Below are 115,343 nucleotides of genomic sequence, written 5' to 3' on the forward strand. Positions count from 1 at the left end.
ATGCGCAGTGGTACGCGCAGGTTGGCAAGGAACGCGGTGCGCGACAGGCGGGCGTCAATTTCCTGAGAAATACGCGACAGGCCACGGGCACGGATGCCTTCCAGCAGGGCGAAGAACAGATAAAGGATACCGGCGAAGCTGGCGATAATCACCAGTGTTGGCACGCTGTGGCTGGCGAGCACGCGATCATAGATCTGCAGCATGAACATCGGACCCGTCAGCATCAACAGGTTGATGACCAGACTCAAGACCCCAACGCCCGCATACCCGGACCGAGACGCCGCAAACGCCTCAGCCACCATAGGGCGCTTTGGGGAAATAGATTGTTGCGAAGACATGTTTCACTCACGATCAGTAAGCAAGAAACCCATAAAGATAGGTCAGATAGGTGGCAGCTGTCCTAGGTTTGATCAACAGTGACAATCCCACCAGATATATGAGGGACACGGGCCTTCAGTGACCCGTGTCCTTGTGACGTCTTAGGCTATGAAATCGCCATAGATATCGATTTCAGCGATGTGTAGATAATGTCCATCAGCATGGTCGATGCGGACTTCGTCGCCAATGATGCCGCCAACTTCGATCAACTGGTTGTGCGCAGCGGTCAGGTCTGAGGATGACCAGATCACTTCCCCATCATCCAATATGTCAATGTGAGCTCCGCTCAGACGGGAACTTGTCCAGTTATCCTGACGGTTTTCCAGATCGATGAACTCAATCAGTGCATCTTCACCCAGATCAATATTTAACCAAAGATTGCCTGTGCCGGTGTGATTGATCGTATTGATGTCACCATCGAGAACGTTGTGTGCGAGGTAGGCATTGTTGTTGTAGTTGCTTGACTGTGTTGCAGCACTGGCGTCCAAAGTGTCTGTCAGGTTTGTAAGTCCTGCATGATACGCTCGTTCAGCTGCTTGAGCCGCTGCGACAGTCACATCATAGGTTGCCGTATCGCCTTCATTGGTGGAGATACTCGTTTGGAATGACGATTTGTCGAGGCTTGTTTCCCAGGTTACTGAATTGTCACTATCAATCGAAAGGCTATTGCCTGTACCGGATAGGGAGCTGATCAGTGCATCACGTTCATCCACAGTCAATCCTTCGAAAACGAGCACATCGGCTTTGTCGAGATCGGTTATCGTGTCCTTCCCAGAGTTGGCGGCAAAGACAAAAGTGTCGGCGCCCCCCCCTCCAGTTAACTCATCATCTCCACCAGCACCTGAAAGGATGTTTCGTTCGTCATCTCCTTTAATGACATCGTTTCCGTCTGATCCGATCACGTTTTCAATGTTATACAAGACGTCGGTATCTACCTTAGAGTCTTTTCCGCCATTATTGTCGGTCTGGATAGAGTAAGTTGCTTTGGAAGTTGAGTAATAGATGCCAAGATTTTCATTCAAAATCTTTGTGCCCAAGTCAATGTTGACGGAATCTGCGTCATAGAAAGCTATAGTATCACTGTCGGCAGTGCCGTCGAGGTTCTCGCCGCCATTGATGACGTCACTGCCTGCACCACCAAACAAAAGATCATCGCCGCCCATGCCATACAAATAAACAGTAGAAGAATAATATCCCTCCCTAGGGGCATTGGGGTTGACTTCGGCTGGCACAAACGCGCCGAGGATGTCGTTCAGATTGGTCCCCATCCACATGTCGTTGTCGGCTTCATTGTCGTAAATCGTCCAACCTGCATAGGCGCCCAAATCCATGTAACCCACATTGGAACCAGCCATTTCACCGGACCAGTCATCATCCAGTTTCTGTTTTTCGTCTCCAAAATAGAGGTCGGTTCCATCGTAGCTGACGTAGCTTTCCTTCAAACTTTCTCTAAGCGCATCCATATAGTCACTAACGATCGCATCACCATCACCATAATCGGTCATATAGTCTGGGAAGAAATCAACAAGATCGTCAGCCCATTTAACGGCAAGGATTTCGTAGTCTGCGTTTAAGCGGTTGTCCCGCACTGTGAATGCGTAATCATGTGACGGCTCCCATTCAACGACGTAGTTCGTGCTAATACCTTCTGCGGTTTCCCCCATCGGGATCAAAATATGATCCTCCAACGGGTTGAAGTCATTGACTACAACTTCAGAAAGTGTGTTCCAGTCTGCATCAATGGTAAAAGTTGTCTTTGATGAGTTGGTTGCTGAGTAGTATGCGTCAAAGCCAGAAGCTATAGTTTTTGCAACTGAACCTGTTACTTTTGCGAGTGTACCTGCTGTATTCACGCCCGGTATAAGCCCCGCTACGCTGCCCGCTGTGTCCAGAATAGATGTCCAATCATTGCCCTTGTTAGGAAAAGCTGCTGATATATCGAGAACAAAGTCACTGGTGTAATCGGTGCTGCCATCGCCAATAATAAACATGTCCGCACCAGATCCGCCCCAAAGCTGGTCACTTACCGCCTGGTCTTTGAGCGATCCTGAAGAGATGATATCGTTCCCTTCTCCCCCGTAGATCTTGTCAGCGCCAGTGCCTCCATCAAGAATATCATTGCCATCATACCCTTTGATTATGTCGTCACCTGCACCACCATAAGCAATGTCGATATTGTCTGTGATGATATCGACATTGGGTGTTGTCTGCACATAGATCGCACCATGAATGGTGTCATTACCTTCACCACCATGCATTTCGTTGGCGCTGTCTGCTGTAATTCCTGATGTGCCACCCCAGATTATATCGTTGCCCTTGCCACCAAAAATCAGATCAGCCCCTGCGCCACCTTCGATCGTATCTGCGTCATCTCCTCCATCAAAGTAATCATCTCCATTGGAACCGATGAGCTGGTCATCACCTGCCTCTCCATAAGCCGTAACGCCATAAGACAGACCGCTAAAGTCTGCAGTATCATTTTGTCCAGTGAAGTTGAAGATCTCAACATTGTGTGCGTAGACGTCCAGGCTGTGGAGGTTGCGGCTGCTGTACTGATCATTGTCGCCATATCCTCCCGCGATATGGACAGTATCTCCATCAATAACTACGAGATTGACCGAAGTAGTTAGACTTCCGTGATAGATTAAAGAATCGGTGCCACCATACCCATAGTAATGGAGATTCGGATTTTGCTTTATAGAATTATAGCCCTTACTTAGGTTGTACAGTGTAACCTGTTCATCTCCGTCAGTACCGTGAATGTAGAAGTCTTTCCGGTTTTTTTTCGTAATTTCATCGAATGTTACACTGCCGCTCACATTCTCTGTTTTCTCGTTAATTGACCGAGTTACCATTTGATTATCCAATCGTCAGGCGCACGCCTCACTCCCGAATAAGCCTCAGGTGAGCGCAACGCCGAGTTTCTAAGGACGGAATTGTCCAACTCCTACATGGATACCGTGGGCTTGAATTGGGGTCTCGTGACAAACTGTGACAAACACCTGTCACAGTTTGTCAGGCTGATTAATCCTCCCGATGGAGCGGAAGGCGAAGCTCAGCTCGCAGCCCACCTTCAGCGCGGTTCAATAGACGGATAGAACCACCTTGGTCAGTTACAATCGTCTTTACGATTGCCAATCCCAGGCCGCTGCCAGGTATGTCTGTTGCCAAGCGCTGGAAAGGCTGGAACACACGATCTAGTTCTTCTTCTGGAATGCCTGGGCCATTATCATCAATGATGATAACCGCTTCATCTCCGTCCCTGAACACAGTGGCATGCGCTTCGCCACCATACTTGCAGGCATTTTCAACGAGATTGGATAAGCAGCGCTGAATTGCATTTACGCGACATGACACGATAACAGGTGCTGTGTCTGTCATTTCAGCTGCATCTCCCAGCTCACTGCGCTCTTCAATTACAACCTCCAGCAGAAGTGTGAGGTCTACACGCTGGAAGCCTCCATCTCGCATCACCGCACGAGAAAAAGCCATAATAGATTCAACAATGCTCTGTATGCGATCTAGACGGGCCTCAATCTGATATCTGGTGGTTTGCGGACCAACGGCATCAACAAGCTGCTTGATCCCTGCCAAAGGACCTTTCAAATCATGAGCAAGACTGCGTAATAGGCCAATCTGATAATCCACCGCCTGCGTAACGCGCTCATTCATTCGATTGAAAGACCTGATAATCTCACGGGTATCACGCGGTCCCTGCACAATCAAAGAGGAAGTGGTCTCGCCGCGCCCAAGTCGCTCTGCCTGATGAGAAAGGTGCCAAAAAGGTGCCATAACACGCCGACTAATCAGTAAAACTACCGTTGCAATTAAAAGAGAAACCAGGCTCGATGTTATAAGCTTCGTGTAGGCTGCATTGATAGGTGGTAAGCGCCTGAGCTGATAAACCGTGAGCCAGTTGTCTGTAGCATCATGGCGCAATGCAACCCTGTACACTTCAGCGCGTGGCCAGGTTCTGAATAAGTTCAGAAGATTGTTTGACGGTGCCGGTTTCTCCTCAAAAACCCATTTTGGGGTCGTCTTCCAATCAAGCTCATTTACCAAAAGAGTACGCGGCGGTTCACCAAGGCCTAACATAGGTGTCTCTTCTGCAACCATTCCGCGGGGTGGAGGAGGAGTTGGAAAGCCTCGTTCTGTCACAACTACTTCTGAGACGGGTAACCCTGCACGGCCATACCAGGTAAGTGCTTCGGCCTCGATATCTGGGCGCCGTTCGTCACCATCAAGTAGAGCTCGCGGGACTCCCCATTCTATATGAACAGCGAGATTAGATAAGGTTTGCGTATATCGGACACGCTGGTTTTCTGGCAGGGCTAAGACTCCACTGAAAGACCGACCAGCCAATGTGAAATGAAGGCTTTTTTGAGCAGCTGTCAGAAGCTGCACATCAGCAATACGCGATACAATTACGTTTACGACTTGAACTGCCAATACCAGTCCAATGACCAAAAACATTAGTTGTTGACCAAGCGTAAGGCGCGATGAAAACCTCATTGATTTCATTTATCTATCTCGACATTGGGACAAGTTGACACGCAGATGTTACAATATATGCGTGTTGCAAAGTCAATTGGATATCGAAGGTTTAGACCGGATGAGCGAGAGTATTTTGATCGTGGACGACGATCACACCCTCGGAGAAGAGCTGGGGAAGGCTTTGGTTAGCGCTGGCTACACCCCCCATCGGTGTACAAGTGTCCCCGAAGCACGACAGGTTTGGAACAAGACAAAGTTTGATCTCTGCTTTGTTGACATTGTCATGCCCGGCCCCTCTGGCAAAGTGTTTTGCCGTGAAGTCAGAGAGCGATCTGACGCTGCCATCATTATGATGAGCTCACTCAGTGACCAGGACACAATCATTGCGTTGCTTGACATTGGCGCCGATGACTACATCGTCAAACCATTCACTTTTCCGGAGATGTTAGCCCGCGCACGAGCCGTGCTACGTCGTCGTAAAGATCACGCTCAACAATATACGGCTTCTGCAATACAGATTGGAGATTGGACATTTGATCTTCAGCTGCGGCGCATTTCCAACATTAAAGGCCTTACCGTACCGCTCACACAAAGTGAAGCAGCAGTCCTTCGTTTTTTTGCGCAAAGTCCTGGTGTTGTTTTCTCCCGCGAAGACATACTTGCCGTTGCCAGAACTCGACAGCACGCTGGCAAGGATGATCGTTCTGTAGACACGCTAATCAAGCGCTTGCGGCGAAAGATCGAAATTGAACCTTCAAATCCAATACACATCATGACTGAGTGGGGGAAGGGTTATACATTCCAGAACTGATAAGTTGCTAAAGTAGGCCTTACGTAATCTCCAATCAGGTGCTCATTGCAACCTCTCTTCTAAAAGTCTTGATTAGCTTGCTCGGGAATAAGTGTTTGCCTTTGATAAGATATGTGAGGAAGTTTCCAGAAATTGTGGACCTCTAGACCAGAAAATATGTTCTATCGCAGATCGCAGGCGCCTCAAAAGAGAGAAGAGGCGTGTTGAGACTTGCTTAAGCTTGCTGAGACCCACAATCGATGATTGGGCCCTACTAAGCAGAGGCCACGGCATCATCAATCCAAGTTGGTCTCAACCCTTGATAGAACCACCCGAATGTCGGCTTCTGGCCCGTCGTCTCTCAAAACATTACTCGCATAGTTAGGCTTTCGCACCTGCAGCAAAGTTTAGAATTGCCGAATGATTGCAGTATTACCGATCTTAATCCGTCCATTAACTGTTTAAGAACAGCGTAATTAGCCTAACAAATCAGGGTGTTTGTGGTTACTCGGCAAAGTTCTCTTATTGTTCTTAACGATGGCAAAATATACTGCCGTGCGTCCACTGGGCCTATCTCTGATGGAATTTTCGATACCGAGCAGATTTAAGTAAAAATATGAAAATATGGCTATATTATGTGTAAATAATTTTTATAATGTAGCATAAGATTTATTCAATGCAACTCCTCGAAATCGACATAAATGGTAATTTTTAGATTATATATCAATAATATCAATTAGATAATGTTGATTAGATTAGTAATTAGCAGTCAAATGCATTTGAAATAAACACTTAATTATACTTGCCTCTATTTGATTTAAGTTTATGTTATGTTTTGTGGACAAAATTATCATGGGAAAAAATACTAATTAGAGTTGTTTGTTACTGATCGATGCTCAATTTTACTTCTGTTGTTGAAGTAAAAATTGAGGGTAAGATGCATTACAGTTATTCGGGCTCTTCTAGCCGTTATAAGTACAATCCTTATGGCTATTATTCCTACAAATGGACTTCACCTGGCGATGAATGGCGTGATGCCCCATTTAGTCGCTCCACACCATATACAATTGATGCGGGCGAGAGCTTTGTTGGAAGATTGAACTACCGCGGTGATCGTGATGCTGTGGCAATCGAGCTTGAAGAAGGTAAAGAGTACACAGTCTCCCTAAAAGGAACCGGGTATTACGGTGTTCGCAACACTGTCCTTACGCTCTATGATAGTGATGGTAACCGTATTGCCTTTGATGACGATAGTGGAGAAGGACGTAATTCTGAGATCACGTTTACGGCCACTTCCAGCGGCAAGTTTTATATTGGGGCTTCTTCCTTTGGTGACCGTTATACTGGCAGCTATAAGATTGACGTAATCGAAAATGCCAGTCCAGTAGATCCAGACCCTGTGGACCCAGATCCAGTAGATCCAGACCCTGTGGACCCAGATCCAGTAGATCCAGACCCTGTGGACCCAGATCCAGTAGATCCAGACCCTGTGGACCCAGATCCTGTAGATCCAGACCCTGTGGACCCAGATCCTGTAGATCCRGACCCTGTGGACCCAGATCCTGTAGATCCGGACCCTGTAGACCCAGATCCTGTAGATCCGGACCCTGTGGACTCAGACCCTGTAGATCCGGATCCTGTAGATCCAGATCCGGTAGTTCCCCAGCCAACCTCCGACCCTGAGATCGTTGTGCCTGAAGGGCACTTTACCAATGATCAAATCGCTAACCAGCTCACTGATGTAGCTTGGCGCAGTGGCCGTCGTGCATTTGATGTGGAACCAGGTGGCACGATCACGGTAAACCTAACAAGCTTGAACAGTGATGGTCAGGCTCTCGCGATCAAAGCTCTTGATGCTTGGTCGATGACTACTGGCATCAACTTTGAGCAGGTGAATTCTGGCGCACAAATCACCTTCAGTGATGATAGAAGCGGTGCCTACTCAAGCTCCCGCGCATATGGCGGCACCATTCAGTCATCAATTGTAAACGTAAGCACTTCATGGTTGAAGAACAGTGGAACCAGCCTGGATTCCTATTCATTCCAGACTTACATCCATGAAATCGGCCATGCTCTCGGCCTGGGGCATGCTGGCAACTACAACGGCAGCGCACGCTATGGTGTAGACAATCACTATGCGAACGATTCTTGGCAGGGCACAGTTATGTCCTACTTCTCTCAAAACGAGAACTCTGCTGTGGACGCTAGCTATGCCTATGTCGTTACGCCAATGATTGCTGACATTCTTGCAATGCAGGATCTCTATGGTACCGCTGATAACATTCGCAGTGGTGATACCGTTTATGGCGAAAACTCAACCGCTGGCGGTTACTATGATGATCTGGCGGATCTAAACCGGGTAACCTACACGATCTCTGACAGTGGAGGGCAGGACACTCTCAACTTTAGTTCTGTGCGTGCTGATCAGAAAATCTCGCTGTTGGCAGAAACCTATTCTGATGTGAATGGTTACAAAGGCAATCTAGCCATCATGCGCGATACAGTGATTGAAACTGCCTATGCAGGGTCAGGCAACGACACGCTGATCGGTAACTTTGCCGACAATGCTCTTTATGGCAATGCTGGTCATGATCGTCTTGAAGGCGGTTTTGGCAACGACATGCTTTCCGGAGGTTCCGGAAATGACAGGTTTGTATTCGATACCAATTGGGGTGCTGATGAAATCATCGACTTCGAAGATGGCTTTGATCTAATTGAATTCAAAAACAATATCGATAGCTTCAACGACCTGAACATCTCCGGGAAGGATGGTGACACCATCATTTCTTATGATGGTAGCTCCATCACCCTTTCAGACGTTGCCGTAAGCAACATCACTGAAGATGACTTCATGTTCGCGTGATAACCAACATGGAATAACCCGCGTCTGCGGGTTATTCCAAACCGACAGCATTTAAACGTTTGGAGCAATCGCATATACAGATCCCTTTTTGGTGGAATGCCTCAAACTTTTATATGCTCTCCACCACGCAGAGTTTAATCAGAAAGAAGACGCACTTGCAGAAAGATGGGGCTAAACGTAGCGGAGATCATTCATCAACAACATGCAAGGAGTGATTAATCATAAAGTTTAGAACTCAAAGTTGATCTGACTGAAGGTGATATTGCAGCGTCGCTCTCTGGTTTGATTTTGAAGTTCTGCATGCCAATTCTGATCAATACCTCCACGCTTAACTCTTGTGCTCTTTCTTAATCAGCTGCACGTCGGTAAACGTACTTCAAAAGCTAACTTCCAACTGCTGCTGAGTTTGGGAGAGAACTTGCATCCATTTAAAACACCTATCAACCCTCGGTAGAACCGCTCAAAAGTCCGCTTGTGGCCCCTGTTTGACTTGGTTATCAGCTACAAAACATCTGATTTGCTTTCCTCATTGCTTGGTCTGGTTCGCACGCACGTCAAAGTCCTGAGCTAGTTATCAGAGTCTCACATTTGATGTCGACTGCGCATTAACGTCAGGGTGATCACTGTCCAAACACCTATCCGTACGGCCAAGGCCCCTACAGTTCGCATCTCATATGCCACTCCTTGAAAAACCAGAAATCCGAACCCCAAAGCAATCAGGCCCGTTGCCACTGCGATAAACGCAGACAGGCCAAGTGCCCAGTTACGCTGTAGCCAGATCCCAATTGCAGCACCGATGTAGAGAAAGCCTGCTAGAAAATTGAACCAGAGCACGACTGGCATGTAGTCGCCCGCAGCCACTTGAACCTCCACTGGCCCAAATAAGACGCTCCCACCGGAAATCAGAGTCAGCACCCCAAAAATCCCAGCGAAGAGTGCCAAGGACCTCCGCCAAAACGTTGAGCCGTATGATCGGGGTTCTGTTGAAGTCATTTTTTGGGAACCTCTGTGAGAGCGGCTTGTGCGTCAAATAAAGGATATAGGATTGGTTATAGAAATATAACTCCACAATGTGCCTCTTTCCTATTGCACAGAGCCTCTGATAGCTCTTCTTACTGCAATTAAATTGTGCGACTCAAAATGTCGTCGCCCGACTTAATGTGCGTCGACGTTAAATAGAGAACCAAATTAGAAACACCGGAATCGCGACGAGCAGAAATACCCCTGCAATTCCGGTCCATGTGGGTACTATCAGGTAGGATTTGTGGGGCAGAGCAGGGTTGTAGAATACAGTAACACAGTCGCCTTCATGCTTTTGAATACCACCCTTCTGCCACTCAGCCATTCTGGTTCCAGTGGCCCTAATAATGAACGGACTTAACCGCTTGCCGGTATAGGATATGTCGTTGACAGAATATTCATACCTCACGCGTGCCGTGTGCATTCTCTCATCAGAGCTTCCAATGCTTGAAACCCCATCTTCCGTGAGTTTTCCAATCGTATGAGGCCAGCGGCGTATGCGAAAACATGCGGTGATGCTAACGATCCCCATGAGCAAAGCATAGGCAATACACGCAGACAGAACCGCGTAATGTTCCCCATTAAGTAAATCAGTCCATAATTCTTGCATGCATTAAATTACCGCAAATGAGATTGGGAGAAATAGCGCAGAACACGCTCACGGTTTTGGGAGTTATACTTTGTCGCTTGTGGTTGCACTTGAAACCAGCCCTTGTTCCTAGCTGGATGTATCGATCTTGAGTAGCGAGCTTTGCTATTCCTAACTTAGAACATGCCGAGAAACTATGATCAGCCGCCCTCCAAGCTATGACGCGATTAGTTTCAGCGTCAAGCGCGCAACAGCCGTCATTCATACTCGTTGCAGCATCTATTGCTTTGGGCTCTTTGCAACCTACTCGGGCGGATGCATCAATCTGTGCTCGAGCGATCCAATAAGGTTCTCAGAATATCTTTTATGCAAACAGCACCAACCCTTGGAGGATCTGCTCGAATTCCCATAGTTGGTCCTCTGCTAGTGGCTACTGCGTCCGGCTTCTTAATTGCCCCATTTTGACTAGCTTTCGCGTAAACAGATCTACTTCCACTTTATTGAACAACCCATGCTAGGGATCTGGTGCTCTGGTCCGCAGCTGGTTTTGGCAACCTGACGCATGGCATTGAGAAGTTCTGGTGTGCGGTTGGTTGGGTCGTCGAAGCCAGCATCATCCAAGCGGCCACGGTATTGCAGCTCACCCTTGTTGTTAAAGCCGAAGAAATCTGGCGTACAAACTGCGTTATATGCTCTGCCAACTTCTTGTGTTTCATCCAGCAAATACGGAAACTTAAAGCCAAATTCCTTGGCAAACTTTTTCATGAAGCTCGGTCCATCAGCAGGCACTGAGCGATAATCATTGGACATGACAGCAAGAACGCCGAAGCCTTCGGCTTTGAGCTGCTTCATGTCTTCTGCCAGGCGATCTGCAATGGCCTGCACATAAGGGCAATGATTGCAAATAAAGGCGATGAGCAAACCGCTTTCACCAATCTGGTCAGACATGGTGAAGCTGGTGCCATCAGCATCTTTGAGCGTAAATTCTGGCGCTTTCCAACCAAAATCGCAGATTGGTGTGTTCAAAAGCATGGGAGCCTCTCAATTTCTTGTATTTGATCTTAAATGTGCAAATGACGAGCTGTTTGAACCCGTCAGTCACATCCGTTTCTTTGAAACTTATTTGCCCGGAACCGGAAAACGCATCACGTAGAATGGAGCCTTTGCACCATTGACACCTTGATTGAAAGCCGGGTGCTTATGCAACTGGTTTTGCGTAACATAGACATATCCGTCTTGAGCAACATCAAAGCCATCCGGCCAGGAAAGCCGCTCGTCCTGAATGAGCACTTCGTACTTTCCAGCGGTGGTCAGGCCAATGGCTGAGTTCTCGATATCAGAAACGAAGAGACCACCATTGGAATTGAAAGTCATACCATCGCTAGGCTTTTTGGGACCGTATTCTTCAATGAAAGTATTCAGATCGGCAGAATTTACGGAGGGATCTGCAAGTTTTTCAGCCGGGATGCGGAAGATCTGCTCGCCATTCACAGTGCCGAAGTAGACCCATTTGCTGTCATCAGAGATGGCAATTGGGTTGAGGCCGAAGCGTAGATTGTTGAGGGAGCCATCTTCTCCTTTGGCTGCCATCAGGCCACCGTCAATCACCACATCGCGGTCTGGGGAGATAAACTGCTCTGCCGCTTCCAGCAGGCGGCGGGCTTCGCCGGTCTTCAGGTCCACGATAACGATGGCTGGCTTGGATGGCCCCGCCAGATTGCCGAGGGTCATATCCGCGATATAGATCTGACCACGTTTTTCATCGATCGCAAAGTCCTGAAGGAAGGAGTTTGCTGTCAGAGCAGATTTGTCAATCTGCAAGTCTGCGTGAAGCGTGTTGGTCTCAGAGTTCCAGCCCAGCAGACGAGGTGCAGAAGTATCGCTTCCCATGTCCAGCATCCAGACCACGCCATTGGAGTCTGTGTCGATACCAATCACAGCAGACAAGCCGAGTTCGCCTACTTCCGGACCATCTGCCCAATCTTGAGTTGGGAACGGGGCCTTGCTACCATTTTTCAGAACTTCAACCACCTTCAACGCCGGCCCATCCAACGGCTGCATGCTGACAATCATGCGTCCGTTTGGCGTTACGGTGATGTTACCCGGGCGGGTTTCAGAGAATTTTGCCACTTCTTCCAACTGAAGCGGCTCGCCAGCTACAGCAGATAATGAGAGGAAAGACAGAGCAGAGGCTGCCAGCACAGATTTTAGCATGAATAARATTTCCTTATTGATTATTGGCGTTCTATGAGACATATGGCTAAACACGATCGATTAGTAAAACTAGAAAAATAAAYAGGTCCTATGAGCAACGCCAATAGATCTCCCTTCCGACTTGATACGGACCTGACTGTGCTTCGCTCTTTGATCGCTGTCATTGAGGAGGGTAGTTTTTCCGCTGCAGCAGAAAAAGTGGGGCGGACGCAATCGGCGATCAGYCTGCAAATTGCCAAGCTGGAAGAGCGGTTGGATGTGAAACTATTTGAGCGTACGAGCCGTTCTCTTTCCCAAACCAGCGAAGGTGAGATTTTTATCGGCTATGCTCGAAAGATTTTGGAGTTGGCTGATGAGGCTGTGTTGAGCGTTTCTGCGCCCAAGGAGCAAAGCATGCTGCGCGTCGGGTTTGCAGAGTATCTGGTACCGCAGCACCTACATATTCATCTGGCCCGCTTCAAACGAGCACACCCCACTTGTGATCTCAACTTGATCCTCGGCGGCGGGGCTGACTTGTTGTGTCTTTTAGATGCCGGGGAGCTGGATGTGGTATTCGCCGGACCAGAGGCCTCTGGCGGCAAACAGTTATGGCAGGAGCCGCTGGTCTGGTGCGGGCAGCTGCCTGCGGCTGATAAACCACTGGAACTGATCTTGATGCAGGAACCATGCAGCTATCGCGCTATAGCAATCTCTGCCATGGAAGCCATGGCCTCAGAWTGGAAGATCTCAATCACTGCGAACTCCATTCAGGCTGTACAGTCCGCCATAAAAGCGGGGCTTGGAGTTTCCATTCTACCGGCCTCTGCATTGCTGGAGGACATTCCTGTGATTGAGAGCGCCCTACCAGGGCTACCAGTAACTAGCGTCTTAAGTTATTTGTCCGCACAGGAAGAAAATCCACTGGCGCAGCGCTTCATTGATTACTTGCTGTGTTATTTACAAAAGACGAGTGCTCTGCAAACTGCTTAGTTTGATGAATGTATTGACGAGATTTCATATAAGTGCTCCCTACTATTGGTCACACGTGCAGTCTTTGGTTCGCTTCGCACGACGCACTCCACACTAGTGTACTCAAGGGTTATGAAGGGTTATTTATCAAGCCGAATGAGAGGACTTGCTGCCAGCAATCTCAACCCTTGGTGGAACCAGCCAAATGGCTGCTTGTGGCCCGTCGCAGCCAAGATAGATCAAATTTTGGGAGAGCTTTTCGCACATGTAGCAAAGTGTATGTGATGCGACATTACAAACTTTATTATTCCAAACGTTGTTAAGATCACAAACTCTACCGCATCATTACAAACTTTATTATGCCGTCACACTAAACAAACTGCCCGGCCGCATGGCCGGAAGACCAGGCCCATTGGAAGTTGAAGCCGCCGAGGTGGCCGGTGACGTCGACGACTTCGCCGATGAAGAAGAGGCCGGGGACGGAGCTCGTTTCCATTGTTTTGGAGGAGAGGGCCTTTGTGCTTACGCCGCCTAAGGTGACCTCAGCGGTGCGGTAGCCCTCGGTGCCAACGGGCTTGAGGGCCCACTCATTGATTGCCAGAGCGGCTTTGCGCAGCACCTTGTCGGAGGTGTCGGCCAACCGTCCGCCCAGCTTATGCTCCTCAGCAATGTGTGTGGCCAGCTTTTTGGGCAACAAACTTGCCACCGCAGTCTTAATGTCCTGCTTCGGCTGGCTTTGCTTGGCGGACTTCAGGGCCTCAAAAACATCTGTGTCTGGAAGCAAGTTGACGCGAATGTCTTTGCCTTCTTCCCAGTAGGAGGAAATCTGCAAAATGGATGGCCCGGAAAGGCCACGATGGGTGAAGAGCAATCCTTCACGAAAACTGGTCTTTTTGAAAGACACAACAGCATCCACTGAAACGCCTGCCAGATGTTTGGTCCGTTCCCGCATCGCATCATCAAAGACGAACGGTACGAGAGCAGCACGAGGGGTGACGAGCGGCAGATCGAACTGCTTGGCAATCTCGTAGCCAAAGCCGGTGGCACCCATCTTGGGAATGGATGGACCTCCGCATGCCACAACCACAGACTGCGCTCGCACGGTGTCTCTGGAGGTGCCAACGGTAAAGCGATCATCAGGCTTGGTAAGAGAGGTGACGCTGGTGCCCAGCTGAATGCGAACGCCAGATTGCTGGCAGAGCTGGAGCAGCATGTCGATGATCTGCTGCGCACTGTCATCGCAAAACAGTTGGCCCAGTGTCTTTTCGTGCCAACTGATGCGGTGCTTGTCCACCAGCGCGATAAAGTCGTGCTGGGTGAAGCGCTTCAAAGCAGAAACAGCAAAACGCGGGTTCTCAGAAAGATAGTTCGCGGGGGAAGCGTGCAGGTTTGTGAAGTTGCACCGCCCACCACCGGAGATGCGGATTTTGTCCGCTGGGCGCTTGGCATGGTCAATCACCAGCACAGAGCGTCCGCGCTTTCCAGCCTCAATGGCACACATCAGGCCGGCGGCACCTGCACCTATTATAAGAACGTCAATGTTTTGCATGGCGCTCTTATATGGGCTTTCCAGCCAAGGTCAACTCGGGATCAAATAAAAGAGGAGGGCCGGGGCCCTCCTCATGCATTTCAGCAATGTTTAACGCTTAAGCCGCAACAACATCTCTCAGGAAGTTGGAAATGGTCTGGCGCAGCTCCGTTGCCTGTTTGGAAACAGAAGAAGAAGCCTCAAGCACGTCATTGGCAGAGTGGTTGGTTTCCTGAACCGAGCTCGTGACAACGCTCATGCTGTCCGCCACATCCTGAGTGCCCTGCGCAGCCTGCTGAATGTTCTGGCTGATGGAGGATGTCGCCGCATTCTGCTGAGCAATCGCAGTGGCAATAGAGCTGGTGTACTCATTCACCTGATGCATTGTGCCAGCAATCTGCTCAATAGCGGTCACGGCTTCCTTCGTGGAGCCCTGAATACCGGAGATCTGAGAGGAAATCTCTTCTGTCGCCTTAGAGGTCTGGGTCGCAAGCTCCTTCACCTCAGATGCAACAACCGCAAAGCCCTTACCCATCTCGCCAGCACGCGCTGCTTCAATGGTTGCGTTCAGAGCCAGCAGGTTGGTCTGCTCGGCGATGTCACGAATGAGATTGACCACTTCGCCAATCTTCTGAGCCGCAACATCCAGATCCGCCACATGATCGTTGGTGGCAGTTGCAACACTGGTTGCATCATCAACAGTCTGCTTGGTCTGGGAGATCTGGCGCCCGATCTCTTCGATGGATGCAGAGAGCTCTTCAGCAGCAGATGCCACAGTCTGTACGTTGTGCGAAGCCTGCTCAGAGGAACCAGCAGCGCTGTTGGCACGGTCAGATGTGGTTGTCGCGATGTGAGTCAGAGAGTCCGCGGTTTGCTGCATCTTGCCGGTATTGTCATCAACCCGGTCAAGAACACTAGAGACCTGATCATTAAACACACTGATCAGCTGATCCACGTGCATCTGGCGATCACGCTCCTGTTCATGCTCTTTCTCAGAAAGGCTCTGCAAACGCTTCTGCTCAGCAACCGTATCGCGGAAAGACATAACAGCGTTCGCCACCTGGCCAACTTCATCAACGCCAGTCGCACCTGCAAACGTCACAGTGGTATCGCCTTCAGCCAGCTTGCGAGCATCGCCCAGCAGGGCTGCAACCGGAACAGATACACTGCGAATGATCGTGTAAGCCGCGCCAATACCCAGCACAGTCACAATGCCGGAGATGATCAGGGCCAACATGAACTGCCATTGTGCATTCGCAGTCAGCTTTTGCGCATGCATCACCAGTTCGTCAGCAAGGTAGTCCTCGAAATCTTTCAGTGCATCAATACGCTTGGTCGCCAGATCAAACCATTCAGTACCGGAAACAGAGGAGATGTCGCCGCCAAACGCAGCGGCATAGCCCAGCTTACGGGCAGCATCAACTTGGCTCATGATAGGCCGGTTGAAGATCTTCTCCAGAAACTTTACCTGAGGACCGGTCATCAAAGAACGCGCGGTTTTAAAATGCGTGTCCTGGCTGGCGCTCAGGCGTACAAAACGGTGATAGATAGTCGGGTTAAATTCCTGAGCACTAAAGCCGTTTGCGCCAATTGCCCGCTCAATGCCTGCGTTCTCTTTTCCAAGCAGCACTTCTTCATACATGCTCAGCTTGCGAACAAGGCTTGCATCGCGGCTTACGGCAATTGTGCTTGGCAAAAACTTGAAGGCCTCGTTGATCGTGCCGCTGTAGTAAGCAACAGTTTCGCCAACAGTTGTGTTCAGGTTTTTGACGTTATTGCGGATCCGGGCAATGTTTGCCAGACGGCTGTTCACCATGTCCACCTGAGCCGCAAGGCCCTTGTCAATGGAAGCAAGGTGGATGTTGTCCAGCGCAGTCTTATAGATGCGGATTTTGCTGTCAGTCAGCTTGTGCTGGTCAGCAAGGCCCTCTGCAAAGGCTTTGCCCTTTGCGCCAAGGTATCCGGCGGAGCGGCCACGCTCTTTTTGCAGTTCGTGAACAACAGCACTCAATACAGGAACAAACTCTGCAACCTGACCAATAGAGGATGCTTCCACCTTTTTGTTATAGGCGGTGGTGGTTTGTGAGCCAGCAAAATAGAGCATGGGCACAAACGCAAGCATGAATATCGCGATGATACGATACTTTAAAAGAATACGACGCATGAGAGCACCTGAAAGGGGAACTCGAGTTCCAAATTTGAGCGGGGCACTGCTGCCCGTTACACTGTTTCGTTATTACACGCACAAATTGAGTCAGTAATTCTTTATAGAGCGTTTATTCTATAGCTTGGATTTGTACTAACTACCTACTTATTCTCACCTAAGTAATATAAGTAGGTGAAATACTTAGTTCCTAAGTATATGTGTAGATTGCAATTGATTATTATTTCGGAAATATACTTGAGTTTTCAGCGAGTACAAGAGCATCGACGATTATTAGTGAGCTTTTGATGATTCGTTTAAGCAGTCTATGGAAAGGGAAGCAAAGCTCCCCATTCCAAGATCTCGGTCAAGTGATGCTTACGTAGACCACACCTGCGCACGGTCCTGATAAAGCTGTCCCTCCATGCGGGCACCGTACAAAGAACAAGCTTTCACGTAGTCCATGTAGGAACCGTGGATTTTCTCGCTCATCGCGTCCCCGGCAGGATAGGCCGCAATCACTTCGCGGGCAGCCGCGCCAATCGCTTCAATCACATCCGGTGGGAAGGAGGAGAGAATAGCACCGCGCTCCACCAGTGTGGAGAGAGCGATGGTGTTGTTGTAGCGGAACTCCGCTGTGCTCTCTTCAGCCTGTGCTGTCGCCGCTTGCGCCAGAACTTCCTTCAGCCAAGGGCTCAGGTTCTCATAGGTGTTCTGGTTTACGATCATTTCCAGACCCGGACCCGGCTCATGGAACGCTGGCAAGTGGTAGTACGGCGCAATCTTGTAAAGGCCGAGAGCGAGATCGTTCCACGGGCCAACAAACTCAGCCGCATCAACCACGCCGGACTGCAGGGCAGGGTAGATTTCTGGCGGAGGTGTGACAACAGTCGTCGCACCCACTTTGCGCAGAATGTCGCCGCCAAGGCCGGCAATACGCATCTTCAGCCCGACAAGGTCGTCCAGAGACTTGATTGGCTTCTTGAACCAGCCGCCTGCCTGAGCGCCCGAGCTACCCGCATAAAATGGTTTCACACCATGCGGTGCATAAGCTTCGTCCCAAAGAGCCTGTCCGCCGCCATGACGCAACCAGCCGGAAAGCTCAGTCGCATCCAGGCCAAACGGGAGGGTGGTGAAGTACATGGTCGAGCGGATCTTGCCCACCTGATAATAAGGCGCATTGTGACCGATATCAGCAGTGCCAGAGGAAACGGCAGAGAATGTTTCGAACGGAGGAACCAGCTCGCCGCCGCCAAAATACTTGATGGAAATCTTTCCGTCAGAAAGCGCCTCGATGCGTTTGCCCAGCTGCTCAGCTGAGGTGCCCACGCCCGGGAAACCCTTTGGGAAAGAGCCGACGAGTTTCAGGTTCAATGTGGCGTTTGCAAGTGCTGGCGCAGCAAGGACAGAAGCGCTGCCTGCAGCACCAGTTGCCATTGCTGTTTTCAAAAAGTCACGGCGTTTCATCTGCCCGTCTCCGCTAATTCATAAAATACGTAGGTATTAATGCTAGCAGAGGGCAGGTGGGTCTGGCGATATATTTCAGCAGTCAGGGCTGAGAAGAAATCAAGTCAGAGAGAGCTTTACTTGAGTATCTCGAACATGCGCTCGAGCTGCTCTTCCACATTCAGCTGGTCCTCATCAAGAACCTGAAACATCCCGTTGCTGTGAATACCTTCAACAGCCAGATAGACAAGGGTTGCCAGCTCTGGGTCTTCCGACTCGTCCTGAATGCGCGCGTACATGTCTTTATGGAAGACGCGGACAGGGTCAAGCAGGCTCGGGTCGTCTGCAATGGCGGCCAGCATACCGGAGGCTGCCTTGTTGTCTTCTTTGAACTTGCTGCAAAGCCCCTTCAGGAATGCCCGCATAAGTTTATGACGATAAGGATCATCAGCAAGCTTCTGCTCTTCTGTGGCAATGTTATCGCGCGTGCCATCTACATGGTATTGAACCATGGAGCGGATGAGAGCTTGTTTGCTTGGGAAGTTATAGAGCAGCCCACCTTTGGAAACGCCTGCATGCTTGGCGATTGCATCCAACGAAAACTGCCCACCGCCTTGTGCTTGCACATAGTCGATGGCCGCTTCAAGAATGCGATGCTGCGTTCTGCTGGCTTTGGTCGTGCCCTTCACAATGAGTCCCTTGCCCAATTCTGCGAGAGGTCGCAGAGAAAAAAGTTGTTCTTATAAGCGCAGATCTGCGACTTTTGTCAGTATAGGCCATCAGTGGCAACTTTGCGAGGCCAAGTCGTCATGTGAACCACGAAATTTATGAAGTGAAAACAACGATGTTCGTTGAGCCAGATAAAATAGCCGTGATTGCGGCTCTTTTAAGAAGTTCTCAGCCAAAAGGTGGGGGAGAGAGAGCATTAGGCAAGCTCTGATCAGAACAAGGAGACGGCGGGTCTGATGTGAAAAATAAAAGGCCTGACGGCGCCTGGCAATTGCCGGCGCGCATCAGGCCAATTATGTGGCGGTCACAAAGTTCATTCAGCTTGCGCTGAAACAAACTCTGGAGCCTCGCAAATCGTACAGATTAAGCAAGCTCAATCTGGGAAGCCTGCAAACCGCGGCCACGACGATCTTCTTCAGCAACAAAAGTGATCGCTGCACCTTCAGCAGGAACTGCGATGCCAGAGCGTTCGAAAGCTGTGATATGAACAAAGATGTCTTTGGAACCGTCAGCTGGAGTAACGAAGCCGTAGCCTTTGTCGTGGTTGAAGAATTTGAGGGTACCGTCTTGTCGCATGGAAACGTCCTTTAAGCCAAAAAAGTCAACTCGCCTGGTTAAGGCGGGTCAGTCGTGACGAGCAATGTAATCAAAGGCAGAAAAGGACATTGTTCCGATACATGCACCGCAACATTGCCAGCCGTGTCTCTAATAACAGCCCGCAGTCATAAGGTCTGAGCTCTCATTCTTTCTAAAAGAAATCAGTCCTAATGGTTCATATAGGGAGGCGGGTCATATGTCGCCCCTCTAATACTACGGGATAAGCAAATCTCTTAGCTTGCTCGTCCCTACCGATGTAGTTGCTCCTTAAGAAATCCACAAGGTGCAATTTAAAAAAAGAGCCCAATTGAGGCATTATGTTCCTCTTAAACGGCCCACGATGCCCTTAGGGAACCAGTAAATACTGCAGATAAATAACATTCCCAACCAAAGCAGCCAGCGTTCCGGTGAAACCACCTCTGATACTATAGGCAGACTACCCAGCGATTCCTGAAGGAGGCCCAAGAGGTTCTGCAAATAGGACTGGGTGAGAAGGAACAGGACAGCCCCGATAACGGCGCCGTACATGCTCCCCATTCCGCCAATCACAACCATCAACAGAATGTCCACCATTATATCCATGGAGAGCGTTGTCGCTGGTCCAGTGTAGCGCAGCCAGAGGGCCATCAGCGAACCCGCAAGTGCCGCCATCACCGCAGACAGAATTGTCGCCACACTGCGATATCGCACCACCTTGTAGCCAATCGCTTCAGCGCGGAATGCATTCTCTCGGATAGCTTGCAGAACACGGCCAAACGGAGAGTTCACCATCCGCAGCAAAACAAGGAACAGACACAGGCTGCTGAAGAAGACCACATAGTACGTGATCAGTTTGCCATTGAGGCGAACTCCGAGCACCTTCTCCTTCACCAACTTGAACGCAGGCGTCATCTCCCGCGGGATACGATAGCTCAGCCCGTCCTCACCGCCAGTGAAGCCGGAAAGTTGCGAGACCAGCACCAGAAACGCACTCGCCACAGCCAGCGTCATCATGGCAAAGAAGATTGCCTTGACCCGTAGTGAGAACAGCGTAATCACAAACGCAAAGGCCCCGGCCACCAGCGCACCACACACAGTGCCAAGCGCAATCGCGCTGTAAGAGGCGCCCATGTTCACCAGTGCAATGGCCGTCCCATAAGCCCCGATACCAAAGAACATAGTGTGCGCGAACGACACCACGCCGGTGTACCCCAGCAGTAAATCATAACTGGCCACCAGCACAATGAAGATGCAAATGCGAGCAGCCGTATCTAACGAACGCGTGCCGGGAAACAGAAAGGGTGCAAACAGCAAACCAAACAGAATAAGCAGCAAGACTGCACTAAGCATTTTGCTGCGTGGACGGTCACCGGAAAGGAGTTTCACAATCATCTGACAAACTCCTCAATGCGCTTTGACGACGGGGTAAAGCCCCTGAGGTCGCCACATCAGCACAGCCCCCATCAGCAAAATGGTCGAGACCAACGCCAGTTTGGGGATCAGGAAGCCGGTGTAGTTGGTCAACAAGCCCACCAGCATCGCGCCGATGAAACAGCCCTCAATGGACCCCAGCCCACCGATGATCACCACGATAAACACGGAGATCATCACCTCAGCCCCCATGTGGGCCGTAATGGTTTCCTGATACATACCCCACATCACACCGCCGAGTCCCGCTAAAGCACAGCCCACCATGAACACTGCCAGAAACAGCTTCTCTATCGGATACCCCAGAGCTTCCACCATTTCGCCATTCTGAACCCCAGCTCGCACCAGCAGCCCAATGCGTGTCCGGTTTAAAACCAGTCGCATGGCAACAAACAACGCCAGCCCGATTACAATGGCCAACACACGGTATTTCTCAATGGCAGCTCCCAGCACCACAAAAGAACCCTGAAACGCAGCAGGCCGCGCCAGCACGATCTCATCCGGGCCCCAGATCACATAGATCAGCTGCTGCGTCACAACGAGCCCGCCCATGGTCACGAGGATCTGCTTCAGGTGTTGCCCGTACACCGGCTTAACAATCAGCCGCTCAAAGCCATAGCCCGCAAGACCCGTCACCAGCATGGCAAACGCCACAGCAAGCAAAACAGCCCCCAGATTAAGCGCAATACTGGGGCTCTCAATCCAGCCACCCAGCAGACCCAAAATGGTAAACCCTGCAAAGGCCCCAAGCGAAATAAATGCCCCATGCCCGAAGTTGATCACGTCCATCAGGCCGAAGATCACAGTAAGGCCAGACGCCATGATGAAAATCATCATCCCCATCGCCAGTCCCGCCGCCGTCAGCGTCAACCAGGTGGAGCCGGAACCAATCGCGAACAAGCCGATCACCATCAGCACAGGCACAAGCAGCAGCGGTGCCTTTGCCTCGATCATCTGAGAGAAGGAAGGGCGCTCGATGCGCGGTTTAATCAGGCTGTCACTCATTGGTGTGCCTCCAGTGAAAGTCCCATCAGCCTCTCCTGCAATCCGGCATCAGCTGCCAGCTCTGCCATGGCGCCGGAATAAACAATCTGCCCGTCATCCATCACGGCAACGGTGTCTCCCACTGCGCGCGCCATGGAAAAGTTCTGCTCCACCAGCAAAATCGTGGTCTGCATCTCTTTCAGTTCTTTCAGGGCTGCAATCATGGCGTTGATGATTGCAGGAGCCAGCCCCTTGGTCGGCTCATCAATCAGGATCAGCTTTCTCGGCTCAATGATTGCGCGAGCCACCGCCAGCATCTGCTTTTGCCCGCCGGAAAGATTACCCGCAGCACTTTGCCAGAATGTTTTGAGGGGAGGGAACAGGCCAAAGATCCATCCCAGCCGTTCCTCATCAATCGCACTGTTTCGTGCAGCCAGAAGCATGTTTTCATGCACGGTCAGATCGGTGAAGATGCCCATATCCTCCGGCACAAAAGCAATCTCACGCTGGGCAATGGCCGGTGTCGTCTCTTTCTGGATCTCTGTTCCATCAAACTGGATTGTACCTTTCGAGGCCTGCCACAGCCCCATGATGGTCCGCAGCGTTGTGGTCTTGCCAGCGCCATTCCGCCCCAGCAGAACCGTGACACCACCGCGTGGAACTTCCAGATCAACCCCCTGCAAAATGTGGTAGGGGCCAATATGCGTGTGAACGCCGTTTAGGCTGAGAAGAGCGTCAGACATGCGCACCCTCTGTTTTCTCTTCAGGTGCAACACCCAGATAAGCCTGCTGAACCACCGGAGAGGCGATCACCTCGGTAGGGTCCCCATCTGCCACCAGCTCTCCGTTGTGCAGCACAATAATCCGGTCAGCCAGTGAGCGGATCACATCCATCTTGTGTTCAACCAGCAAAATCGTGCGGTCCTTGTCCTGCTTCAACTCACGGATCAGGTCCAGCACAACCGGCACTTCATCAACGCTCATGCCTGCTGTCGGCTCATCAAACATCAGCACTTGCGGACCAATGGCAATCATCAGAGCTACCTCCAGCTTGCGCTGATCTCCATGTGACAGCTCGGATGTGATCTGCTCGGCCTTATCCAGCAAATGCACCTCTGCCAGAATGTGCTCTGCCCGTTGGATCAGCTCCACATGGCTGTCCGCCATAGAAAACAAATCCATGCCCATCCGCTGATGAGCCTGCACCGCCAGCCGTGCATTCTCCCGAACGCTCAGGCCGGGAAACAGATTGGTCATCTGAAACGCCCGTCCGATGCCCCGAAGGGTCCTGTCGGCAACTGAAAGGCGCGTGATGTCTTCACCATTAAACCAGACCTGACCAGCGCTGGCGGCTAACTGGCCGGAAATCAGGTTGAAGTAAGTGGTCTTGCCAGCACCATTCGGCCCCACAATGGCAGTCAGTGTCCCGCGATGAAAATCACAGGACACTGCGTCCACAGCCACATGCCCACCAAAACGAATGGTCAGATCATGCGTACTCAGAACCGGCTTTTCGTCTTTCTGTAATTCCAAAGACCTGCCCTTTATGAGAGTTCATTTTGGGCGCGAAGGCTCGGGTTTGCCCGCGCTTTCCGCCGTGCCCAGAGGATGAAGAGGAAGGCACAGCCATACATGGTGATGCCGTAAATACCGGAGGCCAGACTGTATGGCGGCAATGCTTCGCCGTTCATTGCGATCAAAGCCCCAACGGTGATCCCAAGCGTGGCATTTTGGACGCCCACCTCCATAGCAATCGCAACACTGTCAGGATGCGAGAGTTTCATAAGCTTGGCGCCGCCATACCCAATCAGCAGCATCACAACATTCAGCAAAATAAGGACTGGCCCCAGTTCCAGAATGTTGGCCGTCAGCACAGACCAGTTGGTGGCAATGGCTCCAAGCACGATCACCACAAACAGTAGGGAAGCCAACAGCGACACCACTTTGGAAATTGCGGCGGTAAACGATGGCGCCATATGATTGACGAGAACCCCAATCGCAACGGGAACAGTCGTAATCAGTGCCATGGAAATGCCAATAGACGTCACATCAATCTTGGGCATGGCCGCACCAAGAAAGTAGTTTGCGGATGCCGCTGCAAAAACCGGCACCGTCAACACACACAGCACACTGGTCACGGCGGTGAGCGACACCGCCAGCGCGACAGATCCGCCGCTGAACCGTGTCAGCATGTTGGAGGTGACACCACCCGGGGCGAAGGCAAGCAGCATCACGCCAAACGCCATGGCCGGCTCCAGCTCCACCACTTGTAAAATGAGAAAGGCAACAACGGGCAACAAAAGCAATTGCCCCAGCATACCAATGCTGAACGCACGCGGCATCTGCACCACGCGCTTAAAGTCCTGCAGTGTGAGGGAGATCCCGAGAGAAAACATGATGAACGCCAGCGAAAGCGGCAAAAACAGCTTTAAGAGAATGTCCATGGTCTTGTACTTCGCTCTTTGAGGCTCTGATATTCCGTAAGCGGGACAATCTGCAACTGAGGATGAGGTCAGCAATCCTGCAGAAACCTCTCATGGTTCCAGAGCGTTATCTTTTGCGATTAAGGAGAGCGAGCGAGTCGCCCGCTCCCTCTCTGAGCTATGTAAAACGGGGACCTACTGGTTCTGAACGGGGATATCCATGTCCTCAATCTTGAGTTCGCGCACCAGCTCAGGAATGCCCCATTCAACCTCTGGATCCACACGGATCTTGAAGTGATACATGGACTGCAATGCCTGATGATCCTCAGCGCGGAATTTCATCAGCCCCTTCGGACCTTCAAACTCCATGCCTTCCATTGCGGTGATCAGCTCTTCCGTATCCGTGGAGCCAGCTTTGCGGATCGCCTCGACAGCAGCGATGCCTGCCGCCATACCGCCCGCAGTAAAGAAATCTGGCGGTGAGCTGTAACGAGCCTCATGTTCCTTCACCAACCAGTCATTCACTGGGTTCTGAGGGATCTCGTAGTAATAGTAGGTGGCGCCTTCCATGCCCGGCATGGCCTTATAGGCTTTCAGAGCCGCCAAAATGTTGCCACCCGTTGCGATCTCAATCCCATGGCGTTCAGGGTTCATCGCGTTGATCTTCGCTAGCGGGTTTCCACCACCAGCCCAGATCACAAACAGGAACTTGCGTCCTTCCTGCCCCTTCAGAGCCTCAAAGATGCGCTGGGCACTCGCGGTGAAATCCTTGGTGTCCGTCGGTGCGTACTCCTCAAACACCAGCTTGGCATTGGTCTTTTCAATTGCATTGCGGAAAGCAGCCACACCATCACGCCCGAACGCATAATCCTGCGCCAGCGTGGCAATAGACGCTCCGTCCTGCCCAAGGGCAACAGCATTCGCAATCGCATCTTGAGAGGAATTCCGTGACGTGCGGAAGATGTAGCGGTTGAAGTTGGCGCCCGTGATGCTGTCAGCAACGGCAGGCTCCACGATCAGCAGCTTCTCGTATTCCTCGGCTATCGAGAGCATCGCCAACGCAACACCAGAGGAGACCGGCCCAATTGCCAGATCAACCTCATCATCGCCATAAGCCTCGGCCAGCATGGCACGTCCAATATCCGGCTTGAGCTGGCTGTCTTTTTCGATGACCTCAATTTTGCGGCCATCAATCTCCATGGTCCCGCCGGTGGCGTATTCCAATCCCATCATCAAACCCACATGAGATTGCTTGGCATAGGCCTCAAAAGGACCGGTTTTACCATAGACGTGGGCAATCTTGATCGGCTCTGCCGCAGAGGAAATATTTGATGAAACAGTAAGCGCAAACGCGCTGGCCGCTAGGCTAACCGCCGCGGCCCTAAGTAATTTATGCATAATGAAACCCCTCCCACGTTGCCCAGGGGCCTCCGTAAACGCAAACACCGTCTCAAAAGACTTCGCAAGCCTGCCCTCAAACAACGTAAATAGAGTTGACGCATGTATTCAGGAAGGAGTCAATGATTCCAGATTGAGCCAAATTGTTAAAATTTGAATGGATCACTTGTATTTGCTTATCCGGAAAATAAATTTCAGCTGTCCAGAATTTTATATCAAAAAATCGATTTTCATGATCGAGGCATCAGTCAAATATTTGCAATTACTCTTTGCAGTTTCAGTTTAAAGAGATGCTTCTTGCGACTTACTGTAAGTCGTTGTGACTACTCCTGCTTTCACTGCGACAAGCTGACGGCCATGCGCCATGGAAAAGCCGTATTTCGCCCTGTTTACACCTCAATTAGCCGTTAGGCCGCGTCTCTCTGCAGGTGTGTCAGATAAGTGTTTGTTCACCATCTCTGAAAACCTGATGATAACAAGATCCTGATACCTTCAATAGCAATAAGAACACTGGTTTAACAGGGCGTCATTAAGTACTGAGTGCGTAGCAGTCAGTATTACTAAAATAACAATAAGTCCTGAAAAGGGATTATCTGCATATCACTATGCGGACAACTGAAGGGTGACCCGTTTCCATTGCTTGGTGGGTCCTCCTTGTTTCAAGGCAGGTTGTCTTGCCCCGACGATTTTAAAGGCCGTACCTCCCCCTCCCAATCGGCCTTTTTATGCCTGCTTTGTTTGGCACCGAGGTATCCTCCCACCTCGGTGCCTTTTTTATGCCCGCAAGCCTGAAACCACTTGGTTTAAACAGGCTGTAAAGCTTTCGAGGAAACCAACTCAAAGCCTTCGTCGATCCAGCCGGTCATACCGCCCAGCATAATCTTCACGGGACGTCCCAGCCGGGAGAGGTTATAGGCGGCCTTGTCTGCCCCGTTGCAATGCGGCCCAGCGCAATAGACCACAAACACGGTGTCCATCGGCCACTTGGCAAGGTTCTCTTCCGTCAGATCACGATGGTGAAGACAGATCGCACCATCCACGTGCCCTTTCGCAAAGCGGGTAGCACCGCGAACATCAATCAATACGAATTCTGGAGTACCATCGGCCAAATCTGCCTGCACATCAGAGCAGTCTGTTTCGAACTGCAGGATTGAACGGAAATGCGAGAGTGCCAGCTTTGGGGCGGCTGGGGAATATTCGAGTGCGCGTGAGGACATGTATTTCTCCAAATCTGCGAGGATGCTCCTGATTAGGGAGAGGAGCACCAAAAACACTTATTTTAAAGCAGCTTGCAGGAGAGGTGCCTCCGCAAACAGCCTTGGGTGATGACAGGAATTTCGCCTGCTCCCATAATTTGAAGAATTTCCCAGTTGCGAAAAACTGGCTCAAATGACTATATTCGTAAAAAATACGCCAATCTCTTTCGAATTGATTTTTCCGATGGTCCAACTCACACCCCGCAGCCCAAAAGGCCCGCTTGTTGCAACGCTCATCTATGACGGTTTGTGCACCTTCGAGTTCGGTCAGGCCTACGAGCTGTTCGGCCTGCCAAGACCGGAATTCGGCGCGAACTGGTACAGGTATGAGACCGTCGCCATCGAGGACGGCCCTATCCGTGCTGCGGGTGGTCTGGAGATCAAAGCGGAAAAGCAGCTGGATGCGCTGGATCAGGCCGACATCATCCTCATCCCCGGCTGGCGTGGCATTGATACCCCGGTGCCGGAGGACCTGATTGAGGCACTGTGTAAGGCCTACAATCGTGGAGCCCGTGTTGCTTCCATCTGCTCCGGTGCTTTTGTACTGGCGCGCTCTGGCCTGCTCAATGGCCGCACAGCCACGACGCACTGGCGCTATGCCGAGGCGCTGCAAACCGGGTTCCCGTCCATCAACGTGGAAGAAGACCGGCTCTATTCAGAGACCGACAGGGTATTCACCTCCGCAGGCAGCGCAGCAGGCATTGACCTTGCGCTCCACATCATCCGGCAGGATTACGGCTCACAGATCGCTAACAGCGTTGCCAAACGACTGGTTGCACCTCCGTTCAGAGAAGGAACGCAAACCCAGTTTGCAGAACAGCCTGTACCCGAGGAACGGGAAAGCAAACGCTTTGCAGCGCTTTTTGAGGAGCTGGAGAAAAAACGTGCCTACACCATGTCCGTGCCAGAAATGGCGGATCTGATGGGCATGAGCCAGCGCACCTTCATCCGCAAATTCTCAAAGGTAACCGGACTTGCACCCGCAGAGTGGCGGCGCACCAAGCAACTGGAAACAGCCAAGCACCTATTGGAAGCGGAAGAGATGATGGACATGGAGAACCTGTCCCACCTCTGTGGGTTCGGCTCAGCAGCAACCTTGCGGCATCACTTCAGAAGCAAATATGGCACCACGCCAACAGCTTACAGGCGCCAGTTTCAAACCCGTCAGGCCTGAAGGTACGCGTTCATGCCATGCGCAGCAGAGCGACCTGTCGCAAACACCGCCTGCAGCAGATAGCCACCCGTTGGCGCTTCCCAGTCCAGCATCTCGCCCGCCACAAACACACCCGGCAGCTTGTTCAGCATGTAGTGCTCGTCAACCTCGTCGAACGAAATCCCGCCCGCGCTGGAAATCGCACGGTCAATGGGGCGCGGAGCAGTCAACTGCAATGGCAGAGCTTTGATACGCGCTGCTAGCTCATCAGCCTCAACCGGCAGCGGTCCTGCTTCCCGCATCAAAGCGATCGCAGCAGCGGGCAGACCTGTTGCTTTGCGCAGGAAGTTGCTCATGGATTGCTTACCACGTGGCCGCGCCAGCTTGGCCGCGAGCTTGTCAGCAGAGACATCCGGCTTCAGATCAATCTCAATCTGTGCCGTCCCTGTTGCAAGGATTGTATCCCGCAGATCAGCTGAGAGCGCATAGATCACGCCGCCTTCAATCCCACAAACGTCCAGCATGGCATCACCAATAACACGGCGATCTCCGTGGGAGACAGCTATCTTCTTCATGGGAGTACCTTTGTGGCGGTCCTTGAAGTGATCCGAGAACGCAATCTCAAACCCGCAATTGGCAGGGAGCAGCGCGTTCACGTCAATCTGCTTGTCACGCAAAGTCGAAACCCACGCGCCATCAGAGCCAAGCTTCGCCCAGGAACCGCCACCAAGTGCCAGCAAAACAGCGTCAAACGCCTGCGCTTCAATGGGTTCATTGCCTTTTTGAAGCAGTAAACTTCCGGCTTCATCAAATCCGTGCCATCGGGTGTTCGCATGCAATGTTACGCCTTGCTGATCAAGCAATTTCAACCAGTTACGCAACAGCGGAGAGGCTTTGAAGCTTTTAGGAAACACCTTGCCGCTGGAGCCTTCAAAAGACGGCTGCCCCAACTCTGCGCTCCATTCCCGCAAAGCAGAAGGAGGAAAATCCCGCACTGACTGCAACAGTTGCGCATGTGCAGGACGGTAGCGGCTCAGAAAAACCTCCAGATCCTCACTGTGGGTTAGATTGAGACCACCAAGCCCAGCCATCAAAAACTTGCGGGCAGGGGACGGGCGTTGATCAAAGAGGCTCACACGCACTCCGGCTTCTGCCAGATGTTGAGCAGCAAACAGCCCGGCAGGGCCTGCTCCGATGATTGCAACATGCTTTGTCAAAGATCCATCCAGTCCGCTTATGGTCATTGAGGCTCCAGCCAATGACATTTACAGCTCTAATGCCTTTGTTTTCCGCCAATTACAAGCCGGGAGAGCGCCTCACCCCACAGATGGAGCGCAGAGAACATCAGGGATTTTCACCTCCTTAAAGAAGCACCCCTGATATTAGAAGGAAGACTTCTAAGGAATGTACAGTCCTCGCACTTCAAGCTTTGCTGAATGCAAACAGTAAAGTGGGGGCCGCATTGAGAACTGCAATCGTAATGCCGCGTAATATGCATTTTTGCCAGTCTCGAGCCACATCAATAGATCTGTGCGCTCATGATCTTGCGCTTCATAGCCAGAACAAAGGCAACCTGCGTATTTTTGCAGGAGGCGAGGAGGATCTGTTTGAAGATGTTGATGTTTTTGCAGTGACAGAACCGGGTAAAAAGCCAACGCCCGCAAAGTTCTATGATCCGCTGTCAGAGTTTGGACCGCAACTGATCGTCGTGCATCAGCATTTGGAAACGGCGTTTCAGATCATCACGGACTTTCCCGGTACCCCTGTAATCTTGCACAGGCATGGCAGGTTCGAGCGCAACAGCGCGTTCAAACGCTGGAAGTACACCCGCAAAATGAACCGCCTTGCCGGCATCATCTGGGTTGGCGAAGATGCCCGCAATAACTTCTGCGAAAATTTCACGGGTGTAAAAGCCCGCAGTGTGGTGGTGCCCAACGGCATAGATTGCGAGCTCTGGTCCCCAGCCCCCAAAGAAAACTCTGTGATCTATGTGGGGCGGGCAAGGGAAGACAAAGGCGTGTTCGACCTGGCGCAGGCTTGGCTTGCCTGTGCAGACCGTTTGGATCGGACGGGGTGGAAACTGAATCTGGTACTGGCCGTTACCGACGAGGGGGAGCAATCAACGGCAAACTCTCTCCGGCAGATGCTTTCAAGCCACGCAGACAGTGTCTCGATCGAGACTAACCTCAATGCCTCAGATGTCCAAAAACGCCTCGCAAGATCATCCATCGCAGTGGTCCCCTCCATCGTGGCAGAAGGATTTGGCCGCACCGCGATTGAAGCCATGAGCTGCGGCGCTGCGGTGATCACCACACACTCTGGCGGCTTGTGGGAGGCGGTGGGCGAAACTGGCAAGGTGATCAACCCAAGATCCCCCAAAGAGATTGCATCTGCGCTGCTCGATCTGGCCGACAACCGCCCTTTGCGTGAGGAGATGGCAGAAGCAGGACGGGAGAGAGTGCTTCGTCTCTTTAACATCCACCAGATCGCAGAAAACTACGACGACATGCTCATGAGCCTGTGGGATGACTTTGTCAGCGGCTCCGATAAAACACAGGGCCTCATCGACCACATGCTCGTGTCAGAGTGAGGTGAATGAAGACCGGGACTGGTAAAGCAGGGCGAAGATCAGATCGCCTGCAACCCAGGAGATCAACAAAATGCACCCTGATCATGTGACAGTGGCTGTCCGCAATCTGGATGAGGCGCGTGCTTTCTTTAACTTGCTTGACTTTGAAGAAGCAAAATCCCTCGTCATCTCCGGTCCCGTGTTTTCAAAGTACATGGGCATTCCAGATCTGGAAGCAGAGCACGTCACTTTGGTTCTGAAAGGTCATAGCCCCAGGTTCGAAATCCAACTGCTACACTACCGCAATCCAGAGCCACGCAGCGAGCCTTACCCTGAAGACCTCTGCCGAACAGGCTACAATCACTTGTGTTTCGCGGTTGATGATTTGGAAGACAGACTATCAAAGCTGCAAGCCGCCGGGTTCAAAGCCCGTTCCGAAGTCATGGAGTTCAACGACAGAAAACTGGTGTTCCTGTTTGGGCCAGAAAAGATCACGATAGAATTAGCGCAGTGGGCCAAGCCAGAGTGAAGCGAGTTCGCAAATACGATCGCTTCAATTAGCTAAAGAGTTGGTTGCAGGGAAGAGAGCTCGCAGGAAGTGTAGTAGCGTGAACAGCAACAGATGTGCTTACAACGCCTGAGCAATCCCACATTACTTCTCAAAGAAAACTGCTGTCTCCAGCACATCACCAACAGCAGGTACTGTGCAATTCCTGCAAGTTAGAGAGGTAAACCTCACACCAACAACGCCTTGGCCGCTTCCTTGTAATTCCGTGCCTTTGCGTTCTCAACAAACAGCAGTCCTTTCAGGTACTCCAACCGCGCCTTGGCCTTCTTGATACGCTGTGCCATGTGCCGTGCCACCTTTGGCGAGATATGCAGGAAGCCGCGCTCCCGTAGTTCATCACGCAGTGCTTGGCCCACATCATTCGCCAGCGTGTCCTTGCTGAAACTCGGCTCCTCTTCATCGTATAACCGCGCAACAGCACAGAGCAAAGCCATATCAGCCACCATCCGATAAGGGCGTCCGCTGCGTGCAGTCACCTGTCCGGGATGCAGCCGATACCGGACGAGCCGCTCGTTGAGAGCACCAATCTTCCCATACTCCAGCAAGCGCAGATAAAGGTCGTAATCCTCCGCTCCATCAAAATGCGGGCGATAACCGCCAAGGGCCAACACAGCATCACGGCGAAACATAATGGTCGGGTGGTACAAACAGCACTTCTCAAAGAGGCGCTTGCGGATCTCAACCGAGCTTTTCGGGCACTCCATCTGGTCAATGATCTGCCCGGCCTCATCAATCACGGAAACTTCTGTTCCGCACAACTGCCAGTCAGGGTTCCGGTTCATAATCCGAACCTGCCGTTCCAGACGAAGCGACTCTGATAGATCATCCGCATCAAGGCGGGCAACCAATGGGCTCTCAATCACCGCAAGCCCGGTATTAAGCGCGTTTGAGATACCCTGACCTGGCCCTTCAAGAATCTGAAACCGGCCCTTCGGAAAATGGCCTGCAAAATGCTCCGCAATTTCCCGGGTTTCATCGGTGGAGGCATCATCCACCAACACAACAGCAAAGTCTGTGAAGCTTTGTGCCAACAGGCTGCTCAGCGTCTCTCCAAGCGTGTTTGCGGCATTGCGCGCAGGGATCAACACGCTGACAAGAGGGGCGGGATCCTGCTGTTGCTTTTCAGCCATTGAATAAGCCACCTATCTGCTTAAGCTTTTCTGCCTTCCAGCTGAGGCTGCGAAGGTAGCTAAGTGTTTGTTGTGTTGCGTCGTTTCTTTGAAAAATCAGGAACATCGGGTGGAAGGCTGGGTCAGGTCTTATCCTGCCGTGCAGCAGTCGCCCCCCTCTGAGATGAATGGGTCTGTTCTAGAAGATCTGCTTCAATGGATTTCGCGACCCGCAGATATCGCCCAACCGCATAGTTGGTGGAGGCAATCAAACCCCACCAGCCATATCGGCAGTACCCGCGCACCAAATAGCCTTTCAGAAAAGCTGCGGGAAACTCGTAGAGCAGCCGTGACTTCGGCATCCTACGGCCCCGTCCACGCATCTCATGCACTTGCATGGTGGAATAGCGGTTCATCTTCTCAAAGTGGAAGGCGACGCTGGGAATACTGCGGTGGTCCATATGCCCCTTCAGCATGCCTATCTTGGCATCGCTGGGCGGACGAACCGTGTCATGCACCGAGCTGGCAGAAAAACGGCCTACACTCCTGCGGTAAAGCCGGATTTGCTTATGAGAGTAGGCGTGTTTTGCAGCGGTCGTTTCGTGAGGCCACACATCGCAGATGTCCACCTCCCAAAAATCGTTCTGCGCAAGAACAGAGGTCTGGAACAGGCTCACTATCTCATCGCGCAGTGCAGGTGTGACCACCTCGTCGGCATCAATGTTCAGGATCCAGTCATTCCGGCACTGGTCCTCGCCAAACCGCTTTTGCAAGCCGTACCCGTTCCAGTCATTGTGCAGCACACGGGCGCCCATGCGCTGGGCAACGGTGACGGTCTGGTCCGTAGACCCGCTGTCAATCACAATGACCTCATCAGCCCAGTGAATGCAGCTGGCAATTGTCTGCCCGATCCGGTCTTCCTCATTCTTCGCGATGATGAAAACAGACATCGGAATGCGGGTCTCATCAGATCGCTCATTAGCGGTTGGCTTTCCTTGCTGGGCCCGCTTTGCTGCAATGTCGATGATTTTGCTCTGAGTGGAGATATCGGGCCTCAAACTCTTGGATTATCCGCAATAATCTAGAGTTTACTCCCCCCTACACATTCCGAAATTCGTCCAATATGAAGGACTGTTTTCACCCAATAGAAACCCATCAATATCAAATAAGGGAGATGACTGAGAAAGTCGTCGCGCACCGCCAGTCAAACCCTGCTCATACGGCGAGAGCAAACCAGAAACCATCACTCGGCTTGGGTGGAAAGGACTGTCAGATCGACAAAACCTAGCATAAAGTCCCTCGGATAGCCCCGTTCACTACAACTTCCGTATGATTGCATCTGGCGCGCAGGGGTGAAACGATTTGCGCGCATTTGAGAGCCGGGTTTGAGGCGAGACTTTCGGCACCCACTTTAATTTCTTTGGGAGAAGAAAATGGCCGCAATTATTGGTTGGGCACACACACCGTTTGGCAAACTGGCAGATGAAACCGTAGAGTCTCTTGTCACAAAGGTTGCCAAGCAAGCGATTGCCGATGCCGGTCTCGCCGCTGAAGACATTGATGAGATCGTTCTGGGTCACTTCAATGCAGGTTTTTCCAAGCAAGATTTCACTGCAAGCCTCGTGCTTCAGGCAGATGACAAGCTGCGCTTCAAGCCAACCACCCGCGTTGAAAATGCATGTGCGACTGGCTCAGCTGCCGTGCATCAGGGCGTCAAATCCATCAAAGCAGGCGACGCCAAGTTCGTGCTCGTCGTTGGTGTTGAGCAGATGACCACCACGCCGGGCCGTGAAATCGGAGCAAACTTGCTCAAAGCTTCTTACCTGCCAGAAGATGGCGATACCCCGGCTGGTTTCGCTGGTGTCTTCGGCAAAATCGCAGGCATGTATTTCCAAAAGCACGGCGACCAGAGCGAAGCGCTGGCCCACATCGCTGCGAAGAACCACAAGAACGGCGTCGAAAACCCATATGCGCAGATGCGCAAGGACCTCGGCGTAGAGTTCTGCCTCAATGAGAGCGAGAAGAACCCGTTTGTAGCTGGCCCGCTGAAGCGCACAGACTGTTCACTTGTATCTGATGGCGCAGCAGCCATCGTCCTCACCGACACCACCACAGCCCTCTCTGCCAAAAAGGCTGTCGCCTTCCGCGGCATGGGTCATGCGCAGGACTTCCTGCCAATGTCCAAGCGCGACATCCTCAAGTTCGAAGGCTGTACAGAAGCTTGGAAGCGCGCGCTCTCCATGGCCAACATCACCGTTGAAGACCTGTCCTTCGTTGAGACCCACGACTGCTTCACCATCGCTGAGCTGATCGAATATGAAGCCATGGGGCTTGTGCCAGAAGGTCAGGGCGCGAAAGCCATTCTGGAAGGCTGGACCCAGAAGGACGGCAAACTGCCGGTCAACCCATCTGGCGGGCTGAAAGCCAAAGGCCACCCAATCGGTGCGACTGGCGTGTCCATGCACGTGCTCACATCCATGCAGCTGGTAGGCGAAGCTGGCGGCATTCAGGTGGACGGCGCAGAGCTCGGCGGCATCTTCAACATGGGCGGCGCAGCCGTTGCCAACTATGTGTCTGTGATGCAGCGCCTCAAGTAAGCTCAGCAAAACCAGACAGATGAGTATCAGAGCCCCGGTCCGCCGGGGCTTTTCTTTTGCATTGTGGCCTTGCAGCTCACCAATCGCTAACTAAGCCCTCAAGCCAGCATCATCACACCAATGTGATCGTGGTAAACCTTTTGTCTGACGCAGGTTAGGAGAGGTGTGTCGATGCCAGGACAAGAGTCAGCCCCCAAGTACGATGATTGGCTGAAAAAAGTCTATTCAGAGATGAACTGGAAGTTCCATGATCTCGTTGGCGGTGGCCGAAAGAAACGCTCTGCAAGCGTCACCAGCAAAACCTCTGAGGCAAGCGCGGCGATTGGCTCGCAAGTGGACGAAGACACACCAGAGTGGACCACAGAACCTGATATCGCAGATTACATCGTTGAAGGCACACCGGCTGCGGAACGTAAGAAACGCCCTCTCTCAGCAGCTTTGAAAGACGCAGGCATCAAATCCACCGAAGGCTTCACCCAGCGCCTCAACTCCTACCAGTCCCAAAAATCCCATTATGATGAAGACCCGTTGGGTGCAGCCTATGCGGACCCGGAGGCCGTCAAATGGGATCGGCTGGTTAAAGGCACTCTGGGGGAGAGCGATAATAAAGCCCGGCAAATGGTGCTGATGCAGCACGAAATTGAGCTGAAAAAACAATCCCGTCAATTGACCCGCGAAGTGTTTCAGGATCAGTCAACTGCACCTGAGTTCAGAGCCTATCTCCGTCAGGCCAGCGATACCCCTTCCAACCAAATGGACACAGCACAGCGCGAAACCATCATGTTCTTCAGCCAGAACATGAAGGTGTTGGGCAATGAGCTGGTGGCCTCAACCAAAGAGCTGATGCACGAAAAAGCCTTTGGCGACACCATGATGAAGACCCTGCATGAAGCCAAAGCCAATGCGGTGTCAGAGCGTGAAAAGAAACGACTGGCCGAGCTGGAAGAAGAAGCCATCGCCTATGGCACCGCCACCTCCAAGCAAATGGCCTTCGCGCTCAATTGCACCAACTGCGTGGAAGCTGCAATCAATCGGGGAGCTGAAGTCGAAGCAGCCGTCCTGCAATTGTCAGATGAGCGGCCCAAAGCCGTTTTCGCCACCTCTGGTTTACAGCGCACGGCAGAAGAAATGGTGCTGGCTCATCTGGACAAAAGCAACAACATGAAGAAGAGCCTGGCCTGGGCAGAAACGCAGCCATGGGCCCAGATGGTGAAGGTCAACATAAAAAAAGAAGGCCGCAACTTTTCCATCACATCAGAAACACGACAAGCACCGGAAACACCGGCAAGCACCGGCGACCCGATGGTCGATAACCACGTGGACATGCCCCACAAAGCTGTAACCAAAACCGAGCTCGCAACCACGCCGGAGCTGGTCTTCAACGGCCTTCGCTCAGGCCAGATGATGGCTTCCATGTCTCACCGCGAGACTGGTGAAACAGGACCGGACGGCAAACCGTTCGTGGGCATTCCCAGTGAGGCCTCCATGGCATGGGCCAAAACTTTGCTGACAGCTCAAAAAGAAGGACAGGACATATCGGATCAACTGCCGGACTATATGGAGGTGAAGGAAGTCTGGTACCGCGAAAATCGCTCTGGCCTCAAAGGAAAACTCAAACGCGGCAAGCCTGAAAAGAAAGTCCATGTGGTGACGTATAAGGAGACCTCGGAGTCTGTTCAGGCGGCCCAAAAGCTTCGCGCAGCACCCAAAAACATGGCTGGGGATCTGGCAGAGCTCGCAGATAACATTGCTGATCTGAAGGCAGATCAGGCCCGCAAAGCTGAAAAACTGAAAGCACATAAAGAGGAACTGGAGAAATTCCTCAGCTCCAAAGGTGAGGGCATGCTGGAAAGCTTCGGCGAAGCCCATGAAGCCTTCAACGCCCTGCAGGAAAACATTCTCCAGCAGGTGATCGCAAAAATGAGCAAGGGCACCAGTCTCAAGAACATCAAGAAATGGGCCAGCAAACAGCCTTGGGTAATGATGTTCGAGATTGAGTTCAAGCCTGACGAAAGTGGCAAGAAGAACCATTACAACGTCGTCGTTAAAGAAAAAGAGGAGGAAGTAGAAGAGACTGATGGAGCACCGGAAGGGGGCCGGACAGAAGCAGACGGTAGAACAAAAGACCAGGAAGCCTCACTGACAGGTGCGTTAGCCGCCCTCTCAAAGCCTGCAGTTCAAAAAGAACTGATCCTCAAATACACTGGCGAAAAGCACAACGGCGTACCTATCGTCGAAAAACCAAGCGACCTGGCAAAAAAATGGGCAGATATGATTATGAAGGTCTATGGCTCCAACGCCAAACTACCAGCCTATCTGGTGCTCAAGGATGTCGTCTACAAATCAGCTTCCCGAAATCTGATCCGGCGCGGTAAATACATCCCTTGCAAGGCCGTGGAGTTTATTCCTTCCGCCTTCGAGTAAAAGAAGCAAGCCAGTCTCACGACAACATCATTTGGATTTTCACCGCCCTCTGCTAGGTTCTGCGGGCGGTTTTATAGTTTGCATGTCTTCGGTTCGTTCGAAGCTCCCGAAGGCACATGCAAGAAAGGTATTTCATGGTCAAGCGTTTAGTGCTCCCACACGAGTTTCAATCCGTTTCAGAACAGCTCAACATGTCACCAGCCATCTTCTCGGGAAACCACATCTTCCTGAGTGGCATGACCGGTGCGGATATGAGCGGCCAGATGCCGGAAGACCCCGAAGCCCAGTTCCGCAACACCTTCAAAAAGATCGAATGCATCCTGCGTGAAGCCAACGTCGATATGGATGCTGTTGTTGAGATGACCAGCTACCACATCGGCCTGCGCGATCACTATGAACTCTTCGACTCCATCCGCCTCGAGTTTTTCTCCAAACCCTATCCAGCCTGGACCGCCATTGAAGCCGCCGGCCTCCGCCGCGAAGGCGCCCTGGTAGAAGTCCGCGTCATCGTCAGCGCACATTATGGCGGGTGAGGTGGACCTGCATTCTTAGTTTGAATTTGTTAGTTTGGGATGATTTAGAAGATAACAGAGGGTGATAAGAACCATATGACGACCTTATGTCGCTTCATCTGATGAATGGCTCTGACTCTAAGTTGACCCCAATATCCTTTTGTAAGTGTGCCGGCAGACCACGTGCATCTAAACGCTCACTCCCGCTTTTCATTAAAAAGAAAATATCTCTAAATCCTTTAGATAACCTATTGAAAATATTCGATGATACTTTGATTTTCTGAGCTTCAACGGTGAAATCTGCCATGCTTTTTCTCCTGCTGTTGTTGGGGAATTAATGCCGGAGGTTGCATTTACAGTCCAATCGAATATAGGGAAGAAAGCATAAGGAGATTTTATCAAAGATGCCGAACAGTCTGCCTCCACTCAACGCTCTTCGCGCCTTCGAAGCGGCAGCGAGACATTCCAACTTCACCCGTGCTGGGGAGGAGCTGGGAATGACGCAAGCAGCGGTGAGTTATCAGATAAAAGTGCTGGAAGATCGTGCCGGGAAACCCTTGTTCAATCGGGTAGGAAGACAAGTTGTTTTAACGGATGCAGGTGCGCAACTTGCGGCAGTTGCAAATGAGGCTTTTCAGTCTATTCGTGCTGGCTTTTCGGCGGTGCAAGGAACGCAGGATGGGACACTGAAACTAAGTGTGGTTCCCACTTTTGCCATGAACTGGCTCTCGTTGCGTATCGGAGAGTTTCAGATGGCGAACCCCAAAATTGCTGTTCAATTGGAAGCCTCTGGCGGCGTTGTTGATTTTGCATCCTCTGATATTGATATGGGGATCAGAAACAGCCCTAAAAAGTGGCCTGGGTTATGTTGTCACAAACTAGCCGAAGTTACGTATACTCCCATGTTAAGTCCAAGACTTGCTGACAGCATTGGCGGTGTGAACAAGCCTGAAGACCTGCTGAAACTTCCCATTATTGATACAGGAGATCCTTGGTGGAGAAACTGGTTTGAAGCAGCTGGCGTGAAAGATCCCGATTTTTCAAACCAACCCGTTTCCCAAATGGGCACGCAAACTGTTGATGGAAATATCGCGATTGCGGGGCATGGTGTTGCGATTCTGACACCGTTGTTTCATTCAAGTGCGTTGCGGGATGGCCTGCTTATCCAGCCCTTCCCATTAAAGTGCACGGCTGAAAATCCAGTTTGGCTTGTTTACCGTGAAACGCAGAAAAACAACCCAAAAATAAAGCTGTTCCGAGACTGGATATTGAGCGAAATGGAAAAAGACAAGGCTGGCTATGCTGTCTGATCCTGTTTGGAAGATTTAACAGGATAAGCTGGAACTGATTTCATCCATGTCGCACTCCGTATTAAATGCGTGGTAGCAACCTGTAAAACGCGAAGAACCAGATTCTTTAAAATACGAGTTCGTCGAAATTGATAGGTTTTCTTTTCTGGTGTTCGTTGCTCTAACGGATGTTAGGGGTATGTAGATTTATTTTCTCAATCAGCAAATGTAATGGTAATTTTGAGAGCTTATGTGGTCATATCTGCTGTAAATGTAGAATGATGTTTCACGGGTGCCGTTTTTAAAGTCAGGGCATCTTTCCGCCGTTCAAGCGCTTGAAAAAAATCTTTTCTACGCACTCATCCAGCTTTGGAATGCCATACCGAGCTTAGAGGAACTCTACTCTGTAAACTCGCTCCCAATGAAGTGCATTCCCGAAAAGTGGGAACCGGTTTTCGGATAAGAATTCACTCCAGCATAAATGATCCCAAAACGCTTGGAGAGCGCAATGGCTTTGGTAGAGAGCTTCAACACACAGCAGGACGAGAGCAATAAACTCGCTGTCTTTCCAACCTTTCACAAGGTTGAAGGCAAAATGGTTGTTGTTGTTGGCTGTGGTGATGAAGCTGCTGCGAAGGTGAGGCTTCTGGCGCAAACCAAAGCGCACATCCGCGTTGTTAGCCATGAGCGCCCTAGTGCAGCTTTGGCTGAAGCGGTGGCAGACGCGGACGGCGTCTTCATGCTTAGCGTGTTCAACCCGGCTTATCTGGATGGCGCAGCCCTGGTGTTTGCTGCCACTGATGAAGAAGAGCTGGATCGTGAGATCGTAGAAGCTGCTCGTGAGAAAGGCATCCCGGTCAACGCGGTGGACCGCCCTGAGCTTTGTGATTTTTACACCGGTGCGATGGTCAATCGCGCACCTGTTGCCGTGGCGATCACTTCAACAGGCGTTGGCCCTGTTTATGCCCGCCACATCCGCGCGCAGGTTGAAGCCCTGTTACCACGTGAAGCCGGTCAACTCGCAAGGTTGGCAGACAGCTTCCGTGCTACAGTTGGTAAGCTGATGCCTTCGGGAAGTGCGCGTCGTCGCTTTTGGGCTGAATTTTTTTCAGGGACTATAGCTGCGAACACTTTTGCTGGTGAGACACAAAAGGCTCTGACCGAAGCGCATCGCTTGCTGAACAGTGAGCAGGATCAGCGGGGATATGTCTGGCTTGTGGGTGCTGGCCCGGGAGCAGAAGACCTGCTGACCCTGCGCGCACAGCGTGTCCTGCAAGAAGCAGATGTTATTTTCTATGATGCATTGGTCCCGGATGCCGTGGTTTCCATGGGGCGCCGCGACGCAACACGCATCAGCGTAGGAAAACGCAAAGGAACGCACAGTTCAACGCAAACGCAAATCAACCAGTTATTAGTCTCTGCTGCCAAGTCCGGCAAACGGGTTGTCCGCCTGAAGGCAGGGGACCCAATGGTGTTTGGCCGCGCTGGAGAAGAGATCGCCGCGTTGCGTGAGCATGATGTGGACTTTGAAATTGTACCCGGTGTCACCGCAGCGTTTGCTGCCGCCGCCAGTGCGCAGATTCCTTTGACATTACGGGGTGTTGCCTCCTCACTGGTGTTTGCCACAGGGCATAACCAGCATGGAGATGTCCTCCCGGACTGGGCGGACCTTGCTCTGAATGGAGCGACAACCGCTGTCTATATGGGGCGCACCGTTGCAGGAAAAGTTGCCAACTTGCTGGCAAAATCCGGGTTGGACTTATCCACGCCCGTCATGGCGATTGAGAACGCAGCCCAGACAAAAGAACGCAATTTTGCAGGCACACTGCAAGACCTTTGTAATTTTGAGCAGCACGACAGTGTCACCGGACCCACACTTATCATCATTGGTAAGGCAGTGGCCCACGCAGATCAGTCGCGCTCGCTCCCTCTAAGTCCAATTAAATTCGAGAAGTTACCGGCTGTTGTCGCAGCCTAGGGAGAGACCCGATGAAAACTATTACCGCCAACAGACTGGTCGATGGTGATGTCGTCTGGCTCGGCCACAACGGAGAGTGGGTCGAGTTTGTTGAAGCAGCCTGGGTTCTGGGCTCCGACGAAGACATGGCCTCAGCTCTGGATTTCGCGAAAGCCGGTGAAGACAAACAATACGTTCTCGGCACCTACGCGATTGATCTGGAACTGAAAGACGGTCATTTGCAGCCAAAGAGCCTGAAAGAGCGCATTCGCGCACAAGGGCCAACCACTCGTCTCGACCTCGGCAAGCAAGCCGAACGCCATCTGCGTTCGGCCTAAGTCCTTTTAGATTCAGGAGTTTCCATGTACCGTTACGATGAATTTGATCGCGACTTTGTTAATCAGCGCGTGAGCCAGTTCGAGGATCAGGTCCGCCGCCGTATGTCTGGCGAGCTGACCGAAGACGAGTTTAAGCCGCTCCGCCTGATGAATGGTCTATACCTGCAGCTGCATGCTTACATGCTGCGTGTCGCAATTCCATACGGCACGCTCAATGCAAACCAGATGCGTAAACTTGCCCATATCGCAAGGACTTACGACAGAGGTTACGGCCACTTCACAACGCGCCAGAACGTCCAGTTCAACTGGCCAAAGCTCTCTGATACGCCGCAGATCCTGCATGAACTTGCCGACGTTGAGATGCACGCCATCCAGACCTCTGGCAACTGTATCCGCAATGTAACCTCCGACCAGTTCGCAGGCGCAGCCGCAGACGAGTTCGCAGACCCACGCGTTTACGCCGAAATCCTGCGCCAATGGTCTTCACTACACCCGGAATTCCTGTTCCTGCCACGCAAGTTCAAGATTGCAATCACAGGCGCTGAACAGGACCGCGCTGCCGTACAGGTGCACGACATTGGCCTGCAGCTGACCCGCAATGAAGACGGGGAAATCGGCTTTGTGGTGTTCGTCGGTGGCGGCTTGGGCCGTACGCCGATGGTAGGCCGTAAGGTACGGGATTTCCTACCGGAAAATGACTTGCTGGCTTACAGCGAGGCGATTCTGCGCGTCTACAACCGCTATGGCCGCCGCGATAACAAGTACAAGGCTCGCATCAAGATTCTGGTTCATGAAACCGGTCTGGAAGAACTGAAGCAGGATATTGAGGCCGAGTTTGAGGCGACCAAAAACGGCATTCTCGATCTGCCAAATGAAGAAGTGGTCCGCATCAACGAGTACTTCGCACCACCATCTTTTGAAGCCCTGCCAAAGATCAGCACAGAGCTGGAAGCAGCCAAGCGCGAAGACCGCGATCTGGCCTTGTTCTCCAGCCGCAACCTGCATGCGCACAAAGCTGAGGGTTACACATCTGTCACCATCTCGCTCAAGCCAATTGGCGGAGCGCCGGGGGATGCAACAGCCGATCAGATGGACGTAATTGCTGATGTGGCACAACGGTTTGGACATGATGAGCTGCGCGTCACACATGAACAGAACCTCGTTCTGCCACACGTGAAGCTACAAGATGTCCCCACTGTCTACAAGATCCTGAAGGCAAACGAGCTCGCAGATTCAAACGCTGGCCTGATCACCGACATGATCGCTTGCCCGGGTCTGGACTATTGTGCTCTGGCAAATGCTCGCTCTATCCCAATTGCACAGGAAATTTCCAAGCGGTTTGAAGAGGTTAAGCGTCAGAACGAGATCGGCGATCTGAAACTGAAAATCTCCGGCTGCATCAACGCCTGTGGTCACCACCACGTCGGCCACATCGGCATTTTGGGCGTAGACCGCAAAGGCGAAGAGCTCTATCAGATTACACTGGGTGGTTCTGCAGATCAGAACACATCTATCGGCAAAATCATCGGTCGCGGCTTCCCGGAAGCAGAGATCACCGATGCCGTTGAGACTGTTGTCGATACCTATTTGGCGAACCGCCTGGATGAGGAAGAAAGCTTCATCGACGCCTATCGCCGCCTTGGAGATCAACCCTTCAAAGAGGCACTTTATGGTTCGTGATCAAACATATAAGTCTTTACTTGAAGCGCAGGCAAAACTGCTGAATCGGATGTATGCCGAGCATTATGCCCGGGGGGTTCTGGAGCACTCGCTCAAAGGCCAATTTGCCGGTAAGATTGCTATAGTGTCGTCTTTCGGTGCGGACAGCTCCGTGCTGCTTCACATGATCTCTCAGATCGACGTGCGTACGCCAGTCCTGTTTGTCGACACCGGCAAACTGTTTGGCGAAACAAAGCGCTATCGTGACGAGCTGGTTGAGCAACTTGGGCTTTTAGACGTACGTGTCATCACGCCTGAACCAGAAGATCTTGCTGAGAAAGACCCAAAGGGCGCTCTCTGGGCGTCTGATACTGATGCGTGCTGTCACATCCGCAAAGTGGTTCCACTCGCAAAAGCGCTTGGTGGCTTCGAAGCTTGGATCTCAGGCCGCAAACGCCATCAGGCTGACACTCGAGCCAGTCTGGAGCATTTTGAGGTCGAAGAAGGCCGCATCAAAGTGAACCCGCTGGCCAACTGGACCGCTGCCGAAGTCCTTCAATACGCAAAGGATAATGGCCTGCCACCACATCCGTTGGTCGCAGAAGGGTATCCTTCCATCGGGTGTATGCCTTGCACAGACAAGGTTGCTCCGGGCGAAGACCCACGCTCAGGCCGTTGGCGCGGTCAAGACAAAACTGAATGTGGAATTCATTTCTCAAGTGCGTCCAAGGGCGGCGCAGCCCAAAGCATCTGAGGTTTAAATGACAACAGAACTCAAAAAGACCACTGAGATCTTCAAGAACGACGAGATCATTGCTGATGACTGGGCCTATATCGCAGAGGATGAAGCCCTGCCAGTCGAGGGAAAGCTTATCTTCTCTCTGGAGCGTTTTCTGGCAGAAGAACAACAGCTTAAGCAGACAAATCTGACTTTGGGTGTTGTACTTCGTGCAGGTGAAAAAGCGGAAAAGCTGGCTGATCATCTTGAGGCGCTGGAACTCATTGCAGTGGACTTCCCAAGCTTTGCAGATGGCCGAGGTTTCTCTGCTGCCCGCATTCTGAGAGATGGATTGCGCTACGGTGGCGAGATCCGTGCGGTTGGTCCGTTCATTCTCGATCAGATCGGCTTCATGCTCCGCGTCGGCATCAACAGTTTTGCACTGGACAACCCGCGTCTACGAGCTGATCTGGAGTCCGGCAACCTCAATGAAGTCACTGCCTACACGCAGCCGGTCTTTGCGCGAAAAGAAGCGCCCGCTGGTACGAGACCATGGGCGCGACGTCCGATTTGATTTTAGAGCAAGATACTCAAACTCAATGAGAAAAGGCGGGTCAAACACCCGCCTTTCTCTTATTCTGCTGGTTGAGCCTGCAACTGGTTGGACGCTGAAAGCATCTTTCCGTTGAGCTTCAGGAACAGCCAGACTGTTGCGATCTGGATCACAATCAGCGGGGCGTACAGCGCGAAGTAGGCGATGGACATGGAGCCAAGAACACCGAGCTTCACAAGGCCTGCATTGATGACGAAGTTACCAAAGACGAACAGTGCAACACCAGGGCAAACCAGCGCGTAAGAACCTGGAGACTTGTCCGGACCAGCGATCCAGCGATCATAGTAGCCAACCCGCTTCATGACTGCCCAGCCGATCAGACCAAACAGGATCTGGATTGCGAACAGGCTGATCAGGAAAACATAGATACCGCCAGCAGTTACCGGTGCATCGAAGTTATGCGCAAGGCTCATTTTGATGCGGTAGATTGCAATGCCAACAACGGTCAGGAACGGAATAATGATCCAGAGTGTTGGTGTGGTTTCACCCGCAGCCTTGTGTTCCATCATAGAACGGAAGCCGAGGATCAGTTTGATTGTCCCCATCACAATCGCTGCGCCGATGAACAGGGCACTACCAGCAATGCCGATTGCCGCAATCACCTTGGTTTGACTCATAGCTGCCGGAGCAGAGAAGCCAACGCCAATCATGGCAAATGCGAACACGGAGATCATCTGACCGAGGCTGTTGTTCTTTGCGCACTCATATCCACCCTCTGTCAGGACACGGGAGATGAAGTCCAGATAGATGCGGAAACCCAACACTCCGATAGCTGCAAAAGCCAGCAGGGAGAAGGGGAACAGGATTTCGCGAATGCTCCAAAGGCCTGGTACAAACACCGCACCCGCGATGAAGCTGACATTGACTGTCATGGCAAGAGCCAGCGGAATAGTCATCAATTGGCTTTCCGCGTTGGAATTTTTAAAGCCTTCAAAAACCTTGGTTTTTTTCCACTTTCCGTACTCGGAGAAATTCCAGAACAGCAAGCGTAAGTGCAACACTGAGAAGAAGATAATACCAACCGCGGCCACAACAATCAGCGCCTGCATAGCGATAGAACCGTTGTTGAAGGCTTCAGTCAAAGAGGCAAAGTTAGCGATAGGAGACCCCTTATGTGGTGTCATCCACATCAGGTACATAAAGAAGCTAATTGCCAAGCCACCTGCACCAACGGCGGACAAAAAGTACAGAGGAGAATACCGCTCACCTAAATTAGAAAGATAACGCATTGGGCTAATCCTTTTTTGAAGTTGAAATTAGTATATTAGAAAATACTAAAATAACAATGCATAAAATTAGAAAAATCTAATATAGAGATAATGCATTGAATTTAATAAGATAAAATATGCGTAGTGCTAGAGCCTGCGCAAGATGACACAGTCTCGAGTTCAAATTTGAGTAGATGAATTCTTCTGGGTTTTCACAAGCCGAGTCGCACGATAGTCTAAGTGTTCTCTTTTTGTCTCCCGGAGCAGATCGTGCTGAATGCGCTTTATCAGTGGGCAACCAATCATGTTGACCCATTTGCCAAAAATCATATGGAATGGGAGAGCAAAACGCATTTGCAACAACTGCGTTCTCTCGTGTTCATCTTTCCAAAGCACACTCTGGTTCTATTGCTGGTGGTGCTGGTCGAAACCATTCTGACTGTCTTCCTGCTGTCATTTGTTGGTTTCCTGATTGATCAGATGGAAGCGAGTGGACCAGAGCTGTTCTGGCAGCAGAACATGTGGCTGATTGTGACTGCTGCGGTCGCATTTCTCGTTGCAAAGCCAGTATTTTCAATTGCTTATGAAGTTCTGATTTCACTGACACTTCACGTTAATATTCTCACCTCATCGCGTGTCACGTTCTTTGATCGACTGCTCAATCAGGACATGACGTTCTTTCAAAAGGAGTTTGCGGGAAACCTCGCCAGCAAAACCTTTGGAGGTGGGCGAGAAGTTGCAGAACTGTTCTGGGCGGGGATTGGAATTGTCATCCCAAACTTTTTCTTTGCAGGGTCGCTCCTGATCGCATTGTCATGGCTGCATTGGTATCTTGGGGTAGTCATGCTCGTCTGGATCGGATTGTTTGCTGTCCTAGCGTATATCCGCGTGCCAATCATTCGTGATGCTTCAAAAGAAGGAGCAGATATCGCGCATGCCGTGAATGGTTCTGTTGTTGACGTTTACTCCAACATTCAGACTGTGAAGCTCTTTCAGGGCAATGATCGTGCGCTTGGTCATTTCACAAATCAGCTCAGAGGTTTCAAAGAGGCAATAGTTAGGTTTCGCTCCACAGTGGTTACATCGCGGATGCTTGTTGCACTCGTCGGAGCATGTGGTCTTGCTGCATTTACAGGCCTAAGTCTTGCGTTGTGGCATCAACAGGCAATCACAACAGGTGAAGTTGCAATTGTCCTTGGTTTTGCCATTCGCCTGGAAGGCAAACTGCTGGAAATATTTGCTCAGTTAACCGGTCTTTTCCGCTCTTATGGCTCATTTAAATCCACCGCCAGAACCATGGAGCACTCGCTTGGCCTTGTTGACGATTCTGAGGCCAAGAACTTTCGCTATGAGAAGGGTCTCATTGAGTTCAACAATGTCGACTTTGCCTACGGCCAGCAAACTGCGATTGTGAAAGATCTGAATTTCATCATCCAACCCGGTGAGAAGGTAGGTATCGTCGGTCACTCAGGTGCTGGCAAATCAACCGTCGTGAATCTGCTGCTGCGCATGTACGACGTTGAAGGTGGAGCGATCACCATTGATCATCAGGATCTGCGAAGCGTCACGCAGGAATCTCTACGTGTAGAAATCGGGTTGGTGACACAGGATACCTCGTTGTTTCATAGGTCTATTTTCGACAACATCTCGCTTGGAAAAGATGATGTCGAGATGGAAGATGTTCGCGAAGCTGCCCGCCGAGCGCATGCGTTGGAGTTCATCGAGGCACTGGAAGATAACAAAGGCCGAAAAGGCTTTGAGGCATTCGTAGGTGAGCGTGGCATCAAACTTTCCGGTGGGCAGCGTCAACGGATTGCATTGGCCCGTGTGTTTCTGAAAAATCCGCCAATCCTGATCCTGGACGAAGCAACATCAGCTTTGGACACCAAGCTGGATGCCGATATTCAGGAGATCCTGAATGATGTGATGAAGAACAAAACCACCCTCGCTATTGCCCATCGCCTGACGACTGTTGCCAGAATGGACCGTCTGATTGTGATGGACAAAGGGCAGATTGTTGAAGCAGGAACGCATGTGGAATTACTGGCAAAAGACGGGATATATGCAGAGCTGTGGCACAATCAGTTTTATGGAGTAAAGAGCTCAGCAACGGTTCTGACACCAACTGAAACCCAGTAAAACTCCCCCAAGAAGAGAATTGCGCCGCCCTCTTACATGAACTAGCGTTTGGATGACTAGCACAAAGCTTATCATCCGAGGGGGGCGGTATGACAGAGTTTAGCGCGACACTTAATTCTCAGAATTTGAAAAAATACAGATCAATTATCAATGGCTTACAGTGTGATGCATCCTCTGGAGAAACCATTGATATGATCTGCCCAAGCACGGGCTTGCCATATGCAACGATTCCTCGGTGTACTGCATCTGATGTCGGGAAAGCGGTGTCTTCTGCAAGAACAGCGCTCACCTCAAAGGAATGGGCCTCACTATCTGCGGGGCAACGCGGAGAGCGTTTATTAAGGCTCGCGGAGTTGATTTCGCAAAACCGGGACCATCTGGCAGAGCTTGAGGCACATGACACTGGTAAACCCTTAAGCCAGGGCTATGGGGACATCGATGCTGCCGCCCAGTACTTCCGGTTTTATGGTGGGGCGGCTGACAAAATCACGGGTGAGACGCTACCGATTGCGGTTGATTATCTCGCAATGACAGTTCGCGAGCCGCATGGCGTTGTCGCCTCCATCGTGCCATGGAATTACCCCATGCAAATTTTCGCGCGCGTTGCAGGAGCAGCGTTAGCCATGGGCAATACACTGGTCGTCAAACCCTCCGAAGATGCCTGCTTATCCATTATTGAAACAGCCAATCTTGCAGTCGAAGCTGGTTTTCCAGCTGGAACACTCAACGTTTTGACAGGTTTAGGAGAAGAGGCTGGAGCTGCGCTCTCCTACAATCCTGAAGTGGATTTCATCACCTTTACAGGATCGCCAGATGTGGGGACTCTGATCCAATCTGCAGCCGCTCGCAATCATATCGGCTGTACATTGGAGCTTGGCGGTAAGTCCCCGCAAATAATCTTCGAAGATGCTGATCTGAACAAAGCACTACCTGTTATTCAGGACTGTATTTTGAAGAATGGCGGTCAAACCTGTTCTGCCGGATCTCGTGTTCTGGTGCATCAAAGTCGTTGGGAAGAGACAGTTGATATACTCAGAACCGCCTTTAGAAACACTGTCTCAGGCCAATACAAGGATAATCTAGATCTCGGACCATTGATTAACTCCAGCCAACTCCGCCGTGTAAACACCTTTTGTGAGCAGGCAGAGACAGACGGCATTCCGCTGATTGGGGAGGGCACAATCGCCCCGGATGCGCCGACAGAGGGCTATTACACCACAGCAAAAGTCTATGGTCCGGTTCCAACAGATCACCCACTTGCTCTGGATGAAGTTTTTGGCCCGGTTCTCTCGCTCATTCCGTTTCGGACGGAAGAAGAAGCAATTCGCATTGCCAATGGAACTCCTTATGGGCTCGTAGCTGGCATTTGGACCAAGGACATCGCAAGAGCAACGCGTGTTGCCAAAGCCATCCGGTCCGGTCAGGTCTTTGTAAACACCTACGGAGCAGGTGGAGGAGTTGAGCTGCCATTTGGTGGGGTCAAGAAATCTGGTCACGGCAGGGAAAAAGGCTTTGAAGCGCTTAAAGAATTCTCTGTTCTGAAGACCATTGTTGTCAGTCACGCTTAAGGCGGACTTTCACACGCGGGGAGGAAAAGCGTGTCAGGACGATTGGAAGGAAAAACCGCGATTATCACGGGTGGTGCAGCTGGTTTTGGAGAAGGCATCGCTCAAAAATATGCACAAGAAGGGGCAGCGGTCATCATCGCTGACCTCGATGGAGTTGCAGCAAGAAATCTTGCAGACGCAATCGGTGACACAGCGTATGCCATCGAGACAGACGTGACCGTGCGCTCCGATGTGAAAGCGATGGTTGCTTATGCAATTGAGAAAACTGGGCGGCTGGATGTCGTCGTCAACAACGCTGGCTACACTCATCGCAATTGCCCTCTGGCACAGGTAGATGAAAACAACTTTGACCGCATTCTCGAGGTGAATGCCAAAGCCATCTATCTGACAACGCTTGAAGCTTTGCCTGAGCTAGAAAGACAGGGCGGTGGTGTCATTATCAACACCGCGTCCACGGCGGGCATCCGTCCTCGTCCCGGGCTCACCTGGTACAACGCTTCCAAGGGCTGGGTCATCACAGCGACCAAATCCATGGCAGTCGAGCTTGCTCCTCAAAACATTCGCGTCAATGCCTTATGTCCAGTGGCCGGAGAAACCGGCATGCTGGAGCTCTTCATGGGAGAAGACACCCCAGAGAAGCGCCAGCAGTTTCGTGACAGCATTCCTTTGGGGCGCTTCTCTAAACCAGAAGACATTGCAAACGCAGCACTCTGGCTTGCTTCAGATGAAGCTCAGTTTATCACCGGTGTAGCTTTGGAAGTCGACGGAGGTAGGACAATCTGATGGCAGGGTGCCGTCAGACTACATGGCATCAAGAGTGGTTGCAGAAGACGTTACAATGCGGTTGCGGCCAGATTTCTTGGCTCTGTACAGGCAACGGTCCGCAACCCTGAGAGCGCTCGCCAGTGAGTTCTCAGTGCCCGCTGAAAGGCCGACGCTGATCGTCGGCGCAAATGTATGTTCGTCATTACCGGGATCTGTGACTGGCATGGAACTTCTGAGCTCAGAGAGAAACTGCTTGGATGTCGGTTCATCGATATCAGGCAGTGCAACGCAGAACTCGTCTCCACCAATTCGAATGGCGACGCTTCTTGGCGGCAGGAGATCCGAAATGCGATGCGCAACAGAGATAATCAGGTTGTCTCCGGTTTCATGGCCAAACTTGTCATTGATCTGCTTAAAGCGATCAATGTCGATCATGGCATATCGCATCTCCTTGCCAGCGAGCATCTGGTCTTTATGTAGTTTATCGACGACGTTGTAGAGGTGGCGACGGTTAAACAGGCCTGTCATCGGGTCACGATGCGCCATCTCGGTCAGTTCACTTATGCGGTCCAATTGATTGAGGTTCTGCGAAACGCGCAGCATCAGCTCCTCAGGTGTGCACGCCTTGTTCAGGAAGTCGTTAGCACCGGATTTCAGAAACTTCGCAGTAAGGGCTGGGTCATCTGTTGCTGAGATTCCGATGACTGCCAAAGTACTGAAGCTATGCCTCCGTCGGATCCGCGTCATGACTTCAAAACCAGTCGCTCCCGGCAGTAAATGATCAATGATCAGCAGCTTGATATCAGGGTTTTGCTTGAGTGTTTCCAACGCTTCTTCGCCGGAAGTAGCCGTGATCACTTGAAGGCAATAGAGCTGAAGCCGCTTCTTTAACAACGCCAGTGCATGCGAGGAATCGTCCACGATCAATACTTTGGTGCTGAGGTTCCTATCGACGCGATTGACCAGCTCACCAAGGTAACCAAGGCTCGCAGGAGAATCCTTGAGGACGTAATCTACAATCCCCTTCTTCAGAATTGATCGTCGGGTACCCTGATCAAAACGCCCCGAGAATACGATTGTCGGTAGTCCGGCGTCGATAGTGAGATCTACAACCTCACCATCCGGCGCATCTGGAAGCGTCAGATCAACAAGAGCAAGGAATGGCTTTACCTTACCTTCTTCTAAAATAGTTTTTGCCTGAGCATACGTTTTCGCTGTCGTGACATGATAATGCCCCGCACGCTCAATCTCGCTTTCAGTTACGCGAGCAAAGAAATTGGCATCTTCAACGAGAAGAATGCTCTTTTTCTGATCTGGCATGTGATGTCCTCAAAAACCAGCAAATGCGATTTAAATTGCGTTTGCAACCTATTAACCGCCATCAATAGCCTCGAATATGGTTTGTAATAAACAACATTTGAAATGTATTTAAAATTAGACATAAAGTTGTGATAAAATTAAATAAAATCAAAAATTGCATGATAGACTAGGAATTCTGAAATTAAATACCCAGTGAATTCAAAAATATGTAAGTATAATTTTGTATAATCTCACATTTTTGTGATGTTTTGACGAAAATTCGATCCGCATATGTATTTGTAATTAGTTAAATTCGAAATATAAATCGGTTTAAATTAAGTTCCCTGGAAGTATCTCTTGGGAACTATGCTGTGAGTGGCTCTAGTAAATATTATGAAAGTTAAAATTGCTGGACGTAATCAGCTCAACTAAGGGGTGTGGTATCCACAGTTTCGCGTGAAAGTCACACCCCATCCGGTGGGAATCAGACGTTCATCAGCAGGTATTCTCGTTCCCAGGCGCTGATAACGGACATAAAGGTCTCGTACTCTTCAAGTTTGATGGCCCGATATGTGGCAACAAACTGTTCGCCGAAAATCTCCAGCAAATCATCGTCTGCTTCAAACTCATCAACGGCATGAAGCAATGTACGCGGGAGTTTGCTCATCACCTCACTGTTATCGGTGTCTCTCGGCTTATCAGGCTCAATCCTTTTCTTGATACCCAGGTATCCGGCGGCGAGGCTGGAAGCGATAACGAGATACGGATTGGCATCAGACCCCGGCACCCGGTTTTCTAACCGTCGCGCATCCGGAGACGAACTGGGAACACGAAGCCCCACAGTGCGGTTGTCGTAGCCCCAGAACAGGTTGGTTGGAGACCCGCTATCACGCGCGAAACGGCGGTAGGAGTTCACATAAGGCGCCATAATCGGCATTAAAGCGGGCATGTAACGCTGATGCCCACCAATAAAATGATAGAAGGCAGGCGTTGCCTCGTTCTCTGCACTGTTGAAGATGTTCTGTCCTGTCTCCCGGTTAAGGATAGACTGATGAATATGCATAGATGACCCTGGCTGAGAGGACATCGCCTTGGCCATGAAAGTGGCGTAAATGTTATGGCGCAGCGCAGCTTCGCGAATGGTGCGTTTGAACATAAACGCCTGATCCGCCAGCTCCAGAGGGTGACCGTGTCTTAAGTTGATTTCCATCTGAGCAGCACCCTCTTCGTGAATAAGGGTGTCGATCTCCAGTCCCTGAGCCTCAGAAAGATCATAGATGTCGTCAATCAACTCGTCGAACTCATTGAGAGCGGAGATTGAATAAGACTGCCTGCCAACTTCAGGACGACCAGAGCGACCAACTGGAGGCTCCAGCGGATAATCGGGATCGGTATTGGGCTTAACCAGATAGAATTCCACCTCAGGGGCGATAATTGGTTGCCAGCCCTCAGCATCATAAAGCTCAAGAACGCGCTTTAGGACATTACGCGGAGCAATCGGGAAGGGTTTCCCATCCTTGGTGAAAGCATCATGCAGGAGCTGAGCTGTCGGGTCAGTCTCCCAAGGCACAATGGTCAGCGTTGAATAATCGGGCTTGAAATAAAGGTCGCCATCCGTCGGATTATATTGAAACCGGTCATCATCCTCAGGGTAATCGCCAGAAATAGTCTGAGCGAAAATAGAAGAGGGCATTGTCAGCGTGTTGCTGCTGAAAAACTTGTTTGTCGGCATCATCTTGCCGCGTGGTACCCCGGCAACGTCAGGTACAACACACTCAATATCTCCAATGTTCCGGGCTTGCAGCCAGGTGCGGGCTTCTTCAAGGTCGCTCACACCGCGCATATTAAGCGCCGCTTCATCATCCGGATTAATTTCAGAACTCATAGGACTTCCAATTGGGTTTGCTACCAAATGTTCGTGGCAGCGTTTCACTCATGAAAAGTAATTCAGCTCTTTGCGGCTGCTATAAGATCCAGCTTGCTTCTGGTTGGGGTAGTAGTCTAGCAGAGGTCTGCTCAAGTCGGAAACTATGTTGTTTTGTGGAAGTCTAATTGTACCTTCTCTTTAATCGTTCCGAGTGTGTAATTACGCCTCATTCTAACAAAATTACAATGCTTACTTAAGGTGATAATGTGGTCATCTAAGCCAGCCTACAGCATTGAGAAGTGGTTGTTTTCTTGAATTTTGGATGATGAACAAGAGCCAACAATGTCTGATGACACTCTGTGGCTTCTTTCAGGTTCCCAGCACAGTTGAAGACACTTCAGATAGCGGACCGTTGACCAGACGGCAGTGATGAAGAAGTTTCTAGTGCTTCTGAGATTAAAGTCGGAATCATTGTTCTCAATAAAACCTTTGATTCTAGCCAACAGCTTCTGGACACGGGTTAAGGCTGCACACTAGAAACCCTGATAGTGTTGAGAGGACCTGAGAGCTGGGTGCCTGAGACACCCAACGAACCTACGGCATTCCTGTAAAATATTGGGTTGGAATGTAGGCCGAAATTAATCTGCCACCAGAAGGATATACCATGGCGGCTATATGCAGAGGCTCGCTTCGCCAAGGTGCTTTGAGCTCCTGTGTTTGAGATTGGAGTATTTGAGAATGAAAACCGTAATTTTGCTATCGGGAGCAGCAGCGCTGGCTCTCTCTTTGTCTGCCGCCAATGCTAAGGATCGTATTGTAAATGTCTACAATTGGTCGGACTACGTTGATGCGCAGGTTCTCAAAGACTTCGAGAACGAGACCGGTATCACTGTGAACTACGATACCTTTGATTCCAATGAGGTTTTGGAAACAAAGCTGCTGACTGGCAAGACTGGCTATGACGTGGTTGTCCCAAGTGCAACCTTCCTTCAGCGTCAGATTCAGGCAGGCGTCTATCAGAAGCTCGACAAGGACAAACTTCCAAATCTCAAGCACATGGATCCACTTCTGCAAGAGCGTACTGAAGTGTTCGATCCAGGCAATGAGTTCTCCGTCAACTACATGTGGGGTACCTCTGGCTATGGGGTAAATGAGGAAAAGGTGCGTGCACTCAATCCTGACGCTCCAATCGGCAGTTGGGATTTGTTGTTTGACGTTGAAGAGCTCTCAAAAATTGCGGGTTGTGGTGTATATGTGATGGACGAGCCGGATGAAATGTTCCCTGCTGCGCTGCATTACCTGGGTCTAAACCCAGATTCCAACAATCCGAAAGACATTCGAGCGGCTGGCGAACTTCTGGAAACGATCCGTCCTTACATTCGCAAATTCCACAATTCTGAGTTTGTAAACGGCCTTGCCAACGGCGACATCTGCTTGGCTTACGGCTGGTCTGGCGATGTATTACAGGCAGCAGACCGCGCTGCAGAGGCTGACAAGGGCGTTGAGGTCACCTACATCCTGCCGAACGAAGGCGCCCAGATGTGGTTTGACCAGATCGCAGTTCCCGCTGATGCAGAGCACGTTGAAGAAGCGCATGAGTTCATCAACTACCTGATGCGCCCGGAAGTGATCGCCAAAATGTCGGATTATGTCTACTACGCCAACGGCAACAAAGACGCGACAGTTCTGGTGGATGAAGAAGTGACGTCAAATCCAAACATCTACCCGACAGATGAGGTGAAGCAACGCCTCTACACCATCGGTGCCAAGCCGCTCAAAGCACAGCGCTTGATGAACCGCACCTTCACAACTGTCAAAACCGGTCACTAAAAACTATAGGCCTGCAAGCGTAGGGTTGCCCCGTGAGATGCAATCCTACCTTGAACCATTGACCCGGCAGGCCATTGAAAAGGATTGGAGTATTGGCGAAGAAACCGCTTGGCCCCGTACGTCGTGCATTTTCACCTTGGGACGACCCGAGCGAGCAGCCTTTTATTGAATTTCGGAATATCACCAAGCGTTTTGGCAATTTTGTTGCCGTAGATAACCTTTCTCTCAAAATCTACAAACGCGAGTTCCATGCTCTGCTGGGTGGGTCTGGGTGCGGTAAAACCACTTTGATGAGAATGCTTGCAGGATTTGAGGCTCCATCTGAAGGTCAGATCTTTCTGGAAGGTCGAGACCTCGCCGGCGTGCCGCCATATAAGCGCCCGGTCAATATGATGTTCCAGTCCTACGCGCTCTTCCCGCACATGAACGTCGAAAAGAACATCGCCTTTGGCTTGGAAATGGACGGCCTGCCTTCCAAAGAGATCAAAAGCAGGGTCATGGAGATGCTTAGTCTGGTCAAGCTGGAAGGATTTGCCAAACGCAAACCGCACCAGTTGTCCGGTGGTCAGCGCCAACGCGTTGCACTCGCGAGATCCCTCGCCAAACGCCCCAAAGTGCTCCTCCTCGATGAACCTCTTGCTGCGCTCGATAAGAAGCTTCGTGAAGAAACCCAGCTGGAACTGATCAATCTGCAAGAACAGCTGCGGATGACGTTCCTGATCGTGACCCATGATCAGGAAGAAGCGATGACCGTGGCAGATCGCATCTCGGTTATGGATAAGGGCAAGATCCTTCAAAATGCGACACCGGGAGAAATCTACGAGCAACCCAACTCCCGATTTGTGGCGGAGTTCATTGGTGACATCAACGTATTGGACGGGCAAGTCACCAATAAGGAACTTGAGGACGTCAAGATGTTCTCATCTGTTCTGGGTAGCCATTTGGATGTTTGCTATCCAACCTCTGCAAACGTGGGCGATCACGCTGCTCTAGCCATCCGTCCGGAAAAGATGCGTATCTCCTTCGATAAACCAGATCGCTTGGGTACCAATGCTATTCAAGGAGAAGTCTGGGATATCGCCTATATGGGAGACGTGTCCATCTACCATATCAAAGTGGCTGAGACAGAGACGCTGCGGGCGATTGTCGCCAACACAGCACGACTGGTTGAAAGACCGATCACTTGGGAAGATCAGGTCTGGTTGTCATGGGACAGCGACGCCGGCGTGATCTTGACACGATGAGAGGTGGCAAATGACTGACCCCAACCTCTCATCAACCGACCTCATGAGATCAGAAACGATCCCACCACCACGTCATGAACTTCAGGCACCGGAAAACTCACCGACCAATCCAACCGGAAAATGGGGCCGCTTCGCACTCATCTGTGTGCCATACGTCTGGCTGCTGCTCTTCTTCCTTGTTCCGTTTGTGATTGTTGCAAAGATCTCGTTGTCTGAAGCAGCCGTTTCAATTCCGCCTTACTTGCCGGTAATCGATTGGGGAAGGGGGGTGCTTGGACTTTGGGAAGCTGCGCAGCGCTGGTCGCTAGATAATTACATCTGGCTAACAGAGGATGACCTCTACTGGCGCGCCTATGTCTCTAGCCTGCAAATAGCTTTCATATCTACATTACTGACCTTGTTCATTGGCTTCCCTCTTGCTTACGGCATGGCTAGGGCACCAAGAAGCTGGCAACCAACGTTGGTTATGATGGTCATCCTGCCGTTTTGGACCAGTTTTTTGATCCGGGTCTATGCGTGGATCGGCATCTTGAAAACTGATGGCCTACTCAATCACGCACTGATCACAATCGGTGTCATTAATGAGCCTCTGGTTATCCTCAACACCAGCATCGCCGTCTACATTGGCATTATCTATTCTTACCTGCCTTTCATGGTCCTCCCGCTCTATTCTTCCTTAGAGAAACTGGACACGACCCTGATAGAAGCTGCAGAGGATCTGGGTTGTCCACCCTGGAAGACCTTCTGGCGGGTCACAGTCCCTCTTGCCATGCCCGGCGTGATTGCAGGGTGTTTCCTCGTCTTCATTCCAGCCGTAGGAGAGTTCGTCATTCCCGACCTGTTGGGAGGCTCATCAACACTGATGATCGGGAAAACCCTATGGGTTGAGTTCTTCTCCAACAGGGACTGGCCAGTTGCGTCCGCGGTGGCAATTGTTCTTCTGGTATTGCTTGTGATTCCAATCTTGCTGTTTCAGCGGCACGAGACCCGACGCAACGAAGGGGACGTGTAATGCCGTCAAAACCGAGTTGGTTTAATCTCACATCATTGGTTTTGGGGTTCAGCTTCCTCTACTTGCCCATCGTCATTCTGATTGTTTTTTCATTCAATGAATCTCGGTTGGTCACGGTTTGGGCCGGCTTCTCCACCAAGTGGTATGCATCCTTGCTGCAAAACGAACAGCTGTTGGAAGCTGCCTGGGTCACATTCCGTATCGGTCTCACATCTGCAACTCTGGCAACGGTTCTTGGCACATTGGCTGCGCTGGTCTTAGCCCGGCAAGGACGCTTCTTCGGGCGTACTCTGTTTTCGGGGATGATCTACGCACCACTCGTGATGCCAGAAGTCATCCTCGGGTTGTCATTGCTGCTTCTGTTCGTGGCTATTGATCAAAATCGCGGCTTTTGGACAATCATGATTGCCCACACCACATTCTCCATGTGTTACGTGGCGATCGTTGTGCAATCCCGCCTTTCTGGATTTGACCGCTCCTTAGAGGAAGCTGCAATGGATCTGGGCTGTCCTCCTGTCAGAACATTCTTCCGCATAACCCTCCCTCAGATCCTGCCAGGTGTGCTCGCAGGTTGGATGCTGGCATTCACATTGTCACTGGATGACTTGGTGATCGCGAGCTTTAATTCCGGACCCGGATCAACCACTTTGCCTATGAAGATTTATTCTCAGGTGAGATTAGGTGTGACGCCAGAAATCAATGCTATTTGCACGATACTGGTCGTTATCGTGACGATTGGCGTCATCTTGGCATCTCTCCTCACCAAAAGGCAGAGGTTCAAACGCATGGAAGAAGAGCGACTCGCAGCAGCCCATCTTTAAGAATTTTCATGGGTCTGAGTGTTACATTCTATAAAATTGTGCACCGCAAACACCCATTCCTCCCAGCTTTGTGGTTTTCACCTCAATAAATAGTCGCTCTCTGTACAAAGAGCACTTGGCGAGGACATAAAACACAGCTATCAACATTGCTGTCGCTATACCTATTTTCCCTAGGAGGGAACGGCAGGATGCTGATCCGGATGGAGGGTCAGGTCCCATTGCCAGCATGAAAAGGCGGTATTGCTTGCGTTCTGGAGAATGAGAAGCGTGAGTTCTACCAACTCATGTATTGGGAGTTTATAATGAATAAAGTTTATCCAAGTGCTGCCGCTGCTCTGGAAGGACTTACCTTTGATGGCATGACCGTCATGGCAGGTGGGTTTGGTCTCTGTGGCATTCCTGAAAACCTGATTATTGCGCTGCGAGATTCTGGTGCGAATGACCTGACTGCCATCTCTAACAACGCAGGCGTTGATGACTTCGGTCTGGGCCTGCTGTTGCAGACGCGCCAGATCAAGAAGATGGTGTCGTCTTACGTTGGCGAAAACGCAACTTTCGAGCGTCAGTATCTGGATGGTGATCTTGAGCTGGAATTCAACCCTCAAGGTACCCTTGCTGAACGCATCCGTGCAGGCGGCGCAGGCATCCCGGGTTTCTACACCAAAACTGGTGTTGGCACCCTGATCGCCGAAGGTAAAGAGCACAAAGACTTTAACGGTGAAACCTACATCATGGAAACCGGTCTGGTTTCAGACGTAGCTCTCGTGAGTGCATGGAAAGCTGACAAAGAAGGCAACCTGATCTTCCGTAAGACAGCGCGCAACTTCAACCCGGTCATGGCAACAGCTGGTAAGACCACTGTCGTAGAAGTTGAAGAGCTCGTCGAGATCGGTGAGCTGGATGCGGATCAGATCCATACTCCAGGTATCTTCGTTGACCGCATCGTTGTTGGCACATTTGAAAAGCGCATCGAGCAGCGCACTACACGCGAAGCTTAAGGGAGGGCAGTAATCATGGCTTGGAATCGTGACGAAATGGCCGCCCGTGCGGCAAAAGAACTGCAAGATGGTTTCTACGTTAACCTCGGCATTGGCATCCCGACACTGGTCGCAAACTACATTCCAGACGGAATGAATGTAGCTCTGCAGTCAGAAAATGGCATGCTGGGCATGGGCCCGTTCCCGACTGAAGATGAAGTTGATGCAGATCTGATCAATGCAGGTAAGCAGACCATCACTGAACTGGACCGTACCAGCTATTTCTCTTCTGCAGACAGCTTTGCGATGATCCGCGGAGGTCACATTGACCTCTCCATCCTCGGTGCGATGGAAGTCTCAGAAGAGGGTGATCTCGCCAACTGGATGATCCCTGGCAAAATGGTCAAGGGCATGGGCGGTGCAATGGACCTTGTTGCAGGCGTTAAACGTGTTGTGGTCATTATGGATCACACCAACAAACGCGGTGACAAAAAACTCCTCCATAAGTGCGCCCTACCGCTCACCGGTGTAAAATGCGTCGACCGCATCATCACCAACCTCGGCGTCTTCGACGTAGTCGACGGCGGCCTGAAAGTCGCAGAAATGGCTGAGGGTGTAACTCTGGATGAGATCAAAGAGAAAACTGAAGCGAATTTGGTAGAGTAACCAAACTTCACTTTGACAAGACAAGAGAGGGCAATTTGTCCTCTCTTTTTATTTGTATGTAATAAGAGTAGTTATCAAATACTTTTCTTCTCGACGATAGTCTCTGCGACCAATACCATCTTAAACTAGTTCGCCCATAACGTCGGTCCTGCTGATAGCAAAAGCCCGTTGCCAAAATGCGAGCCGACCTTTTAACTAGGCATCTCAATCCTCTTGCTGCACAAACTCGCAGCGGGCTTCAGAGAACATATGTTTAGCAATAGCGCATAGCCAGTTAATCTGACAGTTGCGTGTTTTAAAGTTCTCTTCAACCTGGCCGACACCGGTGTCACTCATAAAAAAACCTTGCTCTGTAAAAGCACCCTGAAGATCTTCGAGAGAGTACTTTACCCGGAGCAAGCTTGAAGAAATGTCTGCCAGCGAGTTAGCGTTTTGCTCAGTACTCAAGCCACCAAAGCCAGCCCTGTCAAATGGTTCTTGCAGGTCTTTAAAGAGTTGTTGCTGAAAAGCTTCCAGCTCAACACCTTGGTGCCATAAACAGACGTCTTTCAGACCTCGGAAGTCTGCGTCGAGCCGCTGCCAAGCGCCATCAAGAAAACTCTCCAAAATAACAGCGCAGTTTTTGTCTTCTGAAGCAACATCATCGTCAGTACAGACAAAGGGACCGATATGATCCGGATCTTCTGGATAAAACAGCACCAGTTGATCCCTGAAGTCCCGTTGCAGCGTCACATAATCCTCTATCTGGCTCTGCATTTCCCTCTTGCAGCTGCCTGTACCTCCCTCAACATTTGGACAGGTCTTAAGAACCACCTCTTCATCAGGCTCCCTCAGTCGAAAGGCAGTTTTGAAGTTGCCTTCTTCCAAAAACGTAGCTTGCTTAAGCACAAGGGATTGATTTTTGCCATCCAGCTCAATCAGCCAGTGATACAGATTGGAGTCTTGAGCAAGAGTGTTACCGGCAATCAGACTAAGAAGCACGAGGCTTCCAAACATGAGTTTCTTCATGATGTTTTCCATAGCAGTTAAGAACTACCAAGCCTGACGTGCAATCAGGGGAAAGGTGATGCTGCTTGTTTCCTTTGCCTTAATAAACTATGAAAATAGAGGTTTTTGGTAAAGTATTGGAGCACCGCGTGATCCCAATAGATGTACTGGCTGGTTTTTTCACTGTCACTGTTTTGCTGGCATTGGCACCAGGCCCTGATAATATTTTCGTGCTGACACAGTCTGCAGTGTGTGGTCGTATGGCGGGTATTGCGGTGACGCTTGGTCTTTGCACCGGCTTGATTTTTCACACAACGGCTGTGGCGCTCGGTGTATCCGCGATTTTTCAGGCGTCCGAGTTGGCGTTTACCTTCGTCAAGGTGCTTGGTGTCGGGTATCTGCTTTATCTCGCGTGGGGAGCCTTCAGAGCGAAGCCTGAGCCGGTACAACAAAATAAGGTCGATCATTCTGCTTTGATCCCTCTGTACCGTCGCGGTGTAATCATGAACATCACCAATCCCAAGGTCGCTATCTTCTTCCTTTCGTTCTTTCCGCAATTTGTTGATCCTGCTTACGGTCCTGTTATGCCGCAGTTCTTACAGCTGGGGGCAGTATTCATGCTTTCGGCAGTTCTGGTCTTTGGCTCAGTCGCCTTCGCAGCAGGTGCTATCGGCGATCGTTTGAGCAAGTCTATAACTGCTCAGAAAGTAATGAACCGGATTGCCTCTGTTGTTTTTGTTGGAATGGCGCTGAAACTGGCAGCTGCGACCAGATAACATCGGATACAGATTCATTAGATACTAAAAAAGCCGCTGAACATCTTCAGCGGCTTTTCTATATTGCAAACTCTTTCCGTTCTTACTCAGCAGGTACCATTGAGGTGTCCTTGGAAAAGCGCTTGTTGCCGCGTTTCTCGCGGAATGTATCGGCACTTGTCTTTGCCAGCATAATCACCGGAATGATGCCCACCAACACGATACACAGGGCTGGCAGAGCAGCATCTTCAAACGCTTCACGAGAAGCTGCGTTGTAAACCGTTGTTGCGAGTGTCTCGAAATTAAACGGACGCAGAAGCAACGTTGCAGGCAGCTCTTTCATGCACTCCACAAAGGAAAGCAGTGTCGCGGAGAGAATGACTGGCTTCATCAACGGCATGTGAACGCGGCCAAGGGTGCCCCACGCAGTCTGTCCCAGGCTACGAGACGCCATATCATAGTGCGGGGTAATCTTGCCAAATCCGCCATCTATCTGTCCGTATGACATAGCCAGAAAACGGACGACATAAGCGTAGATGAGCGCTGTACCTGATCCAATCAGAAGCAAGCCAGTACCAAACCCGAGCAAGGCTTCAAAACCCTCTGAGATCATGTTGTCCAATGCTGCAACTGGGAACAGAATGCCTACGGCCAGAATGGTGCCAGGTACAGCGTAACCAATCGAAGCTACCCGGCCCAGTGTCGTTGTTACTCTGCTTGGGAACAGGCGGCGGCGATAGGCAAGGGTCAGGCTGATGCCGATAGAAACAGCAGCGGCCACAGCAGCCAGCCAAAGAGTGTTGCCAGCAGCAGCCCAAAGGGCTGGTTCAAACAGATCTTCCACACGGCGACTTGCACGGCTCAGGAGCAACAATGACGGAAAGACAAAGCCCAGAATGATAGGCAGCGCGCAGACAGCCACAGCAACCCAGCCACGCCAGCCCTGCAGCTCGTAGCTCGGCAAAGCACGATAAGTACCCGTTGTCTGATGAAAACGCTGCTTGCGGCGGCCATAATACTCAATGAACATCAGCGCCAGCACAAACACCAGCATGATTGTTGCGATCTGAGCTGCGCCCGTCAGATTAGAGCGATTGAGCCATGTGTCATAAACCGAAAATGTAAGTGTCTGCACGCCGAAAAAGGACACTGCACCAATGTCGTTCAGGCACTCCATCAGAGCAAGGGTCACACCAACCACAATAGCAGGACGTGCAAGCGGCAACGCGACCTTCCAGAACAAGCGAAATGGACCTGCGCCTAGGGTACGGGACACATCCAGCGCGCAAGCTGACTGAATAAGGAACGAGGCGCGTGCACTCAGATAAACATAAGGGTAGAGAACAAAACCCATGACAAACATGGCACCACCAAGAGAGCGGATCTCAGGGAACCAATAGTCACGAGAGGTCTTGAAACCAAAGATATCGCGTATCAGTCCTTGCACCGGACCAGTGTAATCCAGCAGTTCAACATACGAAAACGCGATAATGTAGGTCGGGACTGCAAAGGGCAACAGTAGCGCCAGATCAAACCAGCGCCGCCCGGGAAAACGGCACATGGTGACTAACCATGCTGTGCTGACCCCGACAACAAACACGATCACACCAACACCGACCATCAGCTGGAATGTGGTGGCAATTGAACGCGGTAGAATTGTTGAGACAAGGTGCGGCCATAGATTGCCCGAAGAGCCCATAGCCATAATAACAATTGCAAGAACCGGCATCACAACGAGGCCGGTTAGAAAGTAGGTCCCAAACGCAAGAAGCCGCTCCCCTCGAGAAGAGGGGGCGGCGGTTCTGTATTGTGGCGATCCACTATGTCCGTGTCTGGATGTCATGGAATGGCTTCAACTCAATTTACCTGTTGGAATTTAGCTGGATGGACCGTTATCAAAGCCAACGATATCAACCAGCTCACTCGCTTTTGCGCGTTGAGCAGCAATCTCGTTGAGAGAAACTTCATCAGCTTTGAAGGAACCCCAGGAGGCAACCAGTTCAGATGGTGCGATGCCTGGCTCTACTGGATACTCGAAGTTCTGTGCAGCATAGATAGCCTGCGCTTCATCGGAAGCAAGGAATTCCATCAGCTTTACAGCGTTGTCTTTGTTCGGAGCATTTTTTGCCAGAACCATGCCGGAGATGTTCACGTGAGTGCCACGACCTTCGGTGTTCGGGAAGAGAATGCGAACTGACGCTGCCCAATCCTTCTGCTCAGGATCTTTCTCGTTGGTTTGCATTTTGCCCATGTAATAGGTGTTGCCCAATGAGATGTCGCATTCACCTGCGAAGATGGACTTAACCTGCGCACGGTCGTTGCCGGTTGGCTTACGTGCCAGGTTGTCACGAACAGCTTCCAGCCACTTCTGTGTCTCAGCTTCGCCCTTGTGAGCAATCATGGAAGCGATCAGACCGATGGAATAAACGTGTTGACCAGAGCGGGTGCAAAGGCGGCCTTTCCATTTTGGATCAGCAAGCTCTTCATAGGTGATGCTATCTTGGGCAACGCGGTCTTTAGAAGCATAGATGACACGAGCGCGCGTTGTCAGACCGAACCAGTGGCCTTCAGAGTCACGCAAGTTTGCCGGGATGTTGCCGTTGATTGCATCGCTAACGACTGGCTGAGTAACACCGAGGTCTTTTGCACCCTGTAGACGGCCAATGTCTACGGAAAGAAGAACGTCAGCTGGAGAGTTCTTACCCTCGGCCTTCATACGCTCGCCAAGACCTTTCTTAGCGAAAACAACGTTTGCTTTGACGCCAGTCTCAGCAGTGAATGCATCGAGAAGTGGTTTGATCAATTCTGGCTGGCGGTAAGAATAGATATTCACTTCGCCTTCTGCCTGAGCTGATGCGACCATACCGGTTGTACCAAGTGCAAAACCAGCTGCTGTCAGCCCAATTCCCTTAAACAACGACTTCATCGGAACATCTCCTGAGTGATCTTGTACGCGTCTGCAAACGCTTGTCATTTGCCGTTATATCGGAAACTTGACTTTCTCTGTCAACTAATAAACTTCGTGAAAACAATGAGATAGAACTATTCTAAACTGTGAAATTCAGCTTTTAAGGTGCTATCCATCTGCAATTGCGAATGATTTTCAATTGCGGCTCATGTCAGCCTCAAGGAAAAGTTTACTGAAAAACTCAGAGTTGTTGAAAACAAACTGGTCTGGAGGGAGTGCAGTACTCACGTTCATATGCAGAAACGATTCCAATTTTAAGGAGTCGGAGTGTCTCCTTGCAGCACTCGTGCCATCCAGATGCGGTTCATGTTTTGCCCGCAAAGGATGAAAGAAGCCCTTTTGTCTTGCAGGTTGGCACGCTCTTTTGAAAGGCCTGCCAGACCAGCAGCAGCAGCACCTTCGCACGCATTGTGCGTTGTGCGATAAAGCAGACGGATTGCTTCTGCAATCTCATCCTCGCTGACACGGATAATGCGCTCAGCGCCTGATCTGATTAAGGCAAAAGCTTCCCGGGCAGGCCCTCGCACACAAATCCCTTCAGCAAAGGTATTGGCTGAAGACGTGAGTGTATATTCACCAACTTCAATAGAGCGGGCGCACCCATCCGCCTTTTCTGCGACCACGCCGATAATCTTCGTCTTCAGGCCAAAGAGGTCACGCACAGATATTAATCCGCATATGCCAGTGCCCAAACCAACAGGCACATAGATGGCATCCAGGTCCTTAATCGCGCGGAAGATCTCAAGCGCGTAAGTCGCGGCTCCCAGAACAAGGTCATAATCAAAGCCGGGAGAGAGCACCTGCTTAGAATCCTCGGCCATCTGGCAGGCGAATGTATGGGCCTCCTCAAAGTCTTTGCCGTGCTCAATCAAAAATGCGCCGTAGCTTTGGATAGCCGCTGTCGTTTCTTTGGAAGTGCCTTGAGGAACAACAATCGCTGCACGCTGGTGCAGCATTTTGGCTGCCCACGCCATGCCCAGTCCAAAGTTACCGCGTGTGGCGGCAACAAAGCTTGTAGAGCTGACATGCCGTTGTGATTGGCGTAGGAGATAAAGCAAAGCGCACCGGGCCTTAAACGATCCGGTGGGCGCATGGTTCTCGTGCTTGATGAAGACCTCGCAGCCTAAGGCGTCATTGAGCAAGGGCCAGCTGTAAAGCGCTGTCGGGGCCATATGGCGCCGCAGTTCTTGCGAAGCATATTCCAAAGCAGCCAGTGTGAGCATGCGAATCTCCTGCGATGGTCAGGCCACCACAGGAGCGCGTTATTCGGCGAGAACTCGCTGAGGTGGGAAAGTGACTTCAGCCAGCGTACCTTCATCCTCTTCAGAATTTATTGAAAACGAAGCACGGTTCGCTTCCACAAGGGCTTTGGTTAATGGAAGACCAAGACCAGACCCTTCTGTTGAAGAAGAGGCATTAAGGCGACGGAACGGTTGAAGCGCAGCTTCCAGATCAGCCTTCGACATGCCGTGGCCAGTATCCCGAACGCGCAAGTGCACTTCACCACTTGGATCAAGCACAAGCGAGATGATCACCTGACCGCCGGACCGGTTGAACTTGATGGCGTTAGACAGCAGGTTCAATGTGATTTGGCGCAGCGTTTTTGGATCCGCCACAATCTTAGGAACAGACAGAGGTGTACTGGCGCGAATAATAACGCGTTGATCATTCGCCTGAGGCTGCAACAGTGCCACGCACTCATTGATTACATCGGCTGCGGAAACAGCTTCAAACGCCAGATCCATCTTGCCAGCCTCAATCCTGGCCAGATCAAGCAGGTCGTTGATCAACGTCAGCATATGGGAGCAGGAGCGATGGATATCGCGGGCGTACTCTTTATAACGCACATTCCCAAGCTCGCCAAAGCGCTCTTCCTGCATCACTTCTGAGAACCCGATCACCGCATTGAGTGGCGTGCGGATTTCATGGCTGATTTTAGTCAGGTACTCAGACTTGTGAGTGTTGGCTTTCTCCGCCTTGTACCGGGCACTCACCAACTCTTCTTCGGCTCGCTTGAACTGGGTAATATCGCGCAACACAGCACAGAAAAGCTGCTCGTTTGCGTGGCTGACACGTCCCATGCTTAGGAACGTTGGGAAGATATCGCCGTCCAGTGTTTGGCAAATGACTTCACGCCCGTCATTGAGCACACTGGAAACGCCATTGGCGACCAACCCATCCAGATAATCCAGTGCTGCAATGTGGCTCTCATCCGCAAGGAATGTCGTAAATGGAGCACCTAGAAGGTCATCTTCGCCGGCATTAAACAGGGCTTCTGCAGAGTGATTTGCACTGCGGATGATGCCGCGCTGATCCATCACCAGCACGCCGTCTGTCGCGGTTGCGAGAACGGATTCCAGCTCTTCAATGCGCGTGTGCAGATGTTTGATTTGAGTTTCGGAGCCAGTCGCAGCCTGAACGTGAACCGAAGCTGCAGGGGCATCTGCTTCACCCTGTATCTTCTCCACCACAGAGATCATGAGCGCTTGCGCACCATTCCAAGGCACAGCATGCATACGCGCATCAACGGAAAGCACACCACCTTCTGCGAGCCGTACGTGTACGATACGGTCTACAGTTTGAGAGCTTGGAGTAGGGCACTCTTCAGGTTCTGCGAAGATTGCCTCAAGGCCTCCTGCTTCATTCAATCCTTCAAAGCGCTCGTAACCAAGCAGCTCAAGCAGAGTGTCGTTTGCATAAACAACATCGCGGTCGCGAACAACGGCGACCCCAATCGGAAGGCGATCCAGTAAGCGGGGATCGATTGGCGCTACAATCGGCTTGTCAGGAATACGTCCTGTCTTTTCGCGAGCGCGTTCTGCAGCTTCTTCAATATCTGGTGGAACGCGTGGCAGAACCACATGGGTTACGTTGTCCTGCTTTGGCTCAGCTGCAACGGTTTCATCACGTGCCGCAGGTTCAGCAGGCAGCGGAATAATGTTGTCAGCTTTCGCCGCTGTTGCAGGCTTTGGTTCTTCGTGGAACTCAGTCTCCACCACATCAGTTTCAGCTACGGCAAGAGCTGCTGTCTCTTCGGGTGTAGCAGGAACTGTTTTTGCGGTTTCAGTTTGTGCCGGAACAGCAGCTTGCTCATCTTTCTTCTCAGCACCCAATGCCCGCGCAATCTTGTCGAAGGCATCTCGCTCTGGTTTGGAAAGTCCAACATTCTCTCTTGGAACAGGATGTTTATCTACCAAGCGAACAATGCTGTTGGTCAATTCCGCAAGGCTGCGTGGACCAGTTCTGACTTTCTTTTGCGGTGCGTCCGGCAAGTTTGCAATAGCACGCTCAAAGTCATCTTTACTGGTTGGCTCGGGAATTGACGGAGCAGCGCTCACCTGTTCTGCGGTTTCTGGTGGAGCTTCCTCAGCATCAGTAAGATCCTCTTCAAAAGCCTGCAAATCAGTTTCAGCCGTCACGTGCTCAGGACCTTCCGAAGCAGGAACAGTCTGATCAGCTATTTCAGGCTCAGAAATCTCCTCAGGTTGCGCTTCGACCTCAACGGGAGCTGCAATTTCAAGAGGGTCTGTCGGATCGCGAAGGACGTCAGCATCCGTCAGCTGAAGGAACCCTTCATTCTCCTCAACAGCAATTGCTTCTTCGTCATGAAGAAAGTGCAATCCATTTTCATCTGACTGTGTGTCTGATGCAGGTAGATCCGGTTCTGGTGGGAGGTTGATTTCAGCATCAGCAGCGTCGTCTGCTTCAGGCTCAAGAGCCACCGCGACTGTCACCTCTTCAACCGGATCAGCCTCGGGAGAGGTTTCCGGCTCAGGATGTTCGGCACTCTCAACGACGTCCTGCTCTTCTTCCTCGGCATCCTCGTTGAAATCAACGATCAACTCTGGAATCTCAGGTTCACTCTGTAAGAAACCTGGCGCCGTAATGCCTTCAACCAGTGGTGCCTCAACAGTTTCCGTTACATGACGTGTCTCAGTCTCGGAAAGTGCTTCGATTGGTGCGACGTCTCCTTGCACAAATCGTTCTGGCTGATCGTGCTCAAGCGTCAGCCCAACATCAGGCTCACTGACAGGAGTTTCTGTCTTTGCCGGTTCAGAGGTAGCTTCAGTGTCTTCGCTTTCCTCTTTTAGCGCGGCACGCAACTTGGTCAGAACTGTAAGCGGATCAACAGGTTCATCGGATTTCTTTGCATCGACGCTGCGGATAACCCCAAATCCGCGCAAGCCGTCATACTCGCCTGATTTTGTTTCTACCGGTTGAGCAGATAAATCGAGAGGAACAACCTTGTTGGAATTGCAGGCAGGCCAAAGCAGTGTCGCACCGCTGACGGCACGCTGTTTTTTGATAGCTTTCGAAATCGCCGGGACCTTACCAATCCTCAGCTTTTTGCGGACAGCATCGAACGGGAGGCCGATCAAAGCGGCATCCTGTGGGCCTAATAGCTCGGCGAACTCCTTCGAGAAGCTACGAAAGCAGCCGTTTCGGTCCAGCTCCCAAGTGAAGCGGATCGGCCGTTGTCGGCGTTTGAAGACAAAGTCAGCCACGAGCTCGGTCCCTACTCTGAAGGTTTCCCAAGAAGGGGTTGGTTGAGAAACGCAATCTACTCTCTTTCACAGGCACCAAGACGCAAAATTGGCGGTGCTATCAAATGATATCCGGTTTGAAACGGGCATGTAAGCGACTTCAGCGGTTTTGCTGTAAGCTTACTAAAGAAACCTGCCTCAATTTATCAGGGGTACATTTTTCCAATTATAGCCCCACCCTACTTTATCTGTAAGCTTTGAAAAACCAGAGCCTGCCATTTATGGCAACCCACCCACCGGCAATTTCAAAAGCTAAATCCTGATAAAGGCTTAGAGTTTAACAAATGAGCGCCGAACTTCGCATCTGTCAATTCCAATAGATACAAGCCGCCCAATTATTCACCCCACAATTCCTGTATACTTAAAGTACCGTAAACTGCAGTGCTCGTCTAAGCTCCTATTTTCTTTCCCTATGGTTAAGTATAGCATTGCCACATCAGAGTAAACGAGTTGCAAATAGGGGAGGGAATAGGCCCTTTCCACAATGCGAATGAAACCTTAATCAACAATGGTGGAGGCTTGAGCATGGCAGATACAAAAGTTCCTTTTGAAGTTTCGGATCAAATGCGTGAATTTGCTGATCGAAGCATTGATCAGGCACGTAAGGCTTTTGATAATTTCATGGATGCAACCGAAAATGCGGTTAGCAGCATGGAAGATGCATCGAGCACAATGCATGTGGATTCCTCAGATATGCATCGTCAGGCCCTTTCATTTGCCGAGCAAAATGTGAATTCCGCTTTTGAATTAGCGCAGCGCATGTTTCAGGCGCGCGATATGGAAGAGCTTGTGGGTTTGCAGCAAGAGTACTTGCACAAGCAGATGGAGCAAAGTGGAGCGCAAATGCGAGAGATGGGTGAGAAAGCCTCCCGCGTTGTAAAGGACGCAGCAAAAAAAGCAGGAGACTTCTGAGGAGCCTTGGTTTTAAGGGGGCTGATTCCTTCCCAAACAACGGCGGAATGAGGCGTATCAGCGCCTCGTTCGAAGTATGCTATTAAAACCCACCGCTGCAAACTCGCGATTTGCACCACCAGAATAAAAAAGTTTTCTTCTTCGTTTCAGCAGCTTAAGCGCAATCGATATTGTTGCGCTGCAAAATAATGTTGCAATGCACAAAATAGCTCCTATATTAATCTCAAGTTGACCTAAGGGGAGACGGTTCTCTCCCCCTTGATCCTTTATGTTTCTCTCAAGACGATAAGGAGCAATCCAAATGACTACTGCGAAAATTGATACTGCTAAATCCGAGAAGAAAACTGAACAGGCTGCTCCAAAAGCTACCAAATCTGTAGAGAATGAGGTGTTTGCAATGAACAAGATGGAAGTGCCTGCATTTATCCAGGAAATGACCGAAAAGAGCGTTGATCAGGCGCGTGAAGGTTATGCCAAAGTGAAGTCTGCTTCTGAAGAAGCATCTGCAATGCTTGAAGAGACCATGGAAGTGACACGTGACAGCTTCATGGAAATCAATCTGAAAGCTGTCGATGCAGCGAAAGACAATTCCGAAGCTGCATTCTCTCACATTCGCGACATGTTCGGTGTGAAGAGCTTGTCTGAAGCAATCGAGCTTCAGTCTTCTTACAGCCGCAAACAGTATGATGCGATGAGCCAACAGGTGAGAGAGATGCAGGAAACTGCAACGAAACTTGCGACCACGATGTCTCAGCCTGCAAAAGAAGCTTTCGACAAATCTATGAAAGATATGAAGCTGGCATAATTCCGGCTAAATTTTTTCAAGAACGTACATATCCTCCCGATTGGATTGCATAGCAATTTGCAACTCATACGGGAGGATTTTGCGTTTAAGCCTCTGAAAAACAGAGTGAAACCACCTAGTTGCAGTGTGTAACTGGCGATTTTTTATCAGTGTTGTGGACTTTTTTCATTTTGATGTTTCAAGGGACTTGCCAACCTTAAAAATTCTACCTATGTTCCGCGCCACTGGCAAGCAGACGTAGCTCAGTTGGTTAGAGCGTCGGATTGTGGCTCCGAAGGTCGGTGGTTCGAATCCACTCGTCTGTACCATCTCTTCTTAAGGCTCCTTAGTGAGATAGTTGAGATCATCTGCTTCGCCAGTTCTTTTCCTTATTTCCTTGAAAAGACTGGATTATTCCTCAGGTATCTGCTTGGGAATAAGAATGGCGTTTGCATTCCTTTCAATAACTTCCCCAAGCCAGAACGCGCAATCGGATTGCTCAAAGAGATCCTCATAAGTTGCCTCGATGTTCGCACCCTGCAGGACATTGAAGTTTGATGGGTTGCCGATTTTCGGCCTGCTCCACAATTTCCAGTCTTTGGATGGTCCCTCTGTGGGTGTCTTTGCAAATTGCGCCCAAAGCGCGTTCATCTTCACAGCAAGGTCTTTGTCTTCTTGTGTCGCATCCGGCGGCATAGTGTTGAACACGAATGGTAATTCCGATGCATGACAGGCGTTGTTCCACTGGTTGTGTGGGCCGCAAGCATTATTCACCTTCGGGTTTGTTGGCGGTTTCTCCATATTCTCGACAGATGTCTGCGCGAAGAAATAGAGCCACGTGTTATCGCTCGGCTTTTCCCGCTCGATGTTGGCGGACATAGTAGGGCAGGTGAGCACTGAATTCCCAATAAGGTTGGAAAGAGCCGTGGCCGGTGTCTTCGGGCGCAAGCCATATGCAGCAGGAGTTTGTGCGCCATACCCAGCGCGGCCCACAATCAGCATCGGGTTTTCGTAATCACGGCCCAAAATCCCGTTGAAAGTTACAGCGTTTAGCTTCCCGGTCGCGTCAATAAAGTTCGCGAACAGAACGCCTTCGTTCTTGTTAAAGCCTAACATCAGAGGCTTTTCATTACCCTTTTCCATCTGCACATTGGGCTGTTCTTTAAGGAAACTGCCATCGATGATGGGGGAAAAGGCTATGCTGCCAGGCAGGGCGCTCAGGAACACACCTTTTTTGAAGAGCGTATCCTGAAGCAAAGCCTGAGCCAGAAGAATTTGTCGCGTATTCGCTTTTTCCAGATCATCAAGCTGTGCTGTTAACGCACATTCATCCGAGTCTGGATTGCGAATGACAGCTCTCAGGCATTTTAGATAGAAGTAGAAGAGGTCACGCCCTTCCTCTTTATTGCGATACTTATAGGCAGATGCGCTGCTTTGCATGATGCCAGCGCGGAACAGATCCTTAGAGCTATCAGCGCTGAACATATGTAGGCCAACAGCCATCGCGCCGGAACTCACACCAAAGATCGTGACCTGCTCAGGATCTCCGCCAAATGATGAAATATGCTTCTGCACCCACTTCAGTGCGGTTTGTTGATCCTGCAAGCCGTAGTTGCCGCCGTTGGAAGGCTCTTGTCCGGTGATCCCGTCAGTCGCCAGCGTACCGAGAATGCCAAGGCGAAAGTTGACTGTCACGAGCACAATGTTCTGATCAGCAGCAAACGACTTGCCGGAATAAAGCTCAATGATCTCTTTATCGGCAGCGTGATAGGCCTTGTCTGCTCCACCAGCCATAAAACCACCGCCATGGAAAAACACCATGACAGGCAGCTTGCTGAGGTTCTTGATAGCATCAGCTGGTGCCCAGATATTCATATAGAGGCAGTCTTCTTCACCGCGTAGCTGATCTTTTGGATTCCAGATCGGCTGCGGGCAACGCGCGCCGTATTGCAATGCCTCGTAGCCGTTGGGCTCATACTTATCAAACACACTGGAGGGTTGCCACCGCGTCGCTTGCCCATACTGCACGCCCTTGAACACGCTGAGAAGCTGGCTTCCAGCATCATCAGCCTTCCCGCAAAGAATCTTCTTGTTGCTGAGAGTGATGCAGGGCTGCTCAGGCGGTGCTGGTTGGTCAGGGGCAAAAAGCAGCTGGTCATCTGCATTTGGGCTTTGCGCAAATGACCACGTCATGCTGAGAATGCTGAATGCAAGGACAAGCACCGTTTTCATGGAACCCCACCTTCTTGTTTGTTTTTGGGCTTCCCTTAGTCTTCATCTTTTAGGAAAAAACGGCGTTAAACAGCATGCTTTAAATTGCCTTGCGGAAATTGTGGCAAATTTTTGAGTGTCAAAAGGCTTTGTTTAATTCAGTGGTGATTTGTGTGACTGCTATCACAAACCAATAAAAATGGCTGTTTTCGGCGACAAATCCGGTGGAATTCAAGGACACTGTCTCATTGGGCACTTGTATTAGGCGCTCAGTGGCTTTTGATAGGGTTAATGTTCGATAGGGGGCAGATTCATTGTGATTCATCTGACCCTCAAAAATTACGATGTGAGAATTTTAAATGAAAAAACTGATGCACGCCGCGTTTGCTGTTGTTCTCGGCCTTTCCGTTGCAGCATGTACAACAACCAATCCATACACGGGTGAGTCCCGCGTTTCCAAAACTGCAGGCGGTGCAGGTCTTGGCGCAGCCACAGGCGCAATCATCGGCGCGATCGCTGGCGGCAAAAGTGCTCGCGTTGAAGGCGCGCTCGTTGGTGCTGCTGCTGGTGGCCTGATTGGTGGTGGTATTGGTAACTATATGGACCGTCAGGAAGCGCAGCTTCGTCAGCAGCTCCAGTCCTCTGGCGTTTCCGTAACTCGTAACGGCAACCAGATCGTACTGAACATGCCAAATGATGTGACCTTCGCTGTTGGTCAGGCAACTCTGTCCTCCCGCGCAATGCAGGTCCTCAACAGTGTTTCTCTCGTTGCGAAAGAATTCCCGCAGACACGTCTGAACGTTTATGGCCACACCGACAACACTGGGTCCGCTCAGTTCAACCTGCAGCTTTCTCAGCGCCGCGCAGACTCCGTCAGCAACTACCTGTATAATCAGGGTGTAAACGGTGCACGCATCTCCGCAGCAGGTTACGGCCTGACCAGCCCGATCGCGTCCAACGCAACCGAAGCTGGCCGCGCGCAGAACCGCCGTGTAGAGATCATCCTGTCTCCACTGAACTAATCTTTCAGACAGGCAAAAGTTTTAAAACGCGGTCCCTTACTGGGGCCGCGTTTTTTGTTAGTCTCCCACCGTCAATAGGGGAGGTTTGCACATGACACAGGATAATCTGGCTGCATCACATTTCCAGACTGCTGGAGAGAGCTACGCAAAGTACCGCCCAACCTATCCTACCGAGCTTGTTGAGTTTCTGGCCTCACAATGCCAGCAGCACAATCTGGCTTTGGATGTTGGCTGCGGGAATGGTCAACTCAGTGGCATGATCGCCAAACATTTCAGGAAGGTGCTTGCCACAGATGTCAGTGCCTCCCAAATCGAAAACGCAGCACCCGTTCCCAACATTCGCTTTGCGGTGGAGCCAGCAGAACACTGCTCAGCTGAAGATGCGTCCCTTAATCTGATTGTCGCCGCACAGTCTGCGCATTGGTTTAATCTGGCAAGTTTTTATGAGGAAGTCAGGCGTGTTGGTGCGTCAGGGTGTGTGCTCGCACTCGTCAGCTATGGTGTTCTCTCCATCAATCATGCCGAATGCAATACCCGTTTTCGCCAGTTCTATTACGATGAAATCGGCCCTTATTGGCCACCAGAGCGCCAGCACGTCGACAGCGGATACGCCAGTTTTGATTTTCCGTTTCAGGAGCTGGAGTATCCGGAGATGTCTATTGAGCGGGAGTGGACGCTGGAGCAGTTCCTCGGCTACGTGCGCACGTGGTCCTCTGTCAAAGCAGCGGCAAAGGCTGGCAAGCAAAGCCTGATGGAAAGCTTCGCAAGAGAGCTAACCAGCCTTTGGGGAGATCCTCAGCAACTCCGCAAGATCAGTTGGCCCATCGCAATGCGACTGGGCCGTCTTTGAGCAACAGCTGCTTTATAGGCTGCTAGGCCATCGTGTGTGTAGGTCGTCAATCTTGAACTCGTGCACGTGGCTCTTGCCTACTTTGTCGACGCCCTTTGACCAATGAGGATCATTGTCTGGCAGGTCCTCGTGGGAATGTCGCAACTTCTTTGCATCCTTGCTCGGCCACAGCAGCATTGCTGCGAAAACACTGATCCACGCCAATACTGCCATGAAGAGAAAACTGACCGGAATGCCCAAACGAGCGCCAACCCAGCCAGCCATTGGATAACCAATCAGCCAGCATACATGGCTGAGCGCAAACTGGCTTGCAAACACTGACGGAAGATCTCCACCTCTCGCAGAGCGTCGTAAAACCCGACCAGAGGGTGTTTGTGCCGCGGAATAGCCAAGGCCCATCAGGAACCAGAGCGGAAGCAACTGCGTAAAGCTGCTCAACATAAACCCGAAGCTGAGGCAAACGGCCATGATACTGGCGCCAAGGATCATGACGCTTCTGTCTTTAAAGCGCTCCAGAACTTTAGGAAGGCTGAGCGCTGTAATCATGGAGCCTGCACCAAAACAAGCAAGAGCAATGGCAACATCATCAGCTTGCAGGCCAAACGTGCCTTGTACAATCACCACCGTATTCACAATCACCATGGACCCGCCAGCCGCGACAGCAAGATAAACAGCAAGCATTCCGCGCAGGCGAGGGGTACTGAGATAGATACGAGTGCCTTGCGTCATGCGCTTGACTGTACGCTGGTTCTCGACAGGTTTGAGCTTTGGCAAGGTGACGGAAACGACAAGTGCTGCAGAGGCGAGGAAACCGATCACCGTACCACCAAACAGACCATGAAAATTGATTACCAATAGCAAGCCAGCCGCGATCGTCGGGCTGAGCAGGTTCTCAAGATCATAAGCAAGGCGGCTCAAGGACAGAGCGTTGGTGTAGTCTTTCTCTTCTGGCAATACGTCAGGAATAACCGCTTGAAATGCGGGCGTAAAAGCAGCGGAAGCGGACTGCAGCACAAATATAAGCAGGTAGATTTGCCAGATCTCAGTCACAAACGGCAGCGCAAGAGCAACCGCTGCACGGATGAGATCCAGCCCCACCAGCACAGCACGTCGCGGCAACCGTTCAACAAACGCAGCTGCAATCGGGGCCAGCCCAACATAGGCAATCATCTTGATCGCAAAGGCAGTTCCAAGCACTGAACCGGCGTCTTCTCCGGCGATGTTAAACGCCAGAAGACTCAGGGCGACAGTGGCAAGACCAGTACCAAACAAGGCAATGACTTGAGCAAGAAACAGGTGGCGATAGGTTCGGTTCGCGAGTACGGACAGCACGCGGAAACTCCTTTGGCTTCTTGTTTTCTTGAGTTGACTATATCCCCCTAGAGGTAACGGGAGATTGCTTTGAACTCTTCAATCGTCTGCTCGGAATTTGCATCCGGATTGTTGACTGTGTCGTCGAGGCAATGATCGAGATGATCGTAGATCAGGGTCTTCTTTGCCTGCATGACAGCTTTCTCAACTGCATGAAGTTGCTGAGCTATTTCCACACATGGGCGACCATCCTCGATCATGCTGATAATGGATTTGAGGTGCCCGTCAGCGCGTTTAAGCCTATTAACAATTCCCGGATGGGACTGGTGTGTGTGCTTTTCAGTCATGTTTCACTATTATCCCCCCTAGGGGGATATTGCAAGCCGACTGAGTTTAACAAATGTGCAGTTAAATCATTTGAATAACCCTTCGTGGTATCGTCCGCGACAAACGGATGGCAGCAGGGTGGCCTGAAGACCTGAGGAAACGAGGGCTTGCTCACCAATGCAGAATGCTGAAACTGAGTTTGATTGATGGATATGCACTGCCAACAAGGCGTGCCAGGAGAATGACGTGCCGGATAATTTTGTTTTTGCAGTGGACACGGATGGCGGTGTTGACGACGCTATCGCACTCATGATGCTCATCGGCTCAGGCAAGAAGATAGACTTCATCACGACTACATTCGGCAATGTCGATCTGGAGCAGGCAACAAAGAACATTCTGGACACGCTCGCCATCTGCAATGCAGACATTCCCGTTCATAAAGGCGCCTCTGATCCAATTTCCGGCGAGCGTATTGATGCTGTTTATGTTCATGGGCCAGACGGTTTAGGCGGTGTGGAACGCCCTCAGCACCTCCTGAGGCATTCAGGTGAGACAGCACACAATGCTCTCCGGGATGTTCTGCGCAAAGCTGCGCTGGGTGGGCCAAAGCTTCAGATCTTGACCATTGGACCACTCACAAATCTGGCAGAAGTCTTGCGCGAGGAGCCGGATCTGGTCGAAGGAGTTGATCGCATCTGGTCTATGGGTGGAACCTGCCACGGACGCGGCAACGTTACTCCCGCAGCTGAGTTCAACATCCTCTGCGACCCGGAAGCGGCAAAAGCAGTGTTTTCGCAGGCGATCAACACAACGCTCATTCCATGGGAACCGAGCCTCCATGATGCCCTCCCGGGGGATGTGGTCGATGGTATATTTGAACGTTTGGGGGACACGATACCAGCCAAGTTTGCAGAGCATATGTGTACGTTTATGCGAGAGCGTGGCAAGACGTGGTACCACGAAGACCTTCTCATCCTGCCTGATCCATTGGCCGCTGCTGCCCTGTTGGACTCTGAGGTCATAGCCCGAACCATTGTTTGCGGCGTACTCGTTGAAACAGGTGGAGAGTTTGCCCGCGGTGCGACTATTCTGGATCACGAGGGTAAAACGCAGGCACCCATTATCGGCATCATGGAGCGGGCAGACCGCCCTAAAGTGGAACGTATATTGGAAGGAACACTGGCAGCGCTTGCCTCGCGCCACCAGTGAAAACAATTAGAGAAGCAAGGACCAAACAGTTGCTGCAAGCATCGCGATAGCCATAGCTATTGTGATGCCGCGCATCAAAACGCCTTCGCCAATCACCTTAAGAATTGAAACCCCAACCATTGCCCACACACTGTGAGAGATCATGCCGCCGATCAAAAAGCCAGTTGTCAGGATCGCCGCATTCTCATAAAGCCCCATACCATTGGCCGCGAAGAAGCTGGTAAACGCCACCAGGCTCATTGCCCAGGTTTTGGGGCTAAGTGGATGAATGAGCAAACCTTCCCAAAATGTCGGCAAGCTAACTTCGCCCTTTGGCTTGATGTTCAACTGCACAATGCGCCAGGCCAGATAGGTCATGTAGGCCATGGAGGTAAACTTGAAGGCGTTGACCATCAGCCCCCCGCGCGCCATCAACTGTCCCAGTCCGAAAGCCACACAGAGGTTGAGCAGTAGGCTGCCCAGCTCTGCCGCAATGATAACCGGAAAAGCAGTGCGATAACCCGCGCTGGCACCAATCGCCATGAAGGTGAGGTTTCCCGGGCCCGGAGTGCCGGTCATAATGGCTACAAAAATCGCGAATGCGCTGAGTGTTGCCCAATCCATATTGTTATTCCAGTCAATTGATACAATCTACACGATGTGCTAAATTATTGTATCGATCGTATCTATCAATCTCTTTATTGTTATGAATACAATGTGGAAGCCTGACCCAAACAAGCTCTCAAGCCCAAAATACCTAAGTATTGCAACGGCTTTGGAACAAGACATTCAAACTGGCCGCCTTGTGGAAGGTGACAAGCTTCCGCCTCAGCGCGAGCTTGCCTATCAGCTCGGCGTAACACTTGGTACAATCACGCGGGCTTATGCCGAGGCTGAGCGGAAAAAGCTGGTGCGGGGAGAAACGGGCAGGGGTACATTCGTTGCCAAGACCGCCAATGTGCACTCACCGCTGATGCTGATGCCCAACACCGAAGGCATTCAGAGCTATGATTTAGCTCGCAATTTGGGCCTCGCTCACCTGAACCCGGATCTGGGGCAAATGCTCAGGGAATTGAGCGATGATCCTCTGGTCAACTCCCTGAACGAATATGGCCCGTCTGAGGGAACGTTCTATCATAGGGAGATAGGCGCTCAGTTTCTCTCAGAGTTTTATGGCGCTCCGGCAAATGCCAGCCAGACACTGGTTACATGCGGGGCGCAACACGGCATTCAGATCGCCATGTTGGCTATGTTCAACCGAGGCGATGCCATTGCAGTAGACGAGATGATCTATCCGCCCATTCTGTCTGTTCTACCGGCTCTGGGCTTGCAAATTGTACCCATCGAAGCTGAACGGGATGAGAAGGGGCATATGGGGTCTATGTCTGCTGAGGCGCTGGAGGATGCGTGCACCAAACATGATATCCGCGGTGTTTTTCTGATACCGAACGCACAAAATCCGACAACTCATACATTGAGTAACGCCGAGCGCCAGCGACTGGCAACTGTGATTGAAAAGCATAACCTCACCGTCATTGAGGACGATCCCTATACGCCCTTCATTTCTTGCAAGCAGAAGAGCTTCTTGGAGCTGGTGCCCGAGAACACTGTCCTGATTGGCTCCCCGTCCAAAGTCATGTCAGCCGGGTTGCGCACCGGCTACATCCATGTGCCGGGCAATGTCAAAACGGCTTTTGCCAACGCCATCGGCGAGAGCACATGGATGGCAGCCCCGCTCAATGTAGAGATCGTGTCCAGATGGATTACAGGTGGGGAACTGCAAGAAACACTGCAAAGAAAACGAGAAGTTCTCAGACAGCGCTACCAGTACATAAAAGAGGTGTTTCCGGAGAACACGCTACAAGGGGGGGAGGAGAAACTCTTCACATGGCTGCAACTCCCCCAACAGCAAAGTGCGGAGCTGGTGGCGCAAGCGGCTCTTTTGAGAGGCGTGGAAGTGCTGTCACATCGCAATTTTCAGGCTATGCCGCGCACGGACATCAACGCATTGCGGGTCAGCCTGTCAACGATCGCGCATCATAAGCACTTTGAAGAAGCGATATCTCTTCTGAAAGCATCAATCGAACATCTGGAAGAGATACAAACCCCAAGGCCAATGGTGGGGTAGAGCATAAAAAAGCCCCTGCCTGTGTTCAGGCAGGGGCTAATATCTGACCATACTAAGCAAATCTTAGTATGGGCAAGCCATGTCGCTCATGTAGTCATGAACGGTGATTTTGCCGGAAATGATGTCTGCGCGAGCTGCTTCAACAGCTGCTTTCATTTCTTCGCTAACCAGTGGAGCGTTGTTTTCGTCCATTGCATAGCCAACACCGTCTTCAGCAAGGCCAAGAGACTGGATGCCAGTTGTGAAGTTGCCTTCTTTTGCATCCATGAATGCATTTGCAACAGCTACGTCAACGCGCTTAACCATGGAGGTCAGCACTTTGCCTGGAGCCAGGTGGTTCTGGTTGGAGTCAACGCCGATGAACTTCTTGTCTTCATCAACAGCTGCCTGAAGAACACCAAGGCCGGTACCGCCAGCAGCAGCAAAGATTACGTCTGCGCCTCGTGCGAAGTGAGACTTAGCAAGCTCACCGCCTTTAACCGGATCGTTCCATGCAGCTGGAGTAGTACCAGTCATGTTTGCGAAGACTTCACCGTCTTTGTTGGTGGTCAGTGCGCCCTGCTTGTAACCACAGGAGAACTTGGAGATCAGCGGAATGTCCATGCCGCCTACAAAGCCAACCTTGCCGGTCTCGGATGCGAGCATTGCCATCATACCAACAAGGTAAGAACCTTCCTGCTCTTTAAAGACAACAGAACGTACGTTTGGCAGATCTACAACAGAGTCGATGATAGCAAAGCTGACATCTGGGAATTCTTTAGCAACTTTTTCAACTGGAGCAGCCTGCGCAAAGCCCATCGCTACGATTGGGTTCATGCCACGACGAGCGAAGTTGCGAAGAGCCTGCTCACGCTGGGAAGCGTTGGAGATCTCAAATTCGCGATACTCGATACCGGTCTCAGCCTTGAAAGCCTCAGCACCATTATAGGCAGCTTCGTTGAATGACTTGTCGAACTTGCCGCCCATGTCAAAGATAACTGCAGGCTTAAAGTCCGCTGCCATAGCAGTTGTGCTCATTGCTGCTGCCAATACTGCAGTTGCAGCGATGGTTTTGATGGATTTCATACCCATTCCTCCGTTATATCCCAATGGGAAACCTTTACGTTGCCCTGTCCCCAAGTCTGTCTTCACCACTAAATCCCAACCTGGAGACTCACCTCATTGAGGTGAACGTCTAAGTGCATAACTTCCCCTGCGTAAGTCCAGCTAAGTGTTAGCTTGTCCTTAATTATGCGCCTATAGGTTGTCCAAAACGATCAGGCATGTTGAAAACAGTTATGTGTACGGCCTTTAGTTGGACACATGCCGGTGTTAGGATCAAGGTTAAAATGCGAATAAATATATTAGGACTGCAAAAATTTTCAGTTATCCGCCAATTTGGCTACTTTTATTCGTTAGAACGATCAAAATTGCTTAGTGAACATGCAGGAGTTTGGGGTGTTCGAATCATTTATTGACAAGGTTAAGTTCAAAACCAGAAAAGCCGGGCTATTACTTGGCGCTGGTCTGGTGTTGCTAGGCGTGTCTTCTGCTCAAGCTGCAACCTGTGGCGATACAGGGGCGGGCTTTGACCGCTGGTTGGCGTCCTATAAAAAGACGCTCCAGTCTCAGGGCATTTCAAAGGCTACTTTGAACAGATCCTTGAATGGCATAACCTATAACCGCAAGGTGATTGGGTATGACCGGAACCAGAAATCTTTCAAACTCAGCTTCGACGAGTTTTACAAGCTCCGCGTCAACAATGCGCTCATTAATAAGGGCCGCAAGTTGATGAAAAAGCACGACCGGCTTTTCAATCGCATCGAGAACGAATTTGGCGTTCCGCGTGAGATCATCACCGCCATCTGGGGGCTTGAGACTGGTTATGGTCGTGGCATAGGCAATATGAGCACCATACGCTCTCTGGCAACGTTGGCTTATGACTGCCGCCGTGCTGATTTCTTCCGCAACGAGCTCTATCATGCGCTGCTCATCGTCCAGAAGGGCGACTTGAAGCCGAGCGAAATGAAGGGAGCCTGGGCAGGTGAGTTGGGTCAGACCCAATTCCTCGCATCCTCCTACATCAAGTTCGCGATTGACTACAGCGGCGATGGCAAACGGGATCTGCTGTACAACACCTCAGATACTTTGGCTTCCACCGCGCACTTCCTCATGTCTTACGGCTGGCGGCCGGGTCAACCTTGGGGACCGGGCACACCTAACTATGAGGTGATCCGCTCCTGGAACCGCGCTGGCGTATATGTCAAAACAATCCAGATCATGGCTGAAAAACTAAGCAAGTAATCCAGCCATAGGGATACAAAAAAAGGCCGCTGAGTTTTTGTCTCAGCGGCCTTTTTTGCTTAATCGTTTTTCGGTATACGTAAATAGTAATCGTCAGGCAGCTCGCGTTCAACCAACGCAGCAAAGAATTTGTTTCCAACCTCAATGAGACCAATTTGCTCCATAGGGGCTAAGCTATCATCTTTTACGACATTAGGGCCAAATACGATGGAAAGGTTTGAGGGTTGCATTTTGTTAACATCTGCTTTGTTCGCGATCATCGCAGAAAACTTTACTGTGTCTTGCACCATTTCTGGTAACTCATTCAGCGCAGGCAGATTTTCGAGGACTGGATCATAACTTTTCACGAAGTCCAACACCTTCGCTAACTCAGTGTCACTCATGTTATCTCTGAGGTTCTGCTTAAACGCACCCGCCAGCTCGTGCTCTACTTTGCCGTGCACGTTGTTATCAAAGTCCTGGGACGTCCTGTTCGCAATCAGCTTGTTGATCTCGTTTTTGCTGCCATTTACGCGGGTTAGACCAACGGTCAACAACTGCTCTGGGTTCTGTTCAAAATATTCAATAATACTCTTGTTCTGTGCTTCGGCTTCATGCTTATGCCTTACAGCGAAATCAATGCCAGTTGTAATCTGCTCGGCCGTTAGGCTGTGGGCTTTGCCATCGGTGTAACCGCAAGCTGTGCAGGCGTGTTTGTAAGCTTGATCACCAAGCTCCTTGCCAAATTTATCTTGCAGTGCAGTGCGGAATGCGCCCTGATCCTGAGCTTTGGCAGTGCCTTCAGAAGAGCTCAATTTGTGCCAGGAAATCAATTTCCCGGCGAGGCTGGAGCTTGCTTCACGTGTTTGCAGAGCTCCCGTGTCTGTAACAGTTAGCTTTTGGTCCAGATTGCCGAGTAAAGCAGCGCTTTCGGCTACATTTTGAAAATGTGCGAGGTTAATATTGGTCATACTCTCATACCCAAAGTTTCAAAAGAAGACTCGTCTGCAACACTGGCAGAATGTTGCCAGTCCATTTGAAGAGGGGCAGTGCTGCTCAATCGCTCATGCCAGGCAGCAGAGGTGCTAATGAACAGATCCAGCTTTTCTTGCAGCGTGAAGGAAGATTTGTCGGTAATGCTAACCACCTGAGACAGGTTGATATGGTCTGTCGCCGGATCAAGGTTGAAGCTCATGCCGTGTCCGTGTGTGAGAACACAGTTCGTCTGCATCAGGGCCTTCATCTTCTCCTGATTATCGCAAGGCTGCGTACACAACACTGCATTGAACAAGAGCGTCTGCGTCTCATCGCGCCACTGCACAGTCATGAAGAGTTCTTGCTCCAGTCCAAGCAAGAGCGTGTTGTCTTCATCCAAACACAGTCCATCAAGGCCAATCCTTCGCCCGATCTCGTTGAAGAGTTCATCCAGTAGTTGACGCATTGCTATCTCGACTTTTCTGAAGCAGACGAATCTTTCTGCTTAAATATTTCCTGCTGTTAAGATCAGACTAGTATTCCTCTTGCAGCTACTCTGTTCTTTTCAGCACTCAAATGTGTTGCTACGCGTTTATACGAAGTCATTCTGAAGTAAGGTGTTTGTGCCCTCAGCAAGCCAGAAGGCAGCCGTTGAAACGGCATCGATCAGACGTTCAGGAACTGTGTCCTCCTGCACGTCAGAGAGGCACCAGCGCTCGCAGTAAAGTGCCTGCATCTTGTCTTCATCAATGGCCAGACGTCCGGCTGCGGTCGATGTGCCAAGACAGTTGGCAGCAAGCATTGCTTTCAGGATGTGGGGTTGGTTGATGTCCAGACCCGGCAGATAGAAACTGAATTCCAGATTGTTGCCGTCAATGCGGCTCAAGACACCAGAAAAGCTGTCCTCAAAAAGCAGGTCCACATGCCCGGCTTCGTCAAACTTCAACTCCGGCAGACCAAGCGTCTCGCGAATAACTGGGACGATACGGTCCACATGATGCATCGTGCATCCCCTCAATTACGTTGCTTGAGAGGAAGCTAGCGAGTCGCCAACACCTGAGATGTGCTGAAAGAAACATTAGGGTGGGGGAATGCAAATAAAACAAACTGCAGACGTGATCTGAACTTGAGCACCACTACAAATAACAAAGGCCCCGAAGGTGTTTCGGAGCCTTATCTATGGATCTATTTTAACTGAACAGGCAAACCGGAAAACAAGGAGTGTCTGCCTGTCTGGCGGAATGGCTTAGCTGTTCAGGGCTTCAAAGAGCGGCGGCTCTTCGTCCAACCCCATCAGCCGGCGTGCAGCAGTCAGGGTATTGCTCATCAGCATCGCGATGGTCATAGGCCCTACACCACGTGGAACCGGGGTGATAGCAGCTGTGTGACCGAGTGCTTCATCAAACGCCACATCGCCCACTAAACGGGTTTTGCCTTCGCCCTTTTCAGGTGCTGGAATGCGGTTGATGCCCACGTCAATGACCGTCGCGCCCAGCTTCAACCAGTCGCCCTTGATCATCTGCGGACGTCCCACGGCAGCAATAACAATATCTGCAGAACGAACCACATCAGGAAGATCTTTGGTGCGGGAGTGAGCAATTGTCACCGTGCAGTGCTCTTGCAACAGCAGCTGAGCAATCGGCTTGCCAACAATGTTGGAGCGCCCGACGATCACAGCGGTTTTGCCGGAAAGATTATCGCCAAGTGCTTTCTTTGCCAGCAACACGCTGCCAGCAGGGGTGCATGGCACAAGCGCCCGGTCAGTATTGCCACTGCCCAGCAGGCCAACATTGATCGGGTGGAACCCGTCGACGTCTTTCTCAGGCTTAATGAGATCGAGGACCTTATTTTCACTGATGTGCTTTGGCAAAGGCAACTGAACCAGAATACCATGAATGGTGTCATCTTCGTTCAGTGATGTCACAAGAGTCAGAAGCTCTTCCTCATTTACATCAGCTGATAGCGTGTGTGTGACGGAGTTGAAACCACATGCTTTTGCGGTTCGGCCCTTGTTGCGTACATAAACCTGACTGGCAGGGTCTTCACCCACAATCACAACAGCCAAACCCGGCTTAATACCTGTCTCAGATTCAAGGCGTGCAGCACGTGCAGCAATCTCGTCGGTGACAGATGCAGCAATAGCTTTGCCGTCGATAATAAGAGCCTCACTCATGGCAAGTCCTATTTAAAGATCACGGTACGGTCACCGTTAAGGAGAATTCGGTGCTCCAGATGATAGCGGACAGCGCGAGCAAGAACCTGACTTTCCGTATCACGCCCCTGGGCGATGAGTTCGTTCACCGAATGGAAGTGTTCAACCCGGCTCACGTCTTGCTCGATGATTGGTCCTTCGTCAAGGTCTGCGGTTACATAGTGCGCGGTGGCTCCAACCATCTTGACGCCGCGTGCATGGGCCCGGTGATACGGTTTTGCACCTATAAAGCTTGGCAGGAAAGAATGGTGGATATTGATCACCTTGCCTGCAAGCTTCTCACAGAGCTCATTGGAAAGAATCTGCATGTAACGCGCCAGCACCACCAGATCGATGTTTTCGCGCTCTACCAGATCAACAATCTGGGCTTCCTGTTCCGCTTTGGTCTCTTTGGTCACTGGCAGGTAGTGAAAGGCAATCTGCTCATGCTCAACGCGGGACTGATACTTGGTGTGGTTGGATGCAACCGCCACAAGATCCATCGGCAGCTGGCCAGTGGAATTGCGGTAGAGCAGGTCGTTCAGACAGTGCCCCATCTGTGAGACCAGCACCAGAACACGAGGTTTTTTGGAAAGATCGTGCACCTTCCAGTCAAAACCATAGCCCGTTGCAACAGGGCCAAAGCCCTCTTCAAACTGTTCTTTGGTCATCCCGTCCGGTGCGTTGAAAGAGATGCGCATAAAAAAGCGATCTGTCTCTGCATCGCCGTACTGAGCGCTTTCACAGATGTTGCAGTTTTGAGAAGCGATTGAGTTTGCAACCGCTGCTACGATCCCTTTTCTGTCTCCGCAGGAAAGGGTGAGCACATAGTTGGCCTTGGTGTTCATAGGAGGCTTAATCTACACGTTTGAACTGAATTTGCTGCCGCGCACAATAGGCGGGAGCACCTAATTTTTAAAGGGTAAATCAACACTGGGATGCAGAAAAAAGCATTGTGCTGCAGCAATGTGATTCTTTTTCATACCCACGGTAGAAACCACTAAAACCACTAAGCTTGTGCAGACAGATCCAGATAGGCAGGAGATAGGGTGCCAAGTAAGGAATTACCCTGATAAATGCATTGGGAGATAATCGGGTATCAAATCAACCAGATTGAGAACAACACCGTAGATTTCTAGATTGAGCTTCGGTGCGTGCTCTTAAAACCAGATTTTCGAGTGTCTGGAGGCGCATCTGTTCGACCGGTGGGCCGGGGGCGCGTCATGAAGCTCTTTATAGTACAGGAAAGCTTCCTTGATGAAGACATTACTGAGATCACCGAGGTGGTCTCCAACGGCCTTGCTGCGCGTCAACACAACATCACTCTGATCACCCTGACGGGCAAACCAAGAGACCTGTCCCACTACTCACCACGAATTACACCGGTCTTTCTGGAAAAGGCCAGAGCCGCCGCAGCTGCAGCAGGCGTTGCCAGACTGGTCGAAAAAGAGAAGCCGGATATTATTCTCTCTCACGGCACAGGCAGCAACATAGCCTGCTTGTCCGCCGTCAAAACACGCTCGCGTTTGAAGGTGCCTGTGGCGATCACGCTCCATTCATCGGTTACCATTTCAGATCGTCTTGCACTGAAAACCCAAAAGAGCGCAGCCACCATAGCAGTGCCGCTGATTTATCGTGAAGCAGAGCGGGTGATTTGTACACTCAAGTCTATCGAACATGTCGTTGATCTTTGCGAGCAGGTGCCCAAAGAAAAGATCAGTGTCATCTACAATCCTCTTGTTGAAATGAATGTGTTTGAAACGGCAGCAGAGCCGATTGAAGAGGAGTGGTTCGAAACCCACGGCACCAGCAAGGTGATAAGTGTCGGGGCCCCGTCCAGTCGCCATGCCCATCACCAGCTCCTCCGCGCCATGGCGCTCAGCCGATACAAGGATAATCTGCGGGCGTATCTGTTGGGCAAGGGAGAGGAGCAGGAAGAGCTCCAGCTGCTGGCTTCCAATCTGGCGCTCGATGATATCGTCACCATGCCGGGTGAAGTCACCAAACCGGAGAGGTTCCTGAGAGCGGCCAACGTGTACGTCTCAACATCTCAGCAAGACAGCGTGTCCGGAGAGCTAGTGCGGGCAATGGCCTTGGGAACACCCATCATTGCGCTCGACAGCGGCGCAGGTGCCCGCGAAGTATTGAGCGATGTCCGCAATGGCTGGCTTGTTCCATCAGGTGACGCAGACAAACTATCAGAAGCGATCCTCGCCGCAGTGAAGTGCGACAGATCTGACGACACTTTGGCCACCAGAGCACGTGATTTCTCTCAGGAACGTGCAATTGATGCCTATGAGAAACTGCTCCTCTCCATGATTTCTGAGCGTGTCACGGACCTGCACTAAGAGTGACCTCCATGGAATATGAAGCCTAACTAGTTAATATAATTAGGTAAAATAGGATGCTTCACGCCATTAGCGTGGGATAACCCGGCACACACCATAAGCGTGTTTGACCGGCAAAATCAGCATCAAGTACCCTTAGGTCAGCCGTGTTCTTGGCCAGTGTTTGAGTGTGCGTACAGCTTCGTTCTCCGCCAATAAAAGATACAGGTCATTGGAGCACCACTGTTGAGTGTCTGGTTCGGGTTTTGCAGCAAGACGAGGAGTTCTCCTGCGCCTACGGTGTGTCGGCGTTCCTCTCTTATGCTGTTCTTCCTGCTGTCAGCCTGCATGGTAGGCCCGGATTTCAAAAGGCCAGAGCTCTCACCAGAAGCCAAGTTTACCCGCAATGATCCCGGTGCGACTGTGTCCGCTGACATTCAGGGTGGAGCCTCGCAGAACTTCTCTACTCAAAGAGACCTGCCGGGAGAGTGGTGGGAGCTGTTCGAGTCAAAAGCCCTCAACACGTATGTCAGCCTTGCAGTCGCCAACAGCCCCACAATTGCTCAAGCTGAAGCCAATCTCAGACAGGCACAGGAAAATGCCTACGTGGCAGGTGCAGGGCTCTACCCAACCGTCACTGGCAATGCAAGCCGTAACAGACAGAAGTTCCCTATTGGTGGCGGCGGGGCGAGTGAAATTGTTGCGAACCTGAACCCCTTCTTCACGACCTACAGCTTGTCATTGGCCATCTCCTATACGCTTGATGTCTGGGGCGGCACACGCCGGAACATCGAGTCACAAGTCGCCAACATTCAGTACTCGCAGTTTCAGGTTGAGGCAGCGCATCTGACGCTCACATCCAATCTGTTGAATGCAGTAATTCTGGAAGCCTCCCTCAGAGGGCAGATCCGTGCAACTGAAGAAATCATCAAGGTACAACAGCGGCAACTCGCCATCCTGCAAGCGCAGTTCAGGTTAGGTGGTGTGGATGAAAGTCAGGTCCTGCAACAGCTGGCAACGCTGGAGCAAACCAAGGCAACTTTGCCACCGCTCCAACAACAATTGGTGGTGCAGAAAAATCAGATCAAAACGCTGGGCGGCTTCTACCCCACTCAGGACATCGTAAAGGAGTTTGATCTTTCTGACCTGAAATTGCCAAGAAAACTACCGTTAAGCCTGCCTTCAGAGCTGGTCGCGCGAAGGCCAGATATCCGCTCTGCTGAGGCGCAACTCTGGCAAGCCAGTGCCAACATCGGTGTTGCATTGGCCAATCAGCTCCCAAGTTTCCAGATTACCGGGAATGCGGGCAACGACTCCGAAGTATTCAACCGCTTGTTCTTTTCTGGAACAGGCGCATGGCAAATCACAACCTCGGCAGCCCAAACAGTGTTTGATGCCGGAGCGCTCAACAGTCAGCGCAAAGCCGCCGTTGCAGCTTTTGAGGCTTCCGCCGCAAGCTATCGCAATGTCGTGCTGACCGCATTTGGCGACACCTCCAACGCGATCAGCGCTTTGAAGAATGATGCCCGTGCCCTGAAAGCCAGCCTTGCTGCCGAGCGCTCTGCCAGAAAGAGCCTGCGCCTGACACAACAACAATACAATCTGGGCGCAATCGACCTCACAACACTGCTGCTTGCAGTCCAAACCTACCAACAAGCGAAGATAAATCTGGTGCAGGCACAAGCCGCACGCTTCACAGACACTGTCGCCCTGTTCTTTGCGCTCGGTGGAGGGTGGTGGAACCGCCCCAATGCGGCACCAATAAGGGATGGAAGACCTCTGACCATCATCTCGGCTGTCCCGCCGTTCAATCGCAAACAGATTCAGCCGGTGAACCAGCCATGAGTGAACGCAAAAAAACCAACACCAAAAAACACATGATCATTATGCTGATTTGTGTCGGTATAGCGTTTGGCGGGCTCTATGGGTTCCAGCTTTACAAATCCAGAGTACTCGGGAAAATCGTATCCGGTCTGCAAAATAAGATCGAGACCGTCTCCTCCTACAAGTCCACCAACCAACTCTGGACCGAAAAAGTCTCGGCAGTTGGCACGCTTGTGGCAATCATGGGAACAGATTTGTCGCCTGAGCTTCCTGGCACGGTAACCCATATCAACTTCGCATCCGGTGAGGACGTCAAGAAAGGCGCGCTGCTGATTGAGTTGGATACCACACAGGAGATTGCGCAACTAAAATCCTTGCAAGCTCAGGAAACTCTGGCGCGTCAAACGCTGGACAGAGACCTGAAGCAGTACAAAGTCAACGCCGTCAGCAAACAGCAGATCGATTCCGACTGGTCGAGCCTGAAAGACTTTCAGGGACAAGTGCAAAACCAGCTTGCGATCATTGCCAAGAAAAACATCCGCGCTCCATTCTCAGGCCGCCTGGGCATCCGGCAGGTTAGCGTTGGCCAGTATCTCAATGTGGCCCAGCCTTACGTCAACCTTCAGCAACTTGATGATCTCTTCGTTGATTTTTACATCCCCCAGCGATTTCTGGGCACCATCAAACGCGATCAGGAAATTGAGGTCTCGGCCGATACCTATCCGGACCAGTCCATCAAAGGCAAAGTGATTGCCATAGATGCGCAGGTCGACATCAACAACGGCAACGCCAGAGTGCGTGGCCGCTTTGCCAATCCAAACAAAGAGCTGATCCCGGGCATGTTCGTCGATGTGCAAACGGTGATATCAGCGCCAAAAGAGCAGGTCACAGTCCCCCAAACGGCCATCACCTACAACTCTTACGGCATCACCGTTTATGTGCTGACCAAGACCGACGAAAAGCACATGGACAAACCTGTCTACACCGCCAAGCAGCGCTTCATCGAGACCGGTGCAAAACGAGGCGATCAAATCGTGATTTCAAAAGGCCTTAAGGTGGATGAACTGGTGGTGAGTGCAGGGCAGCTCAAGCTGCGCAATGGATCCAAGGTCGTCATCGACAACTCCGTGCTGCCACTCAATGACCCTGACCCGAAACCCGTAGAGCAATAGGTGGGCCATGAACAGTTTCACAGAAATCTATGTTCGTCGCCCCGTTCTGGCCTCCACCATCAGCCTGATGATTTTGGCGCTGGGCTTGCGCGCAATCTTCTTACTGCCGGTGTTGGAGTACCCAAAGACGGAAAACGCCGTCATCACCATCTCAACCACCTTGTTCGGTGCTAGCGCTGAGACTGTCGCGGGCTTCATCACCACCCCGCTGGAAGAAGCCATCGCGCAGGCCAACGGCATCGACTACATGACCTCGACCAGTGCCAGCACAGTCAGCACCATCACGGTCAATCTGGTGCTCAACTACGATGCCGACAAAGCCCTCACGGAGATCAATACCCAGATCAGCTCAGTACTGGACCAGCTCCCCCAGGAAACGCAAAACCCGGTGCTCACCATTCAAATCGGTGAGACCATCGACGCCATGTACATCGGCTTCACCTCTGATGTGATCGACCGCAATCAGCTCACGGACTACATCGTCCGTGTTGTCCAGCCACAAATTCAGGCAATCGATGGTGTGCAAACGGCTGAGCTTTACGGCGAAAAACGCTTCGCAATCCGTGCATGGCTGTACCCGGATAAACTGGCCGCCTATGGCCTCACCGGCACGGACATCGCCAATGCTCTGGCTCGCAATGACTTTATCTCCGGTGTGGGCAATACCAAAGGCCAGATGGTGCAGGTGGAACTCACGGCCAACACCAACCTGACTGATGTTGAAGATTTCCGTCAGCTTGTTGTGGCAGAAAGCGATGGCGCAATCATTCGCCTGCGTGATGTGGGCAGGGTGGAGCTGGGATCTGAAGATTATGATCTGGCCGTGCTCTATTCCGGTAAGGCAGCAGTGTACATCGGGGTGCAGGCCGCGCCAGCTGCAAACGTACTGGCCATGCTGGATCAGGTGCGCGAGGTCGTGCCCAAAGTCCAAAATGCCATGCCTCCGGGGCTGGAAGCACGGATCGTCTACGACTCCGGTCTCTTCATCAACGCAGCAATTGATGAGGTGATCAGCGCCCTTCTCGAAGCATTGGTGATCGTGACGTTTGTGGTCTTCCTCTTCATTGGCTCCCCACGCACAGTTGCCATCCCCATCATCGCGATCCCGCTATCGCTGATCGGCACCTTTTTCATCATGCTGGTTTTGGGTTACTCCATCAACCTGCTCACGCTCCTTGCCTTGGTGCTGGCCATCGGCCTTGTGGTGGATGATGCGATTATCGTGGTGGAGGATGTAGAACGACACATCTCGGAAGGCAGCACGCCGTTTCAGGCTGCCGTTCAAGCCGGGCAAGATCTCGGCAGACCCATTCTGGCGATGACGGTCGTTCTTGTCGCGGTGTATGCCCCCATCGGCTTTCAGGGCGGTTTGACGGGTGCTCTTTTTACAGAATTTGCCTTCACAGTGGTTGGCTCGGTGACCATCTCAGCCATTGTCGCGCTCACCCTGACACCTATGATGAGCTCCAAGATCCTCAAAGCAAGATCAGAGAAGACCTCTGGGTGGGATGATGCACTGACCCGTACGGTGGATGACATCTACGACCGGTTCCGCAAACGCTACTTGCGTGCTCTGGAAGCATCGCTGGACAACAGGCCTGTCGTTCTCACCTTTGCCTTCCTGATCCTCTCCAGTATTCCAGTGCTCTATTCCACCTCACAGCAAGAGTTGGCACCGCAGGAGGATCAGGGCCTAGTTCTGGCCCAGTCAACGCCAGCACCTTCGGCCACCCTGCAACAAAAAATGCTCTACACAGAAGAGATCTATCGCATCGCCCGGAAATATTCTGAGGTTGAAGGCGTGTTTCAACTGGTGCTGTCCTCCAGCGTACTCTCAGGCGTGTTGCTCACTCCATGGGATGAACGCTCCAAGACCGCCACTGAGCTGCAATATGCTATGCAGCCTCCAATGGAAGGTGTGGCAGGCTTCAAAACAGTGATGTTCCAAAACCCACCCTTACCGGGCAGCAGCGGCTTACCTGTGCAGTTTGTCATCAAAACCACCCAACCCGTCGACAAACTCAATGTCGTTGGGTCTCAAATACTGGAAAAGGCACAGGCCACCGGCAAGTTCATCTTCATTGATAAGGACCTGAAGATCGATAAACCGCAGGGCAAAATCAACATCGACCGCGACCGTGTTGCTGAGCTGGGTCTCACCTTGCAGGATGTGGGGCAATCCCTCACAGCACTCATGAGTGGCGGTTACATCAACTACTTCGATTTTGATGGCCGCTCTTATAGGGTCATCCCGCAAATCATTCAGTATGACCGCCTCAATCCGGAACAACTGTTGGACACTTATATCCGTGTTTCCAGCAGCTCTACGGCAACTGGAGGAGCGTCAGGTGGTGCAGCGCAGGGGGGAGCACCAGGCAGCGCGGGATCCAGTAGTTCAGCACAAAGCGGAACGTCTTCATCAAGCTCTTTTGCCTCCGCATTTTCATCAGGCGGATCAGGAACGAACACAAGCAGCAATGCCCCGCGCAGTACAATCGTGCCGCTCTCCAGCGTTGCGACACTGGATATGCAGGTCACACCAGAGTTCATCCCGCACTTCCAGCAGCTAAACTCCATGACGCTTTCCGGCGTACCCAGCTTTGGTGTGCCCTTGGCTGAGGCCTTGCAAGTCCTGCAACAAATTGCAGCGGAAGAACTGCCAGAAAGCTATGATGTCGACTATGCCCAACAGTCGCGCCAGTTTGAGCAGGAAAGCAGCGGCTTTGTCGTCACCTTTGCCTTTGCATTGCTCATCATCTTCCTGACCCTTGCAGCTCAGTTCGAAAGCTTCCGCGACCCAATCATCATTCTCATCTCGGTTCCCATGTCCATCGCAGGGGCTCTGTTCTTCATCAACATCGGGATAGGTGGCGCCAGCATTAATATTTACACGCAAGTTGGCATCATCACGCTCATGGGCCTGATCTCCAAACACGGTATTCTGATTGTAGAGGTAGCCCGCGAACTTCAGGAAAATCAGGGCGCAACCAAACGTGAGGCTGTGATTGGCGCCCTGCAAATCCGCCTGCGCGCCATCCTGATGACAACCGCCGCCATGGTGCTTGGCGTGATCCCGCTGGTGCTGGCAAGCGGAGCAGGTGCAGCGTCTCGATTCAACATGGGACTGGTGATTGCGACTGGCTTGTCCATCGGAACACTCTTCACTTTGTTCGTCGTCCCAAATGTCTACATGCTCATCGCACAAGATCGCTCCAAACTGGCACAACCCGATGATAAAGCGGAGGAATTGCCAAAGGGAAACGGTGAGCCAGACCCAACCTGATAGAGCTGTGGAACAGGGCGAACTCTCAAAAACGGCAGAATTCCCTGAGGTTTTAAACCTTCTGGGAAATGAGAGATGCGGTTTTCAGATAAGAAATCACAAAGGCAAAAGCCCAGAGCAACACGCCAGTTCCAGCACTCACACAATCCGCTTTTATGCTCACCTGTGGAACACTTGTAAGTTTCTCACAGCAAAAAGAAATTGAGTGGTTGCCTATTCCAAATCATAAAGCTATAACCCGCCCCACACACAGCGATGGGGTGTAGCCAAGTGGTAAGGCAACGGTTTTTGGTATCGTGTACCGTAGGTTCGAATCCTACCACCCCAGCCATTTTCTCCTGAAAATTTATTCGACTAGCCTAGAGTTAAGCATTGCTTTTATGCGTTCTCTAAAGCCTGTAATGAGCAGTCAGTAACACTGGCTTAAATGCTGTGCTCTGTGCATGCACATTCCGGTTTCCAGCCATACTCCTTCTCAAAATACAACTGTGTCGATTCTCAAGAAGATTTTGCATCATGTAACATGCTGTTTTAATTGAGATAGTACCTCTTCATTGTCTGACGGTCTTAGCTTGTCCAAATTTCCTTGAGAGTGCTTTGATCGCTCATGCCACTCTGCTACCGGCTTAACCAGAGGCTTCACCGTGTCTGAGCAGATAAATACCTGCCCAGATGAACCAGAGAATGAAGCCAAGGCCGAAGATGATACCGCCCGGATCGCTCATGCCCGGAATGACTGTGGCAATCCCTGCCAGACCGATGATAATGCCAAGCCAGCCAAGTCCCTTGGAAAGACTGGAGCCACGCAAGCCGGCCCAGCACAGCAGCAACACCCACAGGCCACCGGTGATCTCATTGCCGCCGCCAATACCTTCCTGCACGTTGCCCAGGGTTGCCCACATCACCAGTGCTTCGTCATGGTCCAGTGCGTAAAGGGTTGAAACTTCCGCCAGAGAAATGTTAGCCAGCATGCCACTGGCTAAAACCAGTCCGGCCCAGATCAACCCGAAAGCAGCGGCAACCTGAGAGAGACCCGGCGTTGCAGCTTTCAGCCGGTCATGCAGCGCAATCACCAACACGACCAGAAACACTGCATTGACGATGTAGATGATGAAATTCCAGAGATACATAAGGCCCTGATTGGCCACGACGAATGCCAGCAGGTTCGCATCACTGCCGTCTTCGCCAAAGCCGGCATCCGCGAGCAAAGTGGTTAAAAGAGCAAAGCCAATAATGTATGTGGCCGCTTCAATAAGAGAGGCTATTCCTCCAGCTTTTTGAAGGTTCATGGCAGGATTTCCTCTTAATATTCATAATTGAACTCAGGCAGAACATGGGATGCTCTGAGCAACAAAGAAATGTAAATTGCAGAAAGCCGCAGCGTAAACTTACAAATTGCGTTAAACAAGAGGCGTATACCCAGACTTGCAAAAAACTATAGTATTCGCAGCTTGAAAGTTTGTGTTGAAGCAGCCGACCATAATTCGTCACCACGACGCTCCCAGACCAATAATAAGAGACGAGTGAACAGTGCGTGATCGCCAGAAGAAAAACGGGCGATGAGACGGCAGTAGCCAGATTGCTTTTGAGGGAAAGCACTCTGATTTGAGGGGGAGACCGAATGAACCTGGCAGAATGGCTGGCCCGTACAGCAAGAATAACACCCGACGCACCTGCGCTTTTTCACGGAACGCAGCTTGTGGCAACCTACGGTCAGTTTGGCGCGCGCTCCGCTGCCATCGCCGGTGCTCTGCAAAGTGACTATGGTGTTTCCAAGGGCGACCGTGTTGCCATCTTCATGAAAAACCGCACAGAGTATCTGGAAGCCAGTTATGGCATCTGGTGGTCTGGCGCCGCTGCAATTCCGATCAATGCCAAGCTGCACCCGAAAGAAGCCGCATGGATTATCGAGAATGCTGAGGCCACCACCGTCTTCATCTCTGATGATGTGGGTGAGGATCTGATCAGGGAAATCGACCAGTCCAAAACCAAGGTTATCTCGGTAGATCAGGACAGCTACAAACAGATGCTCACCGCAGAGCCTTTGGCGCAGCCTGTGCCCATTGACGCGCAGGATATGGTCTGGTTGTTTTACACCTCCGGCACCACAGGCCGCCCTAAAGGGGTGATGATGTCCTCGCAAAACATCCAGAGCATGATGCTCGGGTATTATGCAGGCATTGGCACACCAACGCACGAAGACGCCACGCTTTACGCAGCTCCCATGTCTCACGGTGCAGGCATTTACAGTTTCATGCACGTTGTGGCCGGTGGTCGTCACGTTTGCCCGGTCTCTGGCGGGTTTGACGCTGCAGAGATTTTGGAAATCGCCCCACAGGTCGGCAGGATCGCCATGTTTGCGGCACCCACAATGGTGCACCGGCTGGTGGAAGTGGCCAAAGCCACAGGCGCAACGGGTGAGGGGCTGGACACCATCATCTATGCTGGTGGTCCAATGTACTTCGCTGATATCGTTGAAGCCGTTGATGTTCTCGGACCACGCTTCGCACAGATCTACGGGCAGGGCGAATGCCCAATGGGCATCACGGTCCTCAGCCGGGAGCAGGTCTGCGACAGAAAACATCCCCGTTGGGAAGAAAGATTGAAATCAGTTGGGGTAGCTCAAGTCGTCTCGAATCTCCGTGTGGTAGGAGAGGACATGAAAGACCTGCCCGTCGGTGAGATTGGCGAGATTGTCGTGTCTGGTTCGGCGGTCATGCTAGGCTACTGGCACAATGAGGAAGCAACCGCTTCCACGATTGTCGATGGTTGGTTGAAAACAGGCGACATGGGTGCGCTGGATGAGGATGGGTTCCTCACCATGCACGACCGCTCGAAGGATATGATTATCTCGGGCGGGTCCAATATCTATCCTCGCGAAGTGGAAGAGATCCTTCTGCTGCATCCGGATGTATCTGAAGTCGCAGTTGTCGGTCGGTTCCATGAAGAGTGGGGCGAAGAGGTGGTGGCAATCATCTCGCCAGAGAAGGGAAAGACCGTCGCTTTTGCAGAGCTGGATCAGCTGTGCATTGATAACATCGCGCGTTTCAAGCGTCCGAAGCAATATGTCGCCATGGATCAGTTGCCCAAAAACAACTACGGCAAGATCCTTAAGCGAGACTTGCGAGAGATGTTGAAAGGCCCGCAGAGAGGTGGATCAGTCTGATGAAGTCCTTTGAAATTCGTAGTGCTCGCTCAAAAGATATCCCGCAGATCGGAGAGGTCGGTCTCGCCTCATGGAAACGGGGCATCGGCCCCCACGTGCCACAGGTTGCTCACGACACCATGAGCAAAGCCTCCTTCACTGATTTTGCAAGCGCCTGTCTGGATCAGATTGTGGTGGCGGTCAAAGAAGATCGCGTGCTCGGCTTTGCTGCAACAGAACATGCCGACAACTTCATCACCGATCTCTGGATTGACCCGGACTACGAGAGCAGCGGACTGGGCACCGCATTGGCAGAAGAAGCGGAGCGCCGCATCGCCGCCCGTGGCTACCACACCGCAGAAATCTCGGTCCTCATCCAGAACGAACGCGCTCTGGGTCTCTATCACCACATGAGATACGAGGACGTGCGCGAGGCCACCAAGTTCGACGAAGACCTCAAATGCGAAATCACCTACATCCGCCTCCGCAAACACCTCCCATTCTACGCAGAAGAAATCGCCTGAGGTCTTCCCTCAGGCATACCTTCTTTGCGGGGGATCTATGAAACACTCCCATCAGATAGGTAACTCAAGCGTGGCCTTCTCTGTTGAGACGACAATGGATGTTCTGAATTTGCGGACATTTTTGTCTGCAAAGAAGAACCTGTGGGTGAAGGCCTCGTAATCTTCAATGTCTTTAGCCATAACAATCATCATGAAATCCGCATCACCAGCAATACAATAGAAGTGCGTAACTTGCCGATCCTCACGGGCTTTACGCTTAAAGGCGTCAATTTGATCTAATCGATCTCGTTCCAGCTCAACAGCAACCACTGCGGTTATTCCCAAACCAACTTTCTTGGGATCAAGAACGGCAACCTCTTTCTGGATTACTCCTGTATCACGTAGAGCTTTCAGCCGACGCTGCACAGATGCTGTCGACGTTCCAGAATGTTCGGACAACTCCTGAATCGAAGTCTTGGCATTTTCCTGCAAAGCACGAAGCAGAGTTACATCGATAGCGTCCATGATAGAATTTCCCTATAAATGCTGATAGTTTGATTTATTCATATCATATTATCGCCAATAAAGCGCTTAATTGCATCACTGGCTGCATCTATGCTCAACCTCATGAAACATGGTGCTATATCAATCCTTCCCCTTGCTGCCGGGGCGGCCCTTTACGGCTTCGCATTTGGTCTTTTGGCGGCACAGACTGGCTTCCCGTGGTGGAGTGTCGGCCTTATGAGCGCAGCCGTTCATGCGGGTTCATCTCAAATCGTTGCCGTCGAGCAATTTGCCAATGCCTCAACAGTTCTCGGAGCCGCATTTGCAGGTGCTGCTCTCAATTTAAGATACATCGGGATCGTCGCCTCCCTGTCTGATGTTCTTGCAGGCTTATCTTTGCGGGCAAAGCTGGTCGCAATTCATATAACCGGAGATGAGAACTGGGCGCTCACGATGTCGGAACGGGCGAAATCCAAAGACATCGGAGCCTCATTCCTGATCGGATCAGGCCTGGTCATGATCTTCGTATGGACGCTATCCACTGCATCCGGTGCTTTGGTTGGGACGGTCCTGCCTGACCTTGAAAGGTTCGGACTCGGCTTTGCCTTCACAGCAGCCTTTATCGCAATGGCGAGAGGGCTATGGCAGGGGCGATCAAGTATCCTGCCATGGGCGGTCGCGTTTGGATTAGCAATCGCGATGGTTTACCTGGGACTTCCCAAGGCCTACGCAATTGTTGCCAGTGCCCTCTGTGGGCTCGTTGCGTCGCATATGATCCGCCAAATCAGGAGCGCTTCACAATGACCAGCTCTCATTGGCTTATCATTCTCACACTGGCTGTGGCTGCCCTATCTATCCGGATAATCGGACTTTTTGCTGGGAGCAAAGTTAGAGCATCAAAGCACTCCTGGGTGCTGGAGGAGCTGCCCGGCCTGATTGTCGTCAGCCTCATTGCGACGTCCCTTTCCGGGCAATCTATGCAAATGTGGATGGCAGCTGCAGTCGCTTTGGCCGTAGCAATCACAACAAACCACGTCATTGCAACGATGTGTCTCGGTGTCGCTGCATTTGGAGGTTTATCGCTGATTACGGGTTAGCGGTGGCGTCCCCACTCCAGCCGCAAAAGCAACCATCCCAGCCGCTACCGCAACCGCTCGCCATCTGGCTTGAACAGCAAGGCCCGTGAGGCGGGCAGGGTCAGGTGCAGGGCTTCGCTGTTTTGCTCAAGGCGGTTGCCGCGGCTTTCTGCGATGACCTGAACGCCGTCGGGCAACGTGCAGTAGGCGTAGCTGGTTTCGCCGAGGTTCTCGACCAGCGACACGCTCACATTCGCGCCAACGCCGTCTTCATCCGAGCCAACCACAAATTGTTCAGGGCGAATGCCAACGCTCACCATTGCACCCTCCACTATGGAGGAGGTGAGCCCCGGTACGACCAACGTCTGCCCGTCAAAACCGGATACTGCAATCTCCAGCCCTGCATCGGTTGAACGCCCAGCCTTACCACTCAGGAAGTTCATCTTCGGAGAGCCGATAAAGCCCGCCACGAACTGGTTCGCCGGATTATCGTAAAGCTCCAGCGGCTTGCCCACCTGCCGGATGTAACCACCTTCCAGCACCACAATCTTGTCAGCCAGTGTCATAGCCTCCACCTGATCGTGGGTCACGTAGATCATCGTGGACGCCACGTCCTTGTGCAGCTTGGCAAGTTCAATGCGCATTTGCACGCGCAGCTCTGCATCAAGGTTGGAAAGCGGTTCGTCAAACAGGAACACCTTCGGGTTGCGCACAATCGCCCGCCCAATCGCCACGCGCTGCCGCTGACCACCGGAAAGCGCTTTGGGGTGACGGTCCAGATACTCTTCCAGTTTCAGAATACGCGCCGCTTCATCCACCTGCCGCTTGATCTCGGCTTTGGGGTGTCCGGTCATCTTCAGGCCAAAGCCCATGTTCTCCGCAACGGTCATGTGCGGGTAGAGCGCGTAGCTCTGGAACACCATGGCAATACCGCGTTGGGAGGGATCGATGTCCGTCACATCCTCATCCGCAATATGGATGGTCCCACTGTTGCTGGTCTCCAACCCGGCAATGGTCCGCAGCAAGGTGGATTTTCCGCAGCCAGAGGGTCCAACGAAAACAACAAACTCGCCCTCCTCAATGTCCAGGTCCACACCGTGGATCACCTGCGTGTCGCCATAACTCTTCTTTAGATCGCGCAACACAACTGCGGTCATCTGTTCCCCTCCCGAAAAATATCTTCAATATCTGAGCAAGGGCCTCCCAAAGCCCCGCAAATCAAACACCCAGTGCAATCTGAGCGTTCTCTGAAATCTCATTGGTCGCCGCCTTCATGGCAGGCAAATAGGTTTTGACCATGGTGTCGAGCGAGGTCACATAGGTCGTGCTGGTCACGGAAAGCGCACCAATCGGCTCCCCGCGCTTGTTCAGGATCGGCAAGGCCACACAAATGATGGTGCCTTCATGCTCCTCATCGTCATAGGCATGTCCGCGCGTGCGAATACGAGCCAGCTCATCACGCAGCATTGTCTCGTTCACCAGCGTCTTATCGGTATGGCACTGGAATGATTGCGCCTTGATCGCCTCAGCAAGCCGTGCCTCAGGAAGAGCAGAGAGCATCGCTTTGCCAACACCCGTGCAGTAGGCCGGGCCAATCTTGCCAGGGCTGGAGAACATGGAAACGCTGCGCGGCGGCAGGCGCTTGTCCACGTAAAGCACCTGATTGTTGTCCAGCACAGCCAGATGAATGGTCTCAGGAATCTGCGTGCTCAGCATGTCCAGCGTATCCCGCGCCACACTGGCAAGGCTGGCACGGCTCCAGGCAGAATGGGCCAGCCGCAGTACCCGCATGCCAATGCTGTAGGTCTGATGCACCTCGTCATGCACCAGCATGCCTTCCTTCACCAATTGCCGTAGCTGACGGTGCAACGTCGCCCGGCTCAGCGGCAAAGCATTCAAAAGCTCTACGAACCGAGGGGGTGATTCTGCCATTGCAACCGCGTCCAGCACCACCAGTGCCTTGGAAATGGGGCTTGTGAGGTCTTGCTCGGTTTCCTCAGAGATACTCAGGGTTTGTGCGCCCATTTCCTGTTGTTTCCTTACCCGTTCCGGAAATCTGCAATTTTCATACAGATCCCTTCCTAGTTCCTTTGGTTGACAATTATGCACTAGCACGTAACTATTTCAATGGTCAAAACAAAGTTTCATTCAATGGAACTTATTTCTTGGCGATATTGGGAGGTTTAGGTGTTTAATTTTAGCAAGGTAGCTGCGAGCGGTTTCGCTGCAGCATTTATGATTTCAAGTTCCGCATATGCCGCTGGCGATCTGATTATCAATCTCGACCAGACGGATCCGGCTCCAAAAAAAGCATTTGAAGACATCGTGGCTGGCTTCTCCAAGGAGAACCCGGATGTGAACGTCATCGTCAACACGATGCATAAGGAGGGCTATAAAACCTCCATTCGCAACTTCCTCACAGCAGACGCGCCGGACCTGGCAACATGGTACGCGGGCAACCGCATGGCACCCTTCGTCAATGCGGGTCTGTTTGAAGACGTCTCGGATGTCTGGGAGGAAAATGGTCTCAATGAGCAGCTGAAATCAGCAGCGGCATCCATGACCATTGATGGCAAAAAATGGGGTGTGCCCTACACGTACTACCAGTGGGGCATCTACTACCGCAAAGATATCTTCGAAGAGAAGGGCATTGCTGTTCCAACCAGCTGGGACGAACTGGTTGCAGCATCCGCAAAGCTCAAAGCAGCTGGCATTGACCCGTTCACAATCGGCACAAAAGCACTTTGGCCAACAGGCGGCTGGTTTGATTACATGAACCTGCGCGTCAACGGCTACGAGTTCCACATGGACCTCACCGCAGGCAAGGTGCCTTACACTGACCCGCGTGTAAAAGCGACTTTCGACAAGTGGGCCGAGCTGGTCAAGCCAGGCTACTACAACGCTAACCATGCAGCGTTGGACTGGCAGGAAGCTGTGCCAGCACTCGTGCAGGGCAAAGCGGCGATGTACCTGATGGGCAACTTCGCAGTTGACGTGTTCAAGAACGGTGGCCTGAAGGAAGAGCAGATCGGCTTTATGCAGTTCCCGGAAATCACACCGGGCATTCCAATGGCTGAAGATGCACCGACCGACACCATTCACATTCCTGCAAATGCCAAAAACAAGGAAGATGCGAAGAAGTTCCTTGCTTACATGGCGCGTGCAGATGTGCAGACGGCAACAAACGTCACACTCGGTCAGTTGCCTGTAAACTCCGGTGCAGAACGTCCTGAAGAGCGCATCCTGCAGCAGGGCTTCGACATGCTCTCCAATGCGTATGCGCTGGCGCAGTTCTACGACCGTGATGCTCCGGCAGCAATGGCAAAGGCTGGCATGGAAGGCTTTCAGGAATTCATGGTGAAGCCAGAGCGGGCTGACGCCATTCTGGACCGTCTCGAGAAGATCCGGACCCGTGTCTATAAGTAGTAGATAGGCGGAATTCTTAAGTAGGGTGGCGGAAGATTTCGCCGCCCTATGCTCTAGGAATAAACAGCGCAGAAGCATGATCTTCTGCAGGAGGACATAGATGAGCGAGCAGGCCTTGGCTCCTGTATCTTCCGGAAACTCACCAAAGTTTTCTGGAGGACCTGCCACATCAGGCGCCAGCAAAACCAGATCGTCAAAGTGGATTGCCAACCAGCGCAAACTTGCACCCTGGCTGTTTTTAGCGCCGGGTGTTGTGATGTTTCTGGTCTATGTGATCGCGCCAATCGGCCAGTCACTCTGGATCAGCTTGTATGAGTGGGATGGCATCGGCGTCAAAACCTTCATCGGCATTGCAAATTATATTGAGCTTATAGATGACGAGGCGTTTTACACCGCGCTGTACAACAACGTGTTGTGGCTCGTGCTGTACATGCTGGCAGTGCCTGCCGGATTACTGATTGCGATTTTCCTCAATCAGACTGTGACGGGCATTCGTATCTATAAGTCTCTGTTTTTCTTCCCTTTTGTCATCAGTCAGATTGTCGTCGGCCTCATCTTCTCATGGTTTTATGCCCCCAACTTCGGTTTGTTCACCAAGCTGCTGGAGTTTATGGGGGTGGAAGGCATTGCTATCCTTGCTGACGAGCGCTTTGTCACCTACGGCATCATCGTCGCTGGCCTTTGGCCGCAGATCGCATATTGCATGATCCTGTACCTGACGGGCCTCAACAACGTCTCACCAGACCAGATCGAAGCGGCGCGGCTGGATGGGGCAAAAGGCTGGAAGATGCTGTGGTATGTCATCATCCCGCAGCTACGCCCAGCCACCTTCATCGCAGTTGTCGTCACAATCATCGGCGCGCTACGCTCGTTTGATCTGGTCTCCATCATGACCAGCGGTGGCCCGTACGGGTCCAGTCGTGTGCTCTCCTATTACATGTACGAGCAAGCTCTGTCCGAATATGGCTTCCGCATGGGTTACGGCGCCTCCATCGCTGTTGTGCTCTTCGCTATCATGATGGTGTTCATCACGCTCTTCATTGTGCGTATGCTGAAAGATGAGAGGGAGGGCTACTAAGATGTTTCCAACTCCCGTCGCAAATGCATCCGCACCAACCCGTGTCGCTTACAAAGTGGCCCTGCCAATCTCCTTAGTGGTCTGGCTCTTGCCGCTGATCGGCGTCATGGTCACCTCCATCCGCCCGGGCTCAGACCTTGCCATGGGCAACTACTTCGGTGTGCCCTCCTCGTTTGAGCTGGGCAACTACCTGACCGTTTTCCAAAACACGCCCATGGGCCTGTTCATCATGAATTCGTTCAAGGTCACTATCCCAACCGTGATTGGTGCTGTTGCCCTGTCATGCCTGACCGGATACGCGCTGGCGACCTACAAGTTCAAAACCAATCTCTGGCTGTTCTTCATGTTCGTGGCAGGTAACTTCGTACCCTTTCAGATCCTCATGGTGCCGGTTCGTGACCTCACGCTCAAAATGGGCCTATACGACACGGTGACAGGTCTGGTGCTCTTTCACGTGGCCTTCCAGACGGGCTTTTGTACGCTCTTCATGCGCAACTTCATCAAGGCACTGCCGAGTGAACTGATCGAAGCCGCCCGTGTGGAAGGCGTCTCGGAACTGCGTATCTTCTGGTTCGTGGTGCTGCCACTCATGCGGCCCGCCATCGCGGCCTTGTCGGTGCTCATCTTCACCTTCATCTGGAATGACTTCTTCTGGGCGACCGTTCTGGTGCAGGGCACGCATGCCATGCCAGTCACAGGTGGCATCATCTCGCTCAATGGTCAGTGGGTTGCTCAATGGCATCTGGTATCAGCCGGGTCCGTCGTTGCAGCCATGCCTCCGGTCATCATGTTCTTCCTCATGCAAAAACACTTCATTGCAGGGCTAACGCTGGGGGCGACCAAGGGCTGACAAAATACCGGAAGCAGGAATGCCCCAAGCAATCCTGCTTCTCAAAATCCATCAATGCCGAAGGCGCCTGAAAATGTGCCTGAAGCTAATAATAAACATAAAAGGGAACAGGGGGCATAAGTGAACCAAGTGGCATCGCCAAATAACGACCTCCGTCAGATCACAAAGGCAAGCAGCTGGGTCGCCGTGGACTGGGGGACCTCCAGTCTTCGCGCATGGCTGATTGACGAAAACGGTGTAACGCAAAACAACGCAAAATCAACGCAAGGTGCGGGAACACTGCAACCTTCTGAATTTGAAGGTGTTTTGCTGGGTTTGATCGGAGACTGGTTACACAGCAACGCAAAACCAACGCAAGTGTTCATTTGCGGCATGGCTGGCAGCCGTCAGGGCTGGCAAGAGGCAGAATATGTGCCTGTGCCAACCAAACTGACAGAACTGCACCAGCATCTGGTTGCACCCAAAACAAGTAATGCCCGCATCCAACCGTTCATAGTGCCCGGTCTCTGCCAAAAATCAGAGCAGCACCCGGATGTTATGCGCGGTGAAGAGACACTCCTACTCGGCATTCTCTATGAGTTATCCGACAAATCCGGCGTTTTCTGCCTGCCTGGCACCCACAGCAAATGGGTAGAGATGGAAGAGGGGACAGTAACGCGTACCTCCACCTTCCTGAGTGGAGAGTTATTCGCGCTCACCGCCAAACAATCCATCCTCCGACATTCGCTGGATACGCAGGCAGAGCTGGACAAGGATGTTTTCCTCACCACGCTGGATCAGCTGAAAAATCAGGAAGCTACACTGCTCGGCAACCTGTTTGGTCTGCGCGCCGGACAGCTGCTCAACAACACCAGCACACAGGCAGGCGCTTCCAAACTTTCCGCACTTGTTATCGGAACAGAGCTTCTCGACATGCTCGCAAAGTGCGGGGACAACCCACCCAAGCAAGTCCACCTCGTTGGGGGCAACACGCTTGCACAAAATTACGCGCTGGCCCTGCAGCATCTCGGCTTAACACCGATCGTGCATGATGCAGACAAAGCCGCACTCACTGGACTATCCGCCGTCAGACAAGGGGCACTCAATGACAACAGTTAAACAAACACCAGAGCGCAACCTCATGGCTATCCTCCGTGGAGTGAAGCCTGCTGAGATTTTGGATATTGTGGAAGTGCTTATAGAAGCAGGCTTTTCACAGATCGAGGTGCCACTCAATTCGCCAGAGGCACTCAAGTCTATCACTATGGCACAAAACAAGTTCGGCAAGTTATCCGCCATCGGCGCGGGGACAGTTCTCACAGCAGAGCAAGTCAAACAGGTCCGCGCAGCAGGCGGAATCTTCATCGTCTCTCCCAACTACGATGAAGATGTTATCCGCACCACCAAGGCAGAAGGCATGGCCTCCTATCCGGGAGTTCTCACCCCGTCAGAATGCTTTGCCGCGCTGAAGGCAGGGGCTGATGCACTCAAGATCTTCCCGGCCTTTCAGGTGGGAGTAAAAGGCATTCAGGCAGTGCGTGCTGTGCTGCCGAAAGAGACCCTTGTGTATGCCGTTGGCGGTGTCGGCCCTGCGGAATTTGCGCAGTATGTGGAAGCAGGCTGTCAGGGCTTCGGCATGGCAAGCAACCTTTACAAGCCGGGGCACACCGCCGCGCAGGTTTCTGAAAACGCAAAAGAAATGGTTGCAGCATACGATGCGCTCAAACTCGGAGAGAGTGCATGAGTGAGCCCTATGTTTTCGCCAAAACAGAATGCAGCTTAGGGGAGGGCCCTCTTTGGAGCGCCCGCCATGACGCGCTGTTTTGGGTGGACATCAACAATCATCTGGTGCTGAAAAAGGGCATAACCGGTCCTATTGAAACATGGAAGTTCGATGAGCCGGTCTCCGCCTTTGCGCAGATCCCAAGCAGCGATGACTTCATGTTATCCTCTGCAACAGGTCTGTATCGCTGGTCTCCGGGAACGCACACTCGCAACCTTATCCTCCCTGTCGAGGACCAAAACCCTGTCACCCGCTCCAACGACGCCCGCACCGACCGTACCGGCGGGTTCTGGATTTCCTCCATGGGCCACAAAGCAGAAAAAGGCGCAGGCAGCCTTTATCGCTTTTTCAAGGGGGAATTAGCGAAGGTTGCCAGCGACATCACAATCCCGAATTCCCTTTGTTTCTCGCCAGATGGGGACACTGCGTACTTTTCAGACACGGTGACATCTCAGATCATCAAATGGTCACTAAATGCGCAAACTGGCCTGCCAGAAGGGCCCGCGGAGATATTTGCTGATATCTCCGGGACAGGATTTGGCCCCGACGGTTCCGTGGTTGATGCTGAGGGATATCTCTGGAACGCTCAATGGGGCGGATACAGAGTCGTTCGCTATAAACCTGATGGAATGGTGGATCGCATTATTGAGATTGACGCAAGTCAGGCATCTTGTCCTGCGTTTGGTGGGGCCGACTACAAAACGCTGTTCATTACCACGGCTCGCGAAAACCTGAGTGAGGAGCAATTGGCGAAAGAGCCTCTCGCTGGATCGGTTTTTGCAGTCCCTATTGATACTCCAGGTCTGCCAGACCCTGAACTACAAATGTGATCTCATGAGCGATAAGAAACACTTAGGTATCTGTTACTACCCAGAACACTGGTCAGAGGACTTATGGCAGCAAGATGCCAAAGAAATGGCCGAGCTGGGCATTACCTATGTGCGCATCGCTGAGTTCGCCTGGTCGCGTATTGAGCCTGAACCAGGGCGTTTCTCATGGGATTGGCTGGACAGCGCAATTGAGACTCTCGCAAGTGCGGGTCTCAAGATCGTAATGTGCACCCCAACTGCTACACCTCCACGCTGGATGGTGGATAAACACCCGGACATGCTCGCCGTTGACGAGAACGGCCACCCCCGAAAATTCGGCAGCCGCCGCCACTACTGCTTCTCCCACGAAGGCTACCGCTGGGAATCCCGCCGGATCACAGAAATCCTCGCTGAGCGATATGGTAATCACCCCTCTGTCGCAGCTTGGCAAACCGACAATGAGTACGGCTGTCATGAGACTGTCCGTTCCTGGTCTGGCTCCGCCCACAAGGCCTTCCAACTCTGGCTGGCGCAAAAGTACGGCAATATCAAAGCCTTGAATGAGGCTTGGGGCAATGTGTTCTGGTCAATGGAATACAACAGCTTTGAGCAGGTCGATCTGCCAAACCTGACGGTGACAGAGAGTAACCCGTCTCATAGGCTTGATTTCAAACGGTTTTCATCAGATCAAGTCGCTGAGTTCAACGGAGAGCAAGTTGATATCTTGCGCAAGCTCTCTCCGGGCCGCTCAATCCTCCATAACTTCATGGGCAACACGTTTTCCTTCGACCACTACAAGGTCGGAGACCAGCTCGATATCTCCAGCTGGGATTGCTATCCCCTTGGGTTCCACAGCCAATATCAGATGGAAAACCCGCAGGGCACACCTGATGGCTACTGGGAAGACTATTTCCAGCAAGGCGATCCCGATTATCAGGCCTTCCACCACGACCTTTACAGACAAGCTGGTCATGGCCGCCTCTGGATCATGGAGCTGCAACCCGGCCCCGTGAATTGGGCACCGTATAACCCAATCCCACTGAAGGGAATGGTGCGCTTGTGGAGCTGGGAAGCTTTCGCCCATGGTGCTGAAACCACAAGCTATTTCCGCTGGCGACAGGCCCCATTCGCACAGGAGCAAATGCATGCAGGGCTCAAGCAGACCGATAATAAGCCTGCGCAGGCTTATGTCGAAGCCGCTCAGGTTTCCCGCGAAATTGAGGAGCTGGGCGCATTCACCCCGTCAGAAGCTCCTGTTGCACTCATTGTTGACTACGAAAGTCACTGGGCACACGAAACTCAGCAGCAGGGTCAAGACTTTAGCTACTTCCGTCTCGTCCTCTCCTACTACCGCGCGCTGAGACAAAAGGGTGTTGATGTAGAAGTCATCAGACCAGCCTCTCAGGACTTATCCCCCTACAAGCTGGTCATTGTCCCCGCCCTTTATGCAATGAGCGAGGAACTCTCAGAAAACCTCAAAGCCTACATCGAGTTCGGCGGTGTCGTCCTCGGTGGTCCCCGATTGGCTCAGAAAGACAAGAACTACCAGATCTCTCAAAAGACCTTACATCTTCCTGAACCCTTTGAAGGCGTTGAGGTTCTACGTGTCAGTACCAGCCCGATAAAGTTTGCGATACCAGTCTCAGACCTGGCAGATCAGGAACGCGGCAAAGCCTATGTCTGGCAAGAAGAGGTCACCACCAGCTTGCCAATCCTGTTCGAAGACGAGAGCGGTCAACCGATCTTCATGGGCGAAAACAACATCTACTACGTCTCCGCCTGGGCCGACCCAACACTCATGAGTGCCATTCTGGATGAGGTCTTCAAACCTGCCAAAATTGATAAGGTGGAATTGCCGAGCGGATTGAGAAGAAGCAAAACATCTGTCGGCGCTTTCTACTATAACTATTCGAAAAATAAGATGAATTTGAAAGCGCTGCGTCTTGCTGATGCAGCGGAATTGGATGGATTGGAGCTGCCTCCAGCAGGGGTTGCTCTGGTTCGGGAAGGAACTGAAGAGCTATGACTGAAGCTCCAAAAACAAAACTCCGCTCACAAGAGTGGTTTGACTCGCCAGACGATCCGGGCATGACCGCACTGTATCTGGAGCGCTACCTGAATTACGGCATTACGCGTGAAGAGCTTCAGTCAGGCCGACCGATTATCGGTATTGCCCAGACGGGGTCCGATTTATCCCCGTGCAACCGTCACCATCTGGTGCTGGCAGAGCGCGTACGCGAAGGCATCCGCGAAATGGGCGGCATCTGCTTCGAGTTTCCTGTTCATCCTATTCAGGAAACCGGCAAACGCCCAACCGCAGCGCTTGATCGCAACCTTGCCTATCTCGGACTTGTCGAGACCCTCTATGGTTATCCGCTCGATGGTGTTGTTCTGACCATCGGCTGCGACAAGACCACACCAGCGCTGCTCATGGCCGCCGCAACCGTCAACATTCCCGCCATCTGCCTGACTGTTGGACCAATGCTCAATGGCTATCACAAGGGAGAGCGTGTTGGCTCCGGTACGGTTATCTGGAAAGCCCGCAAGATGTTGGCCACCGGAGAGATCGACTACAAAGAGTTCATGGAAATGGCTGCAGATTCTGCGCCATCCGTTGGTTACTGCAACACCATGGGTACGGCGTCTACCATGAATTCGCTTGCAGAAGCTCTGGGCATGAGCCTGCCCGGTTGCGCATCTATCCCCGCACCATATCGCGAACGCGGCCAGATCTCATATGAGACTGGCAAGCGCATCGTGCAGATGGTGCATGACGATCAAAAGCCGTCAGATGTCCTCACACGCAAGGCGTTTGAAAACGCAATTGCAGTGAACTCGGCCATCGGTGGTTCAACCAATGCGCCAATACATATCAACGCTATCGCACGACATATCGGCGTTGAGCTGCACAATGATGACTGGCAGAACCTGGGCCATAAAATCCCACTGCTTGCCAACGTTCAACCGGCTGGGGCTTACCTTTCAGAAGAGTTCCATCGTGCAGGCGGTATACCGGGCATCTTCTCAGAGCTGATGAAACATGACCACATTCATAAAGATGCTGTCACTGTTTCAGGAAAGACCACAGGTGAAATCTATGGAGAGAGCACAGTTGCCGACTACGACGTGATCTACTCCTATGATAAGCCGATGATGAAAGACGCCGGGTTCCTCAACCTCAAAGGCAATCTCTTTAAATCCGCAATCATGAAAACCTCTGTGATTTCAAAGGATTTCAGAGAGCGTTATCTGTCTAATCCAGATGATTTAGATGCTTTTGAGGGCAAGGTTGTGGTGTTTGATGGCCCTGAAGAGTACCACCACAACATCAACAACGAGGCTCTTGGCATTGACGCCAACACAATCCTCGTCATTCGCGGAACTGGCCCGATCGGCTATCCGGGCGGTGCTGAGGTTGTCAACATGCAGCCGCCGGATGAGCTCTTGAAGCAAGGCATTGATGCACTGCCATGTATCGGTGATGGTCGTCAGTCAGGCACCTCAGGCTCTCCCTCTATCCTCAACGCATCCCCGGAAGCCGCCGTCATGGGTGGTCTCGCATTGTTGCGTAACGGAGATATCGTTCGCCTTGATCTGAACAAGGGGGAAGCGAATGTGCTGATCTCTGAGGAGGAGCTGGCGAAGCGAAAGCAGGAGCTAGCTGAAAGTGGTGGCTATGAATTCCCTGAGCATCAAACGCCGTGGCAGGAAATTCAGCGCGGTATTGTAGATCAGTTTGATGAAGGCATGGTGTTGAAACCAGCCGTCAAATACCAGCGCATCGCGCAAAAAGGCCTGCCGCGTCATAGTCATTGATTGTGGTTCAAAACGAAAAAAGCCGCCTCAGATTGAGGCGGCTTTTTTGTTGTTTAAGAACAGCTTAGTCTTCTGTCGCAGCCAGCAGACTCGCATTGCCACCAGACGCTGTTGTGTCAATGCAGAGGTGACGTTCCAGCTGATAACGCTCAGGCTGGTTACGCTCCATAATCAGCTGCATCAAAGCACCTTCACGTTCGGCAAGCTCAGCCTTCATTTCCTTCAGCTCTTGCTCAGCGTGGTTCGCTGCAACGGCATCAACACCTTGAAGCTCTTTCAGCGCACCAACGGCCAGATTGCCTTCTAATGCGACGATTGGAGCGGAAAGAGTGCGCAGCTTCACAGCCAGCTTCTCTGCGTCTTGTCCAACAGCAATCACCCCGTTGCCAGCTGCCAAAGCCAGAACCACCTGATGCTTCAGGCTTTCTGTATCCGGGCCAAGGCAAAGCACGGTGCCACGTGGCGCAGCATAAAGGCGGTTGGATTCACCGGTTGGTCCAGGCATGTTGTGTGCGTGATCAGCCGCAACACGGTTCAGTAGACCTGTTTCCTTCTCAAACAGGGTTGCCAGCTCGGTGAAGCGACCGAAGTTACCTTCCCACGTGCTGGTGCGTAATGCCCCTCGCGCTTTAAAGATATCCTCGGCGGAGACGGTTTTGCTCAGCTCCACACTGGTCGCCGCTGACGTGTCAGCAAGACGGAACCGAGCCACATAGTGAGGACCACCTGCTTTCGGGCCAGTACCAGACAGGCCTTCACCACCAAACGGCTGAGATCCAACAATCGCTCCAATCTGGTTTCGGTTCACATAAAGGTTACCCACCTTCACGCGCTCTACAATGTGCTGAACACGGCTATCCACTCGGGTATGCAGACCAAATGTCAGACCGAACTCTTTTGTATTGATCGCGTCAATCGTCTGGTCGATCTCTTCTGCCTTGAAGGTTGCAATGTGCAGAACAGGACCAAAAATTTCTTCGTCCAGCTCTTCGATACCGTCCAGTTTGATCAGTGTCGGAGCAATGAAGTGACCTTTGGTTGGGGCCTTCATCTGCTTGATAACGCGACCTTTTTCAGCCCATTTTTCACAGTGTGCAGCAATCTTCTTCTGTGCAGCTGCATCAATCACCGGACCGACATCTGTCGACAAGGCTGATGGATCACCCAGTTCCAACTCACTCATGGCACCCAGGAGCATCGCTTTGAAATCTTCAAAGATATCTTCCTGAACATAAAGCATACGTAGCGCTGAACAACGCTGACCCGCGCTTTGGAAGCTGGAAGCAATCACATCGCGAACAGCCTGCTCAGGCAGAGCCGTGGAGTCCACGATCATAGCGTTAAGGCCACCTGTTTCAGCGATCAGCGGTGCAGATGGAGCAAGCGCTTTTGCCATAGCACGGTTGATGTGCTGCGCAGTTCCGGTGGAGCCAGTAAAGCAAACACCAGCCACACGGCTGTCAGATGTCAACGCAGCACCAACTTCGCCAGCACCTGGCAGCAACTGCAGAGTCTCGACAGGAATGCCAGCCTTGTGCATCAGGCCAACAGCAAACGTTGCGATCAGTGGCGTCTGTGGCGCAGGCTTGGCAAGCACTGGGTTGCCAGCTGCCAGAGCGGCAAAAATCTGCCCCGAGAAAATCGCAAGCGGGAAGTTCCAGGGAGAGATACAGGTAATTGGACCACGAAGGCCGCCTTTACCATCACGCTCATCAAGACGGATCGCTTCGTTCGCGTAGTAGCGTGCAAAGTCAACCGCTTCACGCAGTTCGTTGATGGCATCCATGTAGGTCTTGCCAGCTTCACGTGTCAGCAGAGCAAAGATCTCAGGAGCATTTTCTTCAAACAAGTTTGCCGCTTTGCGAAGGATGACAGCACGGTCTTCCGCACTTTTGTCTGCCCACTCAGCGCAGCCGTTATGTGCGGTAGTCAAAGCCGCTTCAATCTGCTCCGGCGTCGCGGTCGCTACGCTGCCAACAACATCCCGCAGATTTGCAGGGTTTTTCACGCTCACCGCTTCAGCGTTCTTGACGGAAGCTGCAATGACAGGATGGCCGTTCCACTTGGTTGCTGAGAAGGATTTCAGGTTCTCAACATACTCAGCTTCCTGGCGTGTATCACTCAAATCCCAGCCCTTTGCGTTTTTACGTCCCGCACCGTAAAGCGCTGGTGGGAGAGGGATCTTGGAGTTGGCAACATGCTCGCCATACTTTTCGATATGAACGAGCGGATCCTGTGCAATTGCCTCTGGTGTCACGTTTTCATCACGGATCTGGTGCACGAAAGAGCTGTTCGCGCCATTTTCCAACAGGCGGCGAACCAGATAAGCCAGCAGGTCTTTGTGTGCACCAACCGGAGCGTAGATGCGGCAGTTGGAGCCGTGTTTCTTCATGGTGCGCTCGTGAAGCGCTTCGCCCATGCCATGCAGGCGTTGGAACTCGTAGGAGCTTAGCGGAAGATTTTTTCCCAGTTCCAGAATGGTTGCAACACTGTGCGCATTGTGAGTTGCGAACTGCGGATAGATGCGGTCCGTCATACCCAGTAGTTTTTCAGCACAAGCAGTGTAGGAGATGTCAGTGGATACCTTACGGGTGAAGACCGGATAGCCATCAATACCAAGGGTCTGTGCACGCTTGATCTCGCTGTCCCAGTAAGCACCTTTCACCAGACGCACCATGATCTTGCGATCATACTTCTCAGCAACCGCATAGAGCCAGTCGATCACGTGAGTTGCACGTGGTCCAAACGCCTGTACAACAATACCGAAACCGTCCCAGCCCTCAGTTGCAGGATCGGCCAGCAACGCTTCAATCACATCAAGGGAAATGTCGAGGCGATCCGCTTCTTCTGCATCAATGTTGAAGCCCATATTGGAGGACTTCGCCAGCATGATAAGGGAAAGAGTGCGAGGAACCAGCTCTTTCATCACACGTTCGCGCTTGGCAAACTCATAGCGTGGGTGCAGAGCCGAAAGCTTGACTGAAATACCTGGGTTTTCGCGAATGCTTGCTTTCGTACAATTGCTGGAAAGCGCGGTAATCGCTTTGGAGTAGGACAGATGATAGCGCTTTGCATCAGCCTCGGTCCGAGCAGCTTCGCCAAGCATGTCGTAGGAGTAGGTGAAGCCGTTGCCTTCTTCCGCACGCGCATTACGCATGGCTTCGCGGATGGTACGGCCAAGAACGAACTGGCGACCCAATTCTTTCATCGCTTGCGCAACAGCAGTACGAACCACAGGCTCACCAAGGCGCTTCACAACACCGCGAATGGTGCCAACGAGCCCCTGATCATCTTGCGCCAGAACCTTACCAGTCAGCAGCAGCGCCCATGTGGACGCGTTGATCAGTGTGGAAGAAGACTGACCCAGGTGCTCTCCCCAGGCACTTGGAGTAATCTTATCCGCAATCAACGCATCAATTGTCTGGGCATCAGGCACGCGAAGCAAAGCTTCCGCAAGGCACATCAGCGCAATGCCTTCCTGAGTTGAGAGGCCGTATTCGCCGAGAAAACTCTCCATGATTGTTGGAGAGGTGTTCGCCCGCAAATCTGAGATCAAATCTGCCGCCTTGTCAGATGCCCGCTTACGCGCAGCCTCATCCATTTGCAGGGATGAAATGAGCTCCTGAACCACCTGATTTTCGTCAGGAAGGTAGTTATCTCTGATTTTGTTGCGGATGATCTCCGGCGTAGCCTCTGATCCCATGCCGTGCTCCCTACTGTTAAATACCTATTGTTGAGCTGACATTAGCAAAATACCCATAGGGATGTTTCCTGTATTTTTTGATGGTAAAGACTATTCGACTTTGATATTCAGTCGAAATGGTCGTTATGAATAATAAAATGGCATATCATGGAGAAATTGGACGAATTTGATCGTAAGATTGTAGAAGAACTGCAAAAATACGGGCGCATCACTGTCACTGACCTTGCGAAAAAGGTAGGCCTTTCTAAAACGCCTTGCCAGATTCGCATGAAGAAACTGGAGGATGCGGGATACATTCTTGGCTATCGGGCAGAAGTCGATCACACCAAGTTAGGTGCTGGTCATATCGCGTTTGTACAGGTCAAACTTAACGACACGCGCTCACGCTCACTGGAAGCTTTCAACGCAGCTGCGCGGGAAATCCCAGAGATCGAAGAATGCCACATGATTGCAAGCGGATTTGATTATCTGCTGAAAGTGCGAACCAAGGATATCGGAAGTTATCGCCGCGTACTGGGAGAAAAACTCTCTGAAATGCCTT

94 protein-coding genes, 2 tRNA genes and 1 pseudogene (1 of these 97 running past the window's edge) are annotated in these 115,343 nt (G+C 51.6%); 51 read left to right on the forward strand and 46 right to left on the reverse strand.

Features of this window, described 5'->3' with window-relative positions:
• From DHN43_RS22750 to DHN43_RS27110, 3 genes and pseudogenes are all read right to left on the reverse strand, one after another.
• Positions 1–338 (reverse strand): annotated as a pseudogene (locus DHN43_RS22750) (type I secretion system permease/ATPase); the annotation flags it as partial.
• Between the two features lie 141 nt (positions 339–479).
• Entirely contained in the window at positions 480–3,233 is a 2,754-nt protein-coding gene (locus DHN43_RS22755) for a calcium-binding protein (protein ID WP_108820157.1), read from the reverse strand.
• Positions 3,234–3,402: 169 nt separating this feature from the next.
• On the reverse strand, positions 3,403–4,899 hold the full coding sequence (locus DHN43_RS27110) for a sensor histidine kinase (protein ID WP_108820158.1): 1,497 nt from the start codon (positions 4,897–4,899) through the stop codon (positions 3,403–3,405).
• 91 nt (positions 4,900–4,990) lie between these two features.
• Here DHN43_RS27110 and DHN43_RS22765 point away from each other — a divergent pair, with 91 nt between their 5' ends.
• A complete protein-coding gene (locus DHN43_RS22765) occupies positions 4,991–5,683 on the forward strand; it encodes a response regulator transcription factor (RefSeq protein WP_108820159.1) in 693 nt (230 codons plus the stop codon).
• A gap of 916 nt (positions 5,684–6,599) precedes the next feature.
• Positions 6,600–8,525: a M10 family metallopeptidase gene (locus DHN43_RS22770; RefSeq protein WP_159096966.1), complete on the forward strand. Its 1,926-nt coding sequence runs from the start codon at positions 6,600–6,602 to the stop codon at positions 8,523–8,525.
• Between the two features lie 582 nt (positions 8,526–9,107).
• Here the strand turns inward: DHN43_RS22770 and DHN43_RS22775 are convergent.
• The 4 genes from DHN43_RS22775 to DHN43_RS22790 form a co-directional block, all read right to left on the reverse strand.
• Positions 9,108–9,386: a hypothetical protein gene (locus DHN43_RS22775; protein WP_208981889.1), complete on the reverse strand. Its 279-nt coding sequence runs from the start codon at positions 9,384–9,386 to the stop codon at positions 9,108–9,110.
• A 310-nt stretch (positions 9,387–9,696) separates the two neighbouring features.
• Complete coding sequence (locus DHN43_RS27650) at positions 9,697–10,155, reverse strand: DUF3592 domain-containing protein (protein WP_108820161.1); 459 nt, start codon at positions 10,153–10,155, stop codon at positions 9,697–9,699.
• A 465-nt stretch (positions 10,156–10,620) separates the two neighbouring features.
• Positions 10,621–11,166 carry a thioredoxin family protein gene (locus DHN43_RS22785; protein WP_108820162.1) on the reverse strand — a complete coding sequence of 182 codons (546 nt, stop codon included), beginning with the start codon at positions 11,164–11,166 and terminating at the stop codon, positions 10,621–10,623.
• A gap of 87 nt (positions 11,167–11,253) precedes the next feature.
• On the reverse strand, positions 11,254–12,348 hold the full coding sequence (locus tag DHN43_RS22790; protein ID WP_108820163.1) for an L-dopachrome tautomerase-related protein: 1,095 nt from the start codon (positions 12,346–12,348) through the stop codon (positions 11,254–11,256).
• A 90-nt stretch (positions 12,349–12,438) separates the two neighbouring features.
• On the opposite strand from DHN43_RS22790, the gene DHN43_RS22795 reads away from it, so the two are divergent.
• Positions 12,439–13,317, forward strand: a complete 879-nt coding sequence (locus DHN43_RS22795; RefSeq protein ID WP_108820164.1) for a LysR family transcriptional regulator — start codon at positions 12,439–12,441, stop codon at positions 13,315–13,317.
• A 349-nt stretch (positions 13,318–13,666) separates the two neighbouring features.
• On the opposite strand, the gene DHN43_RS22800 is transcribed toward DHN43_RS22795, so the two are convergent.
• The 12 genes from DHN43_RS22800 to DHN43_RS22855 form a co-directional block, all read right to left on the reverse strand.
• Positions 13,667–14,845 (reverse strand): NAD(P)/FAD-dependent oxidoreductase, encoded by a 1,179-nt coding sequence (locus tag DHN43_RS22800; RefSeq protein ID WP_108820165.1) that lies wholly within the window; start codon positions 14,843–14,845, stop codon positions 13,667–13,669.
• A gap of 97 nt (positions 14,846–14,942) precedes the next feature.
• Positions 14,943–16,988: a methyl-accepting chemotaxis protein gene (locus DHN43_RS22805; protein WP_108820166.1), complete on the reverse strand. Its 2,046-nt coding sequence runs from the start codon at positions 16,986–16,988 to the stop codon at positions 14,943–14,945.
• Positions 16,989–17,345: 357 nt separating this feature from the next.
• Positions 17,346–18,434: a TRAP transporter substrate-binding protein gene (locus tag DHN43_RS22810; RefSeq protein WP_108820167.1), complete on the reverse strand. Its 1,089-nt coding sequence runs from the start codon at positions 18,432–18,434 to the stop codon at positions 17,346–17,348.
• A 116-nt stretch (positions 18,435–18,550) separates the two neighbouring features.
• Positions 18,551–19,102 (reverse strand): TetR/AcrR family transcriptional regulator, encoded by a 552-nt coding sequence (locus tag DHN43_RS22815; RefSeq protein ID WP_063286955.1) that lies wholly within the window; start codon positions 19,100–19,102, stop codon positions 18,551–18,553.
• 403 nt (positions 19,103–19,505) lie between these two features.
• On the reverse strand, positions 19,506–19,718 hold the full coding sequence (locus tag DHN43_RS22820; protein WP_057461006.1) for a cold-shock protein: 213 nt from the start codon (positions 19,716–19,718) through the stop codon (positions 19,506–19,508).
• A gap of 336 nt (positions 19,719–20,054) precedes the next feature.
• The gene (locus DHN43_RS22825) at positions 20,055–21,110 is read right to left on the reverse strand and encodes a branched-chain amino acid ABC transporter permease (RefSeq protein WP_108820168.1); all 1,056 of its coding nucleotides are present in this window, start codon (positions 21,108–21,110) and stop codon (positions 20,055–20,057) included.
• 12 nt (positions 21,111–21,122) lie between these two features.
• Complete coding sequence (locus DHN43_RS22830; RefSeq protein WP_108820169.1) at positions 21,123–22,151, reverse strand: branched-chain amino acid ABC transporter permease; 1,029 nt, start codon at positions 22,149–22,151, stop codon at positions 21,123–21,125.
• The gene (locus DHN43_RS22835) at positions 22,148–22,873 is read right to left on the reverse strand and encodes an ABC transporter ATP-binding protein (protein WP_108820170.1); all 726 of its coding nucleotides are present in this window, start codon (positions 22,871–22,873) and stop codon (positions 22,148–22,150) included. Before DHN43_RS22835 ends, DHN43_RS22830 begins: the two co-directional genes overlap by 4 nt.
• Entirely contained in the window at positions 22,866–23,663 is a 798-nt protein-coding gene (locus DHN43_RS22840) for an ABC transporter ATP-binding protein (protein ID WP_108820171.1), read from the reverse strand. Before DHN43_RS22840 ends, DHN43_RS22835 begins: the two co-directional genes overlap by 8 nt.
• Positions 23,664–23,674: 11 nt before the next feature.
• A complete protein-coding gene (locus DHN43_RS22845; RefSeq protein WP_108820172.1) occupies positions 23,675–24,574 on the reverse strand; it encodes a bile acid:sodium symporter family protein in 900 nt (299 codons plus the stop codon).
• 174 nt (positions 24,575–24,748) lie between these two features.
• Positions 24,749–25,951 (reverse strand): substrate-binding domain-containing protein, encoded by a 1,203-nt coding sequence (locus DHN43_RS22850; protein ID WP_108820173.1) that lies wholly within the window; start codon positions 25,949–25,951, stop codon positions 24,749–24,751.
• 803 nt (positions 25,952–26,754) lie between these two features.
• A complete protein-coding gene (locus DHN43_RS22855) occupies positions 26,755–27,168 on the reverse strand; it encodes a rhodanese-like domain-containing protein (protein ID WP_108820174.1) in 414 nt (137 codons plus the stop codon).
• A 223-nt stretch (positions 27,169–27,391) separates the two neighbouring features.
• Between DHN43_RS22855 and ftrA the strand changes: the two genes are divergently transcribed.
• The gene (gene ftrA / locus DHN43_RS22860) at positions 27,392–28,381 is read left to right on the forward strand and encodes a transcriptional regulator FtrA (RefSeq protein WP_108820251.1); all 990 of its coding nucleotides are present in this window, start codon (positions 27,392–27,394) and stop codon (positions 28,379–28,381) included.
• Here the strand turns inward: ftrA and DHN43_RS22865 are convergent.
• Positions 28,372–29,604 carry a TIGR03862 family flavoprotein gene (locus DHN43_RS22865; protein ID WP_108820175.1) on the reverse strand — a complete coding sequence of 411 codons (1,233 nt, stop codon included), beginning with the start codon at positions 29,602–29,604 and terminating at the stop codon, positions 28,372–28,374. The two genes, ftrA and DHN43_RS22865, sit on opposite strands and share 10 nt — an antisense overlap.
• A gap of 218 nt (positions 29,605–29,822) precedes the next feature.
• Here DHN43_RS22865 and DHN43_RS22870 point away from each other — a divergent pair, with 218 nt between their 5' ends.
• Both DHN43_RS22870 and DHN43_RS22875 read left to right on the forward strand, forming a co-directional pair.
• Entirely contained in the window at positions 29,823–30,950 is a 1,128-nt protein-coding gene (locus tag DHN43_RS22870) for a glycosyltransferase family 4 protein (RefSeq protein ID WP_208980822.1), read from the forward strand.
• A gap of 70 nt (positions 30,951–31,020) precedes the next feature.
• On the forward strand, positions 31,021–31,458 hold the full coding sequence (locus DHN43_RS22875) for a VOC family protein (RefSeq protein WP_108820176.1): 438 nt from the start codon (positions 31,021–31,023) through the stop codon (positions 31,456–31,458).
• Positions 31,459–31,664: 206 nt separating this feature from the next.
• Here DHN43_RS22875 and DHN43_RS22880 read toward each other — a convergent pair whose 3' ends face one another.
• Together DHN43_RS22880 and DHN43_RS22885 are read right to left on the reverse strand one after the other, a co-directional pair.
• Complete coding sequence (locus tag DHN43_RS22880) at positions 31,665–32,627, reverse strand: glycosyltransferase family 2 protein (protein WP_108820177.1); 963 nt, start codon at positions 32,625–32,627, stop codon at positions 31,665–31,667.
• 122 nt (positions 32,628–32,749) lie between these two features.
• Complete coding sequence (locus tag DHN43_RS22885) at positions 32,750–33,664, reverse strand: glycosyltransferase family 2 protein (RefSeq protein WP_108820178.1); 915 nt, start codon at positions 33,662–33,664, stop codon at positions 32,750–32,752.
• A 375-nt stretch (positions 33,665–34,039) separates the two neighbouring features.
• Between DHN43_RS22885 and DHN43_RS22890 the strand changes: the two genes are divergently transcribed.
• The 3 genes from DHN43_RS22890 (at position 34,040) to DHN43_RS22900 (ending at position 38,160) form a co-directional block, all read left to right on the forward strand.
• The gene (locus DHN43_RS22890) at positions 34,040–35,203 is read left to right on the forward strand and encodes an acetyl-CoA acetyltransferase (RefSeq protein ID WP_108820179.1); all 1,164 of its coding nucleotides are present in this window, start codon (positions 34,040–34,042) and stop codon (positions 35,201–35,203) included.
• Positions 35,204–35,374: 171 nt separating this feature from the next.
• A complete protein-coding gene (locus DHN43_RS22895) occupies positions 35,375–37,627 on the forward strand; it encodes a hypothetical protein (RefSeq protein ID WP_108820180.1) in 2,253 nt (750 codons plus the stop codon).
• Positions 37,628–37,761: 134 nt separating this feature from the next.
• On the forward strand, positions 37,762–38,160 hold the full coding sequence (locus DHN43_RS22900) for a RidA family protein (RefSeq protein WP_108820181.1): 399 nt from the start codon (positions 37,762–37,764) through the stop codon (positions 38,158–38,160).
• Between the two features lie 94 nt (positions 38,161–38,254).
• Here the strand turns inward: DHN43_RS22900 and DHN43_RS22905 are convergent, their stop codons facing one another.
• Positions 38,255–38,446 carry a hypothetical protein gene (locus tag DHN43_RS22905; RefSeq protein ID WP_108820182.1) on the reverse strand — a complete coding sequence of 64 codons (192 nt, stop codon included), beginning with the start codon at positions 38,444–38,446 and terminating at the stop codon, positions 38,255–38,257.
• Between the two features lie 97 nt (positions 38,447–38,543).
• Between DHN43_RS22905 and DHN43_RS22910 the strand changes: the two genes are divergently transcribed.
• The 6 genes from DHN43_RS22910 to DHN43_RS22935 all read left to right on the forward strand — a co-directional run bounded on the left by DHN43_RS22910 (position 38,544) and on the right by DHN43_RS22935 (position 44,674).
• Positions 38,544–39,449: a LysR substrate-binding domain-containing protein gene (locus DHN43_RS22910; protein WP_063317585.1), complete on the forward strand. Its 906-nt coding sequence runs from the start codon at positions 38,544–38,546 to the stop codon at positions 39,447–39,449.
• A gap of 487 nt (positions 39,450–39,936) precedes the next feature.
• On the forward strand, positions 39,937–41,406 hold the full coding sequence (gene cysG / locus DHN43_RS22915) for a siroheme synthase CysG (protein ID WP_208995583.1): 1,470 nt from the start codon (positions 39,937–39,939) through the stop codon (positions 41,404–41,406).
• Between the two features lie 11 nt (positions 41,407–41,417).
• On the forward strand, positions 41,418–41,723 hold the full coding sequence (locus DHN43_RS22920) for a DUF2849 domain-containing protein (protein WP_063286875.1): 306 nt from the start codon (positions 41,418–41,420) through the stop codon (positions 41,721–41,723).
• 24 nt (positions 41,724–41,747) lie between these two features.
• Complete coding sequence (locus DHN43_RS22925) at positions 41,748–43,403, forward strand: nitrite/sulfite reductase (RefSeq protein ID WP_108820184.1); 1,656 nt, start codon at positions 41,748–41,750, stop codon at positions 43,401–43,403.
• Positions 43,393–44,136, forward strand: a complete 744-nt coding sequence (locus DHN43_RS22930) for a phosphoadenylyl-sulfate reductase (protein ID WP_108820185.1) — start codon at positions 43,393–43,395, stop codon at positions 44,134–44,136. The genes DHN43_RS22925 and DHN43_RS22930 overlap by 11 nt, the downstream gene beginning before the upstream one ends.
• Positions 44,137–44,143: 7 nt before the next feature.
• Positions 44,144–44,674 (forward strand): DUF934 domain-containing protein, encoded by a 531-nt coding sequence (locus DHN43_RS22935; RefSeq protein ID WP_108820186.1) that lies wholly within the window; start codon positions 44,144–44,146, stop codon positions 44,672–44,674.
• A gap of 59 nt (positions 44,675–44,733) precedes the next feature.
• On the opposite strand, the gene DHN43_RS22940 is transcribed toward DHN43_RS22935, so the two are convergent.
• Positions 44,734–45,942, reverse strand: coding sequence for a TsoY family (seleno)protein (locus DHN43_RS22940; RefSeq protein WP_108820187.1), 1,209 nt, complete (start codon positions 45,940–45,942; stop codon positions 44,734–44,736).
• Between the two features lie 249 nt (positions 45,943–46,191).
• Here DHN43_RS22940 and DHN43_RS22945 point away from each other — a divergent pair, with 249 nt between their 5' ends.
• The 3 genes from DHN43_RS22945 (at position 46,192) to DHN43_RS22955 (ending at position 50,411) form a co-directional block, all read left to right on the forward strand.
• Positions 46,192–48,060, forward strand: a complete 1,869-nt coding sequence (locus tag DHN43_RS22945; protein ID WP_208995584.1) for an ABC transporter ATP-binding protein — start codon at positions 46,192–46,194, stop codon at positions 48,058–48,060.
• A gap of 89 nt (positions 48,061–48,149) precedes the next feature.
• Positions 48,150–49,628 (forward strand): aldehyde dehydrogenase family protein, encoded by a 1,479-nt coding sequence (locus tag DHN43_RS22950; RefSeq protein ID WP_108820188.1) that lies wholly within the window; start codon positions 48,150–48,152, stop codon positions 49,626–49,628.
• Positions 49,629–49,658: 30 nt separating this feature from the next.
• Positions 49,659–50,411 (forward strand): SDR family oxidoreductase, encoded by a 753-nt coding sequence (locus tag DHN43_RS22955; protein WP_057460984.1) that lies wholly within the window; start codon positions 49,659–49,661, stop codon positions 50,409–50,411.
• Between the two features lie 18 nt (positions 50,412–50,429).
• On the opposite strand, the gene DHN43_RS22960 is transcribed toward DHN43_RS22955, so the two are convergent.
• Both DHN43_RS22960 and DHN43_RS22965 read right to left on the reverse strand, forming a co-directional pair.
• Positions 50,430–51,713 carry a diguanylate cyclase gene (locus DHN43_RS22960; RefSeq protein ID WP_108820189.1) on the reverse strand — a complete coding sequence of 428 codons (1,284 nt, stop codon included), beginning with the start codon at positions 51,711–51,713 and terminating at the stop codon, positions 50,430–50,432.
• Between the two features lie 463 nt (positions 51,714–52,176).
• Complete coding sequence (locus tag DHN43_RS22965) at positions 52,177–53,577, reverse strand: glutamine synthetase family protein (RefSeq protein ID WP_108820190.1); 1,401 nt, start codon at positions 53,575–53,577, stop codon at positions 52,177–52,179.
• A gap of 720 nt (positions 53,578–54,297) precedes the next feature.
• On the opposite strand from DHN43_RS22965, the gene DHN43_RS22970 reads away from it, so the two are divergent.
• From DHN43_RS22970 to DHN43_RS22995, 6 genes are all read left to right on the forward strand, one after another.
• Complete coding sequence (locus DHN43_RS22970) at positions 54,298–55,389, forward strand: polyamine ABC transporter substrate-binding protein (RefSeq protein ID WP_063317592.1); 1,092 nt, start codon at positions 54,298–54,300, stop codon at positions 55,387–55,389.
• Positions 55,390–55,481: 92 nt separating this feature from the next.
• Positions 55,482–56,633 (forward strand): ABC transporter ATP-binding protein, encoded by a 1,152-nt coding sequence (locus tag DHN43_RS22975; RefSeq protein WP_208995585.1) that lies wholly within the window; start codon positions 55,482–55,484, stop codon positions 56,631–56,633.
• Between the two features lie 10 nt (positions 56,634–56,643).
• Positions 56,644–57,645: an ABC transporter permease subunit gene (locus DHN43_RS22980; protein WP_108820192.1), complete on the forward strand. Its 1,002-nt coding sequence runs from the start codon at positions 56,644–56,646 to the stop codon at positions 57,643–57,645.
• Complete coding sequence (locus DHN43_RS22985) at positions 57,645–58,466, forward strand: ABC transporter permease (protein WP_063286886.1); 822 nt, start codon at positions 57,645–57,647, stop codon at positions 58,464–58,466. Before DHN43_RS22980 ends, DHN43_RS22985 begins: the two co-directional genes overlap by 1 nt.
• A 302-nt stretch (positions 58,467–58,768) precedes the next feature.
• Positions 58,769–59,464, forward strand: a complete 696-nt coding sequence (locus DHN43_RS22990; RefSeq protein WP_063290782.1) for a CoA transferase subunit A — start codon at positions 58,769–58,771, stop codon at positions 59,462–59,464.
• Positions 59,465–59,479: 15 nt separating this feature from the next.
• Complete coding sequence (locus DHN43_RS22995; RefSeq protein WP_108820193.1) at positions 59,480–60,109, forward strand: CoA transferase subunit B; 630 nt, start codon at positions 59,480–59,482, stop codon at positions 60,107–60,109.
• A 204-nt stretch (positions 60,110–60,313) separates the two neighbouring features.
• On the opposite strand, the gene DHN43_RS23000 is transcribed toward DHN43_RS22995, so the two are convergent.
• A complete protein-coding gene (locus DHN43_RS23000) occupies positions 60,314–61,117 on the reverse strand; it encodes a hypothetical protein (RefSeq protein WP_159096967.1) in 804 nt (267 codons plus the stop codon).
• A 128-nt stretch (positions 61,118–61,245) separates the two neighbouring features.
• Between DHN43_RS23000 and DHN43_RS23005 the strand changes: the two genes are divergently transcribed.
• Positions 61,246–61,872: a LysE family translocator gene (locus tag DHN43_RS23005; RefSeq protein ID WP_108820253.1), complete on the forward strand. Its 627-nt coding sequence runs from the start codon at positions 61,246–61,248 to the stop codon at positions 61,870–61,872.
• Between the two features lie 82 nt (positions 61,873–61,954).
• Here DHN43_RS23005 and DHN43_RS23010 read toward each other — a convergent pair whose 3' ends face one another.
• The 4 genes from DHN43_RS23010 to DHN43_RS23025 all read right to left on the reverse strand — a co-directional run bounded on the left by DHN43_RS23010 (position 61,955) and on the right by DHN43_RS23025 (position 69,324).
• A complete protein-coding gene (locus DHN43_RS23010) occupies positions 61,955–63,580 on the reverse strand; it encodes an ABC transporter permease (protein ID WP_108820195.1) in 1,626 nt (541 codons plus the stop codon).
• 147 nt (positions 63,581–63,727) lie between these two features.
• On the reverse strand, positions 63,728–64,777 hold the full coding sequence (locus DHN43_RS23015; protein ID WP_057460973.1) for a Fe(3+) ABC transporter substrate-binding protein: 1,050 nt from the start codon (positions 64,775–64,777) through the stop codon (positions 63,728–63,730).
• Between the two features lie 296 nt (positions 64,778–65,073).
• The gene (locus DHN43_RS23020) at positions 65,074–66,042 is read right to left on the reverse strand and encodes a threonine dehydratase (protein WP_108820196.1); all 969 of its coding nucleotides are present in this window, start codon (positions 66,040–66,042) and stop codon (positions 65,074–65,076) included.
• A 39-nt stretch (positions 66,043–66,081) separates the two neighbouring features.
• Entirely contained in the window at positions 66,082–69,324 is a 3,243-nt protein-coding gene (locus DHN43_RS23025; RefSeq protein WP_108820197.1) for a PAS domain-containing sensor histidine kinase, read from the reverse strand.
• A 564-nt stretch (positions 69,325–69,888) separates the two neighbouring features.
• On the opposite strand from DHN43_RS23025, the gene DHN43_RS23030 reads away from it, so the two are divergent.
• The 3 genes from DHN43_RS23030 to DHN43_RS23040 all read left to right on the forward strand — a co-directional run bounded on the left by DHN43_RS23030 (position 69,889) and on the right by DHN43_RS23040 (position 71,388).
• Positions 69,889–70,275, forward strand: a complete 387-nt coding sequence (locus DHN43_RS23030; RefSeq protein ID WP_108820198.1) for a phasin family protein — start codon at positions 69,889–69,891, stop codon at positions 70,273–70,275.
• Between the two features lie 301 nt (positions 70,276–70,576).
• On the forward strand, positions 70,577–71,080 hold the full coding sequence (locus tag DHN43_RS23035; protein ID WP_108820199.1) for a phasin: 504 nt from the start codon (positions 70,577–70,579) through the stop codon (positions 71,078–71,080).
• A 231-nt stretch (positions 71,081–71,311) separates the two neighbouring features.
• Positions 71,312–71,388 (forward strand) — tRNA-His (locus tag DHN43_RS23040).
• A gap of 82 nt (positions 71,389–71,470) precedes the next feature.
• On the opposite strand, the gene DHN43_RS23045 is transcribed toward DHN43_RS23040, so the two are convergent.
• Positions 71,471–73,291 carry a carboxylesterase family protein gene (locus tag DHN43_RS23045; protein WP_108820200.1) on the reverse strand — a complete coding sequence of 607 codons (1,821 nt, stop codon included), beginning with the start codon at positions 73,289–73,291 and terminating at the stop codon, positions 71,471–71,473.
• A 338-nt stretch (positions 73,292–73,629) separates the two neighbouring features.
• Between DHN43_RS23045 and DHN43_RS23050 the strand changes: the two genes are divergently transcribed.
• Both DHN43_RS23050 and DHN43_RS23055 read left to right on the forward strand, forming a co-directional pair.
• Positions 73,630–74,292 (forward strand): OmpA family protein, encoded by a 663-nt coding sequence (locus DHN43_RS23050; protein ID WP_063286894.1) that lies wholly within the window; start codon positions 73,630–73,632, stop codon positions 74,290–74,292.
• A 91-nt stretch (positions 74,293–74,383) separates the two neighbouring features.
• Complete coding sequence (locus DHN43_RS23055; protein WP_108820201.1) at positions 74,384–75,142, forward strand: class I SAM-dependent methyltransferase; 759 nt, start codon at positions 74,384–74,386, stop codon at positions 75,140–75,142.
• A 12-nt stretch (positions 75,143–75,154) separates the two neighbouring features.
• Here DHN43_RS23055 and DHN43_RS23060 read toward each other — a convergent pair whose 3' ends face one another.
• Both DHN43_RS23060 and DHN43_RS23065 read right to left on the reverse strand, forming a co-directional pair.
• On the reverse strand, positions 75,155–76,474 hold the full coding sequence (locus DHN43_RS23060; protein ID WP_063317601.1) for an MFS transporter: 1,320 nt from the start codon (positions 76,472–76,474) through the stop codon (positions 75,155–75,157).
• A gap of 47 nt (positions 76,475–76,521) precedes the next feature.
• Positions 76,522–76,800 (reverse strand): metal-sensing transcriptional repressor, encoded by a 279-nt coding sequence (locus tag DHN43_RS23065; protein ID WP_108820202.1) that lies wholly within the window; start codon positions 76,798–76,800, stop codon positions 76,522–76,524.
• 226 nt (positions 76,801–77,026) lie between these two features.
• Between DHN43_RS23065 and DHN43_RS23070 the strand changes: the two genes are divergently transcribed.
• Entirely contained in the window at positions 77,027–77,989 is a 963-nt protein-coding gene (locus tag DHN43_RS23070) for a nucleoside hydrolase (RefSeq protein WP_063286898.1), read from the forward strand.
• Between the two features lie 6 nt (positions 77,990–77,995).
• On the opposite strand, the gene DHN43_RS23075 is transcribed toward DHN43_RS23070, so the two are convergent.
• Positions 77,996–78,592 (reverse strand): LysE family translocator, encoded by a 597-nt coding sequence (locus DHN43_RS23075; protein ID WP_108820203.1) that lies wholly within the window; start codon positions 78,590–78,592, stop codon positions 77,996–77,998.
• Positions 78,593–78,683: 91 nt separating this feature from the next.
• On the opposite strand from DHN43_RS23075, the gene DHN43_RS23080 reads away from it, so the two are divergent.
• Positions 78,684–80,096, forward strand: a complete 1,413-nt coding sequence (locus DHN43_RS23080; protein ID WP_108820204.1) for an aminotransferase-like domain-containing protein — start codon at positions 78,684–78,686, stop codon at positions 80,094–80,096.
• Between the two features lie 63 nt (positions 80,097–80,159).
• Here the strand turns inward: DHN43_RS23080 and DHN43_RS23085 are convergent, their stop codons facing one another.
• The gene (locus DHN43_RS23085; RefSeq protein WP_057464795.1) at positions 80,160–81,161 is read right to left on the reverse strand and encodes a BMP family lipoprotein; all 1,002 of its coding nucleotides are present in this window, start codon (positions 81,159–81,161) and stop codon (positions 80,160–80,162) included.
• Between the two features lie 351 nt (positions 81,162–81,512).
• Between DHN43_RS23085 and DHN43_RS23090 the strand changes: the two genes are divergently transcribed.
• Positions 81,513–82,379 (forward strand): lytic murein transglycosylase, encoded by an 867-nt coding sequence (locus DHN43_RS23090; protein ID WP_108820205.1) that lies wholly within the window; start codon positions 81,513–81,515, stop codon positions 82,377–82,379.
• Between the two features lie 59 nt (positions 82,380–82,438).
• Here the strand turns inward: DHN43_RS23090 and DHN43_RS23095 are convergent, their stop codons facing one another.
• The 5 genes from DHN43_RS23095 to purU all read right to left on the reverse strand — a co-directional run bounded on the left by DHN43_RS23095 (position 82,439) and on the right by purU (position 86,372).
• Positions 82,439–83,329 carry a Rho GTPase-activating protein gene (locus DHN43_RS23095; protein ID WP_108820206.1) on the reverse strand — a complete coding sequence of 297 codons (891 nt, stop codon included), beginning with the start codon at positions 83,327–83,329 and terminating at the stop codon, positions 82,439–82,441.
• Positions 83,326–83,799 (reverse strand): type III secretion system chaperone, encoded by a 474-nt coding sequence (locus DHN43_RS23100; protein ID WP_108820207.1) that lies wholly within the window; start codon positions 83,797–83,799, stop codon positions 83,326–83,328. Before DHN43_RS23100 ends, DHN43_RS23095 begins: the two co-directional genes overlap by 4 nt.
• Before the next feature lie 126 nt (positions 83,800–83,925).
• Positions 83,926–84,336, reverse strand: coding sequence for a type III secretion system chaperone (locus DHN43_RS23105; RefSeq protein ID WP_108820208.1), 411 nt, complete (start codon positions 84,334–84,336; stop codon positions 83,926–83,928).
• A 243-nt stretch (positions 84,337–84,579) separates the two neighbouring features.
• Entirely contained in the window at positions 84,580–85,506 is a 927-nt protein-coding gene (folD, locus tag DHN43_RS23110; protein ID WP_108820209.1) for a bifunctional methylenetetrahydrofolate dehydrogenase/methenyltetrahydrofolate cyclohydrolase FolD, read from the reverse strand.
• An 8-nt stretch (positions 85,507–85,514) separates the two neighbouring features.
• Positions 85,515–86,372, reverse strand: a complete 858-nt coding sequence (purU, locus tag DHN43_RS23115) for a formyltetrahydrofolate deformylase (RefSeq protein ID WP_057464790.1) — start codon at positions 86,370–86,372, stop codon at positions 85,515–85,517.
• Between the two features lie 375 nt (positions 86,373–86,747).
• On the opposite strand from purU, the gene DHN43_RS23120 reads away from it, so the two are divergent.
• The 5 genes from DHN43_RS23120 (at position 86,748) to DHN43_RS23140 (ending at position 94,461) form a co-directional block, all read left to right on the forward strand.
• Positions 86,748–87,872, forward strand: a complete 1,125-nt coding sequence (locus DHN43_RS23120; RefSeq protein ID WP_057464789.1) for a glycosyltransferase — start codon at positions 86,748–86,750, stop codon at positions 87,870–87,872.
• A gap of 300 nt (positions 87,873–88,172) precedes the next feature.
• Positions 88,173–89,696, forward strand: a complete 1,524-nt coding sequence (locus tag DHN43_RS23125) for an efflux transporter outer membrane subunit (RefSeq protein WP_108820210.1) — start codon at positions 88,173–88,175, stop codon at positions 89,694–89,696.
• Positions 89,693–90,847, forward strand: coding sequence for an efflux RND transporter periplasmic adaptor subunit (locus DHN43_RS23130; RefSeq protein ID WP_108820211.1), 1,155 nt, complete (start codon positions 89,693–89,695; stop codon positions 90,845–90,847). Before DHN43_RS23125 ends, DHN43_RS23130 begins: the two co-directional genes overlap by 4 nt.
• A gap of 7 nt (positions 90,848–90,854) precedes the next feature.
• Positions 90,855–94,130, forward strand: a complete 3,276-nt coding sequence (locus DHN43_RS23135) for an efflux RND transporter permease subunit (protein WP_108820212.1) — start codon at positions 90,855–90,857, stop codon at positions 94,128–94,130.
• A gap of 256 nt (positions 94,131–94,386) precedes the next feature.
• Positions 94,387–94,461 (forward strand) — tRNA-Gln (locus DHN43_RS23140).
• A gap of 295 nt (positions 94,462–94,756) precedes the next feature.
• Here the strand turns inward: DHN43_RS23140 and DHN43_RS23145 are convergent.
• Positions 94,757–95,419 (reverse strand): DUF4386 family protein, encoded by a 663-nt coding sequence (locus DHN43_RS23145; RefSeq protein WP_108820213.1) that lies wholly within the window; start codon positions 95,417–95,419, stop codon positions 94,757–94,759.
• A 332-nt stretch (positions 95,420–95,751) separates the two neighbouring features.
• Here DHN43_RS23145 and DHN43_RS23150 point away from each other — a divergent pair, with 332 nt between their 5' ends.
• Both DHN43_RS23150 and DHN43_RS23155 read left to right on the forward strand, forming a co-directional pair.
• Positions 95,752–97,296: a class I adenylate-forming enzyme family protein gene (locus tag DHN43_RS23150; protein WP_108820214.1), complete on the forward strand. Its 1,545-nt coding sequence runs from the start codon at positions 95,752–95,754 to the stop codon at positions 97,294–97,296.
• Positions 97,296–97,799, forward strand: coding sequence for a GNAT family N-acetyltransferase (locus DHN43_RS23155; protein ID WP_057464785.1), 504 nt, complete (start codon positions 97,296–97,298; stop codon positions 97,797–97,799). Before DHN43_RS23150 ends, DHN43_RS23155 begins: the two co-directional genes overlap by 1 nt.
• Positions 97,800–97,850: 51 nt before the next feature.
• Here the strand turns inward: DHN43_RS23155 and DHN43_RS23160 are convergent, their stop codons facing one another.
• Positions 97,851–98,303 (reverse strand): Lrp/AsnC family transcriptional regulator, encoded by a 453-nt coding sequence (locus DHN43_RS23160; RefSeq protein ID WP_063286911.1) that lies wholly within the window; start codon positions 98,301–98,303, stop codon positions 97,851–97,853.
• 90 nt (positions 98,304–98,393) lie between these two features.
• On the opposite strand from DHN43_RS23160, the gene DHN43_RS23165 reads away from it, so the two are divergent.
• Together DHN43_RS23165 and DHN43_RS23170 are read left to right on the forward strand one after the other, a co-directional pair.
• A complete protein-coding gene (locus DHN43_RS23165; RefSeq protein WP_208995588.1) occupies positions 98,394–99,086 on the forward strand; it encodes an AzlC family ABC transporter permease in 693 nt (230 codons plus the stop codon).
• Positions 99,083–99,379, forward strand: a complete 297-nt coding sequence (locus DHN43_RS23170; protein ID WP_108820215.1) for an AzlD domain-containing protein — start codon at positions 99,083–99,085, stop codon at positions 99,377–99,379. Before DHN43_RS23165 ends, DHN43_RS23170 begins: the two co-directional genes overlap by 4 nt.
• 44 nt (positions 99,380–99,423) lie before the next feature.
• Here the strand turns inward: DHN43_RS23170 and DHN43_RS23175 are convergent, their stop codons facing one another.
• Together DHN43_RS23175 and DHN43_RS23180 are read right to left on the reverse strand one after the other, a co-directional pair.
• A complete protein-coding gene (locus DHN43_RS23175) occupies positions 99,424–100,515 on the reverse strand; it encodes an ABC transporter ATP-binding protein (RefSeq protein WP_108820216.1) in 1,092 nt (363 codons plus the stop codon).
• A 61-nt stretch (positions 100,516–100,576) separates the two neighbouring features.
• On the reverse strand, positions 100,577–101,383 hold the full coding sequence (locus DHN43_RS23180; RefSeq protein ID WP_108820217.1) for an IclR family transcriptional regulator: 807 nt from the start codon (positions 101,381–101,383) through the stop codon (positions 100,577–100,579).
• Between the two features lie 210 nt (positions 101,384–101,593).
• Between DHN43_RS23180 and DHN43_RS23185 the strand changes: the two genes are divergently transcribed.
• From DHN43_RS23185 to DHN43_RS23220, 8 genes are all read left to right on the forward strand, one after another.
• Complete coding sequence (locus tag DHN43_RS23185) at positions 101,594–102,784, forward strand: ABC transporter substrate-binding protein (RefSeq protein WP_063286964.1); 1,191 nt, start codon at positions 101,594–101,596, stop codon at positions 102,782–102,784.
• 256 nt (positions 102,785–103,040) lie between these two features.
• Positions 103,041–103,862 carry a carbohydrate ABC transporter permease gene (locus DHN43_RS23190; protein ID WP_063286965.1) on the forward strand — a complete coding sequence of 274 codons (822 nt, stop codon included), beginning with the start codon at positions 103,041–103,043 and terminating at the stop codon, positions 103,860–103,862.
• A 1-nt stretch (position 103,863) separates the two neighbouring features.
• The gene (locus tag DHN43_RS23195) at positions 103,864–104,712 is read left to right on the forward strand and encodes a carbohydrate ABC transporter permease (RefSeq protein ID WP_093518628.1); all 849 of its coding nucleotides are present in this window, start codon (positions 103,864–103,866) and stop codon (positions 104,710–104,712) included.
• Between the two features lie 120 nt (positions 104,713–104,832).
• Positions 104,833–105,810 carry a 2-dehydro-3-deoxygalactonokinase gene (locus DHN43_RS23200; RefSeq protein ID WP_208995589.1) on the forward strand — a complete coding sequence of 326 codons (978 nt, stop codon included), beginning with the start codon at positions 104,833–104,835 and terminating at the stop codon, positions 105,808–105,810.
• Complete coding sequence (locus DHN43_RS23205; protein WP_108820218.1) at positions 105,797–106,435, forward strand: 2-dehydro-3-deoxy-6-phosphogalactonate aldolase; 639 nt, start codon at positions 105,797–105,799, stop codon at positions 106,433–106,435. Before DHN43_RS23200 ends, DHN43_RS23205 begins: the two co-directional genes overlap by 14 nt.
• Positions 106,432–107,304, forward strand: a complete 873-nt coding sequence (locus tag DHN43_RS23210; protein WP_108820219.1) for an SMP-30/gluconolactonase/LRE family protein — start codon at positions 106,432–106,434, stop codon at positions 107,302–107,304. Before DHN43_RS23205 ends, DHN43_RS23210 begins: the two co-directional genes overlap by 4 nt.
• 4 nt (positions 107,305–107,308) lie before the next feature.
• Positions 107,309–109,309 (forward strand): beta-galactosidase, encoded by a 2,001-nt coding sequence (locus tag DHN43_RS23215; protein ID WP_108820220.1) that lies wholly within the window; start codon positions 107,309–107,311, stop codon positions 109,307–109,309.
• Positions 109,306–111,099: an IlvD/Edd family dehydratase gene (locus DHN43_RS23220; protein ID WP_108820221.1), complete on the forward strand. Its 1,794-nt coding sequence runs from the start codon at positions 109,306–109,308 to the stop codon at positions 111,097–111,099. The genes DHN43_RS23215 and DHN43_RS23220 overlap by 4 nt, the downstream gene beginning before the upstream one ends.
• 64 nt (positions 111,100–111,163) lie before the next feature.
• Here the strand turns inward: DHN43_RS23220 and putA are convergent, their stop codons facing one another.
• Positions 111,164–114,802, reverse strand: coding sequence for a bifunctional proline dehydrogenase/L-glutamate gamma-semialdehyde dehydrogenase PutA (gene putA / locus DHN43_RS23225; RefSeq protein ID WP_108820222.1), 3,639 nt, complete (start codon positions 114,800–114,802; stop codon positions 111,164–111,166).
• A gap of 147 nt (positions 114,803–114,949) precedes the next feature.
• Here putA and DHN43_RS23230 point away from each other — a divergent pair, with 147 nt between their 5' ends.
• Positions 114,950–115,343, forward strand: partial view of an Lrp/AsnC family transcriptional regulator gene (locus DHN43_RS23230; RefSeq protein WP_108820223.1) — the 5' portion only. 59 nt of this gene lie beyond the right edge of the window; the window shows 394 of its 453 coding nt (coding positions 1–394); the start codon lies at positions 114,950–114,952; its stop codon lies off the right edge, out of view.

Origin of the sequence: Pseudovibrio sp. Alg231-02, assembly GCF_900143565.1 — a bacterium.
In the GTDB taxonomy this organism is placed as follows: Bacteria; Pseudomonadota; Alphaproteobacteria; order Rhizobiales; family Stappiaceae; genus Pseudovibrio.

What these genes read in the sequence shown, in the direction of transcription:
- DHN43_RS22755 (WP_108820157.1), bottom strand. Translation starts at nt 3,233, where the DNA reads ATGGTAACTCGGTCAATTAACGAGAAAACAGAGAATGTGAGCGGCAGT.
- DHN43_RS22785 (WP_108820162.1), bottom strand. Translation starts at nt 11,166, where the DNA reads ATGCTTTTGAACACACCAATCTGCGATTTTGGTTGGAAAGCGCCAGAA.
- DHN43_RS23215 (WP_108820220.1), top strand. Translation starts at nt 107,309, where the DNA reads ATGAGCGATAAGAAACACTTAGGTATCTGTTACTACCCAGAACACTGG.
- DHN43_RS23130 (WP_108820211.1), top strand. Translation starts at nt 89,693, where the DNA reads ATGAGTGAACGCAAAAAAACCAACACCAAAAAACACATGATCATTATG.
- DHN43_RS22900 (WP_108820181.1), top strand. Translation starts at nt 37,762, where the DNA reads ATGGTCAAGCGTTTAGTGCTCCCACACGAGTTTCAATCCGTTTCAGAA.
- DHN43_RS23010 (WP_108820195.1), bottom strand. Translation starts at nt 63,580, where the DNA reads ATGCCGGTTCTTGCAATTGTTATTATGGCTATGGGCTCTTCGGGCAAT.
- DHN43_RS22765 (WP_108820159.1), top strand. Translation starts at nt 4,991, where the DNA reads ATGAGCGAGAGTATTTTGATCGTGGACGACGATCACACCCTCGGAGAA.
- DHN43_RS22810 (WP_108820167.1), bottom strand. Translation starts at nt 18,434, where the DNA reads ATGAAACGCCGTGACTTTTTGAAAACAGCAATGGCAACTGGTGCTGCA.
- DHN43_RS23125 (WP_108820210.1), top strand. Translation starts at nt 88,173, where the DNA reads ATGCTGTTCTTCCTGCTGTCAGCCTGCATGGTAGGCCCGGATTTCAAA.
- DHN43_RS22910 (WP_063317585.1), top strand. Translation starts at nt 38,544, where the DNA reads ATGCCGAACAGTCTGCCTCCACTCAACGCTCTTCGCGCCTTCGAAGCG.
- DHN43_RS22890 (WP_108820179.1), top strand. Translation starts at nt 34,040, where the DNA reads ATGGCCGCAATTATTGGTTGGGCACACACACCGTTTGGCAAACTGGCA.
- DHN43_RS23135 (WP_108820212.1), top strand. Translation starts at nt 90,855, where the DNA reads ATGAACAGTTTCACAGAAATCTATGTTCGTCGCCCCGTTCTGGCCTCC.
- DHN43_RS27110 (WP_108820158.1), bottom strand. Translation starts at nt 4,899, where the DNA reads ATGAAATCAATGAGGTTTTCATCGCGCCTTACGCTTGGTCAACAACTA.
- DHN43_RS23045 (WP_108820200.1), bottom strand. Translation starts at nt 73,291, where the DNA reads ATGAAAACGGTGCTTGTCCTTGCATTCAGCATTCTCAGCATGACGTGG.
- DHN43_RS27650 (WP_108820161.1), bottom strand. Translation starts at nt 10,155, where the DNA reads ATGCAAGAATTATGGACTGATTTACTTAATGGGGAACATTACGCGGTT.
- DHN43_RS23075 (WP_108820203.1), bottom strand. Translation starts at nt 78,592, where the DNA reads ATGGATTGGGCAACACTCAGCGCATTCGCGATTTTTGTAGCCATTATG.
- DHN43_RS22790 (WP_108820163.1), bottom strand. Translation starts at nt 12,348, where the DNA reads ATGCTAAAATCTGTGCTGGCAGCCTCTGCTCTGTCTTTCCTCTCATTA.
- DHN43_RS23210 (WP_108820219.1), top strand. Translation starts at nt 106,432, where the DNA reads ATGAGTGAGCCCTATGTTTTCGCCAAAACAGAATGCAGCTTAGGGGAG.
- DHN43_RS22980 (WP_108820192.1), top strand. Translation starts at nt 56,644, where the DNA reads ATGACTGACCCCAACCTCTCATCAACCGACCTCATGAGATCAGAAACG.
- DHN43_RS22950 (WP_108820188.1), top strand. Translation starts at nt 48,150, where the DNA reads ATGACAGAGTTTAGCGCGACACTTAATTCTCAGAATTTGAAAAAATAC.
- DHN43_RS23155 (WP_057464785.1), top strand. Translation starts at nt 97,296, where the DNA reads ATGAAGTCCTTTGAAATTCGTAGTGCTCGCTCAAAAGATATCCCGCAG.
- DHN43_RS22940 (WP_108820187.1), bottom strand. Translation starts at nt 45,942, where the DNA reads ATGCGTTATCTTTCTAATTTAGGTGAGCGGTATTCTCCTCTGTACTTT.
- DHN43_RS23175 (WP_108820216.1), bottom strand. Translation starts at nt 100,515, where the DNA reads ATGACCGCAGTTGTGTTGCGCGATCTAAAGAAGAGTTATGGCGACACG.
- DHN43_RS23170 (WP_108820215.1), top strand. Translation starts at nt 99,083, where the DNA reads ATGACCAGCTCTCATTGGCTTATCATTCTCACACTGGCTGTGGCTGCC.
- DHN43_RS22875 (WP_108820176.1), top strand. Translation starts at nt 31,021, where the DNA reads ATGCACCCTGATCATGTGACAGTGGCTGTCCGCAATCTGGATGAGGCG.
- DHN43_RS22970 (WP_063317592.1), top strand. Translation starts at nt 54,298, where the DNA reads ATGAAAACCGTAATTTTGCTATCGGGAGCAGCAGCGCTGGCTCTCTCT.
- DHN43_RS22835 (WP_108820170.1), bottom strand. Translation starts at nt 22,873, where the DNA reads ATGTCTGACGCTCTTCTCAGCCTAAACGGCGTTCACACGCATATTGGC.
- DHN43_RS22960 (WP_108820189.1), bottom strand. Translation starts at nt 51,713, where the DNA reads ATGCCAGATCAGAAAAAGAGCATTCTTCTCGTTGAAGATGCCAATTTC.
- DHN43_RS22825 (WP_108820168.1), bottom strand. Translation starts at nt 21,110, where the DNA reads ATGATTGTGAAACTCCTTTCCGGTGACCGTCCACGCAGCAAAATGCTT.
- cysG (WP_208995583.1), top strand. Translation starts at nt 39,937, where the DNA reads ATGGCTTTGGTAGAGAGCTTCAACACACAGCAGGACGAGAGCAATAAA.
- DHN43_RS23000 (WP_159096967.1), bottom strand. Translation starts at nt 61,117, where the DNA reads ATGAAGAAACTCATGTTTGGAAGCCTCGTGCTTCTTAGTCTGATTGCC.
- DHN43_RS23165 (WP_208995588.1), top strand. Translation starts at nt 98,394, where the DNA reads ATGCTCAACCTCATGAAACATGGTGCTATATCAATCCTTCCCCTTGCT.
- DHN43_RS22800 (WP_108820165.1), bottom strand. Translation starts at nt 14,845, where the DNA reads ATGCAAAACATTGACGTTCTTATAATAGGTGCAGGTGCCGCCGGCCTG.
- DHN43_RS22820 (WP_057461006.1), bottom strand. Translation starts at nt 19,718, where the DNA reads ATGCGACAAGACGGTACCCTCAAATTCTTCAACCACGACAAAGGCTAC.
- folD (WP_108820209.1), bottom strand. Translation starts at nt 85,506, where the DNA reads ATGAGTGAGGCTCTTATTATCGACGGCAAAGCTATTGCTGCATCTGTC.
- DHN43_RS22830 (WP_108820169.1), bottom strand. Translation starts at nt 22,151, where the DNA reads ATGAGTGACAGCCTGATTAAACCGCGCATCGAGCGCCCTTCCTTCTCT.
- DHN43_RS23190 (WP_063286965.1), top strand. Translation starts at nt 103,041, where the DNA reads ATGTTTCTGGTCTATGTGATCGCGCCAATCGGCCAGTCACTCTGGATC.
- DHN43_RS22985 (WP_063286886.1), top strand. Translation starts at nt 57,645, where the DNA reads ATGCCGTCAAAACCGAGTTGGTTTAATCTCACATCATTGGTTTTGGGG.
- ftrA (WP_108820251.1), top strand. Translation starts at nt 27,392, where the DNA reads ATGGTCCAACTCACACCCCGCAGCCCAAAAGGCCCGCTTGTTGCAACG.
- DHN43_RS22930 (WP_108820185.1), top strand. Translation starts at nt 43,393, where the DNA reads ATGGTTCGTGATCAAACATATAAGTCTTTACTTGAAGCGCAGGCAAAA.
- DHN43_RS22995 (WP_108820193.1), top strand. Translation starts at nt 59,480, where the DNA reads ATGGCTTGGAATCGTGACGAAATGGCCGCCCGTGCGGCAAAAGAACTG.
- DHN43_RS22850 (WP_108820173.1), bottom strand. Translation starts at nt 25,951, where the DNA reads ATGCATAAATTACTTAGGGCCGCGGCGGTTAGCCTAGCGGCCAGCGCG.
- DHN43_RS22805 (WP_108820166.1), bottom strand. Translation starts at nt 16,988, where the DNA reads ATGCGTCGTATTCTTTTAAAGTATCGTATCATCGCGATATTCATGCTT.
- DHN43_RS22990 (WP_063290782.1), top strand. Translation starts at nt 58,769, where the DNA reads ATGAATAAAGTTTATCCAAGTGCTGCCGCTGCTCTGGAAGGACTTACC.
- DHN43_RS23160 (WP_063286911.1), bottom strand. Translation starts at nt 98,303, where the DNA reads ATGGACGCTATCGATGTAACTCTGCTTCGTGCTTTGCAGGAAAATGCC.
- DHN43_RS23185 (WP_063286964.1), top strand. Translation starts at nt 101,594, where the DNA reads ATGATTTCAAGTTCCGCATATGCCGCTGGCGATCTGATTATCAATCTC.
- DHN43_RS23080 (WP_108820204.1), top strand. Translation starts at nt 78,684, where the DNA reads ATGTGGAAGCCTGACCCAAACAAGCTCTCAAGCCCAAAATACCTAAGT.
- DHN43_RS22905 (WP_108820182.1), bottom strand. Translation starts at nt 38,446, where the DNA reads ATGGCAGATTTCACCGTTGAAGCTCAGAAAATCAAAGTATCATCGAAT.
- DHN43_RS23020 (WP_108820196.1), bottom strand. Translation starts at nt 66,042, where the DNA reads ATGCTCACACTGGCTGCTTTGGAATATGCTTCGCAAGAACTGCGGCGC.
- DHN43_RS23065 (WP_108820202.1), bottom strand. Translation starts at nt 76,800, where the DNA reads ATGACTGAAAAGCACACACACCAGTCCCATCCGGGAATTGTTAATAGG.
- purU (WP_057464790.1), bottom strand. Translation starts at nt 86,372, where the DNA reads ATGAACACCAAGGCCAACTATGTGCTCACCCTTTCCTGCGGAGACAGA.
- DHN43_RS23120 (WP_057464789.1), top strand. Translation starts at nt 86,748, where the DNA reads ATGAAGCTCTTTATAGTACAGGAAAGCTTCCTTGATGAAGACATTACT.
- DHN43_RS22880 (WP_108820177.1), bottom strand. Translation starts at nt 32,627, where the DNA reads ATGGCTGAAAAGCAACAGCAGGATCCCGCCCCTCTTGTCAGCGTGTTG.
- DHN43_RS23085 (WP_057464795.1), bottom strand. Translation starts at nt 81,161, where the DNA reads ATGAAATCCATCAAAACCATCGCTGCAACTGCAGTATTGGCAGCAGCA.
- DHN43_RS23150 (WP_108820214.1), top strand. Translation starts at nt 95,752, where the DNA reads ATGAACCTGGCAGAATGGCTGGCCCGTACAGCAAGAATAACACCCGAC.
- DHN43_RS23035 (WP_108820199.1), top strand. Translation starts at nt 70,577, where the DNA reads ATGACTACTGCGAAAATTGATACTGCTAAATCCGAGAAGAAAACTGAA.
- DHN43_RS22965 (WP_108820190.1), bottom strand. Translation starts at nt 53,577, where the DNA reads ATGAGTTCTGAAATTAATCCGGATGATGAAGCGGCGCTTAATATGCGC.
- DHN43_RS23220 (WP_108820221.1), top strand. Translation starts at nt 109,306, where the DNA reads ATGACTGAAGCTCCAAAAACAAAACTCCGCTCACAAGAGTGGTTTGAC.
- DHN43_RS23105 (WP_108820208.1), bottom strand. Translation starts at nt 84,336, where the DNA reads ATGCATCATGTGGACCGTATCGTCCCAGTTATTCGCGAGACGCTTGGT.
- DHN43_RS23205 (WP_108820218.1), top strand. Translation starts at nt 105,797, where the DNA reads ATGACAACAGTTAAACAAACACCAGAGCGCAACCTCATGGCTATCCTC.
- DHN43_RS23145 (WP_108820213.1), bottom strand. Translation starts at nt 95,419, where the DNA reads ATGAACCTTCAAAAAGCTGGAGGAATAGCCTCTCTTATTGAAGCGGCC.
- DHN43_RS22855 (WP_108820174.1), bottom strand. Translation starts at nt 27,168, where the DNA reads ATGTCCTCACGCGCACTCGAATATTCCCCAGCCGCCCCAAAGCTGGCA.
- putA (WP_108820222.1), bottom strand. Translation starts at nt 114,802, where the DNA reads ATGGGATCAGAGGCTACGCCGGAGATCATCCGCAACAAAATCAGAGAT.
- DHN43_RS22845 (WP_108820172.1), bottom strand. Translation starts at nt 24,574, where the DNA reads ATGGACATTCTCTTAAAGCTGTTTTTGCCGCTTTCGCTGGCGTTCATC.
- DHN43_RS23055 (WP_108820201.1), top strand. Translation starts at nt 74,384, where the DNA reads ATGACACAGGATAATCTGGCTGCATCACATTTCCAGACTGCTGGAGAG.
- DHN43_RS22865 (WP_108820175.1), bottom strand. Translation starts at nt 29,604, where the DNA reads ATGACCATAAGCGGACTGGATGGATCTTTGACAAAGCATGTTGCAATC.
- DHN43_RS22935 (WP_108820186.1), top strand. Translation starts at nt 44,144, where the DNA reads ATGACAACAGAACTCAAAAAGACCACTGAGATCTTCAAGAACGACGAG.
- DHN43_RS23050 (WP_063286894.1), top strand. Translation starts at nt 73,630, where the DNA reads ATGAAAAAACTGATGCACGCCGCGTTTGCTGTTGTTCTCGGCCTTTCC.
- DHN43_RS22895 (WP_108820180.1), top strand. Translation starts at nt 35,375, where the DNA reads ATGCCAGGACAAGAGTCAGCCCCCAAGTACGATGATTGGCTGAAAAAA.
- DHN43_RS22925 (WP_108820184.1), top strand. Translation starts at nt 41,748, where the DNA reads ATGTACCGTTACGATGAATTTGATCGCGACTTTGTTAATCAGCGCGTG.
- DHN43_RS22920 (WP_063286875.1), top strand. Translation starts at nt 41,418, where the DNA reads ATGAAAACTATTACCGCCAACAGACTGGTCGATGGTGATGTCGTCTGG.
- DHN43_RS23180 (WP_108820217.1), bottom strand. Translation starts at nt 101,383, where the DNA reads ATGGGCGCACAAACCCTGAGTATCTCTGAGGAAACCGAGCAAGACCTC.
- DHN43_RS23015 (WP_057460973.1), bottom strand. Translation starts at nt 64,777, where the DNA reads ATGAAGTCGTTGTTTAAGGGAATTGGGCTGACAGCAGCTGGTTTTGCA.
- DHN43_RS23195 (WP_093518628.1), top strand. Translation starts at nt 103,864, where the DNA reads ATGTTTCCAACTCCCGTCGCAAATGCATCCGCACCAACCCGTGTCGCT.
- DHN43_RS23095 (WP_108820206.1), bottom strand. Translation starts at nt 83,329, where the DNA reads ATGACCAATATTAACCTCGCACATTTTCAAAATGTAGCCGAAAGCGCT.
- DHN43_RS23100 (WP_108820207.1), bottom strand. Translation starts at nt 83,799, where the DNA reads ATGCGTCAACTACTGGATGAACTCTTCAACGAGATCGGGCGAAGGATT.
- DHN43_RS23030 (WP_108820198.1), top strand. Translation starts at nt 69,889, where the DNA reads ATGGCAGATACAAAAGTTCCTTTTGAAGTTTCGGATCAAATGCGTGAA.